Raw genomic sequence first — 111166 nt, forward strand, 5'->3', positions numbered from 1 at the left:
CCGGTGCCGGGGCCCGTCACCCTCTCCCGGGGCTTCGCCCCAGGTCCCCGCAGGCCGGCCCGAGGGCTTCGCCCCGGGACAGTGGCGTGCCGCTCAGGCCCTTTGCCCGCCGGGCCTGCGACCGCAGGTCGCACCCCGGCCTCGTGGCCGCCGAGCCCGGGGCGGGGGGCTGGGGGCCTGCCCCCAGGAAACGGTGAAAGGGCGGGACCGGGGCTCACCCCCCGCCAAGCCCAGCCGCACGGCGCTACGGCTCGACCACGACCTCCTGCGCCGCCGCCGTCCCCGCGCCCTCCCCGACAATCAAGGCCGCGTCCAGCGGAACGTTCCGCTTCACCAGGGCCAGGGCGATCGGGCCCTGCTCGTAGTGGCGGGCCGAGGTCGTGACGAAGCCGAGCCGGCGGCCGTCGGGGCCGTCGGCGGCGAGGCGGACGGGGGCGCCGTGGGGCGGCAGGTGGACCTCGCTGCCGTCGAGGTGGAGGAAGACCAGCCGACGCGGCGGCTTCCCCAGGTTGTGGACGCGGGCGACCGTCTCCTGGCCGCGGTAGCAGCCCTTCTGGAGGTGGACGGCCACGCCGATGAGGCCCAGCTCGTGGGGGATCGTCCGGTGGTCGGTCTCCAGGCCGAGCCGCGGGCGGTGGGCCTCGACGCGCAGGGCCTCGTAGGCGAGGACGCCCGCCGCCGGCCCGTGCGCGGCGGCGAAGTCCGTCAGCGAGGCGCGCGGCAGGAACAGGTCCCGGCCGTGGGGCGTCTCGCGGGCCACCACGCCCTCGGGCGTCTCCGCGATCGAGCCGGCCGGCAGATGGACCACCGCGAAGTCGTCGGTGCGGTCGGCCACCTCGACCTTGTAGAAGAACTTCATGCTCTCCAGGTAGGCGAGGAGCGCCTCCCGCGTGCCGGGCTCGGCGTGGATCCAGGTCGTCTCCCCGTCGTCGACCAGGTACAGCGCGTGCTCGATGTGGCCGTGCGGGGAGAGGATCAGGGCCTCCGTGGCCTGCCCCGCCGGGAGGTCGGTCACGTGCTGGGTGACGAGCAGGTGCAGCCAGCTCAGCCGGTCGGGGCCGGTGACGGTGACGACCTCCCGGTGCGAGAGGTCCACGAAACCGGTCCCGCCGGCGAGCGCGCGCTGCTCGCGGAACAGGTCGCCATAGTGCGCGGCGACGCCTTCGTCGGGCCCCTCGGCGGGGACGGCGCCGGGCAGCGACAGCAGCGGGCTCTTCGATTGACGCAGCATGGGACCAAGCCTACGGCTCGGGGTCCGGCGCCTTCGAGGAGCAGTCGGCGCACCGGCCGAAGATCGCGAAGTGCTTCATGTCCGTCTCGAAGCCGAAGGTCTCGCGGAGCTTCGCGGTGAAGTCCGCCGCGACCGTCAGGTCGGCCTCGACGACGCCGGTGCACTCCCGGCAGACGAGGTGTATGTGGTCGTGCCGGTCGGCGAGATGGTACGTCGGCGCCCCGTGCCCGAGATGGGCATGGCTGACCAGCCCCAGCTCCTCCAGCAGCTCCAGCGTCCGGTACACCGTCGAGATGTTCACCCCGCCCGCGGTCCTGCGGACCTCGGTGAGGATGTCGTCCGGCGTCGCGTGCTCGAGCCGGTCCACGGCCTCCAGGACGAGCTGGCGCTGCGGGGTCAGCCGGTAGCCGCGCTTACGGAGGTCGCTCTGCCAGTCGGTGTCCACCACGTTCCCAGTCTAGGCAGCGTCAGGCACCCCGTACCCCTTTCAGGTATCCGGCGAGCGCGGCGACGGCCGACGGGTTGCGGGGGCTCTCGACGAGATCGACGTAGTCGAGGACGAAGACGCGGTCGTTCTTGATCGCCGAGACGCCCGCGAGCGGCGGGTAGGACATCAGGAACTTCTTCTTCTCCGCCGCGCCGACGTTCCCGTAGTTGTTGATCACGATGACCTCGGGGTCCCGCTCGACGACCGTCTCCCAGCCGACCGTCACCCAGGAGTCGTCGAGGTCCTTCATCACGTGGTCGCCGCCCGCCTTGGTGATGATGTCGTGCGGCCCGGCGAAGGCCCCGGCGGTCAGCGGCTTGTCCTTGCCGTCGTCGTAGAGGAACACCCGCGGCGCCCGGCCGTCCTTCGGCGTCGCCGCCCGGGCGTCGGCGACCTGCTTCTTGAAGCCGTCGACGAGCTTCCGCGCCCGGTCCTCCACGTCGAAGATCCTCCCCAGCGTCTCCAGGTCGGTGTAGAGCGCCTCCAGCGGCGGCATCACCCCGCGCGACGTGCCCGTGCCGCCGTTGTGGCAGGACTCGGTGAGGACGTACGAGCCCACGCCGAGCTTCTTCAGCGCCTCCGGGGTGAAGCCGTTGCCCTCGCCGAAGCCGTAGTTCCAGCCCGCGAAGACCAGGTCTGCCTTCGCGTCGAGGACGAGCTCCTTGTTGATCTCCTTCTTCGACAGCCACTTCACCTTGTCGTAGCCGCTCTTCCAGGGCGCCGCACCCTTGTCGTCCCTGCTGGTGCGGTAGTCCGGTGCCACATAGCCCGCCATGTGGTCCTCCAGGCCCAGCGCGAACATGATCTCGGCTATCCCGACGTCGTTGGTCACCACGCGCTGCGGCGCCTTGTCGTACGTCGTCTTCACCCCGCAGTTGGTGATCGTGACCGGGTAGTGGCCGCCGGACGCCGCCTTCGGCTGTTTGTCGTCGGGAGCGTTCGAAACCTTGGCGCCACAGCTCGTGAGGGTGATGGCGGTGAGGAGGACGGCGAGGGTGACGCGGGCAGTACGCATGGTGTCCTTACGCGAGCGGGAGGCGGTCGAAGAGCAGCTGCGGGGCGCCGGAGACCGGGTGCGGCACGCGGTGCGCCCGTACGCCGAAGACCTCGGCCAGCAGCCCGGCGGTCAGCACGGAGTGCGGCGGCCCGGACGCGACGATCCGTCCGCCCGCGACGACATACAGCGCGTCGCAGTACCCGGCGGCGAGATTGAGGTCGTGCAGCGCTGCCACGACCGTCACCCCCGACTCGCGCACCAGTGACAGGACCTCCAGCTGCTGGGCGATGTCCAGGTGGTTCGTCGGCTCGTCCAGCACGAGCACCTTCGGCTCCTGGGCCAGCGCCCGCGCGATCAGCACCCGCTGCTTCTCGCCCCCGGACAGCGTCAGGAAGCCCCGTCCGGCCAGGTGCGCGGCGCCCACCCGGGCCAGCGCCGCCGCGCACACCTCGGCGTCCGCCGCCGTGGCCCGGCCGCCCGGCCCCTGGTGCGGCAGCCGGCCCATGGCCACGACCTCGGTGGCCGTGAAGTCGAACTCGCCGCCCGACTCCTGCGGCAGCGCCGCCAGCCGCCGCGCCCCCTCGCGGGCGGTGAGCGCGTGGAGGTCGTCGCCGTCCAGCAGCACCCGGCCGGCGGCCGGCCGCAACGCCCGGTAGACGCAGCGCAGCAGCGTGGACTTGCCGCTGCCGTTCGGCCCCACCAGCCCCACGAATTGCCCGCTGTCCGCCCGTAGCGCGATGTCCTCCACCAGCCGCGCGCCCGCGATGTCGACCGCGAGCCCCTCGATGTCGACCCGCATCACGAACCCCCGAAGACATAGCCGCGCCGCCGCATCAGCACCACGAAGCAGGGCACCCCGATCAGCGCGGTGATCACCCCGACGGGCAGTTCCACCGGCGCCAGCAGCAGCCGGGAGACGACGTCCACCCACAGCAGCAGCACCGCGCCCATGAGCGGCGCCACGGCCAGCACCCGGCGGTGGTCGGCGCCGACGAGCATGCGGGTGACGTGCGGGACCATCAGCCCCACGAAGCCGATCGCGCCGCTGACGGCCACGACGGCCCCGGTGACCGCGGCCGTCACCACGAACAGCACCCGCCGCAGCCGCTCGGCGTCCACGCCCAGCGTGGCGGCGGTCTCGTCGCCCATGGCCAGCGCGTTCAGGCGCGGCGCCGACCACAGCAGATACCCGGTCCCGGCCAGCACCACGGCCGCCGCGATGGGCACGGACGACCAGGTGGCCCCGCCCAGGCTGCCCAGCAGCCACATCATCGCCGAGCGCGCCGCCTCGCCCCGGTCGGCGCTGAACACCATGAGCGTGGTGATCGCGGAGAAGCCGTAGTACATCGCGCTGCCAGTCAGCACCAGCCGCAGCGGGGTGAGCCCGTGCCGGGTGCGCGCCGCCGCGTAGACGAGCGCCATCGCGGCCAGCGCGGAGGTGAACGCGGCACCTGACAGCGCCCACACGCCGAGCGAGCCCAGCGCGCCGAAGAGCAGCACCGCGTTGGCGCCGACGGCGGCGCCGGAGGAGATGCCGAGGACGAACGGGTCGGCGAGGGCGTTGCGCACCATCGCCTGCACGCCCACCCCGATGGCCGACAGCCCCGCGCCGACGACCGCGGCCAGCAGGGCGCGCGGGAAGCGCAGCTCCCACACGATCGTGTACGCGGGGACCTCGTCCGGCGCGATGGTCCCGCCGCTCAGCCCCGCCCACAGATGGCGCGTCGTGTCGCCCCAGCCGACGCCGGACGCGCCGAGCGCCACGCAGCACAGCAGCGAGACCAGGAGGGCGGCGGTGAGGGCGGCCAGGAGCGGTGGCAGGGGGAGCGGCCCGCGGGGTGCGGGGCGCGGCCTGCCGGGCCCCGGTCCGGCCGTTCGGCGCGCGACGGCCGGGAGATCTGTCGACACGGGCGGTTCGCCTTCGCCTCGGGCCGTGGCTCCGCCCGCGGACACGTGCCGATGCGGCGCGTCCGCGTGTACGGGTGGTGTCCCCTCGCAGTCCACGGCGAGTGTGCTGGGATCCACGCCGCCGCGGGCGATCGGGCTCGTGTGAGACCCCCTCAGGGGGCCTCACACCTACCGTTGCGGGTCAGCGCCGGAATTCGACCGGACTTCCCCCGCGGGGCGCGAAAGAGGTTACTTTTCCTCGGGCTTGTACGGCGTGCCGTCGGGGTTGAAGAAGGAGACGCCGTCCGGCAGGTCCTCGGGCAGGTTGCGCGCCCACTCCTGCAGCTCCTCGGGGACCTTCTTCAGCTGCGCCGACATGTACGGGCGCAGCGGCACCTCGGGGGTGGCCTTCTCGCCGACCCACATGAGGTCGCCCTTGACGTAGCCGTACAGGCGCTTGCCGCCCGAGTACGGGCCGGAGGCGGCGGTCCGCGCGACGGCGTCGGTGGCGATGTCGATCTGCGGCTTCTGGTCGGCGAGCTCGCCGTACCAGACCTCGACGACACCGGAGTCGCGGATCATGACGATCTCGACCTTGCGGTCCTTGTCGATGCGCCAGTAGCCGGTCTCGGTCTCCAGCGGCTTGACCGGCTTGCCGGCCTCGTCCAGCACCCAGGAGCGCGAGACGTACTCGAGGAAGTCCCGGCCGTCGTGGCTGAAGACGACTTCCTGGCCGAAGTTGCACTTCTCGGCGCCGGGGAAGTCGTGGACGCCCGCGCCCTCCCACGTGCCGAGGAGGAACGCCAGGGGGACGAGGTCGGGGTGAAGGTCGGACGGAATCTCGATCATGAGCTCAGGCGATCTGTAGGCGATGCGGGCAACTGGGTCAGCGCTGGCCCTGGTACAGCTTCTTCCAGGTCAGGCCCGCGAAGGCCATGACGCCGACGGCGACCAGTACCAGCAGGGTGGTGAAGAAGCCTTCAAGCACGAGCGCGCTCCTCGGTCGGAGTGGAGATCTATGTCGGTACGGACCGGACAGGAGTCTAGTCGGCCGCCTCGGGGACGGCGCTGTGAGGTTGGCTGTCGAGGTTGTCCGTCCCGTCGTCCTAGAGTGACGGGCATGGCGAACGCGAAGAAGCTCGTGATCAAGGTGACGGCGGGCGCGGACGCGCCCGAGCGGTGCTCGCAGGCGTTCACGGTGGCTGCCGTGGCCGTGGCCAGCGGCGTCGAGGTGTCGCTGTGGCTGACGGGGGAGTCGTCGTGGTTCGCGCTGCCCGGGCGCGCCGCGGAGTTCGAGCTGCCGCACGCGGCGCCGCTGCCGGACCTCATCGACGGGATCCTCGCCGGGGGCGGCATGATCACGCTGTGCACGCAGTGCGCGGCGCGGCGTGGGATCGAGGAGAAGGACCTGATCGAGGGCGCCCGGATCGCGGGCGCGCAGGTGTTCGTCAGCGAGGCGATGGCGGACGGCACGCAGGCGCTCGTCTACTAGCCCCTTGCCAGTCCACTGGTCCCTAGTAGTCCCTAGTCGCGGCCCCACGGGTCGCGCGGGCCCTGGCGGCGCTTGCCGTCCAGCTCGTCCCACCACTCGTCCGACTTCGGGTCGCCCGACGGATCGTCCCACCAGCGGTCGTCGGGCCCCCGGCGGTTCGCGACGACGGCCGCGACCGGCGGGATGACCATGGCGAACAGGCACAGCCCGACGGCGGCCGGCACCGACCACAGGCGCACGACGGCCCACGCCATGACGAAGAGGAATATGCAGGTCCCCATCATGGCGAAGTAGAGGTGCTTACGCCTCGCGAGCACACCTTCACGGTACGACCGCGGGCGGGTGCGCGCGAAGGGCCGCACCCCCGCAAGGCGTCCAACCCCGGGGTGCGGCCCTTCGGGTCTCAGGCGGGTCCTACGGACCCACGGCCCGTTCAGACGGCGATGGCGACCTCCGCCAGGGCGCCCTTCTCCGTGAGCACGACCTTGCGGTCGGCCGTGGCGCCCGGGACGAGCGCGCGGACCGTCCACGTGCCCTCGGCCGCGTAGAAGCGGAACTGCCCGGTCGCGGACGTGGGCACCTCCGCGGTGAAGTCGCCGTTCGCGTCCAGGAGCCGGACGTAGCCGGTGACGGGCTCGCCGTCGCGGGTCACCGAGCCCTGGATGGTGGTCTCACCGGCCTTGGCGGTCGAGGCGTCGGGGCCGCCTGCCTTCGCTCCACACATGAGATCGATCCTTACTGTCGTGGCCGGAGGGTCAGTTGGCGCCGAGCTCGATCGGCACGCCGACCAGGGAGCCGTACTCGGTCCAGGAGCCGTCGTAGTTGCGGACGTTGGCCTGGCCCAGCAGCTCGTGGAGGACGAACCAGGTGTGCGCCGAACGCTCGCCGATGCGGCAGTAGGCGATGGTGTCCTTGCCGAAGTCCACGCCCGCGCCCTGGTAGAGCTCCGTGAGCTCGTCGTCGGACTTGAACGTGCCGTCGTCGTTGGCCGACTTCGACCACGGGATGTTGCGCGCGGTCGGGACGTGGCCCGGGCGCTGCGACTGCTCCTGCGGGAGGTGCGCCGGGGCGAGCAGCTTGCCGCTGAACTCGTCGGGGGAGCGCACGTCGACGAGGTTGAGCTCGCCGATCGCGGACAGGACGTCGTCGCGGAAGGCGCGGATGGACGCGTCCTGCGGCTGGGCCCGGTAGGCGGTCTGCGGGCGCTTGGGCACCTCGGCGACCAGGTCGCGGGAGTCGAGCTCCCACTTCTTGCGGCCGCCGTCGAGGAGCTTCACGTCCTGGTGGCCGTAGAGCTTGAAGTACCAGTAGGCGTAGGCCGCGAACCAGTTGTTGTTGCCGCCGTAGAGGACGACGGTGTCGTCGTTGGCGATGCCCTTCTCGGACAGCAGCTTCTCGAATCCGGCCTGGTCGACGAAGTCGCGGCGGACCGGGTCCTGAAGGTCGGTCTTCCAGTCGATCCGGATGGCGGTCTTGATGTGGTTCTTGTCGTACGCGGACGTGTCCTCGTCCACCTCGACGATGACGGTCTTGGGGTGGCCTTCGTCGATGCGGGCCTGGACCCAGTCGGCGTCCACCAGGACGTCACTGCGGCTCATGCTGATCTCCTCCGGGGCAGTTGCGGTATGCCGGCGGGCGGTGCGGGACGCGGTGCGTACGCGTGCGGCACCGCGCGGCGGGTGGAGCGGTGGTGCGGGGAGGCGGCCGAGGGGCCGGAAAGGGGTCCGGTAAGCGGGCCCCGTCAGACACGGCGACACAGCATGGCGGCCACGCGGCACAGGTCCACTGCCCGCCGCTTGGTGAGATCCGCCTGTCGCTTCATAAGGGGGATCGTAGGGAGGGGCGGGAGCCCTGTCACCGGGGTGCCGGATAATGAGACGAAAGATCTCGCATGGTGGGATGTCGGGCTTCCCGATGGGCTTGCCGGCCCCCGTCCGGCCCTTTCGTCAGCCCGAATGGACTGACGTGCGGACGGAGGCGTCTCGCAGCGTGGACGCGGGGGTTCAGCCCGCCAGGTTGACGTCGGTGCCGGTGAGGGTGATGTCGACGCCGTTCGGCGTCGCGACGACCGTGTCGAGCTTGATGCCCCGGGGCAGGCCCGTGATCTTCCGGTCGAAGTCCGTCTTCTCGCGGATCTTCCGCTCCAGGCCGGGGATGCCCTGCGAGGGGACCTCGTTCGCCCGGACGCGGACGGTGTCGCCGTTCACGACCGTCACGGTGGAGATCACGCTCTGCTGCGACGCCTGGCCCATGACGGTGACCTTGCCGGAGACCTTCACCTGGTTGCCGCCGGTGGCGTCCTTGCCGCCGTAGCCGACGCTGACGTCGGGGTCGCCGGTGGCCTTGGTGAGCTCCTCGTAGGTGAGGTGCGCGGTCCCGCTCGCGCGGCCGGCGGTGGCGGAGGTGTAGCTGCTGCTGACGCGGACGTCGTGGAGGGTGGCGTCGAAGCCGCTCACCTTGATGGAGCGGTCGCCCGCGCCGGCCGTGACACCGCCGTCGAGCTTGATCTCGACCTCGTCGAGCTGGGAGCTCGCGACCTGGGTGAGGAAGGGGAAGCCCTTGATGGAGACGTCCGGGGTGCCGGAGAGGCCCTGGCTGCTGCGGATCTTGTCGGCGACCTGGTTCTCGGCGAAGTAGACCGCCGCGCGGTCGGCGCCGATGAACAGGGCCGCCAGGATTATGGCGGCGATCAGGAGCCTGCGTATCGCGCGCATCGGTTCGTTCGTCCCCCACTCTTGGTCAGGCTTTCCCGTGAGCCTAGCCCGGGAGGGTGGGCGGGTGTCGACCCGCGTGCGTCACCGGTCTGTAACCGTTTGGGGGAGCCTGCCCCGGTCCCGCCCTTTCACCGTTTCCGAGCGGGGCTGCCGCCCCCTCGCACCCCCGGACAGTTTGAGGTCCGGGGTCTGGGGCGGAGCCCCAGGAAACGGTGAAAGGGCGGGACCGGGGCCCCGAACCCCTACCCCAGGGCCCTGCCCAGCACGTACACAACCGGGGCCGCCAGCGCGAGCGGCAGGGCCACTCCCGCCGTCATGTGGACGAAGCGCGACGGGTAGTCGTAGCTCGCGACGCGCAGGCCGGCGAGGGCGCAGACGCCGGCCGCCAGGCCGAGCAGCGCGGCCGTGGGGCCGAAGCCGGTCAGCTGGCCGCCCGCGATGCCCGCGCCCGTCGCGGCGATCAGCGCGACGACGGGCGCGGCGACCGACGGCAGCGGCAGGGCGCGGGCCAGTACGGCCGCGGCCACGCCGAGCGCGCCGATCACGACCGCGTCCGGGTCGGCCGCCAGGTGGCCGCCCGCCATGACGGCCAGGGCCGACGAGGCGGTGGCCGCCGTCAGCCCGTAGAGCCGCTCGTCCGACCCGGCGTGGCTGCGCAGCTGGAGGACGACGACCAGCAGGATCCATACGCCGAGGGTGCCGAGGAGGACCGTCGGCGCCTTGGCCGTGTCGGTGGCCAGCAGCCCGACGTCGGCGGCGACGCCGCCGAGGAAGGCCAGCGCGATGCCCTGCCGGGCGGGCCACATCCCGTTCAGCCGGAACCAGCCCGCCGCCGTCACCGCCTGGAGCAGCACCACGGGCACGGCCAGCGCGGGCCGCGCCAGCGGCGCCGCGGCGGCCAGCAGCCCGGCGAGCACGGCGGTGATCAGCGCCGGCTGGAGGCCGGGCGACACGATCTGCGGGCGGCCCTCCGCCTTCGCCTTCTCGGCGGCGGTCATCGGGGCCACCGCGGCGGCCGGCCGCTCGGCCAGCTCGCCGGGGACCGGCGCGGGCACGACCGCGCCCTGCGGACGGGGCACCGGCAGCGGCGCGGGCGGCTCGTAGCCGGCCGGCTCCCGGTCCCACGACCCGTCGTACGCGGGCGCCGGATCCTGCTGCTGCCAGCTGTGCGTGTCCCAGCTCTGCGTCTGCCAGGTCTGGGTGTGCGGCTCGTCGTGCTGCTGGTAGTCCTGCTGGGGCTGCGGCCACGCGGCGGGCTGCTGGTGCTGCGGCGCCTGGTGCTGTGGCTGGTGCTGCGGCTGCCCCTGGTGCGGCGCCTGCTGCTGCCCGTCGTAGTCGTAGTCGTACGACCCATAGCCCTGCGGCGGCGGCTCGTACTGCGGGTACTGCCCGTGCTGGTCGTACGGGTCATAGGGATTGCGGTGGTGCTGTTCGCTCATGCTGCCGGGGTCACCCTCCTGCGAAGGGCGGGAGCACCTCGACCGTGCCGCCCTCGGTGAGTCGGACCGTCGAGTGGTCGCGCGTGCCGACGGGGTCACCGTTCACGAGGAACGAGCAGCGCGTGAGCACCCGCGCGAACTCCGGCGCCGCCTCGTGCGCCCGACGGGCCGCGACCAGCGCGTCCGCGAGCGTGCGCGCGGCGTACGGCTCCTCGGCCGTGCCCGCGGCGGCCTTGGCCGCGGCCCAGTACCGGATCGTGCCGGCCGGAGGCTCCGGCTCGGCCGGTCCCGGCTGTGCCGGCAGCGATGCCGGACGAGCCGTGTGTGTCGTCGCCACGGCGACCCCTTTCGGTTTCTTGCCGCCTCCATGATGACGGGTGCCGGGCCCGCCATGTCCCCGCCCGGTAAAGGAGAGGCCCCATCGAGAGCTGCTCGCATAGGCTTCTTGTGTGTTGGTGCGACTTCTACGGTCGTCTTTGCGGCCCTATACCGGAGCGATCGCGCTGATCGTGCTCTTGCAGCTCGTTCAGACCCTCGCCACTCTCTACCTCCCCAATCTCAACGCGGACATCATCGACAAGGGTGTCGTCAAGGGCGATACCGGATATATCCTGAGCACCGGCGGGCTGATGCTCGCCGTGACCCTCGCGCAGATCGTCTGCGCCATCGGCGCCGTGTACTACGGCGCCCGGACGGCCATGGCGGTCGGCCGGGACCTGCGCGCCGCGGTCTTCGACCGGGTCCAGTCCTTCTCCGCGCGTGAGATGGGGCAGTTCGGGGCGCCCTCGCTGATCACCCGCACGACCAATGACGTCCAGCAGGTCCAGATGCTGACCCTGATGGCGTTCACGCTGATGGTGTCGGCGCCGATCATGTGCGCGGGCGGCATCGTCCTGGCCGTCCAGCAGGACGTGCCGCTCTCCTCGCTGCTGCTGGTGATCGTGCCGGTCCTGGCGGCCATCGTGAGCGTGATCATCTGGCGGATGCGGCCGGTGTTCCGCGGGGTGCAGTCCCGCATCGACACGGTCAACCGGGTGCTGCGCGAGCAGATCGCCGGCATCCGCGTCATCCGCGCGTTCGTCCGCGACGATCACGAGCGGAAACGATTCAGGAGCGCCAACACCGAGCTGATGGACGTCTCGCTGCGCGCGGGACGGCTGATGTCGCTGATGTTCCCGTCCGTGATGCTGGTGGTGAACCTGTCCTCGATCGCCGTCGTGTGGTTCGGCGGGCACCGGATCGGCGACGGCGGCATGGAGATCGGCGCGCTCACGGCGTTCATCAGCTATCTGATGCAGATCCTGATGTCGATCATGATGGCCACCTTCATGTTCATGATGGTGCCGCGCGCCGAGGTCTGCGCCGAGCGCATCCAGGAGGTCCTGACCACGGAGTCGAGCGTGGCGCCGCCCGCCGTCCCGGTGACCGAGCTGCGGGGGCGCGGTCACCTGGAGCTGCGCGCGGTGGAGTTCGGCTACCCGGGCGCCGAGGAGCCGGTGCTCCGCGACGTCTCCCTGGTGGCCCGGCCCGGCGAGGTCACGGCCGTCATCGGCTCCACGGGCAGCGGCAAGTCGACCCTGCTGGGCCTGATCCCGCGGCTGTTCGACGCCACCGGGGGCACCGTCCTCGTCGACGGCGTGGACGTGCGGGAGCTGGACCCGGCCGCGATGTCGGCGGCCGTGGGGCTCGTCCCGCAGAAGCCGTACCTCTTCTCCGGCACCGTCGCCTCCAACCTGCGCTACGGACGCCCCGACGCGACCGACGAAGAGTTGTGGCAGGCGCTGGAGACCGCGCAGGCCCGTCCGTTCGTCGAGTCGATGGACGGGATGCTGGAGGCGCCGATCTCCCAGGGCGGCACCAATGTCTCCGGTGGCCAGCGGCAGCGCCTGGCGATCGCCCGGGCCCTGGTCCGCAAGCCGGAGATCTACCTCTTCGACGACTCCTTCTCCGCCCTCGACTACGCGACGGACGCCCGGCTGAGGGCCGCGCTGTCGCGGGAGACCGGGGACGCGACGGTGGTGATCGTCGCGCAGCGGGTGTCGACCATCCGCGACGCCGACCGCATCGTGGTCCTCGACGAGGGCCGGGTCGTCGGCACGGGCACCCACACCGAACTGATGGGGACGAACGAGACCTACCGGGAGATCGTGCTCTCCCAGCTCACCGAGGAGGAGGCGGCGTGACGTCCCTCGAGAAGCCCGCCGCGAAGCCCGCCGAGCCCGCCGCCGCCGGCGGCCCGGACGGAAAACCAGGAGGACCGGGCGGCCCGGGCGGAGCGGGCGGCCCCGGCGGACCGGGCGGTAAACCGGGCGCCCCGCAGCGCAGAGGCCCCGCGCCCGCCGTCGGCATGGCCCGCTTCATGGGCGGCCAGCCCACCGAGAAGTCCATGGACTTCGCCGGCTCCGGCCGTCGCCTCCTCGCCCGGCTGCGCCCCGAGCGGGCGGTCGTCTCCCTCGCCCTGGCGCTCGGCGTGGCCAGCGTGGGGCTGGCCGTCATCGGCCCCAAGGTCCTCGGCCACGCCACCGACCTGATCTTCGCCGGTGTCGTCGGCTCCCAGATGCCGGCCGGCGCCACCAAGGCCCAGGTCCTGGACCGGATACGGCAGCAGGGCAACGGCAAGATCGCCGACGTCCTCTCCGGCGTCGACTTCGTCCCGGGCCACGGCATCGACTACGGCGCCGTCGGCAACGTGCTGCTGTGGGCGACGCTGATCTACGTGGGCTCGTCCCTCTTCCAGCTCGTCCAGGCCCGCATCGCCACGAACGTCGTCCAGAAGGCCGTGTTCCGGCTGCGCGAGGAGGTCGAGGAGAAGCTCGGCCGGCTGCCGCTGAGCTACTTCGACAAGCAGCAGCGCGGCGAGGTCCTCTCCCGGGCCACCAACGACATCGACAACATCGCGCAGACCCTCCAGCAGACCCTCAGCCAGATCATGGCCTCCCTGCTGACGATCGTCGGCGTGCTGGCGATGATGTTCTGGATCTCCTGGCTGCTGGCCCTGGTCGCCCTGGTGACCGTGCCGGTGTCGATCGTCGTCGCCACCCGGATCGGCAAGCGGGCGCAGCCGCAGTTCGTCGCCCAGTGGAAGTCCACGGGCAAGCTGAACGCCCACATCGAGGAGATGTACACCGGCCACTCGCTGGTGAAGGTCTTCGGCCGGCAGAAGGAGTCCGCCGAGACGTTCCGCAAGGAGAACGACGAGCTCTACGAGGCCGGGTTCAAGGCACAGTTCATCTCGGGCCTGATCCAGCCCGCGATGATGTTCATCGGCAACCTCAACTACGTGCTCGTCGCCGTGGTCGGCGGTCTGCGCGTGGCGACCGGTTCGCTGTCGATCGGTGACGTCCAGGCGTTCGTGCAGTACTCGCGCCAGTTCAGCCAGCCGCTGACCCAGGTGGCCTCCATGGCTAACCTGGTCCAGTCCGGCGTCGCCTCGGCCGAGCGCGTCTTCGAGCTGCTGGACGCGGAGGAGCAGTCCGCCGAGCCGGCCGACGCGCGCCGCCCCGACCGGGTGCGCGGCGAGGTCTCCTTCGAGAAGGTCTCCTTCCGCTACGAGCCCGACCGCCCGCTCATCGAGGACCTGTCGCTGACGGTCCGGCCCGGCCAGACCGTCGCCATCGTCGGCCCGACCGGCGCCGGCAAGACCACCATGGTCAATCTGCTGATGCGGTTCTACGAGGTCAACGGGGGCCGCATCACGCTCGACGGCGTCGACGTCGCCCAGATGTCCCGCGAGGAGCTGCGCTCCCACATCGGCATGGTCCTCCAGGACACCTGGCTCTTCGGCGGCACGATCGCGGAGAACATCGCCTACGGCGCCCCCGAGGGCGTCTCGATGGACAAGATCGTGGAGGCGGCGAAGGCCACCCACGTCGACCGCTTCGTCCGTACGCTGCCCGACGGCTACGAAACGGTGATAGACGAGGAGGGCTCCAACGTCAGCGTCGGCGAGAAGCAGCTGATAACCATCGCGCGGGCCTTCCTCGCCGAGCCGGAGATCCTCGTCCTCGACGAGGCCACCAGCTCCGTCGACACCCGCACCGAGGTGCTGATCCAGCAGGCCATGGGCCGGCTGCGGACCGGGCGCACCAGCTTCGTGATCGCCCACCGCCTCTCCACCATCCGTGACGCGGACGTCATCCTGGTGATGGAATCCGGCCGCATCGTGGAGCAGGGCACCCACGACTCGCTGCTGGCGACGGGCGGGGCGTACGCCCGGCTGTACGAGGCGCAGTTCGCGGAGCCGGTCGCGGAGGCGTAGGGCTTTTCGTACGGCGGGCTCTTTGGATGGCGGGCTCTTCGTACGGCGGGCGCTTTGTACGGCCTGGGGGTGCGCGCCGTCGCGGCGGCGCGTGCCCCGGCGCGCGCTCCTGTGCGCCCTCCGTGCCGCAGCGCACCCCCATCCGGCCGCCCGCCGGCCGACGGGTGCGCGAGACTGGTTCCTGCAGGACGTACCGACCGGCGACCGTCAAGAGTGCGATGCGATGACCACTCGAAGTGACCGACGAAACACAAGCTCATGCAAAATCGTCCGCGCCGTCGAAAGTCGGGTGGGTTATTCTGCTGCGCAGAGAGGATCCGGGCAGAGTGGCCCCCGGGTCCTTTTGTGCATTCGGACGACGAGCAGTGCCCCAACCGTCCTCGCAGGGACCGAGGAGGAACCGACGTAATGGGCGAGCGAAGCGCACGACAAGAGAGCGCACCAGAAGAGGGCGCGACCCCCACGGGTCGTACGTGCCTTACGTGGAACCGGGCAGGTGGTGGCCGATGAGCTCCCTGCTCCTCCTGACCAATGCCCTCCAGCCGTCGACCGAGGTGCTGCCCGCGCTCGGCCTGCTGCTGCACAGCGTGCGCGTGGCCCCCGCCGAGGGCCCGGCCCTCGTGGACACCCCCGGGGCCGACGTCATACTGATCGACGGCCGCCGCGACCTGCCCCACGTCCGCAGCCTCTGCCAGCTGCTGCGCTCCACCGGACCGGGCTGTCCGCTGCTCCTCGTCGTCACCGAGGGCGGCCTCGCCGCCGTCACCGCCGACTGGGGCGTCGACGACGTCCTCCTCGACACGGCGGGCCCCGCCGAGGTCGAGGCCCGGCTGCGCCTCGCCATGGGCCGTCAGCAGATCTCCATGGACGACAGCCCGATGGAGATCCGCACCGGCGACCTCTCGGTGGACGAGGCCACCTACAGCGCCAAGCTCAAGGGCCGGGTCCTGGACCTGACCTTCAAGGAATTCGAGCTGCTCAAATACCTCGCCCAGCACCCCGGCCGGGTCTTCACCCGCGCCCAGCTCCTCCAAGAGGTCTGGGGCTACGACTACTTCGGCGGTACCCGCACGGTGGACGTCCACGTCCGGCGGCTGCGCGCCAAGCTGGGCCCCGAGCACGAGTCCTTGATCGGCACCGTCCGGAACGTGGGCTATCGGTTCGTGCTGCCGGAGAAGCTGGACAAGGCGGAGAAGCTGGAGAAGGCGGAAAAGGCCGAGAAGGAGAAGACCGACCCCGCCCCTTCCTCCAGCCCCTCCTCCACGACCTCCTCCGCCGGTCGGCGAAGTGACCGAACCGAGGCCGTTCGCCCGGTGAAACGGTAGGTGGACCCGCGTAGACTGCCGCGCGTGGCCAAGGTGACGCGGGACGATGTGGCGAGGCTTGCGGGGACGTCGACCGCGGTCGTCAGCTACGTCATCAACAATGGACCGCGCCCGGTGGCACCGGCGACGCGGGAGCGAGTGCTGGCCGCGATCAAGGAGCTGGGGTACCGGCCCGACCGGGTCGCCCAGGCGATGGCCTCACGACGGACGGACCTCATAGGCCTGATCGTCCCGGACGCGCGCCAGCCCTTCTTCGCGGAGATGGCGCACGCGGTCGAGCAGGCGGCGGCCGAGCGCGGGAAGATGGTCCTCGTCGGGAACTCCGACTACCTCGACGAGCGCGAAGTGCACTACCTGCGCGCCTTCTTGGGCATGCGCGTCTCCGGCCTGATCCTGATCAGCCAGGGCCCCAGCGAGACCGCCGCGATGGAGATCGACGCCTGGGACGCCCGGGTCGTCCTGATGCACCGCAGGCCCGACGCCATAGACGACGTGGCCGTCGTCACCGACGACGTCGGCGGCGCCCAGCTCGCCACGCGCCACCTCCTGGAGCACGGCCACCCGTACGTCGCCTGCCTCGGCGGCACGGAGGTCACGCCGACCGTGGGCGACCCGGTCACCGACCACGTCGAGGGCTGGCGGCGCGCCATGCGCGAGGCCGGGAAGTCCCTGGAGGGCCGGCTCTTCCCGGCCCCCTACAACCGCTACGACGCGTACAAGGTCGCCCTGGAGCTGCTCGCCGGCCCGAACCGGCCGCCGGCCCTGATGTGCGCCACCGACGACCAGGCCATCGGTGTGCTGCGGGCCGCGCGCGAGCTGCGCATCGACGTGCCGGGCGAGCTCGCGGTGGCCGCGTTCGACGACGTCAAGGAGGCGGCCCTCACGGACCCGCCCCTCACCACCGTCGCCTCCGACCGCCAGGCGATGGCCCGCTCGGCGGTCGACCTCGTCCTCGACGACGGCCTCCGCTTCGCCGGCTCCCGCCGCGAACGCCTCAAGCAATTCCCGTCGCGATTGGTGATCCGCCGCTCCTGCGGCTGCGGCTGACCACGGGGTGCCCCCGGGTGCCCCCGGCGGTCCTTATGCCGGGTGAACAGGGTTCTGCACCCCTTCTCAGCCCGTCCTCAGACTCCTCTCATGATGACAGCGCACAGTCATAGTCATGACGGACAACGAGTACCCCGCACCCCCGGCATACCCCCCGCACCCCCACTTCGCGGAGCCGGCGCAGCCATACCCCGCATCCCACCGCACCCGCGCCCGTCGCCCCGTCGCGCTGCTCGCCGCCGCGGCGATCGTCGCGGCCGTGGTCGGCGGCGGGTCGGCGGCGCTCGTGGGGGAGCTGACGAGCGGGCGCGGGGACAGCGCGCAGTCGACGCCCGTCCAGAACGTCTCCGCCAAGGGCAGCGGCGTCTCGGCCGTCGCCAACGCCGTCAGCCCCAGCATCGTGGAGATCAAGGCGGCGACGGCCTCCGGCCAGTCCACCGGCTCCGGCGTGATCGTCTCCGGTGACGGTGAAGTGATCACCAACAACCACGTGGTCGCCGGCGCCGACGAGGTCAAGGTCAGCCTCAGCGACGGCACGTCCAAGACCGCCAAGGTCGTCGGTACCGACCCCGGCAAGGACCTCGCCCTCATCAAGATCCAGGACGCCAAGGGCCTCAAGGCCGCCAAGCTCGGCGACTCCGGCAAGCTCAGGGTCGGCGACCAGGTCGTCGCCATCGGCTCCCCCGAGGGCCTCACCGGCACCGTGACCAGCGGCATCGTCTCCGCCCTCAACCGCGACGTGACCGTCGCCAAGGAACAGGGCCAGGGCGGCGGCGGCCAGGACCAGGGCCAGCAGCGCCAGCAGCAGCGCGGCTTCTCCCAGTGGCCCTTCGAGTTCGGCGGCAACCAGTACAACGGCGACACCGGCTCCTCCAAGACCACCTACAAGGCCATCCAGACCGACGCCTCCCTCAACCCCGGCAACTCCGGCGGCGCCCTCATCAACATGAACGGCGAGATCATCGGCATCAACTCCGCCATGTACAACGCGGGCTCCAGTGACACCGCCGGCAGCGTGGGCCTCGGCTTCGCCATCCCCGTCAACACGGTCAAGGCCGACCTGGCCAAGCTGCGAGCGGGCGGCAGTGGCCACTGAGAAACCCATGGGCGTGCGAGGCTGAGGAGAGACGCACCCTTGCCACCCAGTGAGAACCGTGAGGTACCGCCGATGAGCCCCGCCGAGCACGGCGAGACGCCCGCCCGCATCCTGATCGTGGACGACGAGCCCGCCGTGCGCGAGGCACTGCGCCGCAGCCTCGCCTTCGAGGGCTACGCGACCGAGCTGGCCGTCGACGGGCTGGACGCGGTCGAACGGGTCGCGGCCCACCGCCCCGACATGATCGTGCTCGACGTGCTGATGCCCCGGATGGACGGCCTGACGGCCGCCCGCCGGATGCGCGCCTCCGGAGTGACCGTCCCCATCCTGATGCTGACCGCCCGCGACACGGTCGGCGACCGCGTCACCGGCCTCGACGCCGGCGCCGACGACTACCTCGTCAAGCCCTTCGAGCTGGACGAGCTGCTGGCCCGCATCCGCGCGCTCCTGCGCCGCAGCTCCTACGCGGCCTCCGCCGCGCCCGCCGACACCGACTCGCAGACGCTGTCCTTCGGCGACCTGCGCATGGACCTCGCCACGCGCGAGGTGACCCGGGGCGAACGGCGCGTGGAGCTGACCCGGACCGAGTTCACCCTGCTGGAGCTGTTCCTGACCCACCCCCGCCAGGTGCTCACCCGCGAGCAGATCCTCAAGTCCGTCTGGGGGTTTGAATTCGAGCCGTCGTCCAACTCCCTCGACGTGTACGTGATGTACCTGCGCCGCAAGACCGAGGCCGGGGGAGAACCCAGGCTCGTCCACACCGTCCGCGGGGTCGGGTACGTCCTGCGGGCCGACGGCGGCACGGAATGATCGCGACCAGATTCCGCCGGCTCCCGCTGCGCTCCCGGCTGGCCCTGCTGACGGCCGCCGCCTGCGCGGTGACGGTGGCGCTGGCGGCGTGGGCCTGCTGGTTCGTCACCAAGGAACAGCTCGGCAGCGAGCGCGACACCACCCTGACCAGCAAGCGCCTCGACGAGCGCTCGGTCCAGGCCCTGGTGCGCGGCTGCGGCGCCAACCCGCCCGGCCTGCCCCCGGCCCCCGGCTCGTACACCGTGCAGGTCGTCACGGCCAGTGGGCTGGTCTGCACGATGCCCGGCAAGTCCCCCATCAGGGTCACCGCCGTCGACCTGGCCGTCGCCGACGGCCGCCTGGAGGAGGCGCTGCACGACAGCGTCGCCACCGACGGCAACGAGATGCGCGTCTCGACGTACCGCAGCGAACAGCTGCCGAACACGGCCGTCTCCATCGCCCAGCCGCTCAGCGAGACCGACAAGCCCCTCAACTCCCTCGCCCTCGTCCTGGTGTTCACGGCCGGCGTGGGCGTGGTCCTGGCCGCGACGGCCGGACTGTGGATCGCCCGCGCCGCGCTGCGGCCCGTGGACCGGCTCACGGACGCCGTCGAGCACATCGCCCGCACGGACGACCTCGCGGTGCGCATCCCCGTCGAGGGCGAGGACGAGATCGCCCGCCTGTCGCGCTCGTTCAACTCCATGACCGAGGCGCTCGCCTCCTCCCGGGACCGGCAGCAGCAGCTCATCGCCGACGCCGGGCACGAGCTGCGGACGCCGCTGACCTCGCTGCGCACCAACATCGACCTGCTCGCGCGGAGCGAGGAGACCGGCCGGGCGATCCCCCCGGAGGACCGGAAGGCGCTCCTCGCGAGCGTCAAGGCGCAGATGACGGAGCTGGCGGAGCTCATCGGCGACCTCCAGGAGCTGTCCCGCCCGGACGGCCCGGAGAACAGCGGCCCGCTCCAGGTGGTCGCCCTCCACGAGGCCGCCGGACGAGCAGTGGAGCGGGCCCGGCTGCGGGCCGGCGGTGCCGGGCTCACCGTCGACGCCGAGCTCGACCCGTGGTTCGTCCGCGCCGAGCCGGCCGCGCTGGAGCGGGCGGTGGTCAACCTCCTCGACAACGCGGTGAAGTTCAGCCCTGCGGGTGGTGTGATCGAGGTCCGTCTGGTGAAGGGCGAACTGACCGTTCGCGACCAGGGACCCGGCATTCCGGCCGAGGAACTCCCCCACGTCTTCGACCGGTTCTGGCGCTCCCCGTCGGCACGCGGCATGCCGGGCAGCGGCCTGGGCCTGTCGATCGTCGCCCGCACGGTCCGGCAGGCAGGCGGCGAGGTGTCCCTCCGCGCGGCCGAAGGCGGCGGCACGGTGGCGAGCGTACGCCTGCCGGGCGCGGCGACGGAGCCGCCGCACGCCCTGTAGGGGAGACGCCCCGCAAGGGGGTGCCCCGTGAGGGGCGCGGGGCAGTGTCGATTTGCGGCTGCCGCCGCGCGGGCGCGACAAGCCCCCACCGGCCCGCAGGTGCAATACGGGCTATCCGCCAACGGCGAGCCCGGTCGCCGACAACTCAGCCCGAATCCCGTCCGCCCCGACGGTCAGCGCACGCAGCCGCAACCGATCCGCCTCCGGAGGCATCCGGAATGAAAAAGAGAACCGGTCCGCCAGTTCCGGCGGCTGGAGCCGCGTCAGCGCGGTGAGCAGCCCGGGGTCGATGCCCAGCTTCTCCAGCAGCCACGGGTGGTCGACGAGCACGTCGACGAGGTTGAGCCGGGTGAGCCCGTCGACGAACCGGGGCGTCCCGGCCACCTCCCGCAGCTGCTCCTCGCTGCCCAGCGCGGCCTCCACCGCCTCCTCCGGCACGCCGAGCCGCTCGACGATCGCCGGGACGGAGAACAGAGCCTTCACCCGGCCGGCGTCCTTGGCGATCCGCTCGGCGGCCTCGCGGTGGAGGACGAGGCTTCTGGGGTCGTCCGGGCCCTGGCCCCCGGGGCGGTAGGTGGCGACGTGGGGGAGGTCGAGGCTCATCCCGTCGATCTCGGTGGTGATCGCGCGCCCGCCGTCCCGGCGCAGATGCGCCCGGGCCCGGACGATCAGCTCCTGCCCGGCGACGTTCAGCCGGCCCAGGGCGCCGATCGAATCGCCACCGAGGTCGCGGAATCTGACCTGGGAGGCGCCGAGTTCCCGGTCCATGTCGGCGAAGGCCAGCAGGACCTCGCCGCTGAGGTCGCCGATGACGGCGCCCCGGATGGTGGTCGGCAGGCTGCCGGTGAGCCGGATGTCGCGGGCGCTCGCCCGTACCCGCGCCAGGGTCACGCGGTCGGCGGCGACGTGGGGGACGGTGACGTCGACGCGGTCGAGGCGCTTGGCGGCCACCTGGGTGAGGAACGGGAAGCCCTTGATGTCGACCTGCGGTTCGGCCGTCAGCCGCAGCGCCTGCTGGAGCTGCTGCTGGGCCTTCTTCTCCGCGTACATCGCGGCGCAGCGGTCGGCGAGGAAGAGGAGGGCGGCGCCGGCGGTGACGAAGAGGAGGAGCTTGACGACGCGGCGGAGGAACCGGAGGGGGCTGGGCGTCCACCGCTGCCGGGTCTGCCGGGTCTGCCGACGGGCGCGGCGCCTCGCGCGTCGGCGCCGGCTCCCACGGCGCCCGGCGCGGCGGTGGCCGGGCGGGGCCGACGGCCGGTTGTCGCCGGGACCGGCGGAAGGCACTGCGGAAGGAGCGGCAATCGGATCGGCGGGTATCGCGGGTATGAGGGGCGGCTCGTCGGGTTCGTCGTACGGCGGCTCCGGATCGGCGAGTTGCGCCAGTTCCTCATAGGGGTTGGGGGACGGGCGGGCATGCGTGTGGGGGTTCGCATCACCACATCCCACCACGGCCGAGGACGGTGATCGCAAGGGCTACCGCCGGTACTGGCGCATTCTTGGCGGGATTTTCGAACGCGAGTCTTAGCATGAATACGCGCAGGAATCGGGGCGGTTTCCGGCCGTTGTGCCGGGGTTTTTCCCGGTGGCCGACAAAGCCCTCTAGCGTGATCCCCATGGCACGCGCTCGGGGGAGTCGCGACGATCACGCGACCTGTGCGACACCGGATGACTCGGACAGCGGTCATCCCAACGGCGGCTGCCGGATGCGGGGGATTCCCGCCGGGGCGAGGATGCGAGCGTGGTCCGAGCCCAAGCCCGAGGAGGCGTCGTCCCGTGAACCGGAAGGCTGTGGTCGCCCTCGCGGCCGCCGCGCTCACCGGCGCCGCGGTCACGGGATGGGCGGCCTTCGTGCCCGACCCGATCTCCCTCACGTCCGAGGGCACGACGGGTGAGTGCGCTGTCTCCTGGCGGAAGCCGGGCGTCGTTTTCGCCCCGCTGACACCGGGCGCCTCCTCGGGGGCCTTCGCCACCACGGACGGCACGGCGAGGATCGAGATCGCGGGGGAGGGGGACCTTCCGTCGCTGGCCGCCGATCCGGCCGCTCTGACACGCGCGATCACGGTCGTCAACGAGGCGAAGGGCGGATTCTCGCTGCGGGACGGGGCCGGAAACGTGATCGAGGCATCAGACCCCGAGATCCCCAGCAGCGCGGAGAACCTTCTCCAGGGCGTGCTGACGTTCCTCGTCAGAACCCCCGCCGATCCGGCCGGCTCCCGTACCCCGGCCTTCACCTACGTCCCGTCGGGCTCGCTGTCACCGCAACTGGAACTGATGCCGACGCCCAAGGTCACCATTCCCTTCACCATCGCGCTGAGCGTCACCCCGCAGTTCGCGGCAGCGCTGAACACGGCGTTCGGGGAGGGCTCGGTGAAGAGCGGCGATGCCTTCGGAACGTGCCGCAGCGTCATCAACGCGCAGTGACGCGACGTCTTTTCGGCCTATACCGCCGCCGTCGCGACGAGGGCGAACGGCACGGATGCCGGGCTCACCTCGCACCACAGGAGTTTCCCCTGCAACCCGGGATACGTCGCGCTGCCCGACCAACTGCCCCAGTTGTCGGCGCAGAGCCGGACGATCCGTAGGCCCCTGCCCCGGCTCGCCTCCGGATCGATCTCCGGGATGAGGCCCTTGCCGCACCGAACAGGCCGTTCGAACGCCAACGGGATCTCCGGGTTCCGGTCCCAGACGCGGATCCGCAGCCGGTCGTCGGCCACGTACTTCAGCCGTACCTCGATCGGACCGTCCGAGTAGAGGTAGGAGTTCGTGACCAGCTCGCTCACCACCAGCTCGGTGTCATCGGCGAGTTCACCCATGCCGTGAGTCTCCACCGCCCCGCGCGACGTGATCCGCGCGACCCGCGCGGAGCGCGGATCGTTGGGGAGGGTGAGCGAGTAGGACCAGCGGTTCTCCGGCGATACGGTTGCCATGGTGGCTCCTTACGGGGAGGTTTTCGCTGCCGCGCGGTGTCAATGCCGCCCCTTGGGCAGGGCGGTGCGCTTCCGCGTTCGCGGCGGGCCGCGTGGGGAGTGGCTTGGGTGAGACGGTAGGGCCGGCGATGGCCTATATTCCACTCGTCCGTCGATATAGGGGCCAACGCCCCTCGTGTGGGTGACGGTTGGCAACCAGGAGGGTGCCGGTGGCTTCAACGGCCAGCCCAACCTTGCGGCAGCAACGACTGGGACGGGAGTTGCGCAAGCTGCGCGAGAGAGCGGGCCTGTCCACGTCCGCTGCGGCGGCGCTGCTGGGCGTCAACCAGTCGAGGATCAGCAACATCGAGGCCGGCCGCTACGCGGTGGGTGCGGATCGCGTGCGCGCGATGGCGCGCAACTACACCTGCGCGGACCGCGAACTCGTCGAGGCGCTCGCTGGTATGACCGGTGGTCGCACACGGGGGTGGTGGGAGGAGTACCGGGAGGTACTCGGTGCGGGGTTGCTCGATCTCGCGGAGCTGGAGCACCACACGTCGGTGATGCGCGTTGCGGGGCTCATGCACATTCCCGGACTGCTGCAGACGACGGATCACGCTCGGGCGATGTTCAACGCGACCGTGCCTCCGCTGGAGCAGTACGAAGTCGAACACCGGGTGTCGTTCCGCGTCAGACGCCAAGCGATCCTGGCGCCAGGGCGGTTGGCCTCGTTGACCGCGATCATCCACGAGTCGGCGCTTCGGATGGGGTACGGCGGCTCGTCGACGGCGCGTGCTCAGCTGAAGTACCTCATCGAGATGAGCGAACGGGACAACATCAAGACCCTGGTCGTCCCCTTCGGGAGCGGGTTCTTTCCCGGCTCGGGGCAGCCGATCGTCTACGCCTGCGGGCCTTTGGCCCAGCTGGACACCGTGCAGCTCGATGCGGATCACGGCTGTCAGTTCCTGGACGCAGAAGCCCAGCTGTCGCGGTACCGCATGGTCCTGGACCGCATGGAGACGTGCGGCCTTGGCCCCGTCGAGTCCCGGGACCTCATCCACCGCATCGGGAAGGAACTGTGAGAGGTCCACTCATGGGATCCGTTTGGCAGAAGGCGTCATACAGTCATGAAGGGGCGAACTGCCTGAACGTAGCGGCCGCTGGCGATGGCGCTCTCCGGCTACGCGAGAGCGACTCCCCAGGGGTGGTCCTCATCGCCGCCGCCGCGTCCTTTGGTGCGCTGATACGGGCCGCCAAGGCAGGGCTGTTGCCTGTGAGAGGGGAGCGCTGACGGTGGTCGCCTGGCAAAAGTCTTCCTACAGCGGCACCGCCTCGAACTGCCTGAACATAGCGGCCGTCGGAGACGGCACCCTCCGGTTACGGGAGAGCGACGACCCGGGCACCGTCCTGGTCGTCGCTCCCGCGTCACTGCGCGCGCTGATACGGACGGTTCAGACGAGATCGGGCTGCCAGATGGTGCGGTCGGGGTAGACGTGGGCCGTCGGGGAGAGCTTGTACGTGCCCGATGTGGCGTGCTCGGGTAGCACCCAGCCCACGCCCTGGTAGGCGAAGGGCGTCTCAGCCCGCGCCGCCCCGCATTCGGAGGGGTCCGTGAGGAGGGATTTGCCTGCCGGAATGAGCAGGGTGCGGGTGTCGGGGGCGCCGGTGCAGGGGTGGAACACCGTGGCCCGTACGTACTGGAGGCGTGTCCTGACACGCGTGTCGGCGGATCCCCGGTTCGTGAGCTTGAGGGCGAAGGTGATCCGCGCTGGTTCGACCCGCGCGCAGACGCGCCAGGTGACGGCGTCCGGGCCCGGGAACGGGGCGCTGCACCGGCTGTCCTCGCCCAGGGTTCCGCGTTCCAGGTCGGGCCGTTCCGAGGTGGCGACTCGGGCGGCGGTCTCCGCGGGGGACCTGGAACTGTCCCGCTCCGATGGGGCGAGGGCGGTGGCCACCACCGCGATGGTGGCTGTCACGACGCCGCCGGACAGCAGGGCCGTGGTCGTGGGGAGCCGCCGCCGGCGACTGGGTCGTTCCGGCGATGACGGGGATTCGCCGGGTGCCTCGGGGGCGGCGGCAGGCGTCGGTGGGCGCTGGTAGCGCCGCTGCCGCTGGGCGATCAGCGCCTGTTTTTGCAGCGCGTACCATTCCTCGAGCTCGTCGTCCGACGCTTCGAAAATCCGGGCTAACGCGGCGAGTAACGCCTCGTCGGGGACGGACGTGTGGTCCGTCGACATGTAGCGCTGCAGGGCGGACTTGCTGAGTCCTTTGACCTTCTGGCCGTGCAGGGCCTTCCTGAGTCTGTCCTCGACCCGGTCCAGTGGCAGCCCCGTGGCACTCCAGCGGGCGTGCAGCCTCCGGGCGAGCTCCGCTCGCGCCGCTTCCGGCGCGGGGCGGGGTCCGGCTGTGGTGTCGCCGGTGGTGTCTCGTTCTCCCGTCACGGTCCCTCCGTCATCCCAAGTCCAAACGTTTGTGCAGGTGGACGCCCTGGAGAACGAGCGGGACGGGGGCGGGATGCGGGCGGGACGGAGCGCCGCCCCGGGGAGCTGTCGCCGCCGTCGGTGGCCCGGAATTCTGGATGTCGCGGGGTCCGTGATCATCCGGGCCCGCGGAACTTCCACTCGTTCAAGGAGCAGCATTCGCATGCCGGAGAACACCATGACGCGCCGCGTGGCGCGCACCGCCGCGGCGGCGCTGACGGCCGCCTCGCTCGTCGCGCTGGCCGGGACCGCGACCACCGCGCAGGCCGACGACAAGGACGCCCACACGGGTGCCAAGGGCACCCACGCGGGCAAGCACCCCATTCATGTGCTCTACCTCAAGTTCGTGAAGAACAAGCAGGACCACACGGATTCCAGGCTTTATGTGGTGCGTGATGGCTCGGTGGTCAAGTCGTACCGGGCGGGGTCCGGTCAAGGGCCGGACGCCATGAACGAGTGCCGGGTCATGAAGGGCTGGCTGCCCAGCGGGGATTACTCGGTCAAGGGGTACGAGAGGAAGCACAACGGCGACATCAAGGGCTACGCGATCGCCCTGAGCAACGCGACCTGTAAGGACGGGAAAACCGCGCGGAAGGATCTCTTCATCCACAGCGAGATGACCCGCGACGGTGGTCGGGGCGGACCGGAGTCCCAGCGCTGGGACGGCGTGAAGGACTACAACTCCAACGGCTGCATCAAGCTCCGCCCGGACCACATCAAGGACATGTACGGGTGGTTCGAGAAGAACGGATGGCCGAGGACCCTGAAGGTCGTCGGCTGACAAGGCTCCGGCGGGCCGGACCGCCTGCCGGAGCCGGACGGGCGGCGGCTACATCCAGATCGTGGCCGTCGCCACGACCCGTGCCTTCTTCGGCTGGGCCGGGTCCCCGTAGCGCACCTCGAAGCGGGGGTGGGAGCGGGTGAAGTCGCTGTCCACGAGGCGGACCTGGCGCGGATGCCGCACCGTGCGTGTCGCGATGTCCGTGTCCAGGAAGAAGCCGAACTCGCCCGTCGCCGGGGCGTAGACGAAGAACTCGCCGCCCCTGTACGGGCGCCGCGCGACCTCGTCCGTCAGGACCAGCGACCAGTACCCGACGCAGTGCCCCGCCGGGCACATGAACCGGTACTCGGCGCGCAGGCCGTCCAGGTCCATCCAGCGGAAGGGGTTCTCGTCCACGACGGTGTTCGCCGTCGGGCGCGCCGGCGGCGTCGCCGCTGACGCGCCCTGGGCGACGGGCAGGCTCAAGGCAGCCGTCGCCGCGAGCGCGGCGAGGGCGCGGAACGCGATGCGGGATGACACGTCTCGTCTCCAGTCCTGTGGGTGAGCGACTCGATACGAGCAGTGATCATGTGTCCGTCCCGCGCCCTCGGCAAGGCCGGACCGTCCGATCCGGCCATCGGCTACCCGAGGGTCAGACCACGCCTTCGACCGGGTTGGGCAACTGGAGGAGTGGATTGCCCAAGACGCCTGCCGTCAGGACGCCGTCGGCCAGAGCCGTGACCGTACCGCCCAGCACGTTCGCGTCCACCTCCGCGTGGGCCGGGGTCGCCAGGGCCGCGCCGCCCAGGCCCAGCAGGACCGTGGCGGCGGCCGTCGTGAGGGCGCGGCGGAAGGTGCGCTTCATGGGGTCTCCTCGTCGTGAGGCGGGCGGGTCCGGGACGACCTACCACCGCGCACCACCCCCGACACGGCGTACGCCCCCGCGCCAAGGGGCGCGAGGGCGTACGGAGAAGGCGCGTGCTTACTTCACGATCGTGATGCGGTCCGCCTTCGGCGGCGCCAGCGGCGACGCCTTCGACGAGTGGGCCGTCAGGTAGGCGACGAAGACGTCCAGGTCGGACGGGCCGACGAGCTTGTTCGTGCCGTCCTTGAAGGCCGGGAAGCCGTCACCGCCGCCCATCAGGAACTCATTCGCGGCGACGCGGTAGGTCTTCTTCTCGTCCAGCGGGGCGCCGCCCACCTTCACCGACGACGCGACGATCCGGTCCGCGCCCTTCTTCGTCAGGTCCAGCGTGTAGGTCAGCGCGCTGCTGACCTGAAGGATCTTCGGCTGCTCCTCGTTGGCGCCGCTGACCTGCTGCCGCAGGACCGCGAGCACCTGGGCGCCGGTGAGGTCCTTGGTCTGCATCATGTTGGTGAACGGCTGGACCGTGAACGCCTCGCCGTACGTCACGACGCCGTCGCCCTCACCGCCCGAGGCCTTGTAGGCCAGGTCGGAGCGGATGCCGCCGGGGTTCATGAAGGCGATCTGCGCGCCGCCCTTGCCGGCCGGGGCCAGGGCCTCCACCTGGGAGTCGGTGATGAGGTCGCCGAGGGGCTGCTCCAGGGACTCCGAGCCGCGGCCGTTGATGTCGGCGGAGATGTAGCCGACGGGCTTGTTGGCGATCGGGGCCGCCAGGGTCTTCCAGCGGTTGATGAGCGCGGTCATGTCCGCGGCCTTGGGCTGGTCGCGGTTGACCACGTGGTTGCCGGTACGGGGGCTCTTGACGGTCGTCCGGACGATGTCCTTGGTCCGGCGGTCGTACGTGAGCGTCGTGTCCGTGTACAGCCGGCCGAAGGAGGCCGCCGAGGTGACCGTGCGCGGGGCGCCGGACGGGTCGGGGATGGTGCAGGCGTAGGACTGGTGGGTGTGGCCGGTGACGAGGGCGTCGACCTTCGGCGTGACCTTCTTGGCGATGTCGACGATCGGGCCGGAGATGCCCGCGCCCGCGCCCGGGGTGTCGCAGTCGAAGTTGTACGAGCCGTTGGCGGGCATGCCGCCCTCGTGGACCAGCGCGACGATCGACTTCACACCCTGGCGGTCGAGCTCCTTGGCGTACTTGTCGATCGTCTCGACCTCGTCGAGGAACTTCAGTCCCTTGACGCCCTCGGCCGTGACGACGTCCGGCGTGTGCTTGGTCGTGACGCCGATGAAGCCGATCTTCACGCCCTTGCGCTGCCAGACCGTGTAGGGCTTGAGGATGGGCTTGCCGGTCTTCTCGTCGACGACGTTCGCGGCGAGGTAGGGGAAGTCGGCGCCCTGGAACTTCTTGCCCTTCTCGAAGCAGCCGTCCTTCGGGTGGCAGCCGCCCTTCTGCATGCGCGTCAGCTCGGCGCGGCCCTCGTCGAACTCGTGGTTGCCCACGGAGGTGACGTCGAGCTTCAGCTTGTTGAGCGCCTCGATGGTGGGCTCGTCGTGGAAGAGGCCGGACATCAGCGGGCTGGCGCCGATCATGTCGCCGGCGGCGGCGGTGATCGAGTAGTCGTGGCCCTTGCGCGCCGTGCGCAGCGAGTTGGCCAGGTACTCCACGCCGCCCGCGGGTATGACCTTCTTCGTCCCGTCGGCCTGGTTCTCCGTCACCGTGCCGGATGAGCCCTGCGGGGGCTCGAGGTTGCCGTGGAGGTCATTGAAGGACAGCAGCTGGACGTCCACGGTCCGGCCGTGGCCGTTGCCGTGCCCGTGACCGTGGCCGTGGCTGTACGACGCGGACGCCGCCCCGGCGGGGGCGGCGGTGGAGAGGACACCGGCGGTGGCGGCCAGTACGGCCGCCGTCGCGGTCAGCCGTCTTGCGAGGCGCTTCCGTGGCGGCGTCGCGTGCATTTGTTCCCCTTTGTGCAATTGACGAGAAGACGTGCGTGAAGCGTGCATGAGGCGCGCATGAAGATCGCGTCACATGCGGTCGGCGGCAGCCTACGGTCAACGCGCGTAGTGCGGCAGGTGGGGCGAGGTGACGAATCGGTAGCGCTTCGGTGCGGCCTCCCTGGCGTCGGCATGGCGTCGGCATGGCGACGAAGCGGACACGCCGCTTGACCAGGACATGGCCGTCAGGTCGGCTCCGCCCCCGTTCCCACCCCTCTGATCGCCAGATCCGTGCTGGTCTCCGCTGCCGCGACGGGCGTCTGTGCCGTCTGGGCGGCCGCCGTCTGGACCGTCGTCCACCTCCGGGCCGATCCGCTCCTCCACGACGTCGCGCTCTTCGTCCACCTGGCCTGCCTGATCGTCGGCTTCGGCGCCGTCCTGACCGTCGACTGGCTCGGCCTGCTCTGGCTGCTGGGCAGACGCCCCCTGGCGGAGGTCCTCCGCGCGGCCGACGCCGTCCACCCGCCGATCTGGCTGGGGCTGGCCGGACTTGTCGGCAGCGGGATGCTGCTCCACCCCGACCCCGGCGCCCTCCTCACCCGCGTCAAGCTCGGCCTCGTCCTCGTCGTCGCCCTCAACGGCCTCCACGCCTGGACCCTCCAGCCGCGCCTCACCGCCCTGTCGGCCGGGGCCGGGTCCGGGGCTCTGGCCACGGTCTCCCGGCGCGCCCTCGTCGCCCGTCGCGCCGCCGGTGTGCTCGTCTCCCAGCTCGGCTGGTGGGGCGCGACCGTCATCGGCTTCCTCAACAGCCGTCACTGAACCGGAGGTCGTAGGCTCGCCCCATGAGCGACGTGGTGAATGACGTGGACGTGAGCGGGCAGCGCCGGATCGAGGTGCTGGCGGAGCTGGCGCCCGGCGTGGTGGACGACGTGCTGCGGCTGATCGGCGAGGCCGCCGCCGCGGACGGGCAGCCGGCCGTCTCCGAGCAGGGGCGCCTTCAGCTCAAGGGGCGGCGTGCGGGCGTACGGCACGTCCTGCTGCGCGACTTGGACAAGAAACTCATCGGCTACGGGCAGCTGGAGGACAGCGACCCCGTGGAGGCCCCGGCGGGCGAGCTCGTGGTCCACCCCGACGCCCGGGGGCGCGGCCACGGGCGGGCGCTCGGCAGCGCCCTGCTGCACGAGTCCGGCAAGCGGCTGCGGGTCTGGGCGCACGGCGGCCACCCGGCCGCCCGGCACCTCGCGCAGGTGCTCGGGCTGAGCCTCTTCCGCGAGCTGCGGCAGATGCGCCGGCCGCTGGCCGGCCTCGACCTCCCCGACCCCGTGCTGCCCGAGGACGTGACCGTACGGGCCTTCCGGCCCGGCGAGGACGACGCGGCGTGGCTCGCCGTGAACGCCGAGGCGTTCGCCCATCACCCCGAGCAGGGCTCGCTCACCCAGCGCGACCTCGACGACCGCAAGGCGGCGGACTGGTTCGACCCGGACGGCTTCTTCCTCGCCGAGCGCGGCGGGGAGCTCGTCGGCTTCCACTGGACGAAGATCCACGCGGCGGAGGAGCTCGGCGAGGTGTACGTGCTGGGCGTCCGCCCCGGCACCCAGGGCGGCGGCCTCGGCAAGGCGCTCACCACGATCGGCCTGCGGCACCTGGCGGCCAAGGGCCTGCCGACCGCGATGCTCTACGTGGACGCCGACAACATCCCGGCCGTACGGGTCTACGAGCGACTGGGCTTCCTGACCCACGAGACGGACCTGATGTACCGGACCGAGAGCTGAGCCGGTAGCCGAGCCGCGCGGAGGCGCGGTGGTTGTGGTCTGCGGACCCCTTCACGCCATGTGCACGTTACCCGTGATTAAACCTCGGTTGCGAGCCTTGGCGAATGCAGCCCGCCGCGCCCCGCGCCCCCGAACGACGGCTCCGCGCCGCCCCCGCGTCGCCCTCCGGCGCGCCCGGACGGCCCCCGGCGCGGAACAATGAAGACATGAGCCAGTCGTCCGGCGCACAGGCACATGACAACGCCGAGTCCCCCGAATCGGTGGGTTTCATCGCCGCCCACCGTCCGAAGGCCGCCGTGGTCGCGGGCGTGCCCCGGATCGGGCCCGATCTCGGCACGTACGAGGTCAAGGATTACGAGATCAAGGATCTCGACGAGGGCGACGGCCGCGTGGACGCCGAGCCGCTGCCCGACGGCCGCTTCCTGGACCGGGAGCGCAGCTGGCTCGCCTTCAACGAGCGGGTGCTGGAACTGGCGGAGGATCCGGCCACGCCCCTGCTGGAACGCGCCAACTTCCTGGCGATCTTCGCCGGCAATCTCGACGAGTTCTTCATGGTCCGCGTCGCCGGCCTCAAGCGCCGCATCGCCACCGGTGTCGCCACCCGCTCCGCCTCCGGGCTCCAGCCGCGCGAGGTCCTGGAGCTGATCTGGACCCGCTCCCGGGAGCTCATGGCCCGGCACGCCGCCTGCTACCAGCAGGACGTCGCCCCCGAGCTGGCCGAGCAGGGCATCCACCTGATCCGCTGGAACGAGCTGACCGAGAAGGAGCAGGGCAGGCTCTTCACCCTCTTCCGGCAGCAGATCTTCCCCGTGCTCACCCCGCTCGCCGTCGACCCCGCGCACCCCTTCCCGTACATCTCGGGGCTCTCGCTCAACCTCGCCGTGGTCGTCCGCAACCCCGTGAGCGGCCACGACCACTTCGCACGCGTGAAGGTGCCCCCGCTGCTGCCGCGCTTCCTGGAGGTCTCCCCGCAGCGGTACGTCCCGCTGGAGGACGTCATAGCGGCCCACCTGGAAGAGCTCTTCCCCGGCATGGACGTGCTCGCCCACCACATGTTCCGGGTGACGCGCAACGAGGACCTGGAGGTCGAGGAGGACGACGCGGAGAACCTCCTCCAGGCCCTGGAGAAGGAGCTCATGCGGCGCCGCTTCGGCCCGCCCGTACGGCTGGAGGTCGAGGAGACCATCGACCCGTACGTCCTCGACCTGCTCGTCCGCGAGCTGAAGATCAGCGACGCCGAGGTCTATCCGCTGCCCGGCCCGCTCGACCTCACCGCGCTCTTCGCCATCGGCTCCCTGGACCGGCCCGAGCACAAGTACCCCAAGTTCGTCGCGGGCACCCACCGCGACCTCGCCGAGGTGGAGTCCGCCTCCGCGCCCGACATCTTCGCGGCGCTGCGGGAGCGCGACGTCCTGCTGCACCACCCCTACGACTCCTTCTCCACCTCCGTCCAGGCGTTCCTGGAGCAGGCCGCCGCCGACCCGGACGTCCTGGCCATCAAGCAGACCCTCTACCGGACCTCCGGCGACTCGCCGATCGTCGACGCGCTCATAGACGCCGCCGAGTCCGGCAAACAGGTCCTCGTCCTCGTCGAGATCAAGGCCCGCTTCGACGAACAGGCCAACATCAAATGGGCCCGGAAACTGGAGGAGGCCGGCTGCCACGTCGTCTACGGGCTGGTGGGGCTGAAGACCCACTGCAAGCTGTCGCTGGTGGTCCGTCAGGAAGGCGACACCCTGCGCCGCTACGCGCACGTGGGCACCGGCAACTACCACCCCAAGACGGCCCGCCTCTACGAGGACTTCGGCCTGCTCACCGCCGACCCGCAGGTCGGCGCCGACCTCTCCGACCTCTTCAACCGCCTCTCCGGCTACTCCCGGCGCGAGACCTACCGGCGGCTGCTCGTCGCCCCCAGATCCCTGCGCGACGGGCTGATCTCCCGGATCAACAAGGAGGTCGCCCACCACCGCGCCGGACGGCCCGCGTACATCCGCGTCAAGGTCAACTCGATGGTGGACGAGGCCGTCATCGACGCCCTGTACCGCGCCTCCCGCGCCGGGGTGCCCGTGGACGTCTGGGTGCGCGGCATCTGCGCGCTGCGGCCGGGCGTCGTGGGCCTCTCGGAGCACATCCGGGTCCGCAGCATCCTCGGCCGGTTCCTCGAACACTCCCGGGTCTTCGCCTTCGGGAACGGCGGCGAGCCCGAAGTGTGGCTCGGCAGCGCCGACATGATGCACCGCAACCTCGACCGCCGCATCGAGACCCTCGTCCGGGTCACCGACCCCGGACACCGGGCCTCCCTCAGCCGCCTGCTGGAGCTCGGCGTCTCCGACCACACGGCCTCCTGGCACCTGGGCCCCGACGGCAACTGGACCCGGCACGCCACCGACGCCGACGGCCGGCCGCTGCGCAATGTGCAGGAGATGCTCATCGACGCCCGGAGGCGCCGGCGTGGCTCACCGACCTCATGACCCGCCGGTTACGGTCACCGCGCCGGCGCCGACGCCCGCGCCCGGGGAGTACGAAGTGACGACGACGGAACGATCCGTTTCCGGAGGACAGGCCGCGCTCGACGGCGGCGCCCCCGGCCCCCACGGCCTGGAGGCGGCGACCGCCGGGGACGTCCTCTCCGGCTACCTCCACGCCCAGGCCACCGACTTCCTCCGCAGCCTGCGGCTGCACGGCGAGAGCCGCTCCGACGCGGAGGACGCGGGCGAGGCCGTCCGGCTGCTGCGGCGCTCCGCGCGCCGCGTCGCCGGCGCGCTCCACGTCTACCGGCCGCTCACGGACGTCACCTGGACGGACCAGCTCCGCACCGAGCTGGTGTGGCTCTCGGACGTCCTGGGCCGCGAACACGCCCACACCGCCCGGCTGGCCCGGCTGCGCGGCGCGCTCCACCGCCTGTCCGGCACGGACGGCACCCCGACCGTGGGCGCCGCGCGCGCCGGGGCCCTGCTGGACCGCCAGCTGACCCTGGCCCGGACCCGCGCCCACTCGGCGGCCCTCCAGGCCCTGGGCTCGTCGCGCTTCCACGCCGTCGCCGACTCGGTCGCCGTCCTCGCCTCCGAGGTGCCGCTCGACCCCGCCGCGCACGAGGTGCTCGCCGGCGAGGCCCTGACCCGCCTGGCGGAGCAGATCCAGCGGCGGCTCACCGAGGCGGTCGACCTGCTGCCCCTGTCGATGTCCGGCCTCCCGTACAACTCCGAGGCCCTCACCTGGGGCCTGGCCGCCACACCCAGTGCCGACGCCCCGCCCGCAGAGACCCGCCAGGACGCGCCCTGGCACCAGGTCCGCCGCCTGGTCCGGCTGCGGCGCTACGCCCAGGAGGTCCTGGACGAACAGCGGCAGACGGAAGCGGAACCGTCCCTGTCGGTGCGGCTGCTCAGCGCCGGCCAGGCCCTGGACCGCCACCGCGGCGCCGCCGAGGCCGCCGCCGCGGCGGCCTCGGCCGCCCGCACCCCGCGCATCGCCCCGGCGACGGCGTACGCCCTGGGCGTCCTCCACGCCGACCAGCGGCACGAGGTGGAGGCGGCGCGCTTCATGTTCGGCCGGATCTGGCAGCGGATCTGATGGGCCGGGCCGCGACCGCCGTGGTGCGGGCCGCCGGGTGCGTCCTGTGGCGCCGGGCGCCCGGGGGCGTCGAGCTGGCGCTCGTCCACCGACCGAAATACGACGATTGGTCCCTGCCGAAAGGCAAGCTCAAGCGGGGCGAGGACCCGCTGCTGGGCGCGATCCGGGAGGTCCTGGAGGAGACGGGCATGCACTGCGTGGTGGGGGCACGGCTGCCCACGTCCCGCTACGTCGCGGCCGGGCGGCCGAAGGAGGTCCGCTACTGGTCGGCGGAGATGACGGGGGGATTCTTCGAGCCGAATAGGGAAGTGGACCAGCTGTTGTGGCTCCCGCCGGGGGAGGCGCGGGCGCGCCTTACCAACGAGCGGGACCGGCCGCTGGTGGATGCGCTGTGCGCTGCGCTGGGCCTCGGCTGAATCCAGCCCGTCCGGGCGTAATTCAGCCCCGCCGGCGTTTGAGGCGCGGGGTCTGGGGCGGAGCCCCAGGAAACGGTGAAAGGGCGGGGTTGGGGCCTCTCACCCACCCGGCGCCAGCGCGTCCCACCGGAGCGTCAGCTCGCCCTGCCGCCAACGGACCGGCCCGTCCACCACCGGCCAGTCCGCCCGCAACGCATCCGCGCACCGCATCCACCGCTGCCGCGCACTGAGCGCCCCGTACGGGGCAAAGCCCGCCCACGCCCGGTCGAAGTCCCGCAGGAACGCGTGCACCGCCTCCCCCGGAACGTTCCGGTGGATCAGCGCCTTCGGCAGCCGCTCGGCGAGATCCGAGGGCGTGCCCAAGGATCCGAGCCGAGCGGCGAACGTAAGGGTGCGCGGTCCCTCCGGCCCCAGCGCCACCCACACATGCCGCCGCCCGATCTCGTCGCACGTGCCCTCGACGAGCAACCCGTCCGGCGCCAGCCGCCCGCACAGCCGCTCCCAGACGGCCGCGACCTCACCCTCGTCGTACTGCCGCAGCACATTCGCCGCGCGGATCAGCAGCGCCCGCCGCCCGGTGCCCCCGGGCAGGGGCACCTCGAAGCCCCCGTGGGCGAAGCTCAGCCCGTCGCGTTCGTACGGCTTCGCCGCCGCGACCCGCGCCGGGTCGATCTCGATGCCCACGACCTCCGCGTCCGCCCGCACCGTGCGCAGCCGTCCGAGCAACTCGACGGCCGTCCACGGCGCGGCGCCGTAGCCGAGGTCGACGGCGACGGGGTCGGCGGAGCGCCGCAGGGCGGGGGCGTGGGTGGCGGCGATCCAGCGGTCCATGCGGCGGAGCCGGTTGGGGTTGGTGGTGCCGCGGGTGGCGGAGCCGATGGGGCGGGTGGGCCTAGCCACGTGGGGAGCCCTCGTCCCACGCCCGCGTGTCGGAGACGTTCGCGGCGGCCTGCCGCCCCGCCTCGGCGGGGTCGCGGTCGCGCAGCGCGGCCAGCAGGGTCTCGTGGCCGACGGGGTCCGCGCCCTGGAAGCCGGACGTGGACCAGGCCTCGGCCATGGCCGTCCGCAGCGGCCCGGCGAGGTTGCGGTAGAGCTCGGCGAGGAGCGCGTTGCCGGAGGCGTCGGCGACACCGGCGTGGAAGTCCCAGTCGGCGGTGACCCACGCGTCGAAGTCCCGGGCCTCCCACGCGGCGGTGCGCCGTCGCAGCGCGTCGGCGAGCGCGTCGAGCGCGGTGGCCTCGGCGCGCGCGGCGGCGAGGCGGGCGGCCTGCGCGTCCAGCCCCTCGCGCACCTCCAGGAGCTGGCCGAGGTCGCTGCCGCCGTAGAGGCGGGTCACCGCGCCGGACAGCTCGCTCTTGGCCTTGACGTACGTGCCGTCGCCGCGCCGCACCTCCAGCAGCCCGGTGTGGGCGAGCGCGCGCACGGCCTCGCGGACGGTGCCGCGCGCGACCTGGAGCCGGCGCATCAGCTCGGGTTCGGGCGGGATGCGGCTGCCGACGGGCCAGTCGCCGGAGGCGATCCGGGCCCGGATCCGTTCGATGACCTCGTCGGAGAGCGCCGGGCGGCGCACCGGTTCGAGGGCGGGGTCGGCGGGTTCGGCGGTCATGCGGCCACGGTACCGGCTGGGCGCGGAGCACATCACACGTTGGACATCAAACGTAGGACGTCTTACGTTTGATGTCATGCCCGCCACCCTGACCACGCCCACCCCTACCCCCAGGCCCACCCGCACTCGCACCGGCCTCCTCACCGCCGTCGCCGTACTCCTCATCGCCCTCAACCTCCGCCTCGGCATGAGCAGTGCCGCCGCCCTCCTGGACGCCCTCCGCGCCGACCTCGGCTTCTCGCCGCTCGTCGCGGCGCTGCTGCCCACGCTGCCGTCGCTCTGCTTCGCTGCCGCCGGCGCCGGTACGGGCGCCCTGGCCCGTCGGCTCGGCGCGGAGCGCACGGTCCTCGCGGCCGTCGTCGCGCTGACCGCCGGGCTGGCGGCGCGGGCGGTACCGGCCACGTGGGCGCTGCTCGCCGGCACCGTGCTGGGGATGTCCGGGCTCGCGCTGTGCAACGTCCTGCTGCCGACGCTCGTGCGTACCCACTTCCCCGAGCGCGTCGGCCTGCTCACCGGCCTCTACACCACCACCCTCGCCCTGGGCGCCACGCTCGCCTCCGCCGTGGCCGTCCCCGTGGCCGGGGCCGTGGGCTCGCCGTCGCTGGGCCTCGCCGTGTGGGCGCTGCCCGCGCTGGTGGCGGCGGGTGTTTGGGCCGCCCGGACGGGCATACGGACGCCGGGTGCCGCCCCCGCGCCGACGCCGACGCCGGGCGAGCGGATCTCGCCCTGGGCCATGGCCCGCACCCGCCTCGGCGCGCTGGTCACCGCCTACTTCGGCCTCCAGGCGCTCAACGCCTACGCCATCACCGGCTGGCTGCCCTCGCTGCTGTCCGGCCACGGCATGTCCGAGGGCGCGGCGGGCGTCGTGCTGGCGGTCGCCCAGGCCGTGGGCATACCGGTGTCCTTCGCGGTGCTGGCCCTGGCCAAGGGCCCGGCGGGGCTGCGCTGGGCGTTCGCGGGCGTATCGACGGCGATGCTCGCGGGCTTCGCCGGACTGCTGGTGGCGCCCATGGCGCTGCCCCTGGTGTGGGCGGTGCTGGTGGGGCTGGGGCTGTGCTCGTTCCCGCTGGTCCTCGCCGTGATCGCGCGGAGTGGCAGCGGTCCGGCGCAGACCACGGCGCTGTCCACGCTCTCCCAGTCCCTCGGCTATCTGCTGGCCGCGCTCGGCCCCCTCGCCGTGGGCCTGCTGCACACCGCCACCGGCGGCTGGACGGCCCCCATGGTCCTGCTGCTGGCGACGGCGGCGGCTCAGCTGGTGGTCGGAATCGCCCTCACGCGAGGTCGGCCGTAGCGATTTGACCAGGGCTTTGCGTCACTGTTTGGTAAAGGGGAAATGGGAGCCGGTCCGTCCGGTGTTGCACCGTCGGACAGGCGATGGACGCCCCAGGGACGGTCCCTCAGCGGGCGGACGGAGGACAAACGGTGAGCCAGTACGCATCCCGGCTCGGCGCCCGCCGTGGCCGTACGCTCGGCCACTTCCCCAAGCCCCAGCTCCGGCGCCTCGGCGCCCCCCGGCGCCCGCGCCGCGTGGCCATGCTCAGCGTCCACACCTCCCCGCTCCACCAGCCCGGCACGGGCGACGCGGGCGGCATGAACGTCTACATCGTCGAGCTCGCCAAACGCCTCGCGGAGATCGACATCGAGGTGGAGATCTTCACCCGCGCCACCACCGCCGCCCTCCCGCCCACCGTGGAGCTGGCCCCCGGCGTCCTGGTGCGGCACATCGACGCCGGCCCGTACGAGGGCCTGGCCAAGGAGGAGCTCCCCGCCCAGCTGTGCGCCTTCACCCACGGCGTCATGCGCGCCTGGGCCGGTCACCGCCCCGGCCACTACGACCTCGTCCATTCCCACTACTGGCTCTCCGGCCACGTCGGCTGGCTCGCCGCCGAGCGCTGGGGCGTCCCGCTCGTCCACGCCATGCACACCATGGCCAAGGTCAAGAACGCCGCGCTCGCCGCCGGTGACACCCCCGAGCCCGCCGCCCGCGTCATCGGCGAGACCCAGATCGTCCGCGCCGCCGACCGGCTCATCGCCAACACCCGCGGCGAGGCCGACGAGCTCGTCCACCACTACGACGCCGATCCGGAGCGGGTCGCCGTCGTCCACCCCGGCGTCAACCTCGACCGCTTCCGCCCGGCGGGCGGCCGGGCCGCCGCCCGGGAGCGGCTGGACCTGCCCGCCGACGCCCTGATACCGCTCTTCGCCGGACGCATCCAGCCCCTCAAGGCCCCGGACGTGCTGCTGCGCGCTGTCGCGGTGCTGCTGGACCGGCGCCCGGAGCTGCGCTCGCGCATCGTCGTCCCCGTGGTGGGCGGCCCCAGCGGCAGCGGCCTCGCCAAGCCCGAGGGCCTCCAGAAGCTGGCGGCCCGCCTGGGCGTCGCCGACGTCGTCCGCTTCCGCCCGCCCGTCGGCCAGGACCGCCTCGCCGACTGGTACCGGGCCGCGTCCGTGCTGGTCATGCCCTCGTACAGCGAGTCCTTCGGGCTCGTCGCCGTCGAGGCCCAGGCCTGCGCCACGCCCGTCGTCGCGGCGGCGGTCGGCGGCCTGCCCGTGGCGGTGCGGGACGGGGTCAGCGGCTTCCTCGTCGACGGCCACGACCCGGCCGACTACGCCACCGCGCTCGCCCGCTTCGCCGACGACGCCGGGCTGGCCGACCGGATGGGCGCGGCCGCCGCCGACCACGCCCGCTCCTTCGGCTGGGGCGCGGCCGCCGCCGCCACGGCGGATGTCTACACCGCCGCGATCGCGGAGCGCCGACGCCGCTCGCGGTCGGCCCACGTCTGACATTCCTCGAACTCGTGACGTCAGGCTCGTGACCTCAGCCTCGTGGCGTCAGGCTCGTGACGTCGGCCGGGAGGCCCGCGCCACGGCGAAGAGGAACAGCCCGCAGGCCGTCACGAGCAGCCATCCGGGCCGGGACGCCCCGGCGAGACCGGCGGGTCCGACGCCCGTGACCAGGCCCCCCGCGATCGCGATCCCGACCGCCGAACCGACCTGCCGCGCGGTGGAGGTGATCGCCCCGGCCACCCCGGCACGGGACGGCGGCAGCCCGCCGACGGCGGTGTTGGTGATCGGCGCGTTGGCGAAGCCGAACCCGATGCCGATGAGCAGATACGCGAGCAGGATCGGCAGGACGCTCGTGTCCCGGCCGAGTCCCACCACGCACAGCCCGCCGGCGGTGAGGAATCCGCCCGCGAGGACGAGCGGCCGTCGCGGGCCGGCCCGCCCCACCAGCGCGCCGGACCACGGCGCGCACACGGTGGCCCCGAGCGCCAGGGGCAGGGCGGCCGTGCCCGCCGCGAGCGGCGTCCAGCCGCGGGCGTGCTGGAGGTGGAACGTGGTGAGCAGCAGGGTCACGTTCAGCGCGACGAACACCGCCACGGCGCCGAGCGCCGCCATGGCGAAGGGCGGCCGCCGGAAGAGCCCGAGCTCCATCAGGGGCTCGGACTGCCGCAGTTCGACCCGTACGAACCCGGCCGCCGTGACGACGATCAGGGCGTAGCCGGCCAGCGCCAGGGGCGACGCCCAGCCGATGCGGGGACCTTCGATGAGCACGCCGACCGACAGTCCCAGGGCGGCAGTGAGCAGCGCCTGCCCGGGCAGATCGAGCCGCCGGGCCCGCTCGCCCCGGGACTCCGGTACGAACACCGCGACCAGGACGAGCGCGGCGACGACGACCGGCCCGTTGACCCAGAACACCGACCGCCAGCCGAACGCCGCGATGAGCCCCCCGCCCGCGACCGGCCCCGCCGCCATGCTCAGCCCGAAGACCGCCGCCCACACACCGATCGCCCGGGCCCGCTCCCGGGGGTCCGGCATCGCGTTCACCACGATCGCCAGCGCAACGGGACTCAGCATCGAGGCCCCCACCCCCTGAACGGCCCGTGCCACCACGAGGAACCCGAGCGACGGCGCCACCGCGCACGCGAGCGACGCCACCCCGAAGACGCCCAGCCCGGCCTGGAACACGCGCCGCCGCCCGAACCGGTCCGCGAGCGCGCCGGACGCGATGAGGAGGGCGGCCAGGACCACGGTGTAGGCGTCGACGACCCACTCCAGGGCGCGCGTCCCCACGCCCAGGCCGCGTCCGATCTCGGGCAGGCCCACGTTCACGATCGTGGTGTCCAGGCCGACGAGGAACATGCTCAGCGCGCAGACGACGAGCACGGTCCAGCGCCTGCGCGCGCTCAGTACGGGTGGGGCGGCCGAGGGGGCCGGGGATGTCGTGGTCATGGGCGACATGCTCGGGCCGGGTGGCAACATCGCCCTAACTTTTTTGCCGAAACCGCAACAGGTGCCGGTGGCCGGGGCCGGGTTTCCGTCGCCTCCCGGCGGGGTCGGTACGCCCGCCCCGCGCCGGGCCCCGGGGCGTCGCCTACGCTCGGCTCATGTCCGATGCGAAGACCACCGACGCGAAGACCACCATCGAGCACGCGCTCCGGGACGCGGGCCTCGAATGGGAGAGCCCGGCCGGCTCCGACGGCACGTACGTCGTCAAACTCCCCGGCACGCGCAAGCTGTCGACGACCGTCTCCCTGGTCGTCGGCAACCACTCGCTGTCCGTCAACGCCTTCGTCGTCCGGTGCCCCGACGAGAACCACGCCGCCGTGCACCGCTGGCTGCTGGAGCGCAACACCAAGCTCTACGGCCTCGCGTACGCCGTCGACCGGCTCGGGGACGTCTACCTCGTCGGGCGGCTGCCGCTGGCGGCGGTGACGCCGGAGGAGGTCGACCGCATCCTGGGGCAGGTCCTGGAACACGCGGACGGCAGCTTCAACACGCTGCTGGAGATGGGTTTCGCCAGCGCGATCCGCAAGGAGTACGCGTGGCGCACGGCGCGCGGCGAGTCGACGCGCAACCTCGACGCGTTCACGCGCCTGACGCGCGACGAACCGACGCCGTAGCGCGCCGCCCCACCGGGCGTCAGGCCGACGCCGCTTCGGTCTCGACCTTGGCGGCCGGCTTCGCCGCGCCGACGGCGCTCTCCGTGGGGAGCCCCCGCATCAGCAGCCAGTACCCCGCGGCCGCCACCGTGCCGACGACCGCGCACCCCGCCCACAGCACAGCCGCCCCGAACTCGTCGATCACGTAGCCACCCGCCAGCGGGGCGATCAGCGCGGCGAGGGACCACGACAGCGTGTAGACGCCCTGGTAGCGCCCGCGCCCCTGGACGGGGGAGAGCCGCACGACGAGCCCCATCTGCGTCGGCGAGTTCACGATCTCCGCCAGGGTCCAGACGCAGATGGTCAGCGCGTACACGCCCAGCGAGCCCGCGAAGGCGGTGAGCCCGAAGCCGTAGCCGGCCAGCAGGGCGGAGATCACGAGCAGCCGCTGGGGGTCGCGATGCTCGATGAAGCGGGTCACGGGGATCTGGAGGGCGACGATCAGGACGCCGTTGACGGCGATGACCATGCCGTAGTCGGCGCTGGAGAAGCCGGCCTCGCCCATGGCGACCGGCAGGGCCACCGAGTGCTGCATGAAGATCAGGGCCATCAGGAACGACAGCCCGACGACGCCCATGAAGCGACGGTCGCGCAGCACCGTCCCCAGCCCGACCGGGGGCTCGCCGGACGCACCGTCCCCGCCGGCAACCGGCTCGGGACGGGTCTCGGGGAGCTTGAGGAAGACCAGGACCGCGCAGGCGAGCGTCAGGACGGCCTCGCCGAGGAAGCCGATCAGATAGCTGTACTGGGCGATGGCACCGGCCGCGAGCGAGGAGAACGCGAAGCCCAGGTTGATGGCCCAGTAGTTGAGCGCGAAGGCGCGGACGCGGTCCTCGGGGGCGACGATGTCGGCCATCATCGCCTGCACGGCCGGGCGGGAGGCGTTGCTGGCCACGCCCACCAGGAAGGCGACGGCCGCGATCGCGGCGGGCTGCTGGACGAAGCCGAGCAGCGCCACGGTGGCGGCGGTGGACACCTGGGCGATCAGCAGCGTGGGACGCCGGCCGAGCCGGTCGGTCATCACACCGGCGCCGAGGGAGGAGACGACCTGGCCGAGCCCGTGCAGCGCGGCGACGAGACCGGCGTACGAGGCGGAGTAGCCCCGGTCGACGGTCAGGTAGAGCGCCAGGAACGTGGCGACGAAGGCGCCCATCCGGTTGATCAGGGTCGACGTCCACAGCCACCAGAACGCCCGGGGCAGCCCCGAGACGCTCTGCCTCGCGGCCCTCCCGATACTCGCGATCGCCATTTCCGCGCCCCCCGAAAGTAAGTGGTCCTAAGCCCTCCGCACCTTACGCATCTGATCGTGTCCACGCCATCCAATTGACGATCGGCGTCAATCGTCCCGGGCGCGGGGCGCTCGCACGGTCGATTACGCTCAAGGGCATGGCCGACGCACCGTACAAGCTGATCCTCCTCCGCCACGGCGAGAGCGAATGGAACGCGAAGAACCTGTTCACCGGCTGGGTGGACGTCAACCTCAACGAGAAGGGCGAGAAGGAGGCGGTCCGGGGCGGTGAGCTCCTCAAGGACGCCGGCCTGCTCCCGGACGTGGTCCACACGTCCCTCCAGAAGCGCGCGATCCGCACCGCGCAGCTCGCGCTGGAGGCCGCCGACCGCCACTGGATCCCGGTCCACCGCTCCTGGCGGCTGAACGAGCGCCACTACGGCGCCCTCCAGGGCAAGGACAAGGCCCAGACCCTGGCCGAGTTCGGCGAGGAACAGTTCATGCTCTGGCGTCGTTCCTACGACACCCCGCCGCCGGCCCTCGAGGACGGCTCCGAGTTCTCGCAGAGCGACGACCCGCGCTACGCCTCGATCCCGAGCGAGCTGCGCCCGCGCACCGAGTGCCTCAAGGACGTCGTCACGCGCATGCTGCCGTACTGGTACGACGGCATCGTCCCGGACCTGCTCGCCGGCCGCACCGTTCTCGTCGCCGCGCACGGCAACTCGCTGCGCGCCCTGGTCAAGCACCTCGACGGCATCTCCGACGCCGACATCGCGGGCCTGAACATCCCCACCGGCATCCCGCTCGCCTACGAGCTCGACGCCGACTTCCGCCCGGTCGTCCCCGGCGGCACGTACCTCGACCCGGAGGCCGCCAAGGCCGCCATCGAGGCCGTGAAGAACCAGGGCAAGAAGAAGTAACGAAGCGGAACGTGACAGGGCCCCCGCCCGCAGCCGAGGGCTGGGGGCGGGGGCCCTTCTCCACAGGTGAGTGACGTGCGTGGAGTCGTCAGCTGCAGCTTCCGCCGCACTGGCACGAGCCGCCGTTCTGGCAGCCGCACGAGCACCCAGGACCACACTGACAGCCGCTCATTCGGTCTCCTCCCTCGAAGGGGTGTCTGCCTCCACCCAGTCAAGGACCGGCCGAAGCGACCGTCAATGCTCCCCACGTACGTATGTACGGACCAAGTGGGGGCGTACAGGCGCACGGAGGGGGCGCCGGGGCGTGCGGGGGGTCAGTCCGTTTCGGTCGTGCCCTGGGTGGTGCCGCCGGACTGGGTGATCTCGTCCGCGTGCTCGCCGGTCACCAGGTAGACCACGCGCTTGGCCACCGACACCGCGTGGTCGGCGAAGCGCTCGTAGTAGCGGCCCAGCAGGGTCACGTCGACGGCCGTCTCGATGCCGTGCCGCCAGCGGTCGTCCATCAGGTGCTGGAACAGCGTGCGGTGCAGCAGGTCCATGGCGTCGTCGTCCTGCTCCAGCTGGAGCGCGAGGTCCACGTCCTTGGTGATGATCACCTCGGCCGCCTTGGCCATCAGCCGCTGGGCGAGCTGGCCCATCTCCAGGATCGTCGAGTGGAGGTCCCGGGGGACCGCCGTCTCCGGGAAGCGCAGCCGGGCCAGCTTGGCCACGTGCTGCGCGAGGTCGCCGGAGCGCTCCAGGTCCGCGCTCATGCGCAGCGACGTGACGACGATCCGCAGGTCCGTGGCGACCGGCTGCTGCCGCGCCAGCAGGGCGATCGCCCGGGCCTCCAGGTCGCGCTGAAGGTCGTCGACCTTGGCGTCCGCCGCGATCACCGACTCCGCCAGCTTGAGATCCGCGTCCAGGATCGCCGTGGTGGCGCGCCCGATCGCGGAGCCGACCAGCCGGGCCATCTCGACGAGGCCCTCGCCGATCGAATCGAGCTCCTCGTGGTACGCGTCCCGCATGTCCCGTCCTTCTCTCAACCTCGGTGGTGCCGGGGCCGGTGGTCCGGCCGTGACCTCCACGTTCCGGCCGGAACGCGACGGCAGGCGGCCACCGGAATGAACCGGTGCTGGCCTGAAGGTGAACTCTTGGCAACGGGTGTTCGAGGCGCCCCCCATTTGGCTGTAGCTGTGTCGGCGCACCCGCATAACCTGGACTCATGAACCTGGACGCGGCCGTCGCCGCAGCGGCGGCGATCGCCGGAGTGTGCACCGGCGTGATCGCCATGCTGGCGTTCCGCTGGAGCGAGCGCGACCAGGCCCGTCCCACCCGTAGCTCCCTCCACACCGACGCTGTGCTGCCGCCCGGCGTCGACACCGTCCTCTCCGTACTGCGCTCCTCCGCCGTCGTCCTCGACGAGGCCGACGCCGTAGTGAAGGCCAGCTCCGCCGCCTACGCCCTCGGGCTGGTGCGCGGCGGCAAGCTCGCCGTCGAGCCCATGCTCCAGATGGCCCGCGACACCCGCCGGGACGGCGAGATACGCCAGGTCGAGCTCGACCTCCCCCGGCGCGGCACCGGGCGCGGCGACGCGCTCGCCGTGTCGGCCAGAGTCGCGCCGCTCGGCTCCCGGCTCGTCCTCCTGCTGGTGGAGGACCTCACCGAGGCCCGCCGCATCGAAGCCGTCCGCCGTGACTTCGTCGCCAACGTCAGCCACGAGCTCAAGACGCCCGTCGGCGCGCTCTCCCTGCTCTCCGAAGCCGTCATGGACGCCTCCGACGACCCCGAGGCGGTCACCCGCTTCGCCGGCCGCATGCAGATAGAGGCCACCCGGCTGACCAACCTGGTCCAGGAGCTCATCGACCTCTCCCGGGTGCAGTACGACGACCCGCTCGAGGACTCCGAGCCCGTCCGGGTGGACGAGCTCGTCGCCGAGGCTGTGGACCGCTGCCGCCAGAGCGCCGCCAGCAAGCAGATCACCATGGCCACCGGAGGCACCGCCGAGCTCCACGTCTGGGGCAACCGGGGCCAGCTCGCCGCCGCCCTCGGCAACCTCGTGGAGAACGCGGTCAACTACAGCCCCGCCCGCACCCGCGTCGGCATCGCCGCCCGCCGCGTCGCCGCCCCCGGCGGCGACCTGATCGAGATCGCCGTCACCGACCAGGGCATCGGCATCTCCGAGAAGGACCGCGAGCGCGTCTTCGAACGCTTCTACCGTGTCGACCCCGCCCGCTCCCGCGCCACCGGCGGCACCGGCCTCGGCCTGTCCATCGTCAAGCACGTGGCCGCCTCGCACGGCGGCGAGGTCACCGTCTGGAGCGCGGAGGGCCAGGGCTCCACGTTCACGCTGCGCCTGCCCGAGGCGGGCGCGGCCCGTGACCGCGAGCGGCCGAGCCCGGGCGACACCGGCGACACGCGCGACACCGCAGACGAGCCCGCCGGCGAGACCTTCGCCGACGGGCACCTCCCCCTTCCGGGGGTCCGGCCGTGACCCCCGGCGCCACTCCCTCTCCGTACGTCCCGTACTTCCCAGAGAACCGACCGGAGGCCGCCTCGTGACCCGAGTGCTCGTCGTCGAGGACGAAGAATCCTTCAGCGACGCGTTGTCCTACATGCTCCGCAAGGAGGGCTTCGAGGTCGCCGTCGCGGCCACCGGGCCCGACGGCCTGGACGAGTTCGAGCGCAACGGCGCCGACCTGGTCCTGCTGGACCTGATGCTGCCGGGCCTGCCCGGCACCGAGGTCTGCCGGCAGCTGCGCGGACGCTCCAACGTGCCCGTGATCATGGTGACCGCCAAGGACAGCGAGATCGACAAGGTCGTCGGCCTGGAGATAGGAGCCGACGACTACGTCACCAAGCCCTTCTCCTCCCGCGAGCTCGTCGCCCGCATCCGCGCCGTGCTCCGGCGCCGCGGCGAGCCCGAGGAGGTCACCCCCGCCGCGCTGGAGGCGGGCCCGGTGCGCATGGACGTCGACCGGCACGTCGTCACCGTCGCCGGCGGCAAGGTCGATCTGCCGCTGAAGGAGTTCGACCTCCTGGAGATGCTGCTGCGCAACGCCGGGCGCGTCCTGACCCGGATGCAGCTGATCGACCGCGTCTGGGGCGCGGACTACGTGGGCGACACCAAGACCCTCGACGTCCACGTCAAGCGCCTGCGCGCCAAGATCGAGCCCGACCCGGGCGCGCCGCGCTACCTGGTCACGGTGCGGGGTCTCGGCTACAAGTTCGAGCCGTAAGCCGGCCCCGGCCCAAGGCCCGACGGCCGGAGGCCGGCGCAGCGGCCCGAAGCCCGGGAGGCCCCCAGGGGCCGAGCGGTGCGAGGGGCGCGTCGAGAAGGGTGCTCGAGCCGTAAGCCGGCCCCGGCCCAAGACCCGGCGGGTATGCGAAAGGGGCCCGGAAGCCTTGTGTGGCTTCCGGGCCCCTTCGCGTGGGTCAGTGGCCCGCGTGCTGCTGGCCGCCCGGGGTGGCCGAGGCGCCCGTGCCGGTGCCCGGCTTGGTGCCGGCCTGGTGGCCGGCGCCCTGCGGCTGGCCCTCGGCCGCGCCGGCCGGGGCCGAGGCGGCGCCGCCCGCCGGGGCCGAGGCCGCGCCCGAGGGGGCGCCCGGCGTGCCGCTCGGCTGGGTGGCGGGGGCCTGCGGGCCCCAGTCCTTGTAGAAGCTCTTCGCCGGGACGACGAACGCGGCGATCTTCACCTCACCCGTGGAGCTGAAGTCGAAGGACAGCCGCTGCGTCGCGCCGTCCTTCAGGCCCTCGCGCCCCTTCGGCAGCACCGCCGACGGGTTGTCCTTGCCGCCCAGGACGATCGAGCCGCCCGCCGGCACGACGACCGGGCCGGAGCCCTTCGCCGGGGCCAGCGTCACGGGCGCGTCCAGGCCCGCGAGCTTGATCGAGCGCAGCTCCTGGTCCTTGCGGCCGTTGTTGAAGACCTTGCCCGTGACGACCGCCGGGCCACCGGCCTTGAGGTCCTGCTGGGTGATCACATTGACGTTCTGGAGCTTGATGTCGCCGACCGAGGTGGCGGCGTTGTCCGGCTTGACCTCAAGCGTCTGCGCGCTGTTGCCCGCCGCGCAGGCGGAGAGCGAGGCGACCGAGACCACGAGGGCGGAAGCGGCGAGAGCGCCGCGTCGAAGGCTGCTGCTCACGGCGGCGGCATCTCCTTGGACGAGGTTCACGTACGAGGTACGTACGGGATAAGGGTCTGTGTCAGCGGGCTTAGGTTACCGAGCCGTCCAGGGGCGCCCGCACCCGACCCGCCCCCATGGTCAACTCGGCGCGGTGGCGGCCCCACGGCCGAATATCAACCATGGCCGGAAGATCGGCCGCCGCGGAACGTCCGGCCGGGTGACGCGAGTGAATATCGGCAATGAATGCGGGAGACCCCGGGAAGGCCCTTCCGGAATTGATCAAGTCCGACTTGATCAATTCCGGAAGGGAAGTCCGGAAGGGCTCCGCGCCCCGAACGGAGTACCGGAAGTCGGCCGACCGGAGCCCGGCAAATCGGGACGTTCAGCCGCTCGCGGGGCCTGTCCGACAGGCGTAACGTGGGCGTTTCGCCTGACCCGGACAACCGCTCCGACCTGCGAATACCTGCTTCCGGAAGGGCTCCGCAGCACGTTCCGGTTGCTGTTGTCAAGCCCCGAGATATGCCCTGACCTGCGGAAACGCCATTCAGAACGGACAGTTCCCGTGTTAGACTGGATAGCCACGGAAGGGGTACCTGTCACATGACGTTCAAGGTTGGCGACACCGTGGTCTATCCCCATCACGGGGCCGCGCTGATCGAGGCCATCGAAACTCGCCAGATCAAAGGCGTGGACAAGACCTACTTGGTGCTGAAGGTCGCCCAGGGTGACCTGACGGTTCGGGTGCCGGCGGACAATGCCGAGTTCGTCGGCGTTCGCGATGTGGTCGGCCAGGACGGGCTTGACCGGGTCTTCGAGGTGCTCCGCGCACCGTACGCCGAAGAGCCGACGAACTGGTCCCGTCGCTACAAGGCAAATCTCGAGAAGCTCGCGTCCGGCGACGTGATCAAGGTTGCCGAGGTCGTTCGCGACCTGTGGCGGCGTGAGCGTGAGCGCGGTCTTTCCGCAGGTGAGAAGCGCATGCTCGCCAAGGCGCGGCAGATCCTGGTGAGCGAGCTCGCCCTCGCGGAGAGCACCAACGAGGACAAGGCCGAGGCCCTGCTCGACGAGGTTCTCGCGTCCTGACGTAACAGCACAGGTGCCGGCGGCTGTGCCCCGCAACTGGCTTCATAGAAGTGCCGCGGTGCCCGCGTGATGACCCAGTCATCCGGCGGGCGCTGCGGCGTCTTCGGCTCTACGGCTTTTACAAGCTGTGCAGCGCGCGCTTGGCGTGCCGGGCCCGGGCAGCCGGCCCGACCAGTCGTCACGGAAGGGGCTGGTCGGGGCATCGTGCCCGGCACGCTGAGGCCATACCCAATTCGGCCGAGGAAGCAAACCTGAACGCCAACGCAATGTCTGATCGAGGCAGCTCTCAGACCATTTCGCGCACCGCCGTCGTCATTCCCGCCGCCGGTCGCGGCGTCCGGCTCGGACCGGGCGCCCCCAAGGCCCTGCGGGCCCTGAGCGGCACCCCCATGCTGGTCCACGCGGTACGGGCCATGGCGGCCTCCCGCGCGGTCTCGCTCGTCGTCGTCGTCGCCCCGCCGGACGGTGCCGCCGAGGTCCGCAACCTCCTCGACGCCCATCCGCTGGCCGACCGCGACAGCACCCGCACCGACGTCGTGGTCGTCCCCGGCGGCGCGACCCGCCAGGAGTCCGTCCGGCTGGGCCTCGCGGCCCTGCCCGCCGACGTCACCACCGTCCTCGTCCACGACGCCGCCCGCCCGCTGGTGCCCGTCGACACCGTCGACGCCGTCGCCGCCGCCGTCCGCGGCGGCGCGCCCGCCGTCGTGCCGGCGTTGCCGCTCGCGGACACCGTCAAGCAGGTCGAGCCGCGCGTCGGCGAGCGTGCCGGGGAGCCGGAGCCCGTGGTGGGCACGCCCGAGCGGGCGCTGCTGCGGGCCGTGCAGACGCCGCAGGGCTTCGACCGGGCGACGCTCGTCGAGGCGCACGAGAAGGTCGCCGTGGAGGGCGAGGGCGCCACGGACGACGCCGGCCTCGTGGAGCGGCTCGGCGTGCCGGTCGTGGTCGTACCCGGCCACGAGGAGGCGTTCAAGGTGACCCGGCCGCTGGACCTCGTCCTGGCCGAGGCCGTACTCGCCCGCAGGAGGGCCAACGATGGATTCTGAGACCCCTCGCCCGGTGCTGCCCCTCGTGGGCATCGGCACGGACGTCCACGCCTTCGAGGAGGGCCGCGAGCTGTGGTGCGCGGGCCTCAAGTGGGAGGGCGCGAGCCACGGGCTCGCGGGTCACTCCGACGGCGACGTCGCCGCGCACGCCGCGTGCGACGCCCTGTTCTCCGCGGCCGGGCTCGGTGACCTCGGCGCCCACTTCGGCACGGACCGGCCCGAGTGGTCGGGCGCGTCCGGCGTCACGCTCCTGACGGAGGCGGCGCGGATCGTGCGCGCGGCGGGGTTCGAGATCGGCAACGTCGCCATTCAGGTGGTCGGCGTGCGGCCGAAGATCGGGAAGCGGCGGGAAGAGGCGCAGGCGGCTCTTTCGGCGGCGGTGGGGGCGCCGGTGGCCGTCTCCGGGACCACGACGGACGGTCTTGGCCTCACCGGCCGGGCGGAGGGCTTGGCGGCCCTGGCGACGGCGCTCGTGTACCGCGTCTGACGCGGATCGCGCTCCGCGCGCTGTCCTCGGGGTCCGGGGCGAAAACCCCGGTTTCGGGAAGGGGCGGGGCAGGGGAAAGAACCACGGACAACCCCCCGCCCCCGGAAGGACCACCCGTGTCTGTCGTGCTCTCCGAGGACCTCAAGAAGTACATCGACGACAACCCCGCCTTCGTCACCGTCGCCACCGTCCAGCCCGACGGCAGCCCCCAGCTGTCCGTCACCTGGGTCAAGCGGGACGGCGACGATCTGCTGTTCTCCACGACGGTCGGGCGTCGCAAGGAGCGCAATCTTCGCCGCGATCCCCGCGTCACCGTCCTGGTCAACCCGCCCAACGCGCCGTACACCTACGCCGAGGTGCGCGGCAGCGCCGACATCACCACCGAGGGCGGTGACGAGCTGATCGACGAGCTGTCGCGGAAGTACACCGGCAAGGACTACGCCGACTTCAACCCGGCCGCCAAGGACGACGCCCAGCGCGTCGTGGTCCGCATCACGCCGCGCAAGGTCGTCGGTTCCTTGTAGGCCGGGCGGGTCAGTCCGGCCGTACGGCCCCCACCCGGTCGGAGCGCCGCGGCTCGTTCAGCAGGGGCAGCCCGTCGAGCGCGGGCGCCGTCGCGCTGTGGCGGACGTCCTCCATGCCCTCGCGGAGCGCCGCGCGCAGCCGTCTGCCGAGCGGGCGCTCGACGTAGCGGTGCAGGAGCCAGGCGGCGCCCAGCATCACCGTGATCAGCCCGGCGACGAGCGGCAGTGGGGGGACGGCCTCGCGCAGGGCGTAGATGATCGTCATCCCGATGTACTGGTGCAGCAGGTACATCGGGTAGGTGAGCGCGCCCGCCGTGGTCAGCCAGCGCCACCGCACCCGGTCGAAGGTGCCCAGTGCCACCAGCGCCATCACGGCGAAGATCACGAAGACCATGGCCTGGGCGGGGAAGAGCGCGGTCGGGTGGTTGGCGTTGTCGTGCACCCGCTTGGCCACCTGGTGGTTGGCGAGCAGGTACGAGATGACGACGATGCCCCAGAGCAGGGCCGTGGGCCGGTAGCGGTGCATCAGGTAGTAGGCGATGCCCGCGACGAAGTACGGCGCCGCGATGGGCGTCGCCCACAGGGTGAGCAGCTTGCTGTCGGCCGTCGGGGCGATGGCGGCGGCCAGGGTCCAGACGCCGCAGAAGATCACGCAGCGGCGGTAGGTGACGCCCCTGGCCACGACGAGGGCGAAGAGCACGTAGAACTTCAGCTCCACGAAGAGCGTCCAGTAGACGCCGTCCACGTCCCAGACACCGAGTCCCTGCTGGAGCATGGTCAGGTTGGTGAACACCTGCTCCGGGCCCGCCACCGAGCGGACCTCGGGCCACAGCAGGACCACGCCGCCGGTCAGCAGGATCGCCACCCAGTAGGCGGGGTAGATCCGCGCGGCCCGGGACACCACGAAGTCGCCGAGCGACCTGCCCCAGGCGCTCATGCAGATGACGAAGCCGCTGATGAGGAAGAAGATCTCCACGCCCAGCCAGCCGTAGCGCGTTATCGGCTCGATGCCCGGGAACAGCAGACGCGGGTCGCGGTTCCAGCCGCCGTTCAGACTCGTGTAGTGGTACAGCACGACCATGAGGGCCGCGAGCAGACGGAGTCCGTCCAGGATGCAGAGCCTGGGACCAGGCCCACCCGGTCGGACGCCATCGTTTCCGCCGCCGCTGGCGAAACGCATGTCGTCCTCTCCCGTTGGCTGTCGGCCCGCTGCGCTTACGGGCCACCCAGCATGCTGGCACACCGAGCGTTCCCGTCGGGTGACCGAAAGTCACCAGGGGCCCGCCGGCCTCCGGGTTTCCGCCCGATGCCCGGGGCGGGTCCCCCGAAAGGACCAACGGCGGCCCCCCGGGTGACCGGGGGACCGCCGTCAGGTGGCGTCAGTCGTCGTCAGACGCGCTCGCGTGGCGTGCGCATGTCCGCGAGCGCCTTCGTCATGCCGCGTTTGAGCACGCGGGCGAGCGGGCGCTCCAGATAGCGGTGCAGCAGCCAGGAGGCCACCATCATCAGCACGACGAGGGCGGGGACGAGAACGTAGCGCGAGATGTCGTTCTCGAATTCCTTGATGACCGTCCAGCCGATGCGCTCGTGCAGCAGGTAGAGCGGGTACGTCAGCGCGCCCGCCGTCGGCAGCCAGCGCCAGTTGATCCTGCTGGTCTTGCCGAGCGCCACCGCCGCGATCGCCGCGTAGAAGAGGGCGAGCAGCATCACCGTGGGCCAGAGGGGGAGCTTGTGCCCGACGTACTTCTGGACGTTGTGGTGGGTGTTGAACGCGAAGTGCTGGCCGGCCAGGAAGGTCGCGGCGACGATGCCCCACAGCAGCATGTTGGGGCCGTAGCGGTACATCAGGTAGAACGCCATGCCGGCGATGAAGAACCAGCAGTCGTTCGGCATCAGCACGGCGTCCAGCGCGTCGACGTCGAGCCCCGCCGCGACGGCGGCGGCCATGGCCCAGACCACGCAGAAGCCGACGACGCGCCGGTAGGTCAGCCCCTTCCAGGCGATCAGCAGCGCGAAGAGCAGGTAGAAGCGGATCTCCACCCACAGCGTCCAGTAGACGCCGTCGGCGGGCGCGGCCTTCATCGGCTCGTGGAACATCGTGAGGTTGACCGCGACGTCGCTCAGCGACGGCCCGACGCCGTTCACGGGCCAGATGGAGACGACGACCGTCGCGGCGAGCACCGCGAACCAGTAGGCGGGGTAGAGCCGGGTGACGCGCGAGACCGCGAAATCACCGATGTCTCTGCCCCAGGCGCTCATACAGATGACGAAGCCACTGATGAGGAAGAAGAGCTGGACGCCCAGCCAACCGTAGGACGCGGGCACGTACGCCACCGGGAAGCGCTCGGTCGCCGGTTTGGACCAGGCGGCGCTGTTGAAGGCGATGTAGTGGTAGAGCACGACCATGAGGGCGGCGAGCAGACGCAGGCCATCCAGTGCGGCGAGTCTCCCCTTGGGTGCTATTCGCGGGGGTGGTGAGGCGGGACGTTCTTTCTGCCGCTGCTGCACCGTCACGGAGGACGTCAACGTCCCTCCTGAGTCCTGTGTCCGGATTTCGCTGGTTTTATCGGAGGCCTGGCCGGGAAGGCGTGACCGCCGGGGAAGCTACCACGCGGCCCCCTATCATGTGCAGATAGTAAGGAGAGGTCAAAGACCCGCCACCGGTTCCGCGGAACCTGTCGCTCCGCCGCAGTAGGCGTCCGGGCTCGTACCCGTTATCGAGTCAGCCCGTGCCGCCAGGGGCGATGCACCCCCTCGGGCCCACTACCCTGGTTCCGTGAGCATTCGCCTGTACGACACCAGCGCCCGGCAGATCCGTGACTTCTCCCCGCTCGTTCCGGGCTGTGTCTCGATCTACCTCTGCGGTGCGACCGTACAGGCCGCTCCGCATATCGGGCACATCCGCTCGGGCCTGAATTTCGACATCATGCGCCGCTGGTTCGCCTACCGCGGCTACGACGTCACGTTCGTGCGCAACGTCACCGACATCGACGACAAGATCCTCACCAAGGCCGCCGAGCAGGGCCGCCCGTGGTGGTCGATCGGCTACGCCAACGAGCGCGCCTTCAACGACGGCTACACCGCCCTCGGCTGCCTGCCCCCGACGGTCGAGCCCCGCGCCACCGGTCACGTGACCGAGATGGTCGAGATGATGCGCGGCCTGATCGAGCGCGGCCACGCGTACGCCGCCGACGGCAACGTCTACTTCGACGTGCGCTCCTTCCCCGGCTACCTCCAGCTCTCCAACCAGGAGCTGGACAATCTGCTGCAGCCCTCCGGCGAGGGCGAGACCGGCAAGCGCGACCCGCGTGACTTCGCCATGTGGAAGGCCGCCAAGGAGGGCGAGCCCAGCTGGGAAACCCCCTGGGGCCGCGGCCGCCCGGGCTGGCACCTGGAGTGCTCGGCCATGGCGCACAAGTACCTGGGCGAGTCGTTCGACATCCACGGCGGCGGCCTGGACCTGATCTTCCCGCACCACGAGAACGAGATCGCCCAGGCCAAGGCCTTCGGCGACGACTTCGCCGCGTACTGGCTCCACAACGCGTGGGTGACCATCAGCGGCGAGAAGATGGCCAAGTCGCTCGGCAACTCCGTCCTCGTCTCCGAGATGCTCAAGCAGTGGCGCCCGATCGTGCTGCGCTACTACCTGGGGACCCCGCACTACCGCTCGATGATCGAGTACAGCCCGGAGGCCCTGCGTGAGGCCGAGGCGGCCTTCGCCCGCATCGAGGGCTTCATGCAGCGTGTCGTGGAGCTCGCCGGGCCCGTCGAGCCGTCGGCCGAGGTGCCGCTCGCGTTCGCGGAGGCCATGGACGACGACTTCGGTGTGCCGCAGGCGCTGGCGATCGTCCACACCACCGTCCGGCAGGGCAACTCGGCCCTGACCGCCGACGACAAGGAGTCGGCCGTCGCCCGGCTGGCCGAGGTCCGCGCCATGCTCGGCGTCCTGGGCCTGGACCCCCTCGACGAGCATTGGGCCGGCACCGGCACCGGTCGCGGGGACGATCTCCACGGCGTGGTGGACTCCCTGGTCAGGATGGTTCTGGAGCAGCGCGAGGGCGCCCGGGCGCGGAAGGACTACGCCACGGCCGACGCCATCCGCGACCAGCTCCAGCAGACCGGCCTCGCGATCGAGGACACCCCTTCCGGCCCCCGCTGGACCCTGTCCTGAGGGACACTTTTCGTACGTACGTAGTAGGTAGGCAGCCGCCGGACGGAGTCCGGCGCAGCTGTCCGAAGCCCGTGAGGCCCGCCAGGGCGAGCGGTGCGAGGGCAGCGGAAGAAAGAGTCAGGTGACCCCCATGGCCGGCAACAGCCAGCGCAGGAACCGTCGCACGTCCAACAAGAAGGGCGCGACGGTCGGCAGCGGCGGCCAGCGGCGCCGGGGCCTGGAGGGCAAGGGCCCGACCCCGCCCGCGAGCATGCGCAAGGGCCACAAGAAGAACCGCGTGGCCAACGCCCAGGCCAAGCAGGCCGCCCGCCGCCCGGCCCCGCGCCGCGGCGGCCCCAAGGGCACCAACGAGCTCGTCGTCGGCCGCAACTCGGTCGTCGAGGCGCTGCGCGAGGGCGTGCCCGCGAACACGCTCTACGTCCAGCAGTTCGTCGACAGCGACGAGCGCGTGCGCGAGGCCATCCAGCTCGCCACGGAGAAGGGCCTCAACCTCATGGAGGCCCCGCGTCCGGAGCTGGACCGCATGACCAACGGCCTGAACCACCAGGGCCTGGTCCTCTCGGTGCCCCCGTACGACTACGCCCACCCCGAGGACCTGACGGCGCACGCCGCCGACAACGGCGAGGACCCGCTGATCGTCGCCCTCGACGGCATCACCGACCCGCGCAACCTCGGCGCCGTCGTCCGCTCCGTCTCCGCCTTCGGCGGCCACGGCGTGGTCGTCCCCGAGCGCCGCGCGGCCGGTATGACCGCCAGCGCCTGGAAGACCTCCGCCGGCACCGCCGCCCGGACGCCCGTCGCCCGCGCCACCAACATGACGCGGATGCTCGAGGCGTACCAGAAGGAGGGCCTGATGGTCGTCGGCCTCGCGGCGGACGGCGAGACCGAGCTCCACGAGCTGGACGCCCTGGAGGGCCCGGTCGTCATCGTCGTCGGCAGCGAGGGCAAGGGCCTCTCCCGCCTCGTCGGCGAGACCTGCGACTTCCGCGTGCGCATCCCGATGCCGGGCGGCGCCGAGTCGCTGAACGCCGGTGTCGCCGCGGGCGTCGTGCTCTACGAGGCGGCGCGCCGCCGCGCCTGAGACCAGTGACCGCGCGGCGGCCGGGGAGTCTCCTCCCCGGCCGCCGCGCGTTCTGCTGAAGATATTGACGGGTCCTGGACACATCCAACCGGTCAAGGCAGTGTCCTAACCTCCGGTCACTCGGTTAGATGAGTGTGGACACCAGAACACCCCGCACACCTACGGGGGGAAGCTCTTCCGGGTACGACGACCAGCCCGCGCTGAGTACGGTGAAGGTCCCGTCCGACCCCGCGCAGGTCATCGTCAACCATCTGAGCTTCCGGGTGCAGCTCGCCCGGCCCCCGCGCGCAGCCCGGCAGTTCGCCGGGGGAGTGGACACGGCGCGGATGCCCGCCGCCAAGAGCGCCGGGGCCAAGCGCCGCGCCCCCGTGGTGTGGAGCGGGCGGACCGGGCCGGGAGACTCCGCCTCCACCCAGCTCCTCCAGGCCGTCCGCGACTCCGGCGGCCTCACCGCCCCGCTGCCCACGGTCGGCGGCGGGGACGCGGGCGTCACCCAGGTGCTGCCGCGCGTCAGCGTCGAGGACGCCCCGGCCACGGTGATCGGCCCGCGCGGGCCCGCCGAGGAGCACGGCGGGCCGCCGACCCGGCTCCTCCACGGCATGCGCCCCGCCCACAGCGCCTTCGACGAGGACGCCGGCCACCCCGACGATCTCGGCGACCTCGACGACTTCGCCGACGAGCAGGACGCCGACGAGGACGAGCTCCGGCGCGCCCGCCAGGGCGACTCCGTCCGCCACGCCTATTACCCCGGGCGCCGGATGAACCTCGGCGTCGTCCTCCTGCCCCTGCGCGTCTTCCTCGGCCTCATCTCCGTCTACGGCGGGATGACCAAGCTCTGCGACCCCGTCTACTTCGACGGCGGCAAGCGCGGCTCCCTGGTCGAGTGGCTCCACCAGCTCCACCCCTGGGCCGCCGCCGAGCCCCTGCGCGAGCTGGCCCTCGCCCACCCCGTCGGCGCCGGCCTGAGCGTCGCCTTCGCGCAGGTCGTCATCGGCGTCCTCACCATCTTCGGCCTCTGGCAGCGGCTCGCCGCCGCCGTCGGCGTGCTGCTCTCCGTGATCCTCCTCGTCACGGTCAGCTGGCGGTCCACCCCGGTCTACGGCGCGCCCGACATCATCTACCTGGCCGCCTGGAGCCCCCTGGTGATCGCCGGGGCGCCCTTCTACTCCGTCGACGGCCGGCTCGCCGGCGAGGCCTGGCGGCGGCTCGGGCCGCGCGCCGAGCTCTGGGCGCTGCGGCGGCGCGTGCTGCGCCGGGGCACGGTCATGGCGACGGTGCTCATCGGGATCTCCCTGCTCACCGGGTCGATGCTGGGCGGGGCCGTGCGCTCCTCCAGGGTCGCCGAGACGCCGGGCACCCCGCCCCCGCCGTCCAACAGCCTCCAGGGTTCGCCGCTGCCGCAGCGGCCCTCGTCGTCCTCGCCGCGCGGCTCGCACGGCCCGGCGGCCTCGGGCACGCCGAAGCCCAGCCCGTCCAACCGGAAGACGCCCACCCCCGGGGCCACGCCGTCCGCGCCGGCCGGCACGGTCCACGCGCCCACGGCGTCGGCGGGCGGCGCGGGGCAGTCCAGCGGGAGCGCGGGCAGTGTCCGCCCGGCGCCGCAGTCCCCCCACCAGGCGCCGGCTCCGGCGGCCCCGCAGCACAGCTCGTCGGGTGCGACGACGGGCAGCTCCACGGGTGGCGGCTCCGGCGGGTCCTCCAGTGGCTCGGGCGGCTCCTCCGGCGGCGGAGCCCTTGGGGGGCTCCTCGGGTAGCCAGCTGCCTCACGCGAAGACGGTCCCGCACCCGACAGGGTGCGGGACCGTCTTCGCGCCCGAAGGGGCGCGGGGAACTGCGCGACCAGCCACGACGCGCCGGCAGATGACGCGCAGCGTGGTCGGTTCACCGCGGGCCGGTGGGGGCTGGTCGCGCAGTTCCCCGCGCCCCTGGCGGGGCGCTCAGCGCGCCAGTTCCTTCGCGGCTTCCGCGAGGTCCTTCGCCGTGTCGATCGCCCGCCAGTACGCCCCCTGCGGCAGCGGGAAGCCGGCGAGGCGGCGTTCGCGCGCCAGGCGCGGGAACGTGGTGCGCTCGTGGTCGCCGCGCTCGGGCAGCAGGGCCGTGAAGGCGGGCGAGAAGACGTAGACGCCGGCGTTGATCAGATACGGCGAGGGCGGGGCCTCGACGAAGTCGAGGACGTGGCCGAACTCGTCGGTCTTCACCGCGCCCCAGGGAATGCGCGGCCGCGCCAGCGCGAGCGTCGCCGTGGCGTCCCGCTCATGGTGGAAGGCGGCCATCTCGCGCAGCGAGAACCGGGTCCAGATGTCACCGTTGGTGGCGTACCAGGGCTCGTCGGGGCGGGGCAGGGAGGCGGCCGCGTGCCGCAGGCCGCCGCCCCGGCCGAGGGGTTCGGGCTCGACGACCGTCGTGACCCGCAGCGGCAGTTCGGCCGTGGCGAGCCAGTCCTCCAGGACACGCGCCAAATGGCCGCACGAGACCACGGCGTCGGTGACGCCCTCGGCGGCCAGCCAGGCGAGTTGATGGCCGATGATCGGGACCCCCGTGCCGGGGATCTCGACCATCGGCTTGGGACGGTCGTCGGTGTACGGACGGAGCCGCGAACCCTGGCCGCCGGCCAGGATCACGGCTTGTGTCGGGTACGGGCTGTGCTGCGTGCCGGTCATGCTCCGCACGATATGCGGTGCCGCCAGGAGAGGTGCGGCCGGCGGTGGGGGCGGTCAGTGGCTCTGGACGCCGGCGGCGAAGGCCGTGTCGCAGACGGGGCGGGCGAAGGACTGGGCCTTGCGCTCGCCGTACTTCTTGCGCGCGGCCTCACCCAGCGCACGGGCGATCGCCATGCAGTGCTGAGCCAGCGAGGGGCGGCCGTTGGTCGCCTCCTGAAGGTGCGTGAGGGCGGCGCCGGGGTTCTTCTCCTGGAGCTCCAGCAGCAGCTTGTCGCGCAGCACCTCGTGCGGCGCGCGGGCCTTGGCGACGGTCGAGGCGTTGTCGGAGGACGCGGTGAGGACCTGCGACTCGGCGGTCGGCGCCGCCCAGGGAACGCGGGTCACCGCGAGAGTCCCCGAGAGCACGAGAACGACCGGGAGGACGAGAGCGAGGGTTCTGCCGATGCGGCGGGCGGCCTGGTTCATGCCGCAGATGGTAGCGAGGCGTAATGAAGCCGCTCCATTTAGTCACCCGGTCGGGGGATGTCGATGGTTATCGGAATGACGGTTGAGTTGACGTACGGAGCTCGAAATGCGTGGTGTGCCGGGGTATTTGCCGCCGGGGCGCACCCCGCGTCCGGGTCCGCGTGGACCCGAACGCGAGGCGCGCCTCCTCGGTTACGCTCAGTCGCCGATGCGCTCGCCGCTGGAGGTGGAGAACACGTGCAGTTCGCCGGTGCGCGGCACGACGTGGAGCACGGAGCCCTTCTCGGGCACGCGGCGGCCGTTGACGCGGACCACGATGTCCTTCCGCTCGCCGCCGACCTCCGCGGTGCCGTAGACGTAGCCGTCGGCGCCGAGCTCCTCGACGACGTTGACGGTCACGGCGACGCCGCCGGGCTCGTCGGTCCTGCCCTCGGGCCGCTCGACGACGTCGAAGTGCTCGGGCCGGACGCCCACGGTGACCGTGCGGTCGCCCTTGTCGGCGGCGGCCGTCAGCGCCTCGCGGGGCACGGGCACGACGTCGGAGCCGAACTTCACTCCGCCGTCGGTGATCGGCACCTCGACGAGGTTCATCGCGGGGGAGCCGATGAAGCCCGCGACGAAGAGGTTGGCCGGCCGGTCGTACATGTTGCGCGGGGAGTCGATCTGCTGGAGCAGGCCGTCCTTGAGCACCGCGACGCGGTCGCCCATGGTCATGGCCTCGACCTGGTCGTGGGTGACGTAGACGGTGGTGATGCCGAGGCGGCGCTGGAGGCTCGCGATCTGGGTCCGGGTCTGGACGCGCAGCTTGGCGTCGAGGTTGGACAGCGGCTCGTCCATGAGGAAGACCTGAGGCTCGCGGACGATGGCGCGACCCATGGCCACGCGCTGGCGCTGGCCGCCGGAGAGGGCCTTGGGCTTGCGGCCCAGGTACTCGGTGAGGTCCAGGATGCGCGCGGCGTCCTCGACCTTCTGGCGGATCTCCGCCTTCGGCACGCCCGCGATCTTCAGGGCGAAGCCCATGTTGTCGGCCACGGTCATGTGCGGGTAGAGCGCGTAGTTCTGGAACACCATGGCGATGTCCCGGTCCTTGGGCGGCAGGTGGGTGACGTCCCGGTCGCCGATGCGGATCGCGCCGCCGTTGACGTCCTCGAGCCCCGCCAGCATCCGCAGGGAGGTGGACTTGCCGCAGCCGGAGGGGCCGACGAGGACCAGGAACTCCCCGTCCTCGATGGCGATGTCGAGCTGGTCGACGGCGGGCTTGTCGGCGCCCGGGTAGATCCGGGTGGCTTTGTCGTACGTGACCGTGGCCATGGTGATGTGATCCCTTCACCGGCAGGAACGTGCCGGACGATCCGAGTAGAGGGAGTGGTCCAGTCCAATCGGGCTGGGTTTCCCGTGACGCTACCGGGGCCGGGAGCCGTTGTCAGCAGGTGGCGGGTCACGAAGTCGTTGTGGGTAGACTGCGTCTCGCATGCCGCCTTAGCTCAGCTGGTAGAGCACCGCTCTTGTAAAGCGAAGGTCGTCGGTTCGAGTCCGACAGGCGGCTCTTGTGAAGAACGCGGAAGACCGCGGGCCCCCGAGGGGGCCCGCGGTCTTCCGCGTTGTGGGGCCGGTGGGTCAGCTCCGGTGGGTCACCCGGTCGTCGACGGGCCGGGCTCCGGCCGGCGTCTCCTGGGGCGAGTCCTGGTGGCCCGGCCACCATGCCTTGTGGCCCAGCAGGGAGGTGACGGTGGGCACCAGGAGCATCGCCATCACGAAGGCGGTGAGCAGGATGCCGAAGCCGACGGCGAAGCCCATCTGCTGGAGCATGGAGTTGTCGGCGAGGACCAGCACGCCGAAGGTGCCGGCGAGGATGATCGCGGCGGAGGCGACGGTCGGGGTGGACTGGGCCACGGCCGTGCGGATGGCCTCCTTGGGCGGGACGCCGTGGCGGACCTCCTCGCGCAGCCGGGCGATCATCAGGATGTTGTAGTCGGTGCCGAGCGCGACCACGAAGAGATAGACGATCACCGGCAGCATGAAGAGCAGGCCCGGCTCGCCCTTGAGGTCCTGGAAGAGCCAGACGGTGGAGCCCAGGGTGGCGCCGAAGCCGAGGGCCACGGCGAGCATCATGTACCAGGGCGCGACCAGGCTGCGGAGCAGCAGGCCGAGGATGATCATGATGGCGAGCCCGGCGGCGGGGAAGACGACCCGGTAGTCGTGGCCCACGGCGTCCTCGATGTCGGCGAGGACGGCGGAGGTGCCGCCGACGAGGGCCTCGGTGCCGGCGGGGGCCGCCCCGTGGGCCGCCTCGCGCAGTTCGCCGCCCGCGAGGTCGATGGCCTCGTCGGCGCTGGGCGCGTACTTGAGGATCACGCTGTACTGGGCGACGGTGCCGTCGCCGTTGACGACGGCGGGCGCGGCCGTGCCGACGCCGTCGACGGCGGCGAGCTTCCCGCGGAAGGTCTCCAGCGCGGCCTGGTCGAGGCGGGTGCCGTTGGTGGAGCTGAGGTAGACCATGGCCGGGTCGGACTGGCCGGCGGAGAAGCCCCGCTGGAGGTCCTTCATGGCCTGGACGGACTCCAGCTTCTGCGGCATCTGGCTGCTGGTGTCGAACTGGGGCTTCATGCTGAACGCGCCCACGGCGAGGAGCGCGAGGACGGCGGTGGACAGCACGGCGACCACGCCGGGACGGTGGGCGACCAGCCCGCCGACGCCGTTCGCGAAGCGGTTCCGGGGCTCCTTGCGCCAGGCCTTCGACGGCCAGAACGCGGCGCGCCCGAGGAGCGAGAAGACGGCGGGGACGAGCGTGAGCGCCGCGACGAGGGTGACGCCCACGGAGATGGCCAGGGAAGGGCCCATCGCCCGCATCATGCCCAGCGTGGAGAGCAGCAGGGCGGTGAAGGCGACGATGACGGCCCCGGCGGCCGAGGCGATGGTCTCGCCGACCCGGGCCACGGCCTCGACGAGGGCCTCCTTGGGCTCCTGGCCCCGGCGCAGGTGCTCGCGGTAGCGGAAGAGCAGGAACAGGATGTAGTCGGTGCCGACGCCGAAGAGGACGACGATCAGGATCGTGGACATGGAGGAGTCGGCCTTCAGCCCGCCGATGGAGGCGGCGGTGCCGATCAGGCCCGTGGCGACGATCGAGACGACGGCGATGATCAGAAGCGGCAGGATCGCGATCAGCGGGCTGCGGAAGATGACCAGCAGCAGCACGATGATCAGCAGGAACGTCGCCGACATGACCATGGTGTCGGTGTCGGTGGACGATTCCTTCGCGTCGAGCTGGGTCGCCGCCTGCCCGGTGATGCCCATCTTCAGATGGGTGCCGCTGAGCAGCGGTTTGGCGTCCTCGCGCAGCTTCTTGACCGAGTCGGGCAGCTTCTCGTCGTTGAAGTTCTTGGTGGTGGCGTAGATGTTGGCGAGGGCCACCTCGCCGTTGGGGAGACGGCCTTGGGGTCGGAGACCACCTTGCCTATCTTCTCGTGGTGCTTGCCGTCGAGCCCGGCGGCGACCTTGATGACGTCGCGCTTGTCGGTGTCGTCCAGCTTGCCGCCGTCGGCGCGCTGGAACACCGCGATCGCGGCGGGCTGTTCGGTCTGCGGGAAGGCCTTCTGCTGGAGGTTCCCCACCCGCACCGATTCGTAGTGCGAGGGCAGGAACTCGGTCTCGTCCGTGGTGGACTTCAGAGCCGGTGCGAACATGGCGAGGGCCACGGCCGCGATGATCCAGCCGGCGATCGTGAGCCAGGGTCGGTGGACGGCGAACCGCCCGACTCGACGGAACATAACGCTCCTTCAACTACCTCTTAACAGCATGCGTGTACGTGTGCTCGTGTGTGCGGTATGGACGTGAACACGCTAGGGACTGAAGTTCCCCGTCCACAACAAAATTCCGGGGAATCAGGGGGAAATCGGCCCTGGGGTGGGGAAGTTGAGGAAGCCTCTCAACCCTGAGGAGGAGAGGGGGTGGAGACCCTCTCACCCGTGGGGTAGAGGTCACTCGGCCGACCGCCTTCGTCCGGATTACGCTGCCCCCATGAGCGATGTCGATTTCTACGCCGCGCGCATGGAGCGCGCCGTCCTGGCCGCCGTCGAGGCGGGCCTGGCCGGTCTGATCATCTCCCCGGGCCCCGATCTCGGCTGGCTCTGCGGCTACCGCGTCCCGGCCGTCACCGAGCGCCTCACGGCCCTCCTGCTCGCCCCCGGCCGCAAGCCCCTGCTCGTGGTGCCCCAGCTGGAACGGCCCGACGCCCAGCACTCACCGGGCGCGGGCGCGTTGGAGATCACCGGCTGGGTCGACGGCGAGGACCCGTACGCCACCATCGCCGGGCACCTCGACCCGCGCGGACGGTACGGCGTCTCCGACGCGACCTGGGCGCTGCACCTGCTGGCCCTCCAGCGAACGGCCCCGGAAGCGGGCTTCGGGGCGCTCACGGAGGTCCTCCCGATGCTCCGGGCGGTGAAGGACGCCCACGAGGTCGAGCTGCTCGCCGCCGCCGGGGCGGCCGCCGACGCCACGTACGAGACCATCGTGGACGTGCGCTTCGCCGGGCGCCGCGAGCGCGAGGTGGCCGCCGACCTCGCCCGGCTGCTCCGGGAACACGGCCACTCCCAGGTCGACTTCACGATCGTCGGATCGGGCCCCAACGGCGCCAACCCCCACCACGAGGCGGGCGATCGCGTCATCGAGGACGGCGACATGGTCGTCCTGGACTTCGGCGGCCTCAAGGACGGCTACGGCTCCGACACCACCCGCACGGTGCACGTGGGCGAGCCGACGGCGGAGGAGCGCACGGTCCACGACGTGGTGCGCGAGGCCCAGCAGGCCGCGTTCGAGGCGGTCCGCCCCGGCGTGGCCTGCCAGGACGTCGACCGCGTGGCCCGCCAGGTCATCCGCCGCGCCGGCTACGGCGAGTACTTCATCCACCGCACGGGACACGGCATCGGCGTCACGACGCACGAGCCGCCGTACATGGTGGAGGGCGAACACCTGCCGCTGGTGCCGGGGATGTGCTTCTCGATCGAGCCGGGGATCTACCTGCCGGGACGGTTCGGGGTGCGGATCGAGGACATCGTGGTGTGCACGGACACCGCCGGACGGAGGCTGAACAACACGGCACGCGAGCTGCGGGTGGTGCGCTGAGCGCTCCGCTGCGGGCGGTGAGTCATCCGCGGGCGCGTCGTGGCTGGTCGCGCCCGCGCGGCGGAGCCGCATCTCGACACTGCCCGCGCCCCTTCGGGGCGCTGCCGACCCGCACCGGACTTCGCCAAGCATGCTGGTTCGGCGCCCGGGCGTCGACCAGCACGCTCGCCACCAGCGCCGCCAGCAGCATGATCCCCGCACCCCACCCGATCGCCACGCTGAACCCGTGCACCACACCGGCCTTGACGGCCGACGACGCGCCCGCGTGCCCCGCCAGATACGCCGCGCTCGCCGACGTCGCGATCGTGTTCAGCAACGCCGTCCCGATCGAACCCCCCACCTGTTGCGCCGTGTTCACCGTCGCCGAGGCGACGCCCGAGTCGCGCGGCGCCACCCCGGACGTGGCGACGTTGACGACGGGCATGAAGATCAGGCCCATGCCGAGCCCCACGAGGATCATGGAGGGCAGGACGTGCGAGGGGTAGGCCGGCTCGGCGGTCAGGAACGTCAGCAGGAACAGCCCCGTCGCCGCGAGCAGGGCGCCCGGCGCCATCAGCAGCCGGGGCGGCAGCCGGGTCATCAGCCGCGCCGAGAGCTGCGTCGAGGCGAGCACGATCGCGCCGGTCATCGGCAGAAACGCCAGGCCGGTCCGCAGTGGTGAGTACCCGAGCACGACCTGCAGGTAGTAGGTCATGAACAGGAACATCCCGAACATGCCCACGACCGCCAGCGCCATCGTGATGAGCGCGCCACCCCGGTTGCGGTCGCCGATGACGCGCGGCGGCAGCAGCGGGCTGCGCGCCCGCGTCTGCCACCGGGCGAAGACCGCCAGCAGCACCACCCCGCCGCACAGCAGGCCGAGGACCAACGGGCTGGACCAGCCGTGCGGTTCGGCCTCGCTGCACGCGTAGACGACGGCCACGAGCCCGCCGCAGCCCAGCAGCACCCCGGGCAGGTCCAGGCTCGGCCGGTCGGCCGGCGGCGGCCGGTGGTCGTGCAGCAGCCACACCGCGCCGAGCACCGCGATCAGGGCGATCGGCACATTGACGTACAGGCACCAGCGCCAGTCCAGGTACTCGGTCAGCAGGCCACCGGTGATCAGCCCGATGGCCGCGCCGCCGCCCGCGATGGCGCCGTAGATCCCGAACGCCTTGCCGCGCTCGCGCAGATCCGTGAACGTCGTCGTCAGCAGCGACAGCGCCGAGGGCGCCAGCACCGCCGCGAAGACGCCCTGAAGGGCGCGGGCCGCGTAGAGCGTGCCCTGGCTGTGGGCGGCGCCGCCGAGCGCGGAGGCGGCCGCGAAGCCCACGAGCCCCAGGGTGAAGGTGCGTTTGCGCCCGATACGGTCGGCGATCCTGCCCCCGAGCAGCAGGAGCCCGCCGAAGGCGAGCGAGTAGGCGGTGATGACCCACTGGCGGTGGGCATCGGTCATCCCGAGCTCGCGCTGGGCCGAGGGGAGGGCGATGTTCACGATGGTCGCGTCGAGCACGACCATCAGCTGCGCCAGTGCGATCACCACCAGCCCCCACCAGCGGCGGGGGTCGGCGTCGGTGCCAGGGGCCTCGGAATCGGCTATGGGGGGCTCGTTCGAGCTCATGGGTACCCGCTCTCGCGTGCTCTCGCGCCGTGCGCGACGTGCGCGACGTGCAGAAGCTCGCAATCCAGCCTAGGCCCGGCGGGTGACATACGCCCCTCGACGGTGAATCGGGCGCCCGTTCGGCATATTTCGGCGTATGCAGCTGTACGCCACTCAGGGGACGAGCACGACCTTGCCGATCGTGCCGCGCGACTCCAGCGCCCGGTGGGCGGCTGCCGCCTCGGCGAGCGGGAAGCGCTGCACGGCCGGTACGACGCGCCCCGCCGCGGCGTCCGCCAGGGACAGTTCCTCCAGCCGCCGCAGCCCGGTCTCACCCCCGCCGAACCGTTCCAGCATGGCCGGGCCGAGCACGTTCCGTGAGGTGACGCCACGCTCGGCGAGCCAGGCCGGCTCGGGCTCCCACGGCCCGGCGCCGACCGTGCCCCGCGCGGACCAGCCGAAGACCAGGTGCAGCCCGCCGGGCGCCAGCAGATCGACGGCGGCCCGCGCGACCGCGCCGCCCACGCCGTCGAACACGACCGTGGCGGCGCGCCCCCACAGGGCCGTACGGGCCCGCTCGGCCCACTCCGGGTCGTCGTAGTCGAGGGCGACGTCGGCGCCCAGCGCGCCGACGTGCGCGACCTTCGCTGGCCCGCCGGCCAGCCCGACGACGGTGGCGCCCGCGTTCCTGGCGTACTGCACGAGCAGCGAGCCGATGCCGCCCGCGGCGGCCGGGACGACCACGACGTCGTCCTCGCCCAGCTCGGTGAAGCCCAGGATGCCGAGCGCGGTGCGGCCCGTGCCGATCATGGCGATGGCGTGGTCTTCGGCGAGCCCGTCCGGCAGCTCGTGGAGCCTGGCGGCGTCGACGATGGCCAGCTCCGCGTAGCCGCCGCCGGGGGCGGTGCGGCCCAGGTGGGCGACGACGCGCCGGCCGAGCCAGCGGGGGTCGGTGCCCTCGCCGAGGGCGTCGACGGTGCCCGCGACCTCCCGGCCCGGCACGGCCGGCAGCTCGGGCAGGCCGTACGGGTTGCCGGGGTCCCCGGCGCGCTGGGTGGTGTCGACGAGGTGGACGCCCGCCGCCGCCACGGCCACCCGGACCTGGCCGGGGCCGGGAACGGGGTCCTCGGCGCGCTCGTGGCGCAGGTTCTCGGCGGGGCCGAAGGCGTGCAGACGAATGGCGTGCATGGCGCTCTCCTCGAAGATCGTCACGGGGACGGTCCCGAGTCTTCAACCTCAACCAGGATTGAGGTCAAGCGCGGAGGCCGTCCACATCCGAGTTCACACCCGGGGGAAGCGGCTCTGCAGGTCCCAGATGGCGGGGTTGTCGCCGAGTCCGTCATGCATGTCCACCAGATCCGCGATCAGATCGTGAAGGAAATCGCGGGCTTCGCGGCGCAGCGCCTTGTGGTCGAAGGTCAGCGGCGGGTCGTCCGGCGCCCAGTCGGCCGTGACCTCCACCCAGCCGAAGCGGCGCTCGAAGACCAGGCAGTCGGTGGACTCGGTGAAGTCCAGCTCGGCGAACTGCGTCTGCGCCGAGCGGCTGCCCCGGGGGTCGCGGTCGACCTTCTCGACGATGTCGCAGAGCGCCCAGGCGAAGTCGAGCACCGGCACCCATCCCCAGGCTGTGGACAGCTCCCGGTCCTCCTTGACGTCGGCCAGATAGACGTCGCCGCAGAACAGGTCGTGCCGCAGCGCGTGCACGTCGGCGGTGCGGTAGTCCGTCTGCGGGGGGTCCGGGAAACGGCGGGAGAGGGAGTAGCCGAGGTCGATCACGCTTCATGGTACGTACGGAAGGCAGGGGCGTATGGAGGGCGGGTCCGTACGACGGGTGCGCCCCCGCCGCCACGGGGGCGACGGGGGCGCTGGGGGGTGTACCCGTCGGGGCGCACCGGTGGGGTGCGCCCGCGGGGGTTACTTCACGTTGATCGCGGTCCAGGTGGCGGCGACCGTCTTGTACTCGTTGCTGGTGGCGCCGTAGAGGTCCGCGGTGGCCTTGAGGGTGGCGGTGCGGGCGGCCTTGTAGTTGGTGGTGGAGGTGAAGTACGTGGTCAGGGCCTTGTACCAGATCTTGGTGGCCTTGTCCCGGCCGATGCCCGTGATCTTGGAGTTGTCGTAGGTGGGGCTGTTGTAGCTCACGCCACCGACGACCTTGCTGCCGCTGCCCTCGGACAGCAGGTAGTAGAAGTGGTTGGCGGGGCCGGAGGAGTAGTGGACGTCGACGCTGCCCAGGGAGGACGACCAGTAGTCCTTGGAGCGGCCGTCCTTGCTCGGCTTGTCCATGTAGCGCAGCGGGCTGCCGTCGCCGCGGATGTCGATCTTCTCGCCGATGAGGTAGTCGCCCGGGTCGGCGGCGTTGTTGGCGTAGAACTCGGCGGCGGTGCCGAAGATGTCCGAGGTGGCCTCGTTGAGGCCGCCGGACTCACCGCTGTAGCGGAGGTTGGCGGTGGCGGCGGTGACGCCGTGGCTCATCTCGTGGGCGGCCACGTCGAGCGAGGTCAGCGGGTGGGCGTCGTTCTCACCGTCGCCGTAGGTCATGCAGAAGCACTCGTCGTCCCAGAAGGCGTTGACGTAGCCGTTGCCGTAGTGGACGCGGGAGTAGGCGGCCTTGCCGTCGCCCTTGATGCCGGTGCGGCCGAGCACGTTCTTGTAGAAGTCCCAGGTGACGGCCGCGCCGTAGTGGGCGTCGACACCGGCCTTCTGGCGGCCCGCGCCCCAGACGTCGCTGGAGTTGGTGAAGAGCGCGCCGGTGCCGTCGGTGCCCTGGTTGAGGTCGTACGTCTTGTGGCCGCCGCGCGAGCCGTCCTCGAGCGTGTAGCCCGAACCCGACTTGGTGGTGTTCAGCGAAACGTTTCCGCTGTAGGTGCTGGTCCCGGTGCCGGTCTCGATGGCCTCGTCCTGGAACAGCTTCTCACCGGTGTTCGCGTCGGTGATCACGTGGAGCTTGCTGGGCGTGCCGTCCTTCTGGACGCCGGTGACCACGGTCTCGTACGCCAGGACCGGCTTGCCCTGCGCGGCCCAGATGACCTTGCGCGGCGCGCGGTCGGCGTCGGCCTTCGCGGTCTTCTCCCCGGCGGCGACGCTCAGCGCGCTCTTCTTGGCGGCGGCGGGCGCGAGGGAGGGCGTGGTGCTGGGCACGGCTATCTTGGCGTCGGTCGCCTTGGTGACGTCGCGGGCGCCGTTCTTCTTCTGGTGCACGACGAGGTCGCCGCCGAGCACCGGCAGACCCTCGTAGGTGCGCTCGTAGCGCGTGTGCGTCGTGCCGTCGGCGTCCTTCACGACGTCACGGACGATCAGCTTCTCCTTGTCCGCGTCCAGACCGATCTTCGCGGCGGTCGAGGCGGCCCCACCCTGCGCGTCCTGGACGGCGGCGGCCCGCTGCCCGGCGGAGAGTGCCAACTGCTGGCCGCCCGCGACCTTTTCGGCCGACGCGTTCGCCGAGCCCGACTGCACGCCGATGACCACCATGGCGGCGGAGGCGACAAGTGCGGCGGCGCGCAGGGAGTTCTTACGGGGGGTGGCGGTGTTGCTTCTCAACTCGATCTCCTAAGAGGGGGGTTACGGGCAGCCTGGTCAAGGGCCGCGCCGTTGCGTCAGGAGTGGTGCAGGAGCGAATTGAGGAGAGCGTGCCATCGATGGCCGGAGATTGACAGGGGCGCAACAAGGATTTGATCTGTTGGTAAACGCTGAGCGGTGGATTGAATCCGCTATGCGGTGAGTTGGGGGGTGGGGAAGGTGTGTTCAACTGATGAGGGAGGGCAGTTGAACGAAGCGAAAGGACTGGCGGGAATGGATATCGGAATGTACGCGGAGGACTACCTTCCGGAGCAATTCCGCGTACAGGCGCAGGCGTTGCGCGAAGAGGCATGGCCCGGCCTGGGAGGAATCCCGCACGATCCCGCGTTGAATCCGCTGACGATACTGCTGGTAACCCCGGGGGGAGAAGTCGCGGCGGTGCTCGATGTCCTGCGTAAGGACATCGAGCACGAAGGCGTCCGTTACCGGGCGGCCGGCCTGAGTTCGGTCGTCACCGCCGAGGCGCACCAGGGCAAAGGACACGGGCGGCAGCTCGTGGCTGCCGCCCGCGAAATGATCGCGAAAAGCGGTGCGGACCTTGGAATCTTCACCTGCGACCGCCCCTTGCGGGGCTTCTACGAAGGGGCCGGCTGGCGCGTACTGGAGGGCGCCGTGCTCGTCGGGGGCACCCCGGAGGCTCCCTTCCCCAGCGACCGCCCGGGCTTCGACAAGGTCACGCTGGCGGACTTCTTCACCGAGCGGGGGCGGCGCGGTGCCGCCTCGTTCCGGGACGCCCGGATCGGGCTCTACCCGGGGGAGATCGACAGGTTGTGGTGAGGCCTGTGCCGAGAGGGGGCGAGGCTAGGGCTGGTCGTCCGGCCTGCGCTCCTGGGTGCCGAGCTGCTCGTTGAGCTTCTGCTGCGCCGTGTCGACCTGGCTCTGGTACTTGTTCCCCGTCCTCGCGTCGAACGCGTCGCCGGCCTTCTCGACGCCTTGCCGGGCGGTGTCCTCGTGCCCCTTGAGCAGGCCCTTGAGCTTGTCGAGCATGGACATGGTCGTCCTCCTTACGGAACGCCTGACGCCTTCAGGATCCCCGCGTTCCGCCCGCGCCGCATCCCGGGCTTGCGGTTGCCGTTACGTCAACTCCTACGGTCTTCCCCAGGGCCGGAACGACCGGCCCGGTGATGTGGGAAGGCTGGACGGATGGCCTGGTCGATCGCGGATGTGGCCCGGATGTCCGGGGTGACATCCCGGACGCTGCGGCATTACGGCGAGATCGGGCTGCTGCCGCCCGCGTGGACGGGGAGCAGCGGGCACCGCTACTACGAGGAGGCCGATCTGCTGCGGTTGCAGCAGATCCTCCTGATGCGGGAGCTGGGGCTGGGGCTGCGCGAGATCCAGGCGGTCCTGGACAGCCAGGTCGACCGGCTGGCCGCGCTCCGCGAGCACTACGAGCGGCTGCTGGACGAGCGCGACCGGCTGGAGACGCTCGTCCGCACCGTCGGCCGCACCATCACCGAACTGGAGGAAGGGGAGGACAACGGCATGACGAAGATCAACCGGCCGGAGAACCTGTTCGAGGGCTTCGGCCCCGCCGACGCCGAGACCGACGCGGAGGTGCGGGAGCGGTGGCCGCGCGAGTGGGAGCAGTCCCGGCAGGCCGTCGAGGCGATGACCGCCGAGGACACGGAGCGGTGGCAGCGGGAGGTGACGGCGCAGATGATCCGCATGGCGGAGTTCATGGTGGCCGGCGTCCCGGTCGCCGACCCGGCGGTACAGGCCGAGGTGGACGCCCACTACCGGGGCGTGTGCGACTTCTGGACCCCGAACGCCTGCGCGTACAAGGGGGTGGGGCAGACGTACGTCGACGACCCGCAGTTCCGCGCGAACTTCGACAGGATCGCCGATGGTCTGGCCGCCTACCAGCGTGACGCGATGGTCGTCTACGCGGACGCCCGGCTGAGCTGAGTCGCCGGCTCGCTCGTCGGCGGGACTCGCTCGTCGCAGGGGCGGGATCAGCCCGTCCTGTCGCCCAGCGACTCCAGCAGGGTGCGCAGTGATCCCGCCAGCGCCTCCCGTTCGCCCGGGCTCAGGGCCGCCAGGACGCGTTCCTCCGTGGCGATGTGGTCCGGGAGGACGCGGTCGATGAGGGCGCGGCCCTCGTCCGTGAGGGAGACGACGACGCTGCGGCCGTCGTGGTCGCTGCGGGTGCGGATGACGAGGCCGCGGGCCTCCAGGCGGTCGAGGCGCTGGGTGATGGCGCCGGAGGTGACCATCGATGAGCGCATCAGCCCGGCCGGGGTGAGGCGGTACGGGGGGCCGTTGCGGCGGAGGGTGGCGAGGACGTCGAAGGAGGCGCCGTCCAGGTCGTGCGCGGCGAAGGTGCGCCGGAGCTCGGTGCTGATCAGCTGGTGCACCCGGTTCAGCCGGCCGATCACGGCCATGGGGGAGGCGTCCAGGTCGGGCCGTTCCTGCGCCCACTGTTCGAGTACTCGGTCGACGTGATCTGCCACGGCCTCAGCTTAGCAATGTCTTAGTGGTGAGGTAGATCACTCACCGATAGCTTAGCGATGAGTTATATTGGCTTAGTGCTAAGCAATCGGATCGGGATCGTGTTCCTCACCGCGCTGGCGCCCGCCATCTGGGGCACCACCTACGTCGTCACCACGGAGTTCCTGCCGCCCGGCAGGCCCCTGCTGGCGGCGGTCGTGCGGGCGCTGCCCGCGGGCCTCGCCCTGGTGGTGGTGACCCGGCGGCTGCCGAAGGGCGACTGGTGGTGGCGGGCGCTGGTGCTGGGCGCGCTCAACATCGGCGCGTTCTTCGCGCTGCTGTTCGTCGCCGCGTACCGGCTGCCCGGCGGTGTCGCCGCCACCATCGGGGCCGTCCAGCCCCTGCTGGCCGCCGGGCTCTCCACCGGACTGCTGGGGGAGCGGCTCTCCGTCCGCACGGTGGTCGCCGGCGCGGTGGGCGTGGCCGGCGTCAGCATGCTCGTCCTGCGGGCCGACGCGCGGCTCGACGGGATCGGGGTGGCGGCCGCGGTCGGCGGCGCGGTGGTGATGGCCACCGGCGTCGTGCTCAGCAAGCGCTGGGCCTCGTCCGCGCCGCCGCTCGCGGCGACGGGCTGGCAGCTCGTCGCCGGAGGCCTGCTGCTGGTCCCGATCGCGCTCCTCGTGGAAGGCGCGCCGCCCACGTCGCTCACCGCGGCGAACCTCGCCGGGTACGGCTATCTGGCCGTCATCGGCTCCGCGTTCGCCTACGTGCTGTGGTTCCGGGGCATCCGGGCGCTGCCCGCCACGGACGTCACCTTCCTCGGGTTGCTGAGCCCCGTCGTCGCCACGGTGGTCGGCTGGCTCGCGCTCGGTCAGTCCCTCACCGTCGCGCAGGGGCTGGGCGGGCTGGTCGTCCTGGCCGCCCTGGTCGTGGCACAGACGCAGCCCAAGAAGCGGCTCGCGTCCGGTCAACTCGCACACAAGAGCTGAGAGTCAAGGAAGAAGAGGAAGAGGACGTCATGAGTGAAGAGATGCGTAAGCCCCTGAGAGTCACCGTGTTCGGCGCCGCCGGGAACGTGGGGCGCCGGGTCGTCGCCGAGGCGCTGGCCCGGGGGCACCACGTCACCGCCGTCGTCCGTGACCTGGCCCGGGGCCGGGCGGCGGGACTGCCCGAGGCAGCGGAAATACGCGTCGGCGACGCGGGGGTCGTCGAGGAGGTCGCTGCCTTGAGCGCCGGGCAGGACGTGGTCGTCGGCGCCACCCGCCCCGCGCCCGGGCAGGAGGGCCAACTCGTCCCCATGGCGGAGGCCCTGCTGGCCGGGGTCGCGGACGCCGACGCCCGGCTGCTGCTCGTCGGCGGCGCGGGGGGTCTCTCCGTGCCGGGCACGGACGGCCGTGTCCTCGTCGTCGACGACCCGGCGTACGTCCCCGAGGCGTGGCGGCCCATCGCGGTGGCCTGCGTCGAGCAGCTGGCCGCCTGCCGTGCCGCCGGCGCGGCCGTGGACTGGACGTACCTGAGCCCGCCGGCGCAGCTGGAGCCGGGCGAGCGGACGGGCGCGTACCGGCTGGGCCGCGACGAACTGCTCGTCGACGCCGAGGGCGCGTCGGCCGTCTCCATGGAGGATCTGGCCGTGGCCCTGCTGGACGAGGCCGAGCGGCCCGCGCACCGGCGGGCCCGGTTCACCGTGGCGTACTGACGCGACGACAAACAGCAAGGGTGCGCGGAGGGCCACCTCGTCCCGGTGGGGGAGGACGAGGCGGCCCTCTGTCGACTCGTCGGACGCCGACTCGTCAGGCGTCTCAGACGTTGACGCCGAAGTCCTGGGCGATGCCGACGAGGCCCGACGCGTAGCCCTGGCCGACCGCGCGGAACTTCCACTCGGCGCCGTTGCGGTAGAGCTCGCCGAAGACCATGGCCGTCTCGGTGGCCGCGTCCTCGCTGAGGTCGTAGCGGGCGATCTCTGCGCCGCCGGCCTGGTTGACGATGCGGATGTAGGCGTTGCGGACCTGGCCGAAGTTCTGCGAGCGGGCCGCGGCGTCGTAGATGGAGACCGGGAAGACGATCTTCGTGATGTCGGCCGGGAGGGCCGCCAGGTTCACGTTGATCTGCTCGTCGTCGCCCTCGCCCTGGCCGGTGGTGTTGTCGCCGGTGTGGACGATGGACTGGTCCGGCGTCGACTTGTTGTTGAAGAAGACGAAGTGGGCGTCGGAGTAGACCCGGCCGCCCGCGTTCACGGCGATGGCGCTGGCGTCGAGGTCGAAGTCCGTGCCGGTGGTGGTGCGGACGTCCCAGCCGAGGCCGACCGTGACGGCCGTCAGGCCCGGGGCCTCCTTGGTGAGGGAGACGTTGCCGCCCTTGGACAGGCTTACAGCCATGGGATGAGTCCCTTTCTGCTTCTACGTCGACTCGCGGCGCGCTCCAGGCCGCCGTCACATCCCTGATAACGCCATGTGGGGGACGGGGGTTCCATTCCGCGTTTACCTGTTTCTTGTGACGTGGAATGCCGCCGTAGCCGGTTCAGGGTGCGGAGCGCCCCGTACCGGCCACGTGCGGCCCGGCTCAACTCTGCAAGATGCTGACCGAGGCCCGTGCCCGTACGCCGTGGTTGCGTGAGGGCTCGTCGGTTCCCCAGCAGCAGGTCATCCGCGACTTCGGCCGCTCCCGCGCCAAGGCGCAGAAGGACATCGCGGAGCGCGTGCCCGTGGCGCGCCGGGCAGGGATGCCGAAGTGGAAGACCAAGCGCGAGGCACTGCCGACCCTCAACTACACCCGGTGCGGGTTCCGGCTGAAGGGCGGCAGGCTGCATCTGGCCGGGGGCATTGTCGTCACGGTGGTGTGGTCGCGGGAACTGCCGGCCAAGCCGTCCTCGGTGCGCGTGTACCAGGACGGCCTGGGGCACTGGTACTGCTCGTTCGTCGTCCCCGCGCAAGTCCGGCCTTTGCCGGAGACCGGCCGCGTACTCGGCGTCGACTGGGGCGTGAAGGAGACCGCGACCACCACGTCCGACCCGCACGACTTGCCGCATGCCGAGCATGGCAGGAAGGCTCGGGTGAAGTTGAGCCGGTACGACCGGATGATGGCTCGCCGCAAGCCGAAGAATGGGCAGCCCGGATCGAGGGGCTACCGTGCGGCGAGGAAACTGCGGGCGAAGGCGTACAAGAAGGTCGCGAGGCAGCGTGAGGACACCGGCCGTAAGTGGGCCAGGAAGGTTGTCCGCGATCACGACGTCATCGCCGTCGAGGACTTCCGCCCGAGGTTCCTGGCCAAGAGCACCATGGCCCGCAAGGCCGCTGACGCCGCCATCGGCGCCACAAAGCAGGCCCTGATCGAGCAGGCCCGTAAGCACGGCAGGATCGTGCACCTGGTGCACCCCGCGCCGCCGCGCCTCCGTGCCCGCTGCGGATATCGCGGATAAACGAGGTGACGTGTCCGCGTCCGCCGGGGGAACATGGGACGCATGTCCGGTCCCTACGTCATCCGCGGCTCCGTCTCCCTCCCCGAGGCCGAGCTCCTGTGGCGCTTCTCGCGTTCCTCCGGGCCGGGCGGGCAGCACGTCAACACGAGCGACAGCCAGGTCGAGCTGCGCTTCGACCTCGCGGCGACGAAAGCGCTGCCCGAGGTGTGGAAGGAGCGCGCGCTGGAGCGGCTCGCGGGCCGGCTCGTCGGCGGCGTCGTGACGGTACGGGCCTCGGAGCACCGCTCGCAGTGGCGGAACCGCGAGGCGGCGGCCGTGCGGCTGGCGGCGCTGCTGGCCGAGGCGAGCGCGCCGCCGCCGAAGCCGCGGCGGCCCACGAAGATCCCGCGCGGCATCAATGAGCGGCGGCTGCGGGAGAAGAAGCAGCGCGCCGACACCAAACGGGGACGTACCGGCCGCGATTGGCACTGACCGAAGCCGGCCGGCGCTAGTCCAGGTGGCGGTAGCGTCCCCGGAAGTACGCCAGCGGGCCGGTGTCCGTGCCGGGCGTGTCCGCCCGTAGCACCCGGCCGATGACGAGCGTGTGGTCCCCGGCCACCACGCGCTGCTCGGTGCGGCACTCGAGGACGGCCAGGGTGTCCTTGATCAGGGGCGCGCCGCTGACCGTGCCGCGCTCGTGGGGGACGTCCGCGAAGAGGAGCCGGTCGCTGATGCGGCCCTTCATGGCGAAGCGGCCCGCGATGTGGCGCTGGCCCTCGGCGAGCAGGGAGACCGCCCAGGCGGGCTGCCGCTCCAGCAGGTCGTCCATGCGGGAGCCGTTGCGGACGCTCACCATCACCAGGGGCGGGTCCAGGGAGACGGAGACGAAGGCGGTGGCCGTCATGCCGACGTCCTCGCCGCGGGGGCCGTCCTCCGGGTCGTGCGCGGTCACCAGCACGACGCCGGCGGCCAGCCGGGTCAGGGCGGCGCGGAATTCGTCGGCGGTCACACCCTCGGGGTGGCCCTCGCGATGGGTGTCTGGCTCGGCGGTCACTCCCTCAGGATGGGCTATGCCGGTCTCGGTGGGCGAAGTCGTCTGCAACACGCCTCGAACGCTAGCCGTCCCGGGGGATGAGACGCATCGGGCTGCGGGACCAGTCGGGGTTCCGGTCGGGTCCTAGGTCCTGAGAGCCTGTGCGCGTACGTCCGCGTGGGAATCGGTCCGGAAGAGATCTGATCATGTCCGTTCGTGTCTTTTCCGGGCCCTCGAATTTGCGTTCATTAAGCATAAGAGCGCGATCGAACGCCAGGGGTGCGACTTCAACGCCGCTTGTGACATGAGTCACAGAGGGCGCTAATTGTTGACCCTGTGTACCGGGTGGTCAGCTCGCTGTGATTCAGTGGCCGGGTAATCGGACGAACAAGAAGCCTGGAGTTTGCTGTCGAGGTCTCGGGGGAGAGCGAGCTATGGAGACCGAGTCGGAGCCGTACGTCCGCCTGGCCACCTTGAAACAGGTCCATCGGGCGATCGCGGACCTGAACACCGCGCGCAGCCTCGCGGACACCTTGCAGACCGTCGCCGACGGTGTCGTGTCCGGGCTCGGCTACGAGCTCTCCGCCGTCAACCTCGTCCGCCCGGACGGTGATCTCGTCGTCGCCGCCGTGGCCGGGAGCGCCAGCGCGGAGGCCCTGATGGCGGGGCGCGTCGGCTCCCGCGTGTCCTGGGAGCGGCGGCTGGCGATGGGGGACGAGTGGGGTGATCTGCGCTTCATCCCGTACACCGAGGGCTGGGTCCTCGACGACGACGACGTCCCCCAGTGGCACACTGCCGGCCCCGCCCCGCGCTTCGCCGACGAGTGGCACCCGATGGACCGGCTCTTCGCCCCGATGTACACCACGGGCCCTTCCGGCGGCGAGCTGCTCGGCGTCATCTCTGTGGACAAACCGCGCAACGGCCGTAGACCCGGCGCATGGGGCCGCGAAGCTCTTCAGATGTATGCGTCGCAAGCGGCGATTGCGATCAGCAACGCTCGTCTACGCGCAAATATGCAGCGCGCTCTGGTCCGACTCGAACGGGAACAGCAGGCGCTGCGCGCCAGCGAGGAGAGCTTCCGGCAGGCGTTCGAATACGCGCCGAGCGGGATGGCCATCGCCGAGATGGGCGGCGACCAGCACGGCCGGCTCCACCGCACCAACGACGCGCTGTGCCGGCTGCTCGGCCGCTCCGCCTCCCAGATGCGGCGCTACTCCTTCGCGGATCTCGTCCACCCCGAGGACATAGGCACCCTGCTCCGCACCTCCGCCGAGGGCGGCCGTGCCGAGCTGCGGCTGGCGCGGCGGGACGGCACGTTCGTCTGGGTGTCGCTGCGCAACTCGGTCGTGGCCGACGCCGCCGACGGCCCGCGCTTCCTGCTCACCCACGTGGAGGACATCGAGGAGCGCAAGCGGCACGAGCTCCAGCTCGCCCACCGCGCCAGCCACGACTCCCTGACGGGCCTGCCCAACAGCGCCGAGCTCCGCGCCCGCCTCAGCAGCCGGCTCTGCGGCCGCCCGCCCGGCAGCGAGACCCACGGGGCGGCGGCCGTCGGCCCGTACGGGGCGCTCGACGGCTTCGCGGAGGTCGCGAGCGTCGAGAGCACGGCGTACGTGCCCGAGCCGCTGTCGGCGGGTGCACTCCCCTCCACAGGGGCCCACGGCCACGGCTTCGGCTCCGACACCGGCCCCGACTACGCGCCGGACTTCCCGCCCGAGGACTTCGGCGGCGGCCCGGGGATCTCCGTCGGCTACGGCCACGGGCACGGCCACGCCTACGACCACCACGAGCACGCGATCGCCCCGGACGAGGACACCGACGACGGCACCAAGGGCCTGGCCGTCCTCTTCTGCGACCTCGACGGCTTCAAGTCGATCAACGACCGGTTCGGCCACCACACGGGTGACGCGGTGCTGATAGAGGTCGCCCGGCGGCTGAGCAACGGCGTGCGGGAGGGCGACACCGTCGCCCGGCTCGGCGGCGACGAGTTCGTCGTCCTCGCCGACGGGCTGGCCCTGGCGGACGCCGAAGATCTTGCTGTCCGGCTACGAAATGCCATCATTCCGCCCATAAGGGTCGACGGTCGGGCCGTCCGGGTGGGGGCGAGTTTCGGAATCGGCTGGGCGGGCTGCGGCATGAGCGCGGACGAGGTGCTGCACTCCGCTGACCAGCGGATGTACAGGGAGAAGCGGGCACGGGCGAAGGCGGGGCGACGCGCCGGATGAGTGCCGGTTTGCCCGGCCCCCCGAGCCCGGGTGCCCGGCGTGAAACCACCCACTCGGGGTACGCTTCGCCGATGCGGCACCGCCGCCGAGCGTGGTGCGTGGGAGCCGACGGGCACACCATGTGGGATATGGGGAGTGACAGGGGATGACGGCCGGTAACAACGGCGCGGGCAGCGGTTCGGGAGCGTCCGGAGCGCCGGAGAACGACGACCCGTTCGGCTACCTGTACCGCTCGGAGGGCGGATCGGGCGAGGGCGGCCAGCAGCAGCCCGCCGCCTATCAGCCGGGCGTTCCCCGCACGTCCTACAACCAGGTACGCCCGGTGGGCTCCCGCACGTACGGCGGCACGCAGGGCGTCGGCTCGAACCTCGGCGGCCAGGCGGCCCAGCGGCCGGGCGGACCGAACCCGCACTATGCGGCGCCGGAGACGCTGGGCGCGCCCACGCAGGGCCAGGCGGCCGTGCGGGGCGGACAGGGCGGCCACGGCGGTCACGGTGCGGGAGGCCCCGCGCGGCCGAAGCGGCGGGGGCTGCTCATAGCCGCGATAGCGGTCGTCCTCGTGGTCGCGGGCGGCATCGGCGTGGCGATGCTGACGAACAGCTCGTCGGACGACAAGCAGACGTCTGCCGGTGGCGAGGAGAAGCCGGGCGGCGACGAGGCGGCCAAGGGCGGCGACGCGAAGAAGCAGAAGGACAAGGACAAGACCGACCAGCCGAAGAATCCTTCGGTCAACGGCCAGCAGAAGCGTGACGCGTCGAACCTTCGGCTCAGCGGCGGTGCCACCACGGAGAAGACCGTGAAGGGTGCCAATGCTGATGGAGGCATCTACATCACGGGGATGAACCAGCCGGGTGCGACCGTCGAATGGACCGTGGATGTCGAGAAGGCCGGGGACTACCGGCTGAATCTGCGCTACGGCGTCCCCGGCAAGGACGCCAGCCTCACCACGTGGGCCAATGGCAACAAGACCTTCAGCCCGATCAAGATGAAGAACTACGGCGCCAAGCCGGGTGACTGGGAGAACGGCTGGTTCACCAGCTGGGTCCAGGTGTCGCTCAACAAGGGCACCAACACCCTCAAGTTCTCCTGCGAGCCGGGCGACTCGTGCGAGTCCCACCTCGACCAGGTCTGGCTCAGCTAACGATCCGCAGGAACCCCGCCACCGCCCCCGTCATCGCCTCGCGAGCGGGGGCGAGGTATTTGCGGGGGTCGACCGTGGAGGGGTGGGTGTCCAGGAAGGCGCGGACGGCGGTGGTGTAGGCCGTGTTGAGGGCCGTTCCGACGTTGATTTTCTTCATGCCGGACGCGATGGCGCGGCGGATTTCCGCGTCCGGGACGCCTGAGGAGCCGTGGAGGACCAGGGGGACCGGGACCGTGGCGGCGAGGGTTTTGATGAGGGGGTGGTCGAGGGTGGCCGTGCGTTCGGTCATGGCGTGGGTGCTGCCGACGGCCACGGCCAGGGCGTCCACGCCCGTGTCGGCCACGTAGGCGGCCGCCTCGGCCGGGTCGGTGCGGACGCCCGGGGTGTGGGCGTCGCCCGCCTTGCCGCCGACGCGGCCCAGCTCCGCCTCCAGCCAGATGCCGCGTTCGTGGGCCCAGCGCACCGCGGCGGCCGTGGCCTTGACGTTCTCGCCGTACGGGAGTTTCGACGCGTCGAACATGACCGAGTCGAAGTCGTGGGCGGCGGAGGCCCTCAGGAGGTCCATGCTCTCCACGTGGTCCAAGTGGAGGGCGAGGCGCGCCGTCGACGCGCGGGCCACCGCCGCCGTCGCGGCGGCGATGGGGGCCAGGTTGCCGCCGTGGAACCTCACGGCGTTCTCCGAGATCTGGAGGATGGCGGGGGCGCCGGCCGCCTCCGCGCCGAGGGCGATGGCTTCGGCGTGCTCGAGGGTGATGACGTTGAAGGCGGCTACGGCTCCGCCTGCGGTCATCAGGTCGTGGGTGCGGGTCAGTGGCATGGGCTGCTCAACCCCTCCGTGGGTAACGGGCGCTTCGGCACCGCCGGGTCGCGCCGTGTGGGCCGGTCGCCGCTGCGGCGGGTGAGAGGCCCCTGTCCCGCCCTTTCACCGTTTCCTGGGGCTGCGCCCCAGCCCCCGGGGAGCCGGCGTTCGCTCAAAGCTCCTCGACCCGTACCGCCGTCCTCAGTTCCTCGTACGCCCCCGCGTCGAACTCGCCCGCGCCCGGGGCGCGGACCGTTGCCGCCGACAGGGACACCGCGCGTATGAGGCGGTCCGGCCAGGGCAGGCCCTCCGTCAGGGCCGAGAGGAGGCCCGCGACGGCCGAGTCGCCCGCGCCCGTGGGATTGCCCCGCAGGGGGGCAGGTGGGGTGGCGCGCCAGGTGCCGTCGGGGGTGATGGCCAGCATGCCGTCGGGGCCCAGGGACGCCGCGACGGCGTGGGCGCCGCGGCGGCGGGCGTCCAGGGCCGCGGGCAGGGGGTCCGTGGAGCCCGTCAGGGCGGCCAGTTCGGCGGCGTTGGGCTTGACGACGTCCGGTCGGGCGGCGATGCCGCGCCGCAGCGGTTCGCCGCTGGTGTCGAGGAGGACGGGCACGTGCCGGGCGCGGGCCTGGCGGATCAGGTGGGCGTAGGCGCCGACGGGGACACCCGGCGGCAGGCTGCCGCACAGGGCGACGGCGTCGGCGTCGCGCAGGAGCTGGCCGTAACGGTCGTCGAAGGCGGCCCATTCGGCCGGAGTGACGTCCGGGCCCGCCTCGTTGAGCTGCGTCGCGTCGCCGGTCGCGTCGTCCACGACGGCCACCGTGCGGCGCGTGGCGCCGGTGATGGGCACCAGCGCGTCGGTCAGCGGACCCGTCGACTCCGCGAGGAGCCGGCGCAGGGTGTCGCCCGTGGCGCCGCCCGCGAAGCCGGTGACCACCGTCTCGTGGCCCAGCGCGGCCAGCACCCGCGCGACGTTCACGCCCTTGCCGCCCGGCCGTTCGGCCGAGTGCCGGACGCGGTGCGAGGTGTGCGGGAGCAACCGGGGGACGCGGTAGGTCAGATCGAGCGCGGCGTTGAGCGTGACCGTGAGGATCATCGGCGCCTCTCTCCTCGACCGGGGCGACAGCGGGCGGCAGTGGTGGTTGCGCCAGCGATCATGCCAAAGCGAGGGCGGCAGGCCCAGACCTACGGACCCGCCGCCCTCGACGAAGTGGGAGAAGAATTACCGCACTTCGGGCTTAACCAGCCATTCACCCTTGCGCATCACGCCGACGAGACCGAACGCCTCGTCCAGGACGACCAGGTCCGCGTCCTTGCCCGGCTCGATCGTGCCGATCCGGTCCGACAGGCCCAGCAGCCGCGCCGGGGTCGTCGAAAGGGCCCGTACCGCGTCCTCGACCGGCAGCCGGTCGATCGTCACCGCGCGCTTGAACGCGGTGTCGAGGGTGAGCGTGGAGCCCGCGATCGAGCCCGCCGTCGGGCCGTCCGCGATCCGCGCGACGCCGTCCTTGACCTCGACGCGCATCGGGCCCAGCGGGTACATCCCGTCGCTCATGCCCGCCGCGCCCATCGCGTCCGTGATGAACGCGACCCGGTCCGCGCCGGCCTGGTGGAAGGCCAGCTGGAGGGCGGCCGGGTGGAGGTGGGTGCCGTCGTTGATCAGCTCGACCGTGACCCGCTCGTCCTCCAGCAGCGCCGCGATCGGGCCGGGCGCGCGGTGCAGCAGCGACGGCATCGCGTTGAACAGGTGCGTCGCGACCGTCGCACCCGCCTCGATCGCCTCCAGCGTGGCCTCGTACGTCGAGTCCGTGTGGCCCACGGCGGCGATCACGCCGTGCTCGGCGAGCAGCCGGACGGACTCCAGGCCGCCCGGCAGCTCCGGCGCCAGCGTCATCATCCGGGCCGCGCCGCGCGCCGCGTCGACGAGCTTGCGGACGTCCGCCGGGTCCGGGTCGCGCAGGAGCTCCGGCTGGTGGGCGCCGCAGCGGTGCGCGGAGATGAACGGGCCCTCGAAGTGGATGCCCGCCAGGTCGCCCTGCTCGGTCAGCTCGGCCAGGGTCGCCGCCTGCCGGGCGAGGTCGTCCAGGTCGCCCGTGACCGTCGACGCGACGATCGTGGTGGTGCCGTGCGCGCGGTGGGTACGGATCGCGGTGAGCGCCTCCTCGGCCGAACCGGCGGAGAAGGACGCTCCGCCGCCGCCGTGGACGTGGATGTCCACGAAGCCGGGGACGATCCAGTGGCCGGTGAGGTCCAGCTCCTTCGCCTCGCGCGGCGCGTCCTCCGCGATGCGGTCGCCCTCGATCGTTACGCGGCCCCCCTCCGCGACGCCGGTCGGCAGCACCACGCGGGCGCCGGTGAGAACCGTTCGTTCGGTCATCGGGCGGATACCTCCATGGAGTCCGTTGCGAGAAGAAGATCCCAGGCGAGCAGGCCCGCGCCCAGGCAGCCGGCGGTGTCCCCGAGAGCCGCCGGGACGATCCGGGGGAGCTTCTGGAAGGTGACGCGCTCGGCGACCGCCGCGCGCAGGGGGGTGAAGAGGGTTTCCCCCGCCTCGGCCAGGCCACCGCCGATGATCAACAGGCGCGGGTCGAGCAGGGTCAGGGCCGTCACGAGACCGTCGGCGAGGGCGTCCACGGCGTGCTGCCACACCTTCAGGGCGCGCGGATCGCCGGACGTCACCGCCTCGGCGCAGTCGGCGGCGTCGGCGTCCGGGTCGCCGCTCGCCGCCGCCCAGGCGCGGCTGACCGCCGACGCCGAGGCGATCGTCTCCAGGCAGCCGCGGCCGCCGCAGCCGCAGTCGAGCGCGTCGGCGTCGGCGCCTCGGCGCACGGCGATGTGGCCGATCTCGCCCGCGTAGCCGTGGGCGCCCGCCTCGATCCGGCCGTCGACGCCTATCGCCCCGGCGATGCCGGTGCCCAGCGGTACGAAGAGGAACCGGTCGGTGTCCCGGCCCGCGCCGACGCGGCCCTCGGCGAGGCCGCCCGTGCGGACGTCGTGGCCGAGGGCCACGGGCGTGCCGCCCAGGTGCTCGCTGAGCCGGTCGCGCAGCGGGAGGTCGCGCCAGCCGAGGTTCGCGGCGTAGACGGCCGTGCCGCTGTCCGTGTCCACGATGCCGGGTACGGCGATGCCGGCCGCGGCGGCCGGCTCGCCGTACGTACGGCGGCCGTGCTCGCGCAGGTCGGCGGCGAGGGCGAGGATGCCGGCCACGACGGCCTCCGGGCCCTTGGCGCGCTCGGTCGGCCTGCGGGTTTCGTACAGCAGGGTGTGGTCCGGGGCGATCAGTGCGGCCTTTATCGCGGTGCCGCCTACGTCCAGGGCGATGACGTGTTTCACGTCTGTAGTCTCGCCCTTACGGGCAGGAAAGGTCTAGTCCACTCGCCGTGGGGCCCCGCCTCCCTTGCGGTGTGTCGTGGGTCGGGGGCGGGGTGGGGCGGACGGGCCCTTACGGGGCTGAGCTCTTCGCGGTGCCTGCCATCACGTGATGGGTGCCCCGTGCTCGGCTCCAGCGGCGAAGAGCTCTTTACGCCCCTACCAGGGCCCGTCCGCCCCACCCCGCCCCCTCGCGTCACCACCCTGGGGGTGCCACCGTCGGCCAGCCCCTACCCGGGCCGATCCGTGCCGAGCAATCGGGCGGGTGGGTGGGCGAAACCCCGCGCCGAAGGCGCGGAAACCCCCACGGCGGGCGGCCGGAAGTCGGCGGAACCCGCGCGGGAGGCGCCCCGCTCAGCCGGAAAGCACCACGCTCCGTGTCAGGTGACGCGGCGCGTCAGGGTTCAGCCCCCTCGACTCCGCCACCGCCACCGCCAGCCGCTGCGCCCGCACCAGATCCGCCATCGGATCGCCCCCATCCGCCACCAGCGTCGCCCCCGTCGCGGCCACCTCCCCCGCCAGCCCCTCCGGCAGTGGCCCGAACGACCACACCACCCGCCCCGGCCCCGCGATCGCCACCGGACCGTGCCGGTACTCCATCGCCGGGTACGCCTCCGTCCACGCCCCCGCCGCCTCCCGCATCTTCAGCGCCGCCTCCTGCGCCAGCCCGTACGCCCAGCCGGCCCCCAGGAACGTCCACTGCTCCGCCTCCACCACGGCGGCCGGCAAGGGGGCGGACAGCGCCCGTTCCGCCTCGTCCGCCACCACCGCCGCGCCGGACGGCGAAAGGCCCGCGCGCAGAAACGCCAGCGCCGTCGTCGCGAAGCGCGTCTGCACGACGGACTCCTCGTCCGCCCAGTCCAGGACGGCCACCTCCGTCGCCGCGTCCATGACGGGCGTCTTCGGATCCGCGGTGATCGCCAGGGTGGGGGTGCCCCCCGCCGCCGCCAGCACGCGCAGCACCTCCGTAGTCGTACCGGACCGCGTGATCGCCACGACCCGGTCGTACGCCCGCCCGCGCGGGAACTCGGACGCGGCGAACGCGTCCGTCTCGCCCTGCCCGGCCGCCTCCCGCAGCGCCGCGTACGCCTGGGCCATGAACCACGACGTGCCGCAGCCGGTGACGGCGACCCGTTCCCCCGGAACGGGAAGGCCGGTAGCCGACGACGCGGCGTGGGCCGCGCGGCGCCAGCTCTCCGGCTGAGTGAGAAGTTCACGATGGGTGAGGGACGGCTTCATGCGCTTGCTCCTCGTGGGATGAGCGGTCGGCGGTCGTCCCCGTGCATAGCAGGCCCCCGTGACCTGGGGGAAGGGCGATACGGCGATACCGAAGCGAAACCCCGGAGCCGTAGACCGTATGGTTGCGCGCGGGAGAAACTCACGGTCTCCACGGGACTCGCGAATCCCAGGGGGGAGATTCCACGGTCTCCACACGGCGGACACGAACCACAAGGTGGGTAGCAGTAGTGCAGCGGCGGCGGTTCTTGGGCATGACGGCGGCTGGTGCCGCGACGGCGGCGTTGGCGCCCGCGCTGACGGCGTGCGGGAGCTCCGCCCCTGGCGGCGACAAGAAGCTGAAGCTCGTCGCGGCGGACTATGGCGACAAGCCGGCCAACAGCTCCAAGAAGTACTGGGAGCAGTTCGCCAAGGACTTCGAGGCCAAGAACAAGGGCGTCAAGCTCGACGTCGAGGTCTACAGCTGGACCGAGGTCGACAAGAAGGTCGCCGACATGGTCGCGGCCGGCAAGGCCCCCGACATCGCGCAGATCGGCGCGTACGCCGACTTCGCCGCGGCCGGGAAGCTCTACAGCGCCGACCAGATGATCTCCGTGCCCACCCAGGCGGACTTCATCTCCTCGCTCGCCAAGGCGGGCGAGGTCCACCGGGTGCAGTACGGCCTGCCGTTCGTCTCCAGCACCCGCATGCTCTTCTACAACAAGGCCCTCTTCGCCAAGGCGGGCGTCGTGAAGGCGCCCGAGAGCTGGGACGAGGTCCAGGCGGCCGCGGTCAAGCTCAAGGCGGCGGGCGTGAAGATACCTTTCGGCGTGCCGCTGGGTCCCGAGGAGGCGCCCGCCGAGACCATGCTGTGGATGCTGGGCGGCGGCGGTGGCTACACCGACAACACCGGTGCCTACACGATCAGCTCCGAGGCCAACGTCAAGGCGTTCGCCTGGCTGCGCGACGAGCTCGTCGGCAAGGGCCTCACCGGCCCGAACGACCCGGCCCGCACCAACCGCCAGGACGTCTTCGACGCGTTCTGCAAGGGCGACGTCGGCATGCTCCACGGCCACCCCACCCTGATGCAGCAGGCCAGGGCCGGGAAGATCGACTTCCAGATCGCCCCGCTGCCCGGTGTCAAGGGCAAGGCGAGCTCCACCATGGGCGTCGCCGACTGGATGATGGCCTTCAAGCAGGGCGGTCACCGCGACCAGCTGGGCACCCTGCTCGACTTCGTGTTCAGCAAGGACAACGTGCTGAGCTTCGTCGGTCAGTACGACCTGCTGCCCGTGACCGAGTCGGCCTCCGCCTCGATGCAGGGCGACCGCCGCTACGAGGCCCTCTGGCCGTTCCTCTCCCAGCTCCAGATCGCCGAGTTCTACCCCGCCGACAAGACCTCCTGGGCGAAGGTCAGCGCCACGATCAAGGAGAAGATCGGCACGGTCGTGCAGAAGGGCGGCGACCCGTCCGCCGTGCTCGGCGAGATCCAGCGCGAGGCGGAGGCCGCGGAGCTCGCGGGCCGCTAGGTTGGACGACGTGAGCGACGACCAGGGCGGGCGGGACGGCCAGGGCGGGCCGGAAGGCCAAGGCGGGTCGGACGACCAAGGCGGGTCGGACGACCAAGGCGGGCTCTCCGAGCGCGATCTCGCCGTGCTCGCCCTGGAACGGCGGTCCTGGCCGGGGCCGGGCGCCAAGGAGCGGGTCGTGCGCGAGCGCCTCGGCATCACGCCCACCCGCTACTACCAGCTGCTCAACGCGCTCCTCGACGATCCGCGCGCCCTCGCGCACGACCCCGTCACGGTCAACCGGCTGCGACGGCTGCGGGACGAGCGCCGCGAGCGCCGCTGAGGCGACGGCCAAGGCCGGCATCCGCCCGCCCCCGTGGCGGGCACCCCGGTAGGGTCGCCGTATGGGCAGCCACCTCCTCCCGGAACCCGTGACCGAGGCCGGCCGTGACGGCCTGGCCGCGCTGCTGGCGCGGCCCGAACGCGCGGTCGTCGCCCTCGACTTCGACGGCACGCTCGCGCCGATCGTGCCCGACCCCGAGCGGGCCCGCGCCCACCCCGGGGCCGTGCCCGCCCTCGCCCGGCTCGCCCCGCGCCTGGGGTCGGTGGCTGTGGTGACCGGCCGCCCGGCCGGGGTGGCCGTGCGCTACGGCGGCTTCGCCGGAATCCCGGGCCTGGAGCACCTGGTGGTGCTCGGCCACTACGGCGCCGAGCGCTGGGACGCCGTCACCGGCACCGTCCACGCCCCCGCCCCGCACCCGGGCGTGGCGGCCGTCCAGGCGGAACTCCCCGGCGTACTGGACGAATCGGGCGCCTGGCGGGGCACCTGGATCGAGGACAAAGGCCGCGCCATCGCCGTCCACACCCGCCGTGCCGACGACCCCCAGGCCGCCTACGACACCCTGCGCGCGCCGCTTGCCGCCCTCGCCGAGCGCCACGGCCTGATCGTCGAACCCGGCCGGCTGGTGCTGGAGCTGCGACCGCCGGGCATGGACAAAGGCGTGGCCCTCGCCGAGTACGTCCGTGAGACCGGCGCCTCCGCCGTCCTCTACGCCGGTGACGACCTCGGCGATCTCGCCGCCTTCGCGGCGGTCGAGAAGCTGCGCACCGAGGGGGTGCCGGGCACCCTGGTGTGCAGCGGCAGCGCCGAGGTCGCCGTGCTCGCCGAGCGGGCGGATCTCGTGGTGGACGGGCCGGCGGGGGTGGTGGAGCTCCTGACGGGGCTCGCCGACAGGCTCGCTTGATCCCGCTACCCGACTGACCCCGCTACTCGCCGTCCTCCGCCTTGGGGTCCTTCGCGGCCGGCTTCTCGTTCGTCAGGCCCAGCGCCGACAGCGCGGTCGTCCAGTCCTTGACGATCGCCTGCTGGGCCTTCGCCAGCTCCGTCTTCCCCGAGCAGATCGCGGCCTTGAGCTTGCTCTCGACCACGTCCTTGGGATTGTTGGGCCCGGCTCCCGTCTTGTGGCCGGGGGAGGGCGGCTGGACCCACAGGTTGCGCGGGTCGTTGGGGTCGCCGCCGAGCTGGAGGCTGATGAGGTGGTCGTACTCGGCGTCCTTCAGCGAGCCCTTGTAGCCGTAGGACGCCGCGTTCGCGGTCTTCTCCCGGCTGGTGATGTTGGTGCCGGGGCGGATGTCGGCGGTGTAACCGCTGCGGCAGATGGTGGTCTTGAGGGTTGCCTGGGTGACCTTGGGATTGGTCGCGCCCGGGGTGCACTTGGGGTCCGGGAGGGGTTCCTTGGCGGCGGTGTACCGGTAGGCGCAGGTGCCCGGTTCGGGCTGCTTCTGGACGGTGTACGAGCCCTGGGGGCCCGGACCGGCCGGAACGGTGACGCCTCCGGCTGAGGGAGAGGACGAGGACGGGGACGAGGTGCCCGAGGGAGAGGCCGAGGCGTCGGCCTTCGCGGCCTTCGAGCCGGCGTCCTTGCCGCTGTCGGAGCCGGAGGAACAGCCGGTGGCGGTGACGGCTATGAGCGTGGTGGCGGCCGCGGCGGCGGCCCAGCGCGGAGCGTTCGGCATGGGTGCATGGCTACCCGTCCGCTCCGCGGGGGGTGCCGGGCGGTGGAGGCGTCGGCCCGCACGAACGGGGTGCGCGAACGCGCCGCGCGCGCCCCGTCAAGGGGCGCGGGGCAGTGTCGATATGCGGCTACCGCCGCGCGGGCGCGACCAGCCCCCACCGGCCCGCACGGGTGGTCGCGCGAAAGCGCCGTGCGCTCCGGCGGGGTGGGCGGCTGCGGGCCGTCCGTGGCCGTTCGCGCAGTTCCCCGCGCCCCTACGGGGCGTACCCCCTACGTGGCGTCCCCCTCCAGCGCATGCAACTGCTCCGTGAACCAGCGAGCCGGCGGTAGCCGGGTCGCCGCCGCGGCCAGGCGTTCGGCTCGTTCCGCGCGCTCGCCCGGGTCCATCAGGAGGGCAACGTGCAGGGCGCGTGCCGTCGCTTCGACGTCGTACGGGTTGACGACGATCGCCTCCCCGGCGAGCTCCGCCGCCGCCCCGGCCTCGCGGGACAGGACGAGGACGCAGCCGTGGTCGGAGACGGCCGGGACCTCCTTGGCCACCAGGTTCATGCCGTCGCGAATGGGGTTGACCAGCGCCACGTCCGCCATCCGGTAGGCGGCCAGGGAACGGGCGAAGTCGTCCTTCACATGCAGGATCACCGGCTGCCAGTCCGCCGTGCCGAACTCCGCGTTGACCGAATCCGCGACGCGCTTCACCTCGGCGGTGTAGTCGCGGTAGACCTCCAGGTCCTGCCGGGAGGGGTAGGCGAAGGCGAGGTGGGTCACCCGGCCCCGCCAGTGGGGGTGGTCCTCCAGCAGCCGGCGGTAGGCGTGGAGGCCGCGGACGATGTTCTTGGACAGCTCCGTGCGGTCGACCCGCAGGATCGTCCGGCGGCCGGGCCCGATCTGCTCCCGCAGCGCCGCCAGCCGCTCCTCCACGTCCGGCCGGTGCGCGCGCTCGCGCAGGAAGTCGGCGTCCGCGCCGAGCGCGTGGACGCCGAGCAGGGTCGTACGCCCCGCGAAACGCACCGCCGCCGCGCCCCCGTGCTCCTCGCGCACCACCTCGGCTCCCAGGACGTCCGCGCAGCACGCGGCGAACGCCTCCGCCCAGCGCCGCGTCAGGAAGGCGGCCCGGTCGCCGCCGAGGACGCCGCGCAGCACCTGCTCGGCGACGTCGTCCGGCAGCAGCCGGTAGTAGTCCGGCGGGGCCCACGGGGTGTGGGAGAAGTGGCCGACGCGCAGGTCGGGGCGGCGGGCGCGGAGCAGCCCGGGGACGAGGGTGAGGTGGTAGTCCTGGACGAGGACGACGGCACCCTCCGCCGCCTCCTCGGCGATCGCGTCCGCGAAGGCGCTGTTGTACGCCTCGTAGGCCGCCCACTGCGACCGGAACTCCTTGTCGAATACCGGTTCGAGCGGGGTCTGCCAGAGCATGTGATGGGCGAACCACAGCACGGAGTTGGCCACGCCGTTGTACGCGGCGGAGAACGTCCCGGCCGGGATGTCCAGCATCCGCACCCGCAGCCCGCCCGTGTCGGCCGGGTCGAGTCTTCGGCCCGCGCGGGACGCCGCCAGCCGGTCGCCCTCGCCCAGCGCGGCGCACACCCACACCGCCGCCGCGCCCCGCGGATCCCGTCCGATCTCGCTCAGCCCGGACACCAGCCCGCCGCCGCCCCGCCCGGCCACCAGCGAGCCGTCCTCGCGTGTCGAGTACGAGACCGGCCCCCGGTTGGACGCCACGACGATGGGCGCGGCGGCTACCGGGGCTGCGGCTACCGGGACGGGCGGGGGATGCTCAGCGACCATGACGCCAGCCTTGCCCCCGGCGAACCGCTCAAACGTACGCACGGCTCGTCGGGTGCCACACGGGGAACATCCCGTTCCCCGTCCGGACGCCCGGAAGCCCGGACGGCTACGCCGCGCGCCGCCGGGCGTACTCCGGTATCTCCGCCATCGGCGGCCGCTCCTCCGTGTCCACGGCGTACGTGCGCGGCACGAACCCCTCCGCCGTGCGCTCGAACTGGGTGAGCGCCGGACGCACCAGATGGCCCCGGGCCAGCCGCAACTGCGCCGTGCGGTAGATCGTCGCGGCCATCCGGCCCAGCGCCCGGCCGTCCTGGTGGCGGTGCTTGCGCACGCCCACGTCGACCTGCGCCAGCGCGTCCAGGCCCACCGTGTGCAGCGCGTCCACGAGCAGGCCCAGCTCCACGCCGTAGCCCACGGGGAACGGCAGCCGCTCCAGCAGCGAGCGGCGGGCCGCGTACTCGCCGCCCAGCGGCTGGACGAAGCCCGCGAGCTGCGGCCAGTGGAGGTTCAGCAGCGGGCGCGCCACCAGCTCGGTGACCCGGCCGCCCTGCCCCGCGACCTCGCCCAGCGGACGGTCGTACATCGCCTTGACGAACTGCACCCCGGGATCGGTCAGCAGCGGGCCGACGATCCCCGAGACGAAGTCGCCGGAGAAGTCCTTCAGGTCCGCGTCGACGAAGCAGACGACGTCGCCCGTCGTCGCCAGCAGGGACCGCCACAGCACCTCGCCCTTGCCCGGCAGCGCGGGCAGCCGCGGCAGGATCTCGTCGCGGTGCACGACGCGCGCGCCGGCCGCCGCCGCGACCTCGGCCGTCCGGTCCGTGGAACCGGAGTCCAGCACCACCAGCTCGTCCACCAGCGGCACGGCCCCCGGCCCGCCGTCCGCCGTCAGCTCGCGGCGGATCGTCGCCACGATCTCGCCGACCGTCGCCTCCTCGTTCAGCGCCGGCAGCACCACGCTGACCGTGGTGCCCGTGTCGCCCTTGGCGGCCAGCAGCTGGTCGAGCGGACGGTCGGCGGCGGACCAGGACCGCTGGGCGAGCCAGCGCTCCACCTCTTCCAGCACGTGCATGACTCCTCGTCGTTGATCGTCGGTGATCGTCGCTGTGACGCATCTCGCGGTTCGGACGGCCCTCTCAAGCGGCCACCCCTTCCGTTACAGTCTTGAACAACGCGGACGGCCGTCCTATGTCGGGGGTCGTCACGCGCACAAACGCCCGGCTGCGCCCGGGCCATACCGCTCATCCAGAGGGGCAGAGGGACACGGCCCGTTGAAGCCCCGGCAACCCTCCAGCCGGTCTCGGTCATACGACGCGAGGCTCCCGGCGGGGAAGGTGCCAAATCCGTCTCGTGGTGACGTTCGCCGCGAGGAAGATGAGGAGAAAGGGCCTCGCCTCCATGGCTGTCGAAGCCGTTGAAAGTCGTACCTCCGTACCTCGCGCCACCGCTTCCTTCGGACCCGCCGTCGCGCTCTCCTGCCGCGAGTGCGGCGAGCGCTTCCCGCTCGGTCCCTCCTTCGCCTGCGTGAGCTGCTTCGGCCCCCTCGAGGTGGCCTACGAGCTCCCCGTCGGCGACCCCGAGTCGCTGCGCCGCCGCATCGAGGCCGGACCCGCGAACATCTGGCGCTACGCCCCCCTGCTGCCGGTCCCCGCCGACGTCGCGGACCGGCCGAACCTCAACCCCGGCTTCACCAAGCTCGTCAAGGCCGACAACCTCGCCCGCGAGCTGGGCGTCACCGGCGGGCTGTACGTCAAGGACGACTCCGGAAACCCCACGCACTCCTTCAAGGACCGCGTCGTCGCCATCGCCGTCGAGGCGGCGCGCGCCTTCGGCTTCACCACCCTCTCGTGCTCCTCGACGGGGAACCTTGCCGGAGCGGTGGGCGCCGCGGCGGCGCGCGCGGGCCTTCGGTCCTGTGTCTTCATCCCGCACGACCTGGAGGCCGGCAAAGTTGTGATGGCCGCTGTCTACGGCGGCGAGCTGGTGGGGATCGAGGGGACGTACGACGACGTCAACCGCTTCTGCAGTGAGCTCATCGGCGACCCGCTGGGCGAGGGCTGGGGCTTCGTCAACGTCAATCTGCGGCCCTACTACGGGGAGGGCTCCAAGACCCTCGCGTACGAGATCTGCGAGCAGCTGGGCTGGCGGCTGCCGGACCAGATCGTGGTGCCGGTCGCCTCGGGCTCGCAGCTGACGAAGATCGACAAGGGGCTGAAGGAGCTCGTCGCGCTGGGGCTGGTCGAGGACCGCCCGTACCGGATCTTCGGCGCGCAGGCCGAGGGGTGCGCGCCGGTCTCGCGCGCCTTCAAGGACGGGCACGAGGTGGTGCGGCCGGTGAAGCCGGACACCATCGCGAAGTCCCTGGCCATCGGCAACCCGGCCGACGGGCCGTACGTGCTCGACATCGCCCGGCGCACGAGCGGGGCCGTGGAGGACGTGGACGACGAGCGGATCGTCGAGGCGATCCGGCTGCTGGCCCGGACGGAGGGGATCTTCGCGGAGACGGCGGGCGGGGTGACGGTCGGGGTCACCCGGAAGCTCCTGGAGGACGGGCGGCTGGACCCGTCCCTGACCACCGTCGTGCTCAACACGGGCGACGGGCTCAAGACGCTGGACGCGGTGGCGGCGGGGCCGACCGCGACGATTCCGCCTTCGCTGAGCGCGTTCCGGACGGCGGGGCTCGCGGGCCTTTGAGCCGGGGCCTCACTGGCCTTTAGGCCCCTCACGGGCCTTTAAGCGAGGCCATTGCCGAGCGGGCCCATTGCCCGGCCGTTTACTACCTCAAACCAAAGGTGATCCCATGAGCGTCAGCGTCCGCATTCCCACCATCCTTCGCACCTACACCTCCGGTAAGGCAGAAGTTTCCGCCGAGGGAGCCACTCTCGGTGAAGTCATCGCCTCCCTGGAGAAGAACCACCCCGGAATCGCCGCCCGTGTTCTCGACGAGGGCGGAAAGCTGCGCCGTTTCGTGAATGTGTACGTCAATGACGACGACGTACGGTTCGAGGGCGGACTGGAAGCAGCCACTCCGGATGGCGCCGGGGTGTCGATCATTCCGGCGGTCGCCGGCGGCTGACCGGGGAGGCCCCGAAGCCCTTCCTGGGCAGGCCTCCCGGGGCCGGACCCTTGGCCCGACCCTTCCGAAGCGTTCCTGCGGAATTCACCGGAATCACCCCGCCCGTAAAACGGACGGGGTGATTCCGTCTGTTGAACCGCGATACAGTTGGGGCGTTCCCCCTCCGGTGTCACTGCCGAACGCATATGAGAACCCGTCAAGTTGTGCCCACGACATGTGCACGAATTGCCGGGTTGGTTGCGTTATGCCCGGTCCGACTTGCCCGAGAAGCTGGCGAAATAGGTAGTAATAACCGATCGGCCGCGCCCGGAATTCTCGTCCGACTGACCTGTTGCAGACGGCATCCGTGCAGATACATTCAGCGGCGGTCGACGCGTTCCGGCGCACACCCCCATCCTGTCTGGGGGTGAGGTCTGACCCGGGTCCGCGAGGTGCGGTCCTGTGCAAGGGCCAGTAATAGGGGAGTTAGGCATGGCTCAGGGCACCGTCAAGTGGTTCAACGCGGAGAAGGGGTACGGCTTCATCGCGGTCGACGGTGGTGCGGATGTTTTCGTCCACTACAGCGCGATCCAGATGGACGGCTACCGCACCCTCGAGGAGGGGCAGCGGGTCGAGTTCGAAATCTCGCAGGGCCAGAAGGGGCCGCAGGCGGACATGGTCAAGGTGACCGCCTGACCGGCGCGCATCGACCACCGGCTCACTCAGCTCGCCGAGGGGCCCGCGTCTCCACGACGCGGGCCCCTCGCGCGTCCGCGTCAGGTCCGGGTCGCCTCCGGGCACGTCCAGGTGTGGGGTCATCCGGCACGGGGCAGGTTGGTGTGAGGCGCTTGCACTCGCAGGGGTCGAGTGCTAATCATTGGGCTTAGCACTCTCCGAGTGAGAGTGACAGATTTGGACCGTCGGTGAGGTCGGCGAGCCAAGCGGGGCAAGGAACCGCGAGGCACGCAGGCCGTCCGTCGCGGGCACCAGCGCGGTCCGGAGCAGTCTCCACCCCGTCCTGGGAGGACCACTTCACATGGCCAAGATCATCGCGTTCGACGAGGAGGCACGGCGCGGTCTCGAGCGCGGGATGAACCAGCTCGCCGACGCCGTCAAGGTCACCCTCGGCCCCAAGGGCCGGAACGTCGTCCTCGAGAAGAAGTGGGGCGCCCCCACGATCACCAACGATGGTGTGTCCATCGCCAAGGAGATCGAGCTCGAGGACCCGTACGAGAAGATCGGCGCCGAGCTGGTCAAGGAGGTCGCGAAGAAGACGGACGACGTCGCCGGTGACGGCACGACGACCGCGACCGTCCTCGCCCAGGCGCTCGTCCGCGAGGGCCTGCGCAACGTGGCCGCCGGTGCCAACCCGATGGCCCTGAAGCGCGGTATCGAGAAGGCCGTCGAGGCCGTCTCCGCCGCCCTGCTCGAGCAGGCCAAGGACGTGGAGACCAAGGAGCAGATCGCCTCCACCGCCTCCATCTCCGCCGCCGACACCCAGATCGGCGAGCTCATCGCCGAGGCCATGGACAAGGTCGGCAAGGAAGGCGTCATCACCGTCGAGGAGTCCCAGACCTTCGGTCTGGAGCTGGAGCTCACCGAGGGTATGCGCTTCGACAAGGGCTACATCTCGGCGTACTTCGCCACCGACATGGAGCGTATGGAGGCCTCGCTCGAGGACCCGTACATCCTGATCGTCAACTCGAAGATCAGCTCGGTCAAGGACCTGCTGCCGCTCCTCGAGAAGGTCATGCAGTCCGGCAAGCCGCTGCTGATCATCGCCGAGGACGTCGAGGGCGAGGCCCTGTCGACCCTGGTCGTCAACAAGATCCGCGGCACCTTCAAGTCCGTCGCCGTCAAGGCCCCGGGCTTCGGCGACCGCCGCAAGGCCATGCTGGGCGACATCGCCATCCTCACCGGTGGCACGGTCATCTCCGAGGAGGTCGGCCTCAAGCTGGAGAACGCCGGTCTCGACCTGCTCGGCCGCGCCCGCAAGGTCGTCATCACCAAGGACGAGACGACCATCGTCGACGGTGCCGGTGACAGCGAGCAGGTCCAGGGCCGCGTCAACCAGATCCGCGCCGAGATCGAGAACAGCGACTCGGACTACGACCGCGAGAAGCTCCAGGAGCGCCTGGCGAAGCTGGCCGGCGGCGTGGCCGTCATCAAGGCCGGTGCCGCCACCGAGGTGGAGCTCAAGGAGCGCAAGCACCGCATCGAGGACGCCGTCCGCAACGCCAAGGCCGCCGTCGAGGAGGGCATCGTCGCCGGTGGTGGCGTGGCCCTGCTCCAGGCTTCCTCGGTCTTCGAGAAGCTCGAGCTCGAGGGCGACGAGGCCACCGGTGCCGCCGCTGTGAAGCTGGCCCTGGAGGCCCCGCTGAAGCAGATCTCCGTGAACGCCGGCCTCGAGGGCGGCGTCATCGTGGAGAAGGTGCGCAACCTGACCCCGGGCCACGGCCTCAACGCCGCCACGGGCGAGTACGTCGACATGATCGCCGAGGGCATCATCGACCCGGCGAAGGTCACCCGCTCCGCCCTGCAGAACGCCGCGTCCATCGCCGCGCTGTTCCTGACCACCGAGGCCGTCATCGCCGACAAGCCGGAGAAGGCCGCCGCGGCCGCTCCGGGCGGCATGCCGGGCGGTGACATGGACTTCTGATCGACCTGACAGGTTGATCGACCGTCCTGCGGTCCACCGGGGCGGCACCCTCACGGGGGTGCCGCCCCGGTGGCGTTTCCGGGGCCCGGGCCCGGGGCCTTTTCGGGCGGCCCCACCCGTCGGCGGTGAATAAGGGACACTGGAAGCTTGTCCCGCACCACGGGCGGGACCGAGGAGAGCGGAAGGCCGAGGCGTGAGCGGACCCCTGATCGTCCAGAGCGACAAGACCCTGCTGCTGGAGGTGGACCACGAGCGTGCCGACGAGTGCCGGCGTGCCATCGCCGCCTTCGCGGAGCTGGAGCGCGCGCCCGAGCACATCCACACCTACCGGGTGACCCCGCTGGGGCTGTGGAACGCGCGGGCCGCCGGGCACGACGCCGAGCAGGTCGTCGACGCGCTCGTCTCGTACTCCCGCTACCCCGTGCCGCACGCCCTGCTCGTCGACATCGCCGAGACCATGGCCCGCTACGGGCGGCTGAAGCTGCTCAAGCACCCGGTGCACGGGCTGGTGCTGGAGAGCACCGACCGGCCCGTGCTGGAGGAGATCCTCCGCTCGAAGAAGATCAAGCCGCTGGTGGGCGCCCGGATCGACCCGGACACCGTCGCCGTCCACCCCTCCGAGCGCGGCCAGATCAAGCAGACGCTGCTCAAGCTGGGCTGGCCCGCCGAGGACCTCGCCGGGTACGTGGACGGCGAGGCGCACCCCATCGAGCTCGCCGAGGACGGCTGGGCGCTGCGCCCGTACCAGCGGCAGGCCGTGGAGGGGTTCTGGCACGGCGGCTCGGGCGTGGTCGTGTTGCCCTGTGGCGCCGGCAAGACGCTCGTCGGCGCGGGCGCGATGGCCATGGCGAAGGCGACGACGCTGATCCTGGTCACCAACACCGTCTCCGCGCGTCAGTGGAAGCACGAGCTGGTGAAGCGGACGTCCCTGACCGAGGACGAGATCGGCGAGTACAGCGGTACGCGCAAGGAGATCCGTCCGGTCACCATCGCCACCTACCAGGTGCTGACGACCAGGCGGAAGGGCGTCTACCCGCATCTGGAGCTCTTCGACTCCCGCGACTGGGGCCTGGTCGTCTACGACGAGGTGCACCTGCTGCCGGCGCCCGTCTTCAAGTTCACCGCCGACCTCCAGGCCCGGCGACGGCTCGGGCTGACCGCGACGCTGGTGCGCGAGGACGGGCGCGAGTCCGACGTCTTCTCCCTCATCGGGCCGAAGCGCTTCGACGCGCCCTGGAAGGAGATCGAGGCGCAGGGCTATATCGCCCCCGCCGACTGCGTCGAGGTGCGCGTCAACCTCACCGACTCCGAGCGGCTGGCCTATGCGACGGCCGAGACGGAGGACAAGTACCGGTACTGCGCGACGACCGCCACCAAGCGGAAGGTCACGGAGGCCCTGGTGCACAAGCACCGGGGGGAGCAGACGCTGGTCATCGGCCAGTACATCGACCAGCTCGACGAGCTGGGCGAGCACCTGGACGCGCCCGTGATCAAGGGCGAGACGACCAACGCCCAGCGCGAGAAGCTCTTCGACGCCTTCCGGGCGGGCGAGATCTCGGTGCTGGTCGTCTCCAAGGTCGCCAACTTCTCGATCGACCTGCCGGAGGCGACGGTCGCCATCCAGGTGTCGGGCACCTTCGGCTCCCGGCAGGAGGAGGCCCAGCGGCTGGGCCGGGTGCTGCGCCCGAAGGCCGACGGGCACGAGGCGCGCTTCTACTCGGTGGTCGCCCGGGACACGGTCGACCAGGACTTCGCGGCGCACCGCCAGCGGTTCCTCGCGGAGCAGGGGTACGCGTACCGGATCGTGGACGCGGACTCGCTGCTGGCGGGGGAGGACGCCTGATCCGCTCCCCGTGAGGGGGCCCACTCGGTACGCTGGCGGGGGAATCGCGCCATGGCAAGGAGAGAGCGACATGTCTCACCAGGACATCTACGAGGTGCTGTACACCGAGCCGGCGGCGCGTGACCGCGATCGGCTGGACCCTGTGCGCAGGGCTTCGTTCGAGAAGGCGATCGAGATCCTGGCGCGCGACCCCTACACGGAGCTGTCGCGGCCCATCGGCGCCGGTGAGCAGGACAGGGAAATCCGGCTCACGTCGCAGATCGTGGCCGAGTACATGGTGTCGCGGGGGCGTCTGCTGCTCGTGGTCCTGCGGATCTTCGACGACGCGGACATCCTCCTGGCCGAGGACTGAGCCCGCGCGGGGCGGGTGAGCAGGGGCGCGCCGGAAAATCATTCGCGCGCCCTGGGGACGACTGACTACAATCCACCCTTCCCGCCGCCTCCTGACCAGCTGTACGGGAGCGCGCCGCCGTCCGGACGGAAACCGGCGGCTTCCTCTCGTCCGCCGTACGTCTGGAGGCTCCGCCGTGCCCGCGCAATCCATGACCGCGCAATCCATGACCGCGCAATCCGTCAACGCGAACGATCCCCTGGAGCGCGAGCGTGCCCATCTCGCCTCGTCCCGCGCCGCGTTGCGGGCGATGCGGGCCGATGTGGAGGCGCTCGACATCAAGGACGTCACGGCCAACTGGGTGAACGCCGCCGTCCTCCAGCGGCAGATCGACGAGCGCATCGCCGCCCTCGCCGATCTCGCGCACACCCCGCTCTTCTTCGGCCGGCTGGACTATCTCCACGCACCCGGGGCGGAGAAGGCCGAGGGGGCCGAGGGCGAGCGGTTCTACATCGGGCGGCGGCACGTCCACGACGGCGACGGCGACCCGATGGTGATCGACTGGCGCGCGCCGGTCTCCCAGCCGTTCTACCGGGCCTCGAAGAAGGACCCGATGGACGTCGGGACGCGCCGCCGGTTCGGTTACACCGGCGGCGAGTTGACCGCCTACGAGGACGAGGACCTCACGGACGCGGCGGGCGGCGAGCAGGCGAGCCGGCTGCTCCAGACCGAGATCGAACGGCCGCGCGTCGGCCCCATGCGGGACATCGTCGCGACCATCCAGCCCGAGCAGGACGAGATCGTCCGCGCCGGCATCGGCGGCACGGTGTGCGTCCAGGGCGCGCCCGGCACCGGGAAGACGGCCGTCGGGCTGCACCGAGTCGCGTACCTGCTCTACGCCCACCGCGAGCGCCTCGCCCGCACCGGCACGCTCGTCATCGGCCCGAACCGGTCCTTCCTCCGCTACATCGAGCAAGTGCTCCCCGCCCTGGGTGAGTTGAACGTCGCGCAGGCGACCGTCGACGACCTCGTCGGTCATGTGGAGGTGCGGGGCGCGGACTCCGCCGACGCCGCGCGGATCAAGGGCGACGCCCGGATGGCCGAGGTGCTGCGGCGCGCGGTGCGGGCGGGGGTGACGATGCCGGTGGAGCCGGTGGTCGTGGTGCGCGGGTCGCGGCGCTGGCGGGTCCCGGCGTACGAGATCGAGGAGATCGTGCGGGAGCTGCTCGACCGCGACATCCGCTACGGCGCCGCGCGCGACGCGCTGCCGCAGCGCATCGCGCACGCCGTGCTCGTCCGTATGGAGGAGGCCGGCGAGGCCCCCGACGACCGGGTACAGGACGCGGTCGCGCGCAACGCGGCCGTGAAGGCGGCCGTCAAGGCCGTGTGGCCGGCCGTCGACCCGGCGAAGCTGGTGCTGCGGCTGCTGTCCGACGCGGAGTTCCTGGCGGAGCACGCGGCCGGGGTGCTGACGGAGGACGAGCAGCGGACCGTGCTGTGGGCCCGGCCGGCCCGGAGCGTCCGGTCGGCGAAGTGGTCGGCGGCGGACGCGGTGCTGATCGACGAGGCGACGGACCTCGTGGCGCGCACCCCGTCGCTGGGCCATGTGGTCCTGGACGAGGCCCAGGACCTCTCGCCCATGCAGTACCGCGCGGTGGGCCGCCGCTGTACGACCGGTTCGGCGACGATCCTCGGCGACCTCGCGCAGGGCACGACGCCGTGGGCGACGTCGAGCTGGGCGGAGGCCCTGACCCACCTGGGCAAGCCGGACGCGGCGGTGGAGGAGCTGACGCAGGGCTTCCGCGTGCCGCGCGAGGTCATCGCGTACGCGTCGCGGCTGCTGCCCGCGATCGCGCCGGGGCTGGCGGCGGCGACGTCCATGCGGGAGTCGCCGGGCGACTTCGCGGTACGGGCGGTGGCGCTCGACGGGCTGGACGACGCGGTGCTCGCCGCGTGCGGGGAGGCGCTGGCGCGGGAGGGATCCGTCGGCCTGATCGCGGCGGACGCGCGGGTCGCGGTGCTGGGCGAGCTGCTGACGGCGGCGGGGCTGCCGTACCTCGCGCCGGGCGAGGAGACGACGGAGGCGGCACGGCTGACGCTCGTACCGGCGTCGCTGGCGAAGGGCCTGGAGTACGACTACGTCGTGCTGGACGAGCCCGCGGCGGTGGTGGCGGGGGAGCCGGACGAGCGGACGGGGCTGCGGCGGCTGTACGTGGCGCTGACGCGGGCGGTTTCGGGGCTGACGGTGGTGCATGCGGAGCCCTTGCCGGGGGCGCTGGGGTGAGCTTGCCGGGTGTGCCGGGGCGGCCGGGTGCGGTTGTTCGGCACCGCCGGGCCGGTACGTCTCGGCTGAGCGCCGTCGCGGCGGGAAGGGGCCCCTGTCCCGCCCCTTCCCGTTTCCCGGGGCTCCGCCCCGGACCCCCGCGCCGGGCCCCGCGCTAGCCGTCCAGTGCCGCGCGCCACGTGCGGACCGCGTCGGCCGAGACCGGTGAGTCCCAGCCGGAAGGGCGCGCCGCGCCGCCGATGTGGAAGGCGGTGAGGCCCGCCGACCGCAGCACCGGCACGTGCTTGAGCTTCAGCCCGCCGCCGACCATGATCTGCGGCTCGTAGCCGGGTTCGTCGCGGCGCGTCGCCTCGGCGAGGAGCGTGGCGAGGCCGTCGTCGACGCCGGAGGCGGAGCCGGCGGTGAGGTAGGTGTCGAGACCGGGCTGGTCGGCGAGCTGCTTGCGCAGCGCGTCGCGGTCCGCCGCGCGGTCGATCGCGCGGTGGAAGGTCCAGCGGGCCCGGGGCCCGACCGCGTCGGCGAGGGCCGCCACCGCCGGGAGGTCGGCCCGGCCGTCGTCGGTCAGGAAGCCGAGGACGAACTCCTCCGCGCCTTCCGCCCGCAGCGCCCGCGCCGTGCCGCACAGGGCCTCCAGCGCCGCCGCGCCGCCCGCCGCGAAGCCGTCCGCGGCGCGCAGCATCACCCGCACGGGGATGTCGACGGCGTCCCGTACGGCGGCGAACGTCTCCCGGGCCGGCGTGAGGCCGTCGGCGGCCATGTCGCTGACCAGTTCGAGCCGGTCCGCACCTCCGGCCTGTGCGGCCGCCGCGTCCTCGGGGCCGAGCGCGATTACCTCAAGAATTGGTCTAGACATGTACTCAAGCCTGCCACACGCGCGGGCCGTGCACGCGGCCGTCCCCTCAATCACCCCTCCTACGGGGCACATAATCGAGTCATGGCAGCCACGAGTCCCCACGAGGCCCTGCACGCCCGCTGGCGGGAGACCGTCGAACGGGTCCGCACCGTCGACGGGCCGGACCCCGGCCCGTACGCCGACGACCTCCTGGCGCGCTGGGGGGAGCCGCAGCGCCGGTACCACACGGTCGACCACCTCGCCGCCGTCCTCGGCCACCTCGACGCGCTGGCCCCCCACGCCGAGGACATCGAGACCGTCCGGCTCGCCGCCTGGTTCCACGACGCCGTCTACCGCCCCGACCGCTCCGAGAACGAGGAGCGCTCCGCCCATCTCGCCGAGCGCGCCCTGCCCGAGCTGGGCCTGGACCACACCCGTACCACCGAGGTCGCCCGCCTCGTCCGGCTCACCACCAGCCACGACCCCGCCCCCGGCGACCGGGACGGCGAGACCCTCTGCGACGCCGACCTCGCCGTCCTCGGCGGCACACCGCACGAGTACGCGCACTACGCGGCGGCCGTCCGCGAGGAGTACGGCTTCGTGCCCGACGACGTCTTCCGCGAGGGCCGCGCCGCCGTACTCCGCCAGCTGCTGGCGCTGCCCCGGCTGTTCCGCACCCCGCTCGGCCACGACCGCTGGGAGCTGCTGGCCCGGCGCAACCTCACGGCCGAGCTGGAGCTGCTCACCGGCTGAGACGACCGAGGGGACTGAGGGGACTGAGAGGACGAGGGGAATACCTCCGGTGGTGATCATGCTGGCCATGGGTATGCCGCCGAACTCCATACCTCGCCCCACGTCGTCCATGCCCGCCGCCGTGTACGTCCTCGGCCTTTCCGTGTTCGCCCTCGGAACGTCCGAGTTCATGCTGTCCGGGCTGCTCCAGCCCATCGCCCGCGACATGGACGTCTCCATCCCGCGCGCCGGGCTGCTGGTGTCCGCGTTCGCCATCGGCATGGTCGTCGGCGCGCCCGTGCTCGCGGCGGCGACGTTGCGGCTGCCCCGCCGGACGACGCTGGTGGCGCTGCTCGCCGTCTTCGGCCTGGGCCAGGTGGCGGGGGCGCTCTCGCCCTCGTACGGGGTGCTGTTCGCGTCCCGGGTGGTGAGCGCGCTGGCCTGCGCCGGGTTCTGGGCGGTCGGCGCGGCGGTGGCCGTGTCGCTGGTGCCGGCGGACGCCCGCGCCCGGGCCATGGCGGTGATGGTGGGTGGCCTGTCCGTCGCCAACATCGTCGGCGTGCCCGCGGGCGCGCTGCTGGGGCAGCACGCGGGGTGGCGCGCCGCGTTCTGGGCGGTGGCCGCGCTGTCGGTGCTCGGGCTCGCCGGGGTGCTGGCGCTCGTGCCGACGACCGCGCGTGCGGGCGGCCCGGACGCGCCGCGGCTCCGTGACGAGCTGGCCATCTACCGCGACCGGCAGGTCTGGCTCGCGCTGATCGCCACCGCGCTCAACGCCGCCGCCGTCTTCTCCCTCTTCTCGTACCTCGCCCCGCTGCTCACGGAGACCGCCGGGCTGAGGGAGTCCTGGGTCCCGACCGTGCTCGCGCTCTTCGGCGTCGGGGCGCTCATCGGGACGGCCATCGGCGGGCGGATCGCCGACGCGCACCTGTTCGGCACGATGTACGGCGGGATCGCGGCGTCCGCCGCCGTGATGACGCTGCTGGCGCTGACCGCGCACCTGGCGGTCGCGGCCGTGGCGCTCGCGCTGCTGCTCGGCGTCGCGGCGTTCGTCACGGCGCCCGCGCTCAACGCGCGGATGTTCAACGTCGCGAACGCGGCGCCGACGCTCGCGGGGGCGACGACGACGTCCGCGTTCAACATCGGCAACACGGTCGGGCCCTGGCTGGGCGGCCTCGTCATCGCCGCCGGGTGGGGCTACCCGGCGGTGGCCGGCCTCGGGGCGCTGCTCGCGGTGCTGGCACTGGGGACGACGGCCATCGCGTCGCGGCTGCACCACGGGACGTCGCGGGTCGTGGCGGGCGGAGCGGGTGCCTCGGCCGAGTCCGGCACCGCCGGGCTCGTACGTCGCGGCTGAGCCCTGCCGCGACGGCCCTGGGGGGTAACCCCTACCGCTTCGGCCGCCGCAGCCCCGAGAGGCGTAGCAGCCGCACCACCTCGCGGCTGCTCACCTCCACCGCGCCCAGCCGCACGGCGTCCCCGTACGTCGTCGACAGCACGTCGTAGTGATCGCCGTCGAACGCCTGGCCGGGCAGGCCCAGGCCGGCGGCGAAGGTGTGGAGTTCGTCGAAGGAGACGTCGCTGACCAGGTGGGACCACATGCGGCCGTGGCCCGGCCAGTTCGGCGGGTCGATGTAGAGGGTCACCGGAAGCCCATCAGGTCAGTGCCCGTGGTCGTGGTCGTGCCCGTGGTCGTGCCCGTGTCCGAGGGCCGTCCCCAGGGAGCCCACGGGCGCGATCAGCACGGCCTGTTTGGCGCAGGCCCAGTGCGGGTCGGGGCCGAGCTCCGGCTCGACCTCCAGGGCGTGGGGGTCGCCCGTGTCCGTGCACACCGGGCACAGGGGCCAGCGGCCGTGCCGTTCCAGCAGGGCGTCCTGGACGTCCTGGGCCACCAGGCCGGGCAGGAACGCCGTGCCCTCCGGCCACTGCTCGACCCACCACCGCCGGTGCGCGACCGCGTCCTCGACCAGCGAGACGACGTCGGCGTCGGCCGCGTCGCCCGCCACCAGATCGGCGAGGACGAGCGCCCGTGCCGTGTGCAGTGCCTGTTCGAGCTCCATGCGATCCATTGTCGGGCGCCCGGAGGGTTGACGGCACACCGGGCCGAAAATACCTTTCACGATGTGAGCAGCAAGGTGAAGGAAACTGCCATCACTTCCCGTCCGGCGCTCCCTACCCCGCCCGCCGCCCTGGCCGCCAAGGTGCGCACCCTCGCGCCGTCCATGACCCGCTCCATGCAGCGCGTCGCCGAGACCGTGGCGGGCGACCCGGCCGGGTCCGCGGCGCTCACCGTCACCGGGCTCGCGGAGCGCACGGGCACCAGCGAGGCCACCGTCGTGCGCACCGCCCGCGTCCTCGGCTACCCCGGCTACCGCGATCTGCGGCTCGCGCTCGCCGCGCTCGCGGCCGAGCAGGCGGCGGGCCGGGCCCCCGCCGTCACCGCCGACATCGCCGTCGACGACCCGCTGGCCCGCGTCGTCGCCAAGCTCGCCCAGGAGGAGGCGCAGTGCCTGGCGGACACCGCCGCCGGGCTCGACGCCGCCGCGCTGGAGGCGGCCGTCGCCGCCCTCGCCGCCGCCCGGCGCGTCGACGTCTACGGGATCGGCGCCTCCAACCTCGTCGGCCAGGACCTCGTCCAGAAGCTGCTGCGCATCGGCCTGATCGCGCACGCGCCCGTCGATCCCCACCTGGCCGTCACCAACGCCGTCCAGCTGCGCGCCGGGGACGTGGCCATCGCCATCACCCACTCCGGGCGCACCACCGACGTCATCGAACCGCTGCGCGTCGCCTTCGAGCGCGGGGCGACCACGGTCGCGATCACCGGGCGGCCCGACGGGGAGATCGCCCAGTACGCCGATCACATCCTCACCACGTCCTCCGCCCGGGAGAGCGAGCTGCGCCCGGCGGCCATGTCGAGCCGCACGAGCCAGCTGCTCGTGGTGGACTGCCTGTTCATCGGGGTCGCGCAGCGGACGTACGAACGCGCGGCGCCCGCCCTGTCCGCCTCCTACGAGGCGCTGGCCCACCGGCACGCCCCGCGCGACCGGCGCTGAGACCGACAGACCGACAAGGAACCGCCCATGGACTCCTCCGCCGACCAGGCCGCGCTCGGGGCGCAGCTGGCCGCCCTCACCACGGAGGCGTTCCGGCCCGACCTCGCCGACATCGACCGGCTGCCCACCCGCGACATCGCCGGGATCATGAACGCGGAGGACGCCACCGTCGCCGCCGCCGTCGCGTCCCGGCTCCCGGAGATCGCCGCGGCCATCGACGCGACCGCCGAACGCATGGCGCGCGGCGGCCGGCTGATCTACGCGGGCGCGGGCACGGCCGGGCGGCTGGGCGTGCTGGACGCGAGCGAGTGCCCGCCGACGTTCAACACCGGCCCCGGGCAGGTCGTCGGCCTGATAGCGGGCGGCCCGAAGGCCCTGGTGGCGGCCGTCGAAGGCGCCGAGGACGACGCCGCGCGGGCCGCCGCCGACCTGGACGCGATGGAGCTCGGGCCCGACGACACGGTCGTCGGCGTCTCCGCCTCGGGCCGCACCCCCTACGCCGTGGGGGCCGTCCGGCACGCCCGCGCGGCCGGTGCGCTCACGGTGGGGCTGGCCTGCAACGCCGGTTCGGCGCTGGGCGCGGCCGCCGAGCACGCCGTCGAGGTCGTCGTGGGGCCCGAACTCCTCACCGGCTCCACCCGGCTGAAGGCGGGCACGGCGCAGAAGCTCGTCCTCAACATGATCTCGACGATCACGATGATGCGGCTCGGCAAGACCTACGGGAACCTCATGGTCGACGTCCGCGCTTCCAACGAGAAGCTGCGCGCCCGTTCCCGGCGGATCGTCTCCCTCGCGACGGGCGCGGCGGACGACGAGATCGAGGCGGCGCTGACCGGTGCCGGCGGCGAGGTGAAGAACGCCATCCTGATCCTCCTCGGCGAGGTCGACGGGCCCACGGCCGCCCGGCTGCTGGCGGAGTCGCACGGCCATCTGCGCGCCGCCCTGCGCGCGGCGGGCGCGGCGCGCGGCTGATCGTCCGTCACGGGCCGTAGCGTCATGCCCTGATGAACCATCAGGACACCGCCGCCGCCCTCCTTCCCCTCCTCGGCGGCGCCGGCAACGTCCGTACCGTCGGCCACTGCATGACCCGGCTGCGCGTGGAGGTCGCGGACCGGTCGGCGGTCCGGGGCGCGGAACTGCGGGCGCTGCCGGGCGTGCTGGGCGTGGTGGAGGACGGGGAGTCGTGGCAGATCGTGCTGGGGCCGGGGACGGTCGCCCGGGTGGCTCCGGAGCTGGAACGGCTGGCGACCGCCGAATCCCCTGCGGAGTCCCTCGCCGAGCGCGGCGCCACGCTGCGGGAACGGCAGCGGGCCCGTAACGCCACGCCCGGCAAGCTCTTCCTCCGCCGCCTCGCCCAGATCTTCGTCCCGCTGATCCCCGCCCTCGTCGGCTGCGGCGTCATCGCCGGCGCCACCGGGCTGCTCGCCAATCTCCACTGGCTGCCCGCGCTCGTCCCGGCGCTGTCCGCGATCGCCTCCGGCTTCATGTCGCTGATCGCGGTGTTCGTCGGGTACCGGACGGCGAAGGAGTTCGGCGGCACGCCCGTGCTGGGCGGGGCGGTCGCGGCCGTCATCGTCTACCCGGGCGTCGCGCACGTCGCCGTCCTCGGCCGGCAACTGGCGCCCGGGCAGGGCGGGGTGCTGGGGGCGCTGGGCGCGGCGCTGCTGGGGACGGTCGTGGAGAAGGCGTGCCGGCGGGTGGTGCCGGAGGCCCTGGACGTGCTGGTGACGCCCTCCCTGACGGTGTTGCTGCCGGGGCTGGTGACGCTGTACGGGCTGATGTTCGTGGCGGGCGAGGTGTCGGCGGCCATCGGCCGCTGCGCGGAGTGGCTGCTGGCCAACGGGGGCGCGGTGGCGGGCTTCGCGCTGGGCGGGCTGTTCCTGCCGCTGGTGATGCTGGGCCTCCATCAGGCGCTCATCCCCATCCACACCACGCTCATCGCCGAGCGGGGCTCCACGGTGCTGCTGCCGCTGCTGGCGATGGCGGGCGCGGGGCAGGTGGGGGCGGCGCTGGCGGTCTACGTCCGGCTCGCGCGTGACGTGTCGGTTCGCAGGGTGATCCGTTCCGCCCTTCCGGCAGCGCTTCTCGGCATCGGGGAGCCGCTGATCTACGGGGTTTCGCTGCCACTGGGGCGGCCGTTCGCCACCGCCTGCGTGGGGGGCGCGTTCGGGGGCGCGTTCGTGGGGCTCTGCCACCAGCTGGGGTACTCGGTGGGGGCGACGGCCATCGGGCCGTCGGGGTGGGCGCTGTTCCCGCTGCTCGCGGGGAACCACGGGCTGGGGAGGGCGGTGGTGGTCTACGGGCTCGGGCTGCTGGTGGGGTACGGGGTGGGGTTCGGCGTGACGTACCTGTTCGGTGTCAGGGGCCCCGGTCCCGCCCTTTCACCGTTTCCCGGGGGCTCCGCCCCCGGACCCCCGCTCCTCAAGCGCCGGAGCGGCTAGGAATCGGCCAGTTCCGCCACTCCCGTGATGCGGTGCAGCGGATACGTCCGGACCTCGTCCGCCGTGTGGTCGTACGCCGTGACGAAGCCGCCCTCCACGCGGATCGGGGCGATGACGCGCTGGCTGGCCGCGCCCTCCGCGTTGACGTAGCCGATCCAGACGGCGGCGCCGGTGAGGACGGCGGCCTGGACCGTGGCGAGGGTGTCGGCGGACGTGGTGCGGGGCAGCCCGCCGTCGGCGGGGGCCGGGGCGGCGACGGGCTTGCGTTCGGCCGTGGCGGCCAGGTCCCCCGCCCGGACGGCGCGGACGGCTGCGCCCAGCAGTGTCGAGTCGGGCACGGGCGGACCGTCGGGGACGGGCGCCGGGGCGGTGCGCGGCGGCGTGCGGTGGGCGTCGGCGCGGCTGACCACCACGTCGCCCTCGGCGGACTCCGCCGCCGGCGCGTACCCCATCGCCCGCAGCCCCTCCAGCAGCGCGTCGGGCGCGACCTGCGCCGCCAGGACGGTACCGGCGAGCCGGCGCAGCCGCAGCGGCGCCGAGCGGCGGTCGGCGAGGATCTCGCCGAGCACGGCCTCGTCGTCGCAGCGCAGGTACGACGACGCCGCGCCGACCCGCAGCCGACCGTGCCGCCGGGCCACGTCGTCCACCAGGTACGCGAGCGGCTGGGGCACGGGCGTCCGCGAGTGCGCGGTGAGGAACGCGTGGAGGTCGGCCGCCGTGCGGCCCGCGTCCAGGGCGCGGCGCACCGAGTCGGGGGTGAAGCGGTAGACGGTCGCGCCGCCCTTGGACTCGACGTCCGCGAGCACCGCCAGGGTCTGCGCGAGCGGGCGCCGCAGCGGGCCGGGGGCGACGGCGGTCAGGTCCGCCTGGAGCAGGACGTGGTCCAGCGGTTCGGGCAGCAGCGGGGCGAGCAGGCCCGGGGCCTTGCCGGGGGTGTCGAGCAGGGCGCGGCCGGGCGCGGAGAGCGCGCCCCGGTTCGTCACGCCCAGCAGCTCCGCCTCGGCCAGCGCCCAGCGGGCCAGCCGGGAGCGGGTGTCCTCGGGCGCGTCCGGGGCCGCCGGGCGCGGCGGCCGCTCCCAGCGCAGCCGGGCCAGCAGCGTCTCCTCGGCCACGGACGCCCCGGCGGGCAGCTCGGCGAGGAGGGTCAGCACCCGGCGGCGGACCTCGGGGGCGGGGGAGCGGTCGAGGTCCGGGCCGAGGGCGGAGAGCGTCCGGCCCTTGGCGTCCTTCTCGCCCGTGAGACCGGGCGTGCGGGTCATGGCCAGCCACGCCGTCACCAGGCGCTGCCAGCGGAGCTCGGCGGGCAGCGGCAGCCAGTCGTCGTAGGCGGGGGTGGGGGCGTAGCGCTCGTCGACGTCGCCGTCGGAGGCGAGCAGGCCCGCCGCGTACGCCAGCTCGGCCCAGAACGCGGCGGCCGTCTCGGTGGTGTCCAGACGGGTCGCGGCGCGCTTGAGGTCCCGGACGCTCAGGCCGCCCGCGCGCAGCACGAGCGGGCCGGCGGTCTCCCAGTCGGCGAGGAGCTCCTCGACGGTCGTGAGCGCGGTGAACGCCTGGCCGGCGGCGGCCGCGTCGACGACCTGGGGGGAGTGCTCGGTGACGGGCGCGAGGCCGGGCGCGACCGGCTCGGTGGTGCGGTGCGCGCGCCCGGCGCGCAGGTGGAGGGCCGCCTCGCGGGGCAGGACGACGCTGCCGGGCGTGACGGTCAGCAGCAGGCCCCGGTCGAGGAGCCAGCGCAGGTGCGGGGCGGGCGTGGCGGTGACCGTGCCGTAGGGCGGGCCCCACTGGAGCTTGCCGAGCACGGCCAGGGACTCGGCGGGCGCGCCGGAGAGCAGCGCGGCCATGCGCTCGCGGTCCTCGAAGAGGGCGGTCAGCGCTGCCACGGCGGTCACCGGGTCGTGGGTGGCGGGCAGCCCGGCCGCGGCGATGATCTCCTGCAGCCGGCCCGGTGACATCCCGGCCGTCACCTCGGCGACGGCGGGGCCCAGCCCGGTGGGGGAGGACGTGCCCCCGCGGGAAGGAAGCGTGGAGGGCGCGAGGAGCTCGCGGGCGGTGCGGACGAGCCGCAGCCGGTCCTCGCCGCCCCACACCAGGGCCGTCTCGCGCAGCGTGGCGACGGCGCGCGGGAGCTCGGCGGCGACCCTCGGGTCATCCGGTCGGTCGCCGTTCATGAGTGCGGCGAGCGTCCCGTACGGGCAGGGGTCGGGGGCCACGGCCAGCGCCTCGGCGACCTGGAGCGCGAACCGGTCCAGCCGGTCCAGCGCCCGGACGACGGAGGCCCGGGTGGCGGCGCGGGTGGCGAGCTGGGTGAGGTCGCCGGGCACGGGACTGAGCAGGTCGGGCCGTGCGCGCAGGAGATCGGCGAGGGCGTCGTCGGGCCGCCCCCGCAGCTCCTCGGCGAGTGTGCGCGGCGCCGCCGCCGTACCGCCGCCGGTGCTGCCGTTCTCCCGCGAAGTGGTCATTCTGTTTACGGTACCGGGTCGCCGTGCCGCGGCCCCGGGTTCACCGGCTTGGCCGGGCCTTCGTCCGTGACCGGGTGACGGTGGGTGCGGAACCGGTACCTTCGGTGGGGTTCGACGGCTCGTGCGGCCTTGGGGGCTTCGGTGGGGATCGAGAGCGATCAGCTGGTTTACGACTATCTGAGCAAGGTCGGGGATCTCGCCCAGAGACAGTCGCTCACCTCCGGCGACCGGATGCGGCTGGTGTCGCGGCTGCGTGCCGAGATCGAACGCCGGCGCGCGGCCGAGGCCGCCGACACCCCCGCCGCCGTGCGGCGCATCCTCGACGGGCTGGGTACGCCGTCGGAGGCGGTGGCGGCCTCGGGCACGGCGGACGGCGGCGGGGGTGTCGGGCGGGTGCCGGCGCAGCGGCGGCCGGGGGCGGAGGAGGCGGTGCCGTCCGTGCCCGTCGCGCCCCGTCCGCACCGCCCGCCCCGGCTCGGCGGGCCCGCGGCGCCGCCGCACCTGGCGACGGAGGAGGAGCTCGGACGGGCCGACTGGTGGCGCGTGGAGCCGGGGCCTTTCGCACAGGCGGATGCGGGGGGCGGGAGCGCGGGGGACGCCGTGCACGGGTTCACCGGGGGGATCGAGATCCCGGACATGCTGAAGCCGCCGCCTGTGAAGGGTCCCGAGGTCGTCGAGGACGCGCCGGCCTCGTCGGCGGCGGAGGAGGCCGACGAAGCCGTCGAGTCCGCCGAGTCCCTTGAGGGCGACCGCCGCTTCAGCTTCTGGCGTTCCAAGGACGGCGTCCCCATGAGCCCGCTCCTCCTGCTCGTGGCCGTGCTGCTCGTCGCTGGGGCGATCCTCGGCAACTGGCTGGTCCTGGCGGCGGGCTGGGCCCTGGCCTACGCGACGCGCCGCCTCACGCGGACGGAGTCGAAGTGGGCCGTGATGGGCGTGCCGGGCCTGGCGGTGGCCGGTGCGGTGGTCTGGCTCTGGGGCCGCACGGAGGGTCGCTGGGGCGACCCGATACCGCAGGGTGCGATGGCGTCGGCCCTGGCGGAGACGTGGCCGGTGGTGGTGAAGGTCGCGGCGGTGGCGTCGGCGGTCTTCGTCCT

General features: G+C 72.2%; 106 protein-coding genes, 1 tRNA gene, 1 pseudogene and 1 riboswitch (1 of these 109 running past the window's edge). Of the genes and pseudogenes, 57 read left to right on the forward strand and 51 right to left on the reverse strand.

Going from position 1 to position 111166, the window contains the following annotated elements; genetic code table 11:
- Window positions 1-244: 244 nt before the first annotated feature.
- The 6 genes from EKH77_RS18335 to EKH77_RS18360 form a co-directional block, all read right to left on the reverse strand.
- Complete coding sequence (locus tag EKH77_RS18335) at window positions 245-1231, reverse strand: YgfZ/GcvT domain-containing protein (RefSeq protein ID WP_126915420.1); 987 nt, start codon at window positions 1229-1231, stop codon at window positions 245-247.
- Between the two features lie 10 nt (window positions 1232-1241).
- Entirely contained in the window at window positions 1242-1679 is a 438-nt protein-coding gene (locus EKH77_RS18340; protein ID WP_126915421.1) for a Fur family transcriptional regulator, read from the reverse strand.
- A 19-nt stretch (window positions 1680-1698) separates the two neighbouring features.
- On the reverse strand, window positions 1699-2733 hold the full coding sequence (locus EKH77_RS18345; RefSeq protein ID WP_126915422.1) for an ABC transporter substrate-binding protein: 1035 nt from the start codon (window positions 2731-2733) through the stop codon (window positions 1699-1701).
- Window positions 2734-2740: 7 nt separating this feature from the next.
- A complete protein-coding gene (locus EKH77_RS18350; protein WP_126915423.1) occupies window positions 2741-3514 on the reverse strand; it encodes an ABC transporter ATP-binding protein in 774 nt (257 codons plus the stop codon).
- Window positions 3514-4536 carry a FecCD family ABC transporter permease gene (locus EKH77_RS18355; protein ID WP_240667760.1) on the reverse strand — a complete coding sequence of 341 codons (1023 nt, stop codon included), beginning with the start codon at window positions 4534-4536 and terminating at the stop codon, window positions 3514-3516. Before EKH77_RS18355 ends, EKH77_RS18350 begins: the two co-directional genes overlap by 1 nt.
- 315 nt (window positions 4537-4851) lie before the next feature.
- Window positions 4852-5451 (reverse strand): FABP family protein, encoded by a 600-nt coding sequence (locus EKH77_RS18360; protein ID WP_126915425.1) that lies wholly within the window; start codon window positions 5449-5451, stop codon window positions 4852-4854.
- Between the two features lie 271 nt (window positions 5452-5722).
- On the opposite strand from EKH77_RS18360, the gene EKH77_RS18365 reads away from it, so the two are divergent.
- Complete coding sequence (locus EKH77_RS18365) at window positions 5723-6094, forward strand: DsrE family protein (RefSeq protein ID WP_126915426.1); 372 nt, start codon at window positions 5723-5725, stop codon at window positions 6092-6094.
- Window positions 6095-6126: 32 nt separating this feature from the next.
- On the opposite strand, the gene EKH77_RS18370 is transcribed toward EKH77_RS18365, so the two are convergent.
- The 6 genes from EKH77_RS18370 to EKH77_RS18400 all read right to left on the reverse strand — a co-directional run bounded on the left by EKH77_RS18370 (window position 6127) and on the right by EKH77_RS18400 (window position 10551).
- Window positions 6127-6411, reverse strand: coding sequence for a DUF3099 domain-containing protein (locus tag EKH77_RS18370; RefSeq protein ID WP_126915427.1), 285 nt, complete (start codon window positions 6409-6411; stop codon window positions 6127-6129).
- A 116-nt stretch (window positions 6412-6527) separates the two neighbouring features.
- The gene (locus EKH77_RS18375; protein WP_126915428.1) at window positions 6528-6818 is read right to left on the reverse strand and encodes a DUF1416 domain-containing protein; all 291 of its coding nucleotides are present in this window, start codon (window positions 6816-6818) and stop codon (window positions 6528-6530) included.
- Between the two features lie 31 nt (window positions 6819-6849).
- Window positions 6850-7692, reverse strand: a complete 843-nt coding sequence (locus EKH77_RS18380; RefSeq protein WP_126915429.1) for a sulfurtransferase — start codon at window positions 7690-7692, stop codon at window positions 6850-6852.
- A gap of 405 nt (window positions 7693-8097) precedes the next feature.
- Window positions 8098-8808 (reverse strand): LmeA family phospholipid-binding protein, encoded by a 711-nt coding sequence (locus EKH77_RS18390; protein ID WP_126915430.1) that lies wholly within the window; start codon window positions 8806-8808, stop codon window positions 8098-8100.
- 242 nt (window positions 8809-9050) lie between these two features.
- A complete protein-coding gene (locus EKH77_RS18395) occupies window positions 9051-10247 on the reverse strand; it encodes a hypothetical protein (protein ID WP_126915431.1) in 1197 nt (398 codons plus the stop codon).
- 10 nt (window positions 10248-10257) lie between these two features.
- A complete protein-coding gene (locus EKH77_RS18400; RefSeq protein ID WP_126918144.1) occupies window positions 10258-10551 on the reverse strand; it encodes a MoaD/ThiS family protein in 294 nt (97 codons plus the stop codon).
- A gap of 145 nt (window positions 10552-10696) precedes the next feature.
- On the opposite strand from EKH77_RS18400, the gene EKH77_RS18405 reads away from it, so the two are divergent.
- The 7 genes from EKH77_RS18405 (at window position 10697) to EKH77_RS18440 (ending at window position 20183) form a co-directional block, all read left to right on the forward strand.
- Entirely contained in the window at window positions 10697-12430 is a 1734-nt protein-coding gene (locus EKH77_RS18405) for an ABC transporter ATP-binding protein (RefSeq protein WP_164737815.1), read from the forward strand.
- A 176-nt stretch (window positions 12431-12606) separates the two neighbouring features.
- Window positions 12607-14505: an ABC transporter ATP-binding protein gene (locus tag EKH77_RS18415; protein WP_126915432.1), complete on the forward strand. Its 1899-nt coding sequence runs from the start codon at window positions 12607-12609 to the stop codon at window positions 14503-14505.
- Between the two features lie 506 nt (window positions 14506-15011).
- Complete coding sequence (locus EKH77_RS18420; RefSeq protein WP_126915433.1) at window positions 15012-15830, forward strand: response regulator transcription factor; 819 nt, start codon at window positions 15012-15014, stop codon at window positions 15828-15830.
- Window positions 15831-15854: 24 nt separating this feature from the next.
- On the forward strand, window positions 15855-16877 hold the full coding sequence (locus EKH77_RS18425) for a LacI family DNA-binding transcriptional regulator (RefSeq protein ID WP_126915434.1): 1023 nt from the start codon (window positions 15855-15857) through the stop codon (window positions 16875-16877).
- Between the two features lie 115 nt (window positions 16878-16992).
- The gene (locus EKH77_RS18430; RefSeq protein WP_126915435.1) at window positions 16993-17973 is read left to right on the forward strand and encodes a S1C family serine protease; all 981 of its coding nucleotides are present in this window, start codon (window positions 16993-16995) and stop codon (window positions 17971-17973) included.
- 72 nt (window positions 17974-18045) lie between these two features.
- A complete protein-coding gene (locus tag EKH77_RS18435) occupies window positions 18046-18783 on the forward strand; it encodes a response regulator transcription factor (RefSeq protein ID WP_126915436.1) in 738 nt (245 codons plus the stop codon).
- Window positions 18780-20183: a sensor histidine kinase gene (locus EKH77_RS18440; RefSeq protein WP_126915437.1), complete on the forward strand. Its 1404-nt coding sequence runs from the start codon at window positions 18780-18782 to the stop codon at window positions 20181-20183. The genes EKH77_RS18435 and EKH77_RS18440 overlap by 4 nt, the downstream gene beginning before the upstream one ends.
- Before the next feature lie 111 nt (window positions 20184-20294).
- Here the strand turns inward: EKH77_RS18440 and EKH77_RS18445 are convergent, their stop codons facing one another.
- The gene (locus tag EKH77_RS18445; protein WP_126915438.1) at window positions 20295-21467 is read right to left on the reverse strand and encodes an LmeA family phospholipid-binding protein; all 1173 of its coding nucleotides are present in this window, start codon (window positions 21465-21467) and stop codon (window positions 20295-20297) included.
- 489 nt (window positions 21468-21956) lie between these two features.
- On the opposite strand from EKH77_RS18445, the gene EKH77_RS18450 reads away from it, so the two are divergent.
- On the forward strand, window positions 21957-22604 hold the full coding sequence (locus tag EKH77_RS18450; protein ID WP_126915439.1) for a hypothetical protein: 648 nt from the start codon (window positions 21957-21959) through the stop codon (window positions 22602-22604).
- Window positions 22605-22621: 17 nt separating this feature from the next.
- Here EKH77_RS18450 and EKH77_RS18455 read toward each other — a convergent pair whose 3' ends face one another.
- The gene (locus EKH77_RS18455) at window positions 22622-23110 is read right to left on the reverse strand and encodes an ATP-binding protein (RefSeq protein WP_126915440.1); all 489 of its coding nucleotides are present in this window, start codon (window positions 23108-23110) and stop codon (window positions 22622-22624) included.
- Window positions 23111-23319: 209 nt separating this feature from the next.
- Between EKH77_RS18455 and EKH77_RS18460 the strand changes: the two genes are divergently transcribed.
- The 3 genes from EKH77_RS18460 to EKH77_RS18470 are packed head-to-tail and all read left to right on the forward strand — an operon-like array spanning window position 23320 to window position 24580.
- Complete coding sequence (locus EKH77_RS18460) at window positions 23320-24171, forward strand: helix-turn-helix domain-containing protein (RefSeq protein ID WP_126915441.1); 852 nt, start codon at window positions 23320-23322, stop codon at window positions 24169-24171.
- An 11-nt stretch (window positions 24172-24182) separates the two neighbouring features.
- Window positions 24183-24380, forward strand: coding sequence for a DUF397 domain-containing protein (locus tag EKH77_RS18465; protein WP_126915442.1), 198 nt, complete (start codon window positions 24183-24185; stop codon window positions 24378-24380).
- Window positions 24381-24382: 2 nt separating this feature from the next.
- Window positions 24383-24580 carry a DUF397 domain-containing protein gene (locus tag EKH77_RS18470; protein WP_346429062.1) on the forward strand — a complete coding sequence of 66 codons (198 nt, stop codon included), beginning with the start codon at window positions 24383-24385 and terminating at the stop codon, window positions 24578-24580.
- On the opposite strand, the gene EKH77_RS18475 is transcribed toward EKH77_RS18470, so the two are convergent.
- A complete protein-coding gene (locus EKH77_RS18475) occupies window positions 24541-25530 on the reverse strand; it encodes a helix-turn-helix domain-containing protein (RefSeq protein ID WP_126915443.1) in 990 nt (329 codons plus the stop codon). The two genes, EKH77_RS18470 and EKH77_RS18475, sit on opposite strands and share 40 nt — an antisense overlap.
- A gap of 202 nt (window positions 25531-25732) precedes the next feature.
- On the opposite strand from EKH77_RS18475, the gene EKH77_RS18480 reads away from it, so the two are divergent.
- On the forward strand, window positions 25733-26350 hold the full coding sequence (locus EKH77_RS18480) for a L,D-transpeptidase (protein WP_164737816.1): 618 nt from the start codon (window positions 25733-25735) through the stop codon (window positions 26348-26350).
- 48 nt (window positions 26351-26398) lie between these two features.
- Here the strand turns inward: EKH77_RS18480 and EKH77_RS18485 are convergent, their stop codons facing one another.
- From EKH77_RS18485 to EKH77_RS18495, 3 genes are all read right to left on the reverse strand, one after another.
- Window positions 26399-26869, reverse strand: coding sequence for a hypothetical protein (locus EKH77_RS18485; RefSeq protein ID WP_126915445.1), 471 nt, complete (start codon window positions 26867-26869; stop codon window positions 26399-26401).
- Between the two features lie 112 nt (window positions 26870-26981).
- Window positions 26982-27194 (reverse strand): hypothetical protein, encoded by a 213-nt coding sequence (locus EKH77_RS18490; protein ID WP_126915446.1) that lies wholly within the window; start codon window positions 27192-27194, stop codon window positions 26982-26984.
- 117 nt (window positions 27195-27311) lie between these two features.
- Window positions 27312-29150, reverse strand: a complete 1839-nt coding sequence (locus EKH77_RS18495; RefSeq protein ID WP_126915447.1) for a bifunctional metallophosphatase/5'-nucleotidase — start codon at window positions 29148-29150, stop codon at window positions 27312-27314.
- Between the two features lie 270 nt (window positions 29151-29420).
- Here EKH77_RS18495 and EKH77_RS18500 point away from each other — a divergent pair, with 270 nt between their 5' ends.
- From EKH77_RS18500 to EKH77_RS18520, 5 genes are all read left to right on the forward strand, one after another.
- The gene (locus EKH77_RS18500; RefSeq protein ID WP_206279879.1) at window positions 29421-29948 is read left to right on the forward strand and encodes a hypothetical protein; all 528 of its coding nucleotides are present in this window, start codon (window positions 29421-29423) and stop codon (window positions 29946-29948) included.
- Between the two features lie 23 nt (window positions 29949-29971).
- A complete protein-coding gene (mshD, locus tag EKH77_RS18505; protein WP_126915448.1) occupies window positions 29972-30901 on the forward strand; it encodes a mycothiol synthase in 930 nt (309 codons plus the stop codon).
- A 206-nt stretch (window positions 30902-31107) separates the two neighbouring features.
- Window positions 31108-33372, forward strand: a complete 2265-nt coding sequence (locus EKH77_RS18510; RefSeq protein WP_126915449.1) for an RNA degradosome polyphosphate kinase — start codon at window positions 31108-31110, stop codon at window positions 33370-33372.
- A complete protein-coding gene (locus EKH77_RS18515) occupies window positions 33314-34471 on the forward strand; it encodes a CHAD domain-containing protein (protein ID WP_126915450.1) in 1158 nt (385 codons plus the stop codon). The genes EKH77_RS18510 and EKH77_RS18515 overlap by 59 nt, the downstream gene beginning before the upstream one ends.
- The gene (locus tag EKH77_RS18520; RefSeq protein ID WP_126915451.1) at window positions 34471-34887 is read left to right on the forward strand and encodes an NUDIX hydrolase; all 417 of its coding nucleotides are present in this window, start codon (window positions 34471-34473) and stop codon (window positions 34885-34887) included. Before EKH77_RS18515 ends, EKH77_RS18520 begins: the two co-directional genes overlap by 1 nt.
- A 99-nt stretch (window positions 34888-34986) precedes the next feature.
- Here the strand turns inward: EKH77_RS18520 and EKH77_RS18525 are convergent, their stop codons facing one another.
- Together EKH77_RS18525 and EKH77_RS18530 are read right to left on the reverse strand one after the other, a co-directional pair.
- The gene (locus EKH77_RS18525) at window positions 34987-35787 is read right to left on the reverse strand and encodes a class I SAM-dependent methyltransferase (protein WP_126915452.1); all 801 of its coding nucleotides are present in this window, start codon (window positions 35785-35787) and stop codon (window positions 34987-34989) included.
- A complete protein-coding gene (locus EKH77_RS18530) occupies window positions 35780-36493 on the reverse strand; it encodes a FadR/GntR family transcriptional regulator (protein ID WP_126915453.1) in 714 nt (237 codons plus the stop codon). Before EKH77_RS18530 ends, EKH77_RS18525 begins: the two co-directional genes overlap by 8 nt.
- A 76-nt stretch (window positions 36494-36569) precedes the next feature.
- Between EKH77_RS18530 and EKH77_RS18535 the strand changes: the two genes are divergently transcribed.
- On the forward strand, window positions 36570-37784 hold the full coding sequence (locus tag EKH77_RS18535) for an MFS transporter (protein ID WP_126915454.1): 1215 nt from the start codon (window positions 36570-36572) through the stop codon (window positions 37782-37784).
- Between the two features lie 131 nt (window positions 37785-37915).
- Window positions 37916-39277 carry a D-inositol-3-phosphate glycosyltransferase gene (gene mshA / locus EKH77_RS18540; RefSeq protein WP_240667411.1) on the forward strand — a complete coding sequence of 454 codons (1362 nt, stop codon included), beginning with the start codon at window positions 37916-37918 and terminating at the stop codon, window positions 39275-39277.
- A gap of 48 nt (window positions 39278-39325) precedes the next feature.
- On the opposite strand, the gene EKH77_RS18545 is transcribed toward mshA, so the two are convergent.
- Window positions 39326-40726, reverse strand: coding sequence for an MFS transporter (locus EKH77_RS18545; protein ID WP_126915456.1), 1401 nt, complete (start codon window positions 40724-40726; stop codon window positions 39326-39328).
- Between the two features lie 155 nt (window positions 40727-40881).
- On the opposite strand from EKH77_RS18545, the gene EKH77_RS18550 reads away from it, so the two are divergent.
- On the forward strand, window positions 40882-41397 hold the full coding sequence (locus tag EKH77_RS18550; protein WP_126915457.1) for a YbjN domain-containing protein: 516 nt from the start codon (window positions 40882-40884) through the stop codon (window positions 41395-41397).
- Between the two features lie 19 nt (window positions 41398-41416).
- Here the strand turns inward: EKH77_RS18550 and EKH77_RS18555 are convergent, their stop codons facing one another.
- Complete coding sequence (locus tag EKH77_RS18555) at window positions 41417-42685, reverse strand: MDR family MFS transporter (RefSeq protein ID WP_126915458.1); 1269 nt, start codon at window positions 42683-42685, stop codon at window positions 41417-41419.
- A gap of 137 nt (window positions 42686-42822) precedes the next feature.
- On the opposite strand from EKH77_RS18555, the gene EKH77_RS18560 reads away from it, so the two are divergent.
- Window positions 42823-43584, forward strand: a complete 762-nt coding sequence (locus tag EKH77_RS18560) for a phosphoglyceromutase (protein WP_126915459.1) — start codon at window positions 42823-42825, stop codon at window positions 43582-43584.
- 314 nt (window positions 43585-43898) lie between these two features.
- On the opposite strand, the gene phoU is transcribed toward EKH77_RS18560, so the two are convergent.
- Window positions 43899-44591, reverse strand: a complete 693-nt coding sequence (phoU, locus tag EKH77_RS18565) for a phosphate signaling complex protein PhoU (RefSeq protein WP_126915460.1) — start codon at window positions 44589-44591, stop codon at window positions 43899-43901.
- A gap of 197 nt (window positions 44592-44788) precedes the next feature.
- On the opposite strand from phoU, the gene EKH77_RS18570 reads away from it, so the two are divergent.
- Entirely contained in the window at window positions 44789-46057 is a 1269-nt protein-coding gene (locus tag EKH77_RS18570; protein WP_240667412.1) for a sensor histidine kinase, read from the forward strand.
- 64 nt (window positions 46058-46121) lie between these two features.
- Window positions 46122-46802, forward strand: coding sequence for a response regulator transcription factor (locus EKH77_RS18575; RefSeq protein WP_015035162.1), 681 nt, complete (start codon window positions 46122-46124; stop codon window positions 46800-46802).
- Window positions 46803-46998: 196 nt separating this feature from the next.
- Here the strand turns inward: EKH77_RS18575 and EKH77_RS18580 are convergent, their stop codons facing one another.
- The gene (locus EKH77_RS18580) at window positions 46999-47706 is read right to left on the reverse strand and encodes a DUF461 domain-containing protein (protein WP_126915461.1); all 708 of its coding nucleotides are present in this window, start codon (window positions 47704-47706) and stop codon (window positions 46999-47001) included.
- A gap of 582 nt (window positions 47707-48288) precedes the next feature.
- On the opposite strand from EKH77_RS18580, the gene EKH77_RS18590 reads away from it, so the two are divergent.
- The 4 genes from EKH77_RS18590 to EKH77_RS18605 all read left to right on the forward strand — a co-directional run bounded on the left by EKH77_RS18590 (window position 48289) and on the right by EKH77_RS18605 (window position 50825).
- Window positions 48289-48771 carry a CarD family transcriptional regulator gene (locus tag EKH77_RS18590; RefSeq protein WP_009716930.1) on the forward strand — a complete coding sequence of 161 codons (483 nt, stop codon included), beginning with the start codon at window positions 48289-48291 and terminating at the stop codon, window positions 48769-48771.
- Between the two features lie 266 nt (window positions 48772-49037).
- Entirely contained in the window at window positions 49038-49814 is a 777-nt protein-coding gene (gene ispD / locus EKH77_RS18595; RefSeq protein ID WP_126915462.1) for a 2-C-methyl-D-erythritol 4-phosphate cytidylyltransferase, read from the forward strand.
- Window positions 49804-50301: a 2-C-methyl-D-erythritol 2,4-cyclodiphosphate synthase gene (ispF, locus tag EKH77_RS18600; RefSeq protein ID WP_126915463.1), complete on the forward strand. Its 498-nt coding sequence runs from the start codon at window positions 49804-49806 to the stop codon at window positions 50299-50301. Before ispD ends, ispF begins: the two co-directional genes overlap by 11 nt.
- Before the next feature lie 116 nt (window positions 50302-50417).
- Complete coding sequence (locus EKH77_RS18605; protein WP_126915464.1) at window positions 50418-50825, forward strand: PPOX class F420-dependent oxidoreductase; 408 nt, start codon at window positions 50418-50420, stop codon at window positions 50823-50825.
- A gap of 10 nt (window positions 50826-50835) precedes the next feature.
- Here EKH77_RS18605 and EKH77_RS18610 read toward each other — a convergent pair whose 3' ends face one another.
- Window positions 50836-52005 carry an acyltransferase family protein gene (locus tag EKH77_RS18610; protein ID WP_126915465.1) on the reverse strand — a complete coding sequence of 390 codons (1170 nt, stop codon included), beginning with the start codon at window positions 52003-52005 and terminating at the stop codon, window positions 50836-50838.
- Window positions 52006-52214: 209 nt separating this feature from the next.
- Complete coding sequence (locus EKH77_RS18615) at window positions 52215-53351, reverse strand: acyltransferase family protein (RefSeq protein WP_126915466.1); 1137 nt, start codon at window positions 53349-53351, stop codon at window positions 52215-52217.
- Window positions 53352-53601: 250 nt separating this feature from the next.
- Here EKH77_RS18615 and cysS point away from each other — a divergent pair, with 250 nt between their 5' ends.
- The 3 genes from cysS to EKH77_RS18630 all read left to right on the forward strand — a co-directional run bounded on the left by cysS (window position 53602) and on the right by EKH77_RS18630 (window position 57831).
- Window positions 53602-54996, forward strand: a complete 1395-nt coding sequence (gene cysS, locus EKH77_RS18620; protein ID WP_126915467.1) for a cysteine--tRNA ligase — start codon at window positions 53602-53604, stop codon at window positions 54994-54996.
- 130 nt (window positions 54997-55126) lie between these two features.
- The gene (gene rlmB / locus EKH77_RS18625) at window positions 55127-56077 is read left to right on the forward strand and encodes a 23S rRNA (guanosine(2251)-2'-O)-methyltransferase RlmB (RefSeq protein ID WP_126915468.1); all 951 of its coding nucleotides are present in this window, start codon (window positions 55127-55129) and stop codon (window positions 56075-56077) included.
- Window positions 56078-56205: 128 nt separating this feature from the next.
- A complete protein-coding gene (locus EKH77_RS18630; protein WP_126915469.1) occupies window positions 56206-57831 on the forward strand; it encodes a DoxX family protein in 1626 nt (541 codons plus the stop codon).
- 183 nt (window positions 57832-58014) lie between these two features.
- Here EKH77_RS18630 and EKH77_RS18635 read toward each other — a convergent pair whose 3' ends face one another.
- The 3 genes from EKH77_RS18635 to EKH77_RS18645 all read right to left on the reverse strand — a co-directional run bounded on the left by EKH77_RS18635 (window position 58015) and on the right by EKH77_RS18645 (window position 60513).
- Window positions 58015-58737 carry a nucleotidyltransferase family protein gene (locus tag EKH77_RS18635; RefSeq protein ID WP_126915470.1) on the reverse strand — a complete coding sequence of 241 codons (723 nt, stop codon included), beginning with the start codon at window positions 58735-58737 and terminating at the stop codon, window positions 58015-58017.
- Between the two features lie 54 nt (window positions 58738-58791).
- Complete coding sequence (locus EKH77_RS18640) at window positions 58792-59202, reverse strand: hypothetical protein (protein ID WP_126915471.1); 411 nt, start codon at window positions 59200-59202, stop codon at window positions 58792-58794.
- 198 nt (window positions 59203-59400) lie between these two features.
- Complete coding sequence (locus EKH77_RS18645; RefSeq protein ID WP_126915472.1) at window positions 59401-60513, reverse strand: ABC transporter ATP-binding protein; 1113 nt, start codon at window positions 60511-60513, stop codon at window positions 59401-59403.
- 162 nt (window positions 60514-60675) lie between these two features.
- Between EKH77_RS18645 and EKH77_RS18650 the strand changes: the two genes are divergently transcribed.
- Window positions 60676-60748 (forward strand) — tRNA-Thr (locus EKH77_RS18650).
- A gap of 71 nt (window positions 60749-60819) precedes the next feature.
- On the opposite strand, the gene EKH77_RS18655 is transcribed toward EKH77_RS18650, so the two are convergent.
- Window positions 60820-62613: an MMPL family transporter gene (locus EKH77_RS18655; RefSeq protein ID WP_240667414.1), complete on the reverse strand. Its 1794-nt coding sequence runs from the start codon at window positions 62611-62613 to the stop codon at window positions 60820-60822.
- On the reverse strand, window positions 62499-62969 hold the full coding sequence (locus EKH77_RS33825; RefSeq protein WP_240667415.1) for a hypothetical protein: 471 nt from the start codon (window positions 62967-62969) through the stop codon (window positions 62499-62501). The genes EKH77_RS18655 and EKH77_RS33825 overlap by 115 nt, the downstream gene beginning before the upstream one ends.
- Before the next feature lie 250 nt (window positions 62970-63219).
- Between EKH77_RS33825 and EKH77_RS18660 the strand changes: the two genes are divergently transcribed.
- On the forward strand, window positions 63220-64326 hold the full coding sequence (locus EKH77_RS18660; RefSeq protein ID WP_126915473.1) for an aminopeptidase P family protein: 1107 nt from the start codon (window positions 63220-63222) through the stop codon (window positions 64324-64326).
- Between the two features lie 22 nt (window positions 64327-64348).
- On the opposite strand, the gene EKH77_RS18665 is transcribed toward EKH77_RS18660, so the two are convergent.
- The 4 genes from EKH77_RS18665 to EKH77_RS18680 all read right to left on the reverse strand — a co-directional run bounded on the left by EKH77_RS18665 (window position 64349) and on the right by EKH77_RS18680 (window position 69370).
- On the reverse strand, window positions 64349-65923 hold the full coding sequence (locus EKH77_RS18665) for an MFS transporter (RefSeq protein WP_126915474.1): 1575 nt from the start codon (window positions 65921-65923) through the stop codon (window positions 64349-64351).
- 153 nt (window positions 65924-66076) lie between these two features.
- The gene (locus tag EKH77_RS18670) at window positions 66077-67090 is read right to left on the reverse strand and encodes a zinc-binding dehydrogenase (protein WP_126915475.1); all 1014 of its coding nucleotides are present in this window, start codon (window positions 67088-67090) and stop codon (window positions 66077-66079) included.
- Between the two features lie 93 nt (window positions 67091-67183).
- Window positions 67184-67678 (reverse strand): hypothetical protein, encoded by a 495-nt coding sequence (locus tag EKH77_RS18675; RefSeq protein WP_126915476.1) that lies wholly within the window; start codon window positions 67676-67678, stop codon window positions 67184-67186.
- A gap of 138 nt (window positions 67679-67816) precedes the next feature.
- The gene (locus EKH77_RS18680) at window positions 67817-69370 is read right to left on the reverse strand and encodes a M4 family metallopeptidase (protein ID WP_206280032.1); all 1554 of its coding nucleotides are present in this window, start codon (window positions 69368-69370) and stop codon (window positions 67817-67819) included.
- Window positions 69371-69664: 294 nt separating this feature from the next.
- On the opposite strand from EKH77_RS18680, the gene EKH77_RS18685 reads away from it, so the two are divergent.
- Window positions 69665-70255 (forward strand): GNAT family N-acetyltransferase, encoded by a 591-nt coding sequence (locus EKH77_RS18685; RefSeq protein WP_240667416.1) that lies wholly within the window; start codon window positions 69665-69667, stop codon window positions 70253-70255.
- A 24-nt stretch (window positions 70256-70279) separates the two neighbouring features.
- Here the strand turns inward: EKH77_RS18685 and EKH77_RS18690 are convergent, their stop codons facing one another.
- Window positions 70280-70471 (reverse strand): antitoxin, encoded by a 192-nt coding sequence (locus EKH77_RS18690; protein ID WP_126915478.1) that lies wholly within the window; start codon window positions 70469-70471, stop codon window positions 70280-70282.
- Window positions 70472-70621: 150 nt separating this feature from the next.
- On the opposite strand from EKH77_RS18690, the gene EKH77_RS18695 reads away from it, so the two are divergent.
- Complete coding sequence (locus tag EKH77_RS18695; protein ID WP_126915479.1) at window positions 70622-71386, forward strand: MerR family transcriptional regulator; 765 nt, start codon at window positions 70622-70624, stop codon at window positions 71384-71386.
- 47 nt (window positions 71387-71433) lie between these two features.
- On the opposite strand, the gene EKH77_RS18700 is transcribed toward EKH77_RS18695, so the two are convergent.
- Entirely contained in the window at window positions 71434-71931 is a 498-nt protein-coding gene (locus EKH77_RS18700; protein ID WP_126915480.1) for a MarR family winged helix-turn-helix transcriptional regulator, read from the reverse strand.
- A 99-nt stretch (window positions 71932-72030) separates the two neighbouring features.
- On the opposite strand from EKH77_RS18700, the gene EKH77_RS18705 reads away from it, so the two are divergent.
- Together EKH77_RS18705 and EKH77_RS18710 are read left to right on the forward strand one after the other, a co-directional pair.
- Entirely contained in the window at window positions 72031-72897 is an 867-nt protein-coding gene (locus tag EKH77_RS18705) for an EamA family transporter (protein WP_240667417.1), read from the forward strand.
- 53 nt (window positions 72898-72950) lie between these two features.
- On the forward strand, window positions 72951-73604 hold the full coding sequence (locus tag EKH77_RS18710; protein ID WP_126918148.1) for an NAD(P)-dependent oxidoreductase: 654 nt from the start codon (window positions 72951-72953) through the stop codon (window positions 73602-73604).
- 103 nt (window positions 73605-73707) lie between these two features.
- Here the strand turns inward: EKH77_RS18710 and EKH77_RS18715 are convergent, their stop codons facing one another.
- Window positions 73708-74283, reverse strand: coding sequence for a TerD family protein (locus EKH77_RS18715; protein WP_126915482.1), 576 nt, complete (start codon window positions 74281-74283; stop codon window positions 73708-73710).
- Between the two features lie 170 nt (window positions 74284-74453).
- Between EKH77_RS18715 and EKH77_RS18720 the strand changes: the two are divergent.
- Together EKH77_RS18720 and arfB are read left to right on the forward strand one after the other, a co-directional pair.
- Window positions 74454-75317 (forward strand): annotated as a pseudogene (locus tag EKH77_RS18720) (RNA-guided endonuclease InsQ/TnpB family protein); the annotation flags it as partial.
- 39 nt (window positions 75318-75356) lie between these two features.
- Window positions 75357-75794: an alternative ribosome rescue aminoacyl-tRNA hydrolase ArfB gene (arfB, locus tag EKH77_RS18725; protein ID WP_206279881.1), complete on the forward strand. Its 438-nt coding sequence runs from the start codon at window positions 75357-75359 to the stop codon at window positions 75792-75794.
- Window positions 75795-75810: 16 nt separating this feature from the next.
- Here arfB and EKH77_RS18730 read toward each other — a convergent pair whose 3' ends face one another.
- Window positions 75811-76356, reverse strand: a complete 546-nt coding sequence (locus tag EKH77_RS18730; RefSeq protein WP_276319226.1) for a flavin reductase family protein — start codon at window positions 76354-76356, stop codon at window positions 75811-75813.
- Window positions 76357-76769: 413 nt separating this feature from the next.
- Here EKH77_RS18730 and cdgB point away from each other — a divergent pair, with 413 nt between their 5' ends.
- Together cdgB and EKH77_RS18740 are read left to right on the forward strand one after the other, a co-directional pair.
- A complete protein-coding gene (cdgB, locus tag EKH77_RS18735; RefSeq protein ID WP_126915484.1) occupies window positions 76770-78560 on the forward strand; it encodes a diguanylate cyclase CdgB in 1791 nt (596 codons plus the stop codon).
- Between the two features lie 145 nt (window positions 78561-78705).
- On the forward strand, window positions 78706-79701 hold the full coding sequence (locus EKH77_RS18740; RefSeq protein WP_126915485.1) for a carbohydrate-binding protein: 996 nt from the start codon (window positions 78706-78708) through the stop codon (window positions 79699-79701).
- On the opposite strand, the gene EKH77_RS18745 is transcribed toward EKH77_RS18740, so the two are convergent.
- From EKH77_RS18745 to EKH77_RS18765, 5 genes are all read right to left on the reverse strand, one after another.
- Window positions 79694-80518 carry a class II fructose-bisphosphate aldolase gene (locus tag EKH77_RS18745; protein ID WP_126915486.1) on the reverse strand — a complete coding sequence of 275 codons (825 nt, stop codon included), beginning with the start codon at window positions 80516-80518 and terminating at the stop codon, window positions 79694-79696. The genes EKH77_RS18740 and EKH77_RS18745 overlap by 8 nt on opposite strands.
- Window positions 80519-80672: 154 nt before the next feature.
- Entirely contained in the window at window positions 80673-81593 is a 921-nt protein-coding gene (locus EKH77_RS18750; protein WP_126915487.1) for a 1-phosphofructokinase family hexose kinase, read from the reverse strand.
- Window positions 81594-81719: 126 nt separating this feature from the next.
- Window positions 81720-82874: an N-acetylglucosamine-6-phosphate deacetylase gene (gene nagA / locus EKH77_RS18755; protein ID WP_126915488.1), complete on the reverse strand. Its 1155-nt coding sequence runs from the start codon at window positions 82872-82874 to the stop codon at window positions 81720-81722.
- Window positions 82871-83830 (reverse strand): ROK family protein, encoded by a 960-nt coding sequence (locus EKH77_RS18760; RefSeq protein WP_126915489.1) that lies wholly within the window; start codon window positions 83828-83830, stop codon window positions 82871-82873. Before EKH77_RS18760 ends, nagA begins: the two co-directional genes overlap by 4 nt.
- 390 nt (window positions 83831-84220) lie before the next feature.
- A complete protein-coding gene (locus EKH77_RS18765; RefSeq protein ID WP_126915490.1) occupies window positions 84221-85105 on the reverse strand; it encodes an SIS domain-containing protein in 885 nt (294 codons plus the stop codon).
- A gap of 251 nt (window positions 85106-85356) precedes the next feature.
- On the opposite strand from EKH77_RS18765, the gene EKH77_RS18770 reads away from it, so the two are divergent.
- From EKH77_RS18770 to otsB, 3 genes are all read left to right on the forward strand, one after another.
- The gene (locus EKH77_RS18770) at window positions 85357-86610 is read left to right on the forward strand and encodes an extracellular solute-binding protein (protein ID WP_240667418.1); all 1254 of its coding nucleotides are present in this window, start codon (window positions 85357-85359) and stop codon (window positions 86608-86610) included.
- A 10-nt stretch (window positions 86611-86620) separates the two neighbouring features.
- Window positions 86621-86932 carry a DUF3263 domain-containing protein gene (locus EKH77_RS34355; RefSeq protein WP_126915492.1) on the forward strand — a complete coding sequence of 104 codons (312 nt, stop codon included), beginning with the start codon at window positions 86621-86623 and terminating at the stop codon, window positions 86930-86932.
- A 61-nt stretch (window positions 86933-86993) separates the two neighbouring features.
- On the forward strand, window positions 86994-87833 hold the full coding sequence (gene otsB, locus EKH77_RS18780; protein ID WP_126915493.1) for a trehalose-phosphatase: 840 nt from the start codon (window positions 86994-86996) through the stop codon (window positions 87831-87833).
- Between the two features lie 22 nt (window positions 87834-87855).
- Here otsB and EKH77_RS18785 read toward each other — a convergent pair whose 3' ends face one another.
- The 3 genes from EKH77_RS18785 to EKH77_RS18795 all read right to left on the reverse strand — a co-directional run bounded on the left by EKH77_RS18785 (window position 87856) and on the right by EKH77_RS18795 (window position 91452).
- Window positions 87856-88605 (reverse strand): hypothetical protein, encoded by a 750-nt coding sequence (locus tag EKH77_RS18785; RefSeq protein WP_126915494.1) that lies wholly within the window; start codon window positions 88603-88605, stop codon window positions 87856-87858.
- 269 nt (window positions 88606-88874) lie between these two features.
- The gene (locus EKH77_RS18790) at window positions 88875-90386 is read right to left on the reverse strand and encodes an alpha,alpha-trehalose-phosphate synthase (UDP-forming) (RefSeq protein ID WP_126915495.1); all 1512 of its coding nucleotides are present in this window, start codon (window positions 90384-90386) and stop codon (window positions 88875-88877) included.
- Window positions 90387-90492: 106 nt separating this feature from the next.
- On the reverse strand, window positions 90493-91452 hold the full coding sequence (locus EKH77_RS18795) for a glucosyl-3-phosphoglycerate synthase (RefSeq protein ID WP_126918150.1): 960 nt from the start codon (window positions 91450-91452) through the stop codon (window positions 90493-90495).
- Between the two features lie 172 nt (window positions 91453-91624).
- A riboswitch (SAM riboswitch) is annotated at window positions 91625-91767 on the forward strand.
- A gap of 17 nt (window positions 91768-91784) precedes the next feature.
- On the opposite strand from EKH77_RS18795, the gene thrC reads away from it, so the two are divergent.
- From thrC to EKH77_RS18830, 7 genes are all read left to right on the forward strand, one after another.
- Entirely contained in the window at window positions 91785-93080 is a 1296-nt protein-coding gene (thrC, locus tag EKH77_RS18800) for a threonine synthase (RefSeq protein WP_206279882.1), read from the forward strand.
- Window positions 93081-93186: 106 nt separating this feature from the next.
- Entirely contained in the window at window positions 93187-93462 is a 276-nt protein-coding gene (locus EKH77_RS18805; RefSeq protein ID WP_126915497.1) for a MoaD/ThiS family protein, read from the forward strand.
- A 471-nt stretch (window positions 93463-93933) separates the two neighbouring features.
- Window positions 93934-94137 (forward strand): cold-shock protein, encoded by a 204-nt coding sequence (locus EKH77_RS18810; protein ID WP_004954158.1) that lies wholly within the window; start codon window positions 93934-93936, stop codon window positions 94135-94137.
- 340 nt (window positions 94138-94477) lie between these two features.
- A complete protein-coding gene (groL, locus tag EKH77_RS18815; protein WP_126915498.1) occupies window positions 94478-96100 on the forward strand; it encodes a chaperonin GroEL in 1623 nt (540 codons plus the stop codon).
- A 193-nt stretch (window positions 96101-96293) separates the two neighbouring features.
- Window positions 96294-97943 (forward strand): DNA repair helicase XPB, encoded by a 1650-nt coding sequence (locus EKH77_RS18820; protein ID WP_126915499.1) that lies wholly within the window; start codon window positions 96294-96296, stop codon window positions 97941-97943.
- Window positions 97944-98013: 70 nt separating this feature from the next.
- Window positions 98014-98295 (forward strand): type II toxin-antitoxin system RelE family toxin, encoded by a 282-nt coding sequence (locus tag EKH77_RS18825; protein ID WP_126915500.1) that lies wholly within the window; start codon window positions 98014-98016, stop codon window positions 98293-98295.
- Window positions 98296-98500: 205 nt separating this feature from the next.
- Window positions 98501-100558, forward strand: coding sequence for a HelD family protein (locus EKH77_RS18830; protein WP_126915501.1), 2058 nt, complete (start codon window positions 98501-98503; stop codon window positions 100556-100558).
- A 154-nt stretch (window positions 100559-100712) separates the two neighbouring features.
- On the opposite strand, the gene EKH77_RS18835 is transcribed toward EKH77_RS18830, so the two are convergent.
- Entirely contained in the window at window positions 100713-101411 is a 699-nt protein-coding gene (locus EKH77_RS18835; protein ID WP_126915502.1) for a copper homeostasis protein CutC, read from the reverse strand.
- 81 nt (window positions 101412-101492) lie between these two features.
- On the opposite strand from EKH77_RS18835, the gene EKH77_RS18840 reads away from it, so the two are divergent.
- Together EKH77_RS18840 and EKH77_RS18845 are read left to right on the forward strand one after the other, a co-directional pair.
- On the forward strand, window positions 101493-102143 hold the full coding sequence (locus EKH77_RS18840; RefSeq protein WP_126915503.1) for an HD domain-containing protein: 651 nt from the start codon (window positions 101493-101495) through the stop codon (window positions 102141-102143).
- Between the two features lie 67 nt (window positions 102144-102210).
- Complete coding sequence (locus EKH77_RS18845) at window positions 102211-103476, forward strand: Cmx/CmrA family chloramphenicol efflux MFS transporter (protein ID WP_417922800.1); 1266 nt, start codon at window positions 102211-102213, stop codon at window positions 103474-103476.
- A gap of 31 nt (window positions 103477-103507) precedes the next feature.
- Here EKH77_RS18845 and EKH77_RS18850 read toward each other — a convergent pair whose 3' ends face one another.
- Complete coding sequence (locus tag EKH77_RS18850) at window positions 103508-103765, reverse strand: DUF4031 domain-containing protein (protein ID WP_126915504.1); 258 nt, start codon at window positions 103763-103765, stop codon at window positions 103508-103510.
- 15 nt (window positions 103766-103780) lie between these two features.
- Window positions 103781-104179, reverse strand: a complete 399-nt coding sequence (locus tag EKH77_RS18855; RefSeq protein WP_206279883.1) for a hypothetical protein — start codon at window positions 104177-104179, stop codon at window positions 103781-103783.
- Between the two features lie 63 nt (window positions 104180-104242).
- Between EKH77_RS18855 and EKH77_RS18860 the strand changes: the two genes are divergently transcribed.
- Genes EKH77_RS18860 through EKH77_RS18870 form a run of 3 tightly spaced genes read left to right on the forward strand, consistent with a single transcriptional unit; the run spans window position 104243 to window position 107613 of the window.
- Complete coding sequence (locus tag EKH77_RS18860; RefSeq protein WP_126915506.1) at window positions 104243-105172, forward strand: MurR/RpiR family transcriptional regulator; 930 nt, start codon at window positions 104243-104245, stop codon at window positions 105170-105172.
- A 27-nt stretch (window positions 105173-105199) separates the two neighbouring features.
- Window positions 105200-106144 carry an N-acetylmuramic acid 6-phosphate etherase gene (gene murQ, locus EKH77_RS18865; RefSeq protein WP_126915507.1) on the forward strand — a complete coding sequence of 315 codons (945 nt, stop codon included), beginning with the start codon at window positions 105200-105202 and terminating at the stop codon, window positions 106142-106144.
- A gap of 32 nt (window positions 106145-106176) precedes the next feature.
- Window positions 106177-107613 (forward strand): PTS transporter subunit EIIC, encoded by a 1437-nt coding sequence (locus EKH77_RS18870; RefSeq protein ID WP_126915508.1) that lies wholly within the window; start codon window positions 106177-106179, stop codon window positions 107611-107613.
- Here the strand turns inward: EKH77_RS18870 and EKH77_RS18875 are convergent.
- Window positions 107610-110072 (reverse strand): helicase C-terminal domain-containing protein, encoded by a 2463-nt coding sequence (locus tag EKH77_RS18875; RefSeq protein WP_126915509.1) that lies wholly within the window; start codon window positions 110070-110072, stop codon window positions 107610-107612. The genes EKH77_RS18870 and EKH77_RS18875 overlap by 4 nt on opposite strands.
- 141 nt (window positions 110073-110213) lie before the next feature.
- Between EKH77_RS18875 and EKH77_RS18880 the strand changes: the two genes are divergently transcribed.
- Window positions 110214-111166, forward strand: the 5' portion of a protein-coding gene (locus EKH77_RS18880) for a hypothetical protein (protein WP_126915510.1). It continues 25 nt past the right edge of the window; 953 of the gene's 978 nt are visible here — the first part of the coding sequence; the start codon lies at window positions 110214-110216; the stop codon falls past the right edge of the window.

The sequence above is a fragment of the Streptomyces luteoverticillatus genome, assembly GCF_003970715.1.
Lineage (GTDB): Bacteria > Actinomycetota > Actinomycetes > Streptomycetales > Streptomycetaceae > Streptomyces > Streptomyces abikoensis.

Bases quoted from the DNA above. Each gene is read 5' to 3' on its own strand.
- EKH77_RS18455 (WP_126915440.1), bottom strand. From the start codon at position 23,110: ATGGCAACCGTATCGCCGGAGAACCGCTGGTCCTACTCGCTCACCCTC.
- EKH77_RS18695 (WP_126915479.1), top strand. From the start codon at position 70,622: ATGGCCTGGTCGATCGCGGATGTGGCCCGGATGTCCGGGGTGACATCC.
- EKH77_RS18515 (WP_126915450.1), top strand. From the start codon at position 33,314: ATGTGCAGGAGATGCTCATCGACGCCCGGAGGCGCCGGCGTGGCTCAC.
- EKH77_RS18770 (WP_240667418.1), top strand. From the start codon at position 85,357: ATGACGGCGGCTGGTGCCGCGACGGCGGCGTTGGCGCCCGCGCTGACG.
- EKH77_RS18360 (WP_126915425.1), bottom strand. From the start codon at position 5,451: ATGATCGAGATTCCGTCCGACCTTCACCCCGACCTCGTCCCCCTGGCG.
- EKH77_RS18510 (WP_126915449.1), top strand. From the start codon at position 31,108: ATGAGCCAGTCGTCCGGCGCACAGGCACATGACAACGCCGAGTCCCCC.
- EKH77_RS18365 (WP_126915426.1), top strand. From the start codon at position 5,723: ATGGCGAACGCGAAGAAGCTCGTGATCAAGGTGACGGCGGGCGCGGAC.
- EKH77_RS18810 (WP_004954158.1), top strand. From the start codon at position 93,934: ATGGCTCAGGGCACCGTCAAGTGGTTCAACGCGGAGAAGGGGTACGGC.
- EKH77_RS18660 (WP_126915473.1), top strand. From the start codon at position 63,220: ATGAGCGATGTCGATTTCTACGCCGCGCGCATGGAGCGCGCCGTCCTG.
- thrC (WP_206279882.1), top strand. From the start codon at position 91,785: ATGGCTGTCGAAGCCGTTGAAAGTCGTACCTCCGTACCTCGCGCCACC.
- EKH77_RS18440 (WP_126915437.1), top strand. From the start codon at position 18,780: ATGATCGCGACCAGATTCCGCCGGCTCCCGCTGCGCTCCCGGCTGGCC.
- EKH77_RS18520 (WP_126915451.1), top strand. From the start codon at position 34,471: ATGGGCCGGGCCGCGACCGCCGTGGTGCGGGCCGCCGGGTGCGTCCTG.
- EKH77_RS18435 (WP_126915436.1), top strand. From the start codon at position 18,046: ATGAGCCCCGCCGAGCACGGCGAGACGCCCGCCCGCATCCTGATCGTG.
- EKH77_RS18805 (WP_126915497.1), top strand. From the start codon at position 93,187: ATGAGCGTCAGCGTCCGCATTCCCACCATCCTTCGCACCTACACCTCC.
- rlmB (WP_126915468.1), top strand. From the start codon at position 55,127: ATGGCCGGCAACAGCCAGCGCAGGAACCGTCGCACGTCCAACAAGAAG.
- EKH77_RS18845 (WP_417922800.1), top strand. From the start codon at position 102,211: ATGGGTATGCCGCCGAACTCCATACCTCGCCCCACGTCGTCCATGCCC.
- EKH77_RS18430 (WP_126915435.1), top strand. From the start codon at position 16,993: ATGACGGACAACGAGTACCCCGCACCCCCGGCATACCCCCCGCACCCC.
- EKH77_RS18380 (WP_126915429.1), bottom strand. From the start codon at position 7,692: ATGAGCCGCAGTGACGTCCTGGTGGACGCCGACTGGGTCCAGGCCCGC.
- EKH77_RS18495 (WP_126915447.1), bottom strand. From the start codon at position 29,150: ATGCACGCGACGCCGCCACGGAAGCGCCTCGCAAGACGGCTGACCGCG.
- EKH77_RS18835 (WP_126915502.1), bottom strand. From the start codon at position 101,411: ATGTCTAGACCAATTCTTGAGGTAATCGCGCTCGGCCCCGAGGACGCG.
- EKH77_RS18415 (WP_126915432.1), top strand. From the start codon at position 12,607: ATGGGCGGCCAGCCCACCGAGAAGTCCATGGACTTCGCCGGCTCCGGC.
- EKH77_RS18830 (WP_126915501.1), top strand. From the start codon at position 98,501: ATGACCGCGCAATCCGTCAACGCGAACGATCCCCTGGAGCGCGAGCGT.
- EKH77_RS18480 (WP_164737816.1), top strand. From the start codon at position 25,733: ATGCCGGAGAACACCATGACGCGCCGCGTGGCGCGCACCGCCGCGGCG.
- EKH77_RS18630 (WP_126915469.1), top strand. From the start codon at position 56,206: ATGAGTGTGGACACCAGAACACCCCGCACACCTACGGGGGGAAGCTCT.
- EKH77_RS18335 (WP_126915420.1), bottom strand. From the start codon at position 1,231: ATGCTGCGTCAATCGAAGAGCCCGCTGCTGTCGCTGCCCGGCGCCGTC.
- EKH77_RS18645 (WP_126915472.1), bottom strand. From the start codon at position 60,513: ATGGCCACGGTCACGTACGACAAAGCCACCCGGATCTACCCGGGCGCC.
- EKH77_RS18635 (WP_126915470.1), bottom strand. From the start codon at position 58,737: ATGACCGGCACGCAGCACAGCCCGTACCCGACACAAGCCGTGATCCTG.
- EKH77_RS18350 (WP_126915423.1), bottom strand. From the start codon at position 3,514: ATGCGGGTCGACATCGAGGGGCTCGCGGTCGACATCGCGGGCGCGCGG.
- EKH77_RS18665 (WP_126915474.1), bottom strand. From the start codon at position 65,923: ATGAGCTCGAACGAGCCCCCCATAGCCGATTCCGAGGCCCCTGGCACC.
- arfB (WP_206279881.1), top strand. From the start codon at position 75,357: ATGGGACGCATGTCCGGTCCCTACGTCATCCGCGGCTCCGTCTCCCTC.
- EKH77_RS18555 (WP_126915458.1), bottom strand. From the start codon at position 42,685: ATGGCGATCGCGAGTATCGGGAGGGCCGCGAGGCAGAGCGTCTCGGGG.
- murQ (WP_126915507.1), top strand. From the start codon at position 105,200: ATGGACTCCTCCGCCGACCAGGCCGCGCTCGGGGCGCAGCTGGCCGCC.
- EKH77_RS18750 (WP_126915487.1), bottom strand. From the start codon at position 81,593: ATGATCCTCACGGTCACGCTCAACGCCGCGCTCGATCTGACCTACCGC.
- EKH77_RS18855 (WP_206279883.1), bottom strand. From the start codon at position 104,179: ATGGAGCTCGAACAGGCACTGCACACGGCACGGGCGCTCGTCCTCGCC.
- EKH77_RS33825 (WP_240667415.1), bottom strand. From the start codon at position 62,969: ATGTTCCGTCGAGTCGGGCGGTTCGCCGTCCACCGACCCTGGCTCACG.
- EKH77_RS18550 (WP_126915457.1), top strand. From the start codon at position 40,882: ATGTCCGATGCGAAGACCACCGACGCGAAGACCACCATCGAGCACGCG.
- phoU (WP_126915460.1), bottom strand. From the start codon at position 44,591: ATGCGGGACGCGTACCACGAGGAGCTCGATTCGATCGGCGAGGGCCTC.
- EKH77_RS18745 (WP_126915486.1), bottom strand. From the start codon at position 80,518: ATGCCACTGACCCGCACCCACGACCTGATGACCGCAGGCGGAGCCGTA.
- nagA (WP_126915488.1), bottom strand. From the start codon at position 82,874: ATGACCGAACGAACGGTTCTCACCGGCGCCCGCGTGGTGCTGCCGACC.
- EKH77_RS18690 (WP_126915478.1), bottom strand. From the start codon at position 70,471: ATGTCCATGCTCGACAAGCTCAAGGGCCTGCTCAAGGGGCACGAGGAC.
- EKH77_RS18490 (WP_126915446.1), bottom strand. From the start codon at position 27,194: ATGAAGCGCACCTTCCGCCGCGCCCTCACGACGGCCGCCGCCACGGTC.
- groL (WP_126915498.1), top strand. From the start codon at position 94,478: ATGGCCAAGATCATCGCGTTCGACGAGGAGGCACGGCGCGGTCTCGAG.
- EKH77_RS18570 (WP_240667412.1), top strand. From the start codon at position 44,789: ATGAACCTGGACGCGGCCGTCGCCGCAGCGGCGGCGATCGCCGGAGTG.
- EKH77_RS18545 (WP_126915456.1), bottom strand. From the start codon at position 40,726: ATGACCACGACATCCCCGGCCCCCTCGGCCGCCCCACCCGTACTGAGC.
- EKH77_RS18840 (WP_126915503.1), top strand. From the start codon at position 101,493: ATGGCAGCCACGAGTCCCCACGAGGCCCTGCACGCCCGCTGGCGGGAG.
- mshD (WP_126915448.1), top strand. From the start codon at position 29,972: ATGAGCGACGTGGTGAATGACGTGGACGTGAGCGGGCAGCGCCGGATC.
- cdgB (WP_126915484.1), top strand. From the start codon at position 76,770: ATGGAGACCGAGTCGGAGCCGTACGTCCGCCTGGCCACCTTGAAACAG.
- EKH77_RS18870 (WP_126915508.1), top strand. From the start codon at position 106,177: ATGAACCATCAGGACACCGCCGCCGCCCTCCTTCCCCTCCTCGGCGGC.
- EKH77_RS18670 (WP_126915475.1), bottom strand. From the start codon at position 67,090: ATGCACGCCATTCGTCTGCACGCCTTCGGCCCCGCCGAGAACCTGCGC.
- EKH77_RS18825 (WP_126915500.1), top strand. From the start codon at position 98,014: ATGTCTCACCAGGACATCTACGAGGTGCTGTACACCGAGCCGGCGGCG.
- EKH77_RS18345 (WP_126915422.1), bottom strand. From the start codon at position 2,733: ATGCGTACTGCCCGCGTCACCCTCGCCGTCCTCCTCACCGCCATCACC.
- EKH77_RS18420 (WP_126915433.1), top strand. From the start codon at position 15,012: ATGAGCTCCCTGCTCCTCCTGACCAATGCCCTCCAGCCGTCGACCGAG.
- EKH77_RS18465 (WP_126915442.1), top strand. From the start codon at position 24,183: ATGGGATCCGTTTGGCAGAAGGCGTCATACAGTCATGAAGGGGCGAAC.
- EKH77_RS18610 (WP_126915465.1), bottom strand. From the start codon at position 52,005: ATGCGTTTCGCCAGCGGCGGCGGAAACGATGGCGTCCGACCGGGTGGG.
- EKH77_RS18640 (WP_126915471.1), bottom strand. From the start codon at position 59,202: ATGAACCAGGCCGCCCGCCGCATCGGCAGAACCCTCGCTCTCGTCCTC.
- EKH77_RS18395 (WP_126915431.1), bottom strand. From the start codon at position 10,247: ATGAGCGAACAGCACCACCGCAATCCCTATGACCCGTACGACCAGCAC.
- EKH77_RS18560 (WP_126915459.1), top strand. From the start codon at position 42,823: ATGGCCGACGCACCGTACAAGCTGATCCTCCTCCGCCACGGCGAGAGC.
- otsB (WP_126915493.1), top strand. From the start codon at position 86,994: ATGGGCAGCCACCTCCTCCCGGAACCCGTGACCGAGGCCGGCCGTGAC.
- EKH77_RS18590 (WP_009716930.1), top strand. From the start codon at position 48,289: ATGACGTTCAAGGTTGGCGACACCGTGGTCTATCCCCATCACGGGGCC.
- EKH77_RS18715 (WP_126915482.1), bottom strand. From the start codon at position 74,283: ATGGCTGTAAGCCTGTCCAAGGGCGGCAACGTCTCCCTCACCAAGGAG.
- EKH77_RS18875 (WP_126915509.1), bottom strand. From the start codon at position 110,072: ATGACCACTTCGCGGGAGAACGGCAGCACCGGCGGCGGTACGGCGGCG.
- EKH77_RS18765 (WP_126915490.1), bottom strand. From the start codon at position 85,105: ATGAAGCCGTCCCTCACCCATCGTGAACTTCTCACTCAGCCGGAGAGC.
- EKH77_RS18530 (WP_126915453.1), bottom strand. From the start codon at position 36,493: ATGACCGCCGAACCCGCCGACCCCGCCCTCGAACCGGTGCGCCGCCCG.
- EKH77_RS18790 (WP_126915495.1), bottom strand. From the start codon at position 90,386: ATGGTCGCTGAGCATCCCCCGCCCGTCCCGGTAGCCGCAGCCCCGGTA.
- EKH77_RS18680 (WP_206280032.1), bottom strand. From the start codon at position 69,370: ATGGTGGTCATCGGCGTGCAGTCGGGCTCGGCGAACGCGTCGGCCGAA.
- EKH77_RS18740 (WP_126915485.1), top strand. From the start codon at position 78,706: ATGACGGCCGGTAACAACGGCGCGGGCAGCGGTTCGGGAGCGTCCGGA.
- EKH77_RS18535 (WP_126915454.1), top strand. From the start codon at position 36,570: ATGCCCGCCACCCTGACCACGCCCACCCCTACCCCCAGGCCCACCCGC.
- EKH77_RS18375 (WP_126915428.1), bottom strand. From the start codon at position 6,818: ATGTGTGGAGCGAAGGCAGGCGGCCCCGACGCCTCGACCGCCAAGGCC.
- EKH77_RS18390 (WP_126915430.1), bottom strand. From the start codon at position 8,808: ATGCGCGCGATACGCAGGCTCCTGATCGCCGCCATAATCCTGGCGGCC.
- EKH77_RS18785 (WP_126915494.1), bottom strand. From the start codon at position 88,605: ATGCCGAACGCTCCGCGCTGGGCCGCCGCCGCGGCCGCCACCACGCTC.
- ispD (WP_126915462.1), top strand. From the start codon at position 49,038: ATGTCTGATCGAGGCAGCTCTCAGACCATTTCGCGCACCGCCGTCGTC.
- ispF (WP_126915463.1), top strand. From the start codon at position 49,804: ATGGATTCTGAGACCCCTCGCCCGGTGCTGCCCCTCGTGGGCATCGGC.